Annotated in this window: 107 protein-coding genes, 2 tRNA genes and 1 riboswitch (1 of these 110 running past the window's edge); of the genes, 60 read left to right on the top strand and 49 right to left on the bottom strand. The window is 42.7% G+C overall.

Features of this window, described 5'->3' with window-relative positions:
* Positions 1 to 392, top strand: the 3' portion of a protein-coding gene (locus Q4486_RS00545; RefSeq protein ID WP_303517578.1) for a hypothetical protein. Its footprint begins 16 nt before the window's first position; only the last 392 of its 408 coding nucleotides appear in the window; the start codon falls outside the window, past its left edge; its stop codon occupies positions 390 to 392.
* On the top strand, positions 392 to 2,176 hold the full coding sequence (locus tag Q4486_RS00540; protein WP_303517576.1) for a type II secretion system protein GspD: 1,785 nt from the start codon (positions 392 to 394) through the stop codon (positions 2,174 to 2,176). Before Q4486_RS00545 ends, Q4486_RS00540 begins: the two co-directional genes overlap by 1 nt.
* A gap of 65 nt (positions 2,177 to 2,241) precedes the next feature.
* Here the strand turns inward: Q4486_RS00540 and Q4486_RS00535 are convergent, their stop codons facing one another.
* From Q4486_RS00535 to Q4486_RS00525, 3 genes are all read right to left on the bottom strand, one after another.
* Entirely contained in the window at positions 2,242 to 2,766 is a 525-nt protein-coding gene (locus Q4486_RS00535; RefSeq protein WP_303517573.1) for a HugZ family protein, read from the bottom strand.
* Between the two features lie 9 nt (positions 2,767 to 2,775).
* Positions 2,776 to 3,189, bottom strand: a complete 414-nt coding sequence (gene hutX / locus Q4486_RS00530) for a heme utilization cystosolic carrier protein HutX (RefSeq protein WP_303517571.1) — start codon at positions 3,187 to 3,189, stop codon at positions 2,776 to 2,778.
* A 77-nt stretch (positions 3,190 to 3,266) separates the two neighbouring features.
* Positions 3,267 to 5,231: a TonB-dependent hemoglobin/transferrin/lactoferrin family receptor gene (locus Q4486_RS00525; protein ID WP_303517569.1), complete on the bottom strand. Its 1,965-nt coding sequence runs from the start codon at positions 5,229 to 5,231 to the stop codon at positions 3,267 to 3,269.
* A 271-nt stretch (positions 5,232 to 5,502) separates the two neighbouring features.
* On the opposite strand from Q4486_RS00525, the gene Q4486_RS00520 reads away from it, so the two are divergent.
* Genes Q4486_RS00520 through Q4486_RS00495 form a run of 6 tightly spaced genes read left to right on the top strand, consistent with a single transcriptional unit; the run spans position 5,503 to position 10,043 of the window.
* Positions 5,503 to 6,363, top strand: coding sequence for an energy transducer TonB (locus Q4486_RS00520; protein WP_303517567.1), 861 nt, complete (start codon positions 5,503 to 5,505; stop codon positions 6,361 to 6,363).
* 30 nt (positions 6,364 to 6,393) lie between these two features.
* On the top strand, positions 6,394 to 6,945 hold the full coding sequence (locus tag Q4486_RS00515; protein ID WP_303416506.1) for a MotA/TolQ/ExbB proton channel family protein: 552 nt from the start codon (positions 6,394 to 6,396) through the stop codon (positions 6,943 to 6,945).
* Positions 6,942 to 7,361 carry a biopolymer transporter ExbD gene (locus tag Q4486_RS00510; protein WP_303416507.1) on the top strand — a complete coding sequence of 140 codons (420 nt, stop codon included), beginning with the start codon at positions 6,942 to 6,944 and terminating at the stop codon, positions 7,359 to 7,361. The genes Q4486_RS00515 and Q4486_RS00510 overlap by 4 nt, the downstream gene beginning before the upstream one ends.
* A gap of 59 nt (positions 7,362 to 7,420) precedes the next feature.
* Positions 7,421 to 8,260 (top strand): hemin ABC transporter substrate-binding protein, encoded by an 840-nt coding sequence (locus Q4486_RS00505; protein WP_303416598.1) that lies wholly within the window; start codon positions 7,421 to 7,423, stop codon positions 8,258 to 8,260.
* Entirely contained in the window at positions 8,260 to 9,282 is a 1,023-nt protein-coding gene (locus Q4486_RS00500; protein ID WP_303416508.1) for an iron ABC transporter permease, read from the top strand. Before Q4486_RS00505 ends, Q4486_RS00500 begins: the two co-directional genes overlap by 1 nt.
* Before the next feature lie 2 nt (positions 9,283 to 9,284).
* Complete coding sequence (locus tag Q4486_RS00495; RefSeq protein WP_303517564.1) at positions 9,285 to 10,043, top strand: heme ABC transporter ATP-binding protein; 759 nt, start codon at positions 9,285 to 9,287, stop codon at positions 10,041 to 10,043.
* 40 nt (positions 10,044 to 10,083) lie between these two features.
* On the opposite strand, the gene Q4486_RS00490 is transcribed toward Q4486_RS00495, so the two are convergent.
* Positions 10,084 to 10,956, bottom strand: a complete 873-nt coding sequence (locus tag Q4486_RS00490; RefSeq protein WP_303517561.1) for a hypothetical protein — start codon at positions 10,954 to 10,956, stop codon at positions 10,084 to 10,086.
* A gap of 136 nt (positions 10,957 to 11,092) precedes the next feature.
* Between Q4486_RS00490 and Q4486_RS00485 the strand changes: the two genes are divergently transcribed.
* Both Q4486_RS00485 and Q4486_RS00480 read left to right on the top strand, forming a co-directional pair.
* Positions 11,093 to 12,448 (top strand): cache domain-containing protein, encoded by a 1,356-nt coding sequence (locus tag Q4486_RS00485; RefSeq protein WP_303517558.1) that lies wholly within the window; start codon positions 11,093 to 11,095, stop codon positions 12,446 to 12,448.
* 15 nt (positions 12,449 to 12,463) lie between these two features.
* Positions 12,464 to 13,117, top strand: coding sequence for a response regulator transcription factor (locus tag Q4486_RS00480; RefSeq protein WP_303416512.1), 654 nt, complete (start codon positions 12,464 to 12,466; stop codon positions 13,115 to 13,117).
* A 151-nt stretch (positions 13,118 to 13,268) separates the two neighbouring features.
* Here the strand turns inward: Q4486_RS00480 and Q4486_RS00475 are convergent, their stop codons facing one another.
* The 6 genes from Q4486_RS00475 to Q4486_RS00450 all read right to left on the bottom strand — a co-directional run bounded on the left by Q4486_RS00475 (position 13,269) and on the right by Q4486_RS00450 (position 19,711).
* Positions 13,269 to 14,900 carry a methyl-accepting chemotaxis protein gene (locus Q4486_RS00475; RefSeq protein ID WP_303517555.1) on the bottom strand — a complete coding sequence of 544 codons (1,632 nt, stop codon included), beginning with the start codon at positions 14,898 to 14,900 and terminating at the stop codon, positions 13,269 to 13,271.
* A gap of 1,158 nt (positions 14,901 to 16,058) precedes the next feature.
* Positions 16,059 to 17,399 (bottom strand): reverse transcriptase domain-containing protein, encoded by a 1,341-nt coding sequence (locus Q4486_RS00470; RefSeq protein ID WP_303517553.1) that lies wholly within the window; start codon positions 17,397 to 17,399, stop codon positions 16,059 to 16,061.
* Entirely contained in the window at positions 17,396 to 17,965 is a 570-nt protein-coding gene (locus Q4486_RS00465) for an SLATT domain-containing protein (protein WP_303517551.1), read from the bottom strand. Before Q4486_RS00465 ends, Q4486_RS00470 begins: the two co-directional genes overlap by 4 nt.
* A 173-nt stretch (positions 17,966 to 18,138) precedes the next feature.
* Entirely contained in the window at positions 18,139 to 18,528 is a 390-nt protein-coding gene (locus Q4486_RS00460; RefSeq protein ID WP_303517548.1) for a hypothetical protein, read from the bottom strand.
* Positions 18,509 to 18,742: a hypothetical protein gene (locus tag Q4486_RS00455; protein ID WP_303517547.1), complete on the bottom strand. Its 234-nt coding sequence runs from the start codon at positions 18,740 to 18,742 to the stop codon at positions 18,509 to 18,511. Before Q4486_RS00455 ends, Q4486_RS00460 begins: the two co-directional genes overlap by 20 nt.
* Positions 18,743 to 18,853: 111 nt before the next feature.
* Positions 18,854 to 19,711, bottom strand: coding sequence for a hypothetical protein (locus tag Q4486_RS00450; protein WP_303517546.1), 858 nt, complete (start codon positions 19,709 to 19,711; stop codon positions 18,854 to 18,856).
* 369 nt (positions 19,712 to 20,080) lie between these two features.
* On the opposite strand from Q4486_RS00450, the gene Q4486_RS00445 reads away from it, so the two are divergent.
* The 3 genes from Q4486_RS00445 (at position 20,081) to Q4486_RS00435 (ending at position 26,533) form a co-directional block, all read left to right on the top strand.
* Positions 20,081 to 20,157: transfer RNA gene (locus Q4486_RS00445), tRNA-Val, on the top strand.
* Positions 20,158 to 20,775: 618 nt separating this feature from the next.
* On the top strand, positions 20,776 to 25,596 hold the full coding sequence (locus tag Q4486_RS00440; RefSeq protein WP_303517544.1) for a CHASE domain-containing protein: 4,821 nt from the start codon (positions 20,776 to 20,778) through the stop codon (positions 25,594 to 25,596).
* A gap of 1 nt (position 25,597) precedes the next feature.
* Entirely contained in the window at positions 25,598 to 26,533 is a 936-nt protein-coding gene (locus tag Q4486_RS00435; protein WP_303517542.1) for a diguanylate cyclase, read from the top strand.
* Positions 26,534 to 26,543: 10 nt separating this feature from the next.
* Here Q4486_RS00435 and Q4486_RS00430 read toward each other — a convergent pair whose 3' ends face one another.
* The 4 genes from Q4486_RS00430 to Q4486_RS00415 are packed head-to-tail and all read right to left on the bottom strand — an operon-like array spanning position 26,544 to position 29,951.
* Complete coding sequence (locus Q4486_RS00430; RefSeq protein ID WP_303517541.1) at positions 26,544 to 27,524, bottom strand: magnesium transporter CorA family protein; 981 nt, start codon at positions 27,522 to 27,524, stop codon at positions 26,544 to 26,546.
* A 20-nt stretch (positions 27,525 to 27,544) separates the two neighbouring features.
* Positions 27,545 to 28,570, bottom strand: coding sequence for a succinylglutamate desuccinylase/aspartoacylase family protein (locus tag Q4486_RS00425; RefSeq protein WP_303517540.1), 1,026 nt, complete (start codon positions 28,568 to 28,570; stop codon positions 27,545 to 27,547).
* A gap of 5 nt (positions 28,571 to 28,575) precedes the next feature.
* Positions 28,576 to 29,481 carry a 30S ribosomal protein S6--L-glutamate ligase gene (gene rimK / locus Q4486_RS00420; protein WP_067861822.1) on the bottom strand — a complete coding sequence of 302 codons (906 nt, stop codon included), beginning with the start codon at positions 29,479 to 29,481 and terminating at the stop codon, positions 28,576 to 28,578.
* The gene (locus Q4486_RS00415; RefSeq protein WP_303517539.1) at positions 29,478 to 29,951 is read right to left on the bottom strand and encodes a RimK/LysX family protein; all 474 of its coding nucleotides are present in this window, start codon (positions 29,949 to 29,951) and stop codon (positions 29,478 to 29,480) included. The genes rimK and Q4486_RS00415 overlap by 4 nt, the downstream gene beginning before the upstream one ends.
* 360 nt (positions 29,952 to 30,311) lie before the next feature.
* Between Q4486_RS00415 and Q4486_RS00410 the strand changes: the two genes are divergently transcribed.
* Positions 30,312 to 31,073, top strand: coding sequence for an ABC transporter substrate-binding protein (locus tag Q4486_RS00410; protein ID WP_303517537.1), 762 nt, complete (start codon positions 30,312 to 30,314; stop codon positions 31,071 to 31,073).
* A 74-nt stretch (positions 31,074 to 31,147) separates the two neighbouring features.
* Here Q4486_RS00410 and Q4486_RS00405 read toward each other — a convergent pair whose 3' ends face one another.
* From Q4486_RS00405 to Q4486_RS00370, 8 genes are all read right to left on the bottom strand, one after another.
* Positions 31,148 to 32,977, bottom strand: coding sequence for an ABC transporter ATP-binding protein (locus tag Q4486_RS00405; RefSeq protein WP_303416519.1), 1,830 nt, complete (start codon positions 32,975 to 32,977; stop codon positions 31,148 to 31,150).
* 55 nt (positions 32,978 to 33,032) lie between these two features.
* Positions 33,033 to 33,542, bottom strand: coding sequence for an MOSC domain-containing protein (locus tag Q4486_RS00400; protein ID WP_303517534.1), 510 nt, complete (start codon positions 33,540 to 33,542; stop codon positions 33,033 to 33,035).
* Between the two features lie 10 nt (positions 33,543 to 33,552).
* A complete protein-coding gene (locus Q4486_RS00395; protein WP_067861807.1) occupies positions 33,553 to 33,732 on the bottom strand; it encodes a CPXCG motif-containing cysteine-rich protein in 180 nt (59 codons plus the stop codon).
* A 122-nt stretch (positions 33,733 to 33,854) separates the two neighbouring features.
* Positions 33,855 to 34,349: a DUF4405 domain-containing protein gene (locus Q4486_RS00390; protein WP_303416521.1), complete on the bottom strand. Its 495-nt coding sequence runs from the start codon at positions 34,347 to 34,349 to the stop codon at positions 33,855 to 33,857.
* Between the two features lie 216 nt (positions 34,350 to 34,565).
* The gene (locus Q4486_RS00385) at positions 34,566 to 34,913 is read right to left on the bottom strand and encodes a RidA family protein (RefSeq protein WP_303416522.1); all 348 of its coding nucleotides are present in this window, start codon (positions 34,911 to 34,913) and stop codon (positions 34,566 to 34,568) included.
* Positions 34,914 to 34,923: 10 nt separating this feature from the next.
* On the bottom strand, positions 34,924 to 36,000 hold the full coding sequence (alr, locus tag Q4486_RS00380; protein WP_303517532.1) for an alanine racemase: 1,077 nt from the start codon (positions 35,998 to 36,000) through the stop codon (positions 34,924 to 34,926).
* A gap of 89 nt (positions 36,001 to 36,089) precedes the next feature.
* On the bottom strand, positions 36,090 to 36,473 hold the full coding sequence (locus Q4486_RS00375) for a Rid family detoxifying hydrolase (protein WP_303517530.1): 384 nt from the start codon (positions 36,471 to 36,473) through the stop codon (positions 36,090 to 36,092).
* A gap of 79 nt (positions 36,474 to 36,552) precedes the next feature.
* Entirely contained in the window at positions 36,553 to 37,809 is a 1,257-nt protein-coding gene (locus Q4486_RS00370) for a D-amino acid dehydrogenase (protein ID WP_303517528.1), read from the bottom strand.
* Between the two features lie 141 nt (positions 37,810 to 37,950).
* On the opposite strand from Q4486_RS00370, the gene Q4486_RS00365 reads away from it, so the two are divergent.
* The 4 genes from Q4486_RS00365 to Q4486_RS00350 all read left to right on the top strand — a co-directional run bounded on the left by Q4486_RS00365 (position 37,951) and on the right by Q4486_RS00350 (position 41,871).
* Positions 37,951 to 38,445 carry an Lrp/AsnC ligand binding domain-containing protein gene (locus tag Q4486_RS00365; protein ID WP_067861790.1) on the top strand — a complete coding sequence of 165 codons (495 nt, stop codon included), beginning with the start codon at positions 37,951 to 37,953 and terminating at the stop codon, positions 38,443 to 38,445.
* Positions 38,446 to 39,086: 641 nt separating this feature from the next.
* Complete coding sequence (locus Q4486_RS00360) at positions 39,087 to 40,460, top strand: sodium:alanine symporter family protein (protein ID WP_303416527.1); 1,374 nt, start codon at positions 39,087 to 39,089, stop codon at positions 40,458 to 40,460.
* Between the two features lie 201 nt (positions 40,461 to 40,661).
* On the top strand, positions 40,662 to 41,135 hold the full coding sequence (locus tag Q4486_RS00355; RefSeq protein WP_303517526.1) for a cytochrome c: 474 nt from the start codon (positions 40,662 to 40,664) through the stop codon (positions 41,133 to 41,135).
* A gap of 79 nt (positions 41,136 to 41,214) precedes the next feature.
* Complete coding sequence (locus tag Q4486_RS00350; protein WP_303517524.1) at positions 41,215 to 41,871, top strand: cytochrome b/b6 domain-containing protein; 657 nt, start codon at positions 41,215 to 41,217, stop codon at positions 41,869 to 41,871.
* Positions 41,872 to 41,974: 103 nt separating this feature from the next.
* Here Q4486_RS00350 and Q4486_RS00345 read toward each other — a convergent pair whose 3' ends face one another.
* The 3 genes from Q4486_RS00345 to cydD form a co-directional block, all read right to left on the bottom strand.
* Positions 41,975 to 43,345 (bottom strand): aspartate ammonia-lyase, encoded by a 1,371-nt coding sequence (locus Q4486_RS00345; RefSeq protein ID WP_303517523.1) that lies wholly within the window; start codon positions 43,343 to 43,345, stop codon positions 41,975 to 41,977.
* A gap of 138 nt (positions 43,346 to 43,483) precedes the next feature.
* Positions 43,484 to 45,130: an amino acid ABC transporter ATP-binding/permease protein gene (locus tag Q4486_RS00340; RefSeq protein WP_303517519.1), complete on the bottom strand. Its 1,647-nt coding sequence runs from the start codon at positions 45,128 to 45,130 to the stop codon at positions 43,484 to 43,486.
* Entirely contained in the window at positions 45,123 to 46,835 is a 1,713-nt protein-coding gene (gene cydD, locus Q4486_RS00335) for a thiol reductant ABC exporter subunit CydD (protein WP_303517517.1), read from the bottom strand. The genes Q4486_RS00340 and cydD overlap by 8 nt, the downstream gene beginning before the upstream one ends.
* 100 nt (positions 46,836 to 46,935) lie before the next feature.
* Between cydD and Q4486_RS00330 the strand changes: the two genes are divergently transcribed.
* Positions 46,936 to 48,261, top strand: a complete 1,326-nt coding sequence (locus Q4486_RS00330; protein ID WP_303517514.1) for a sigma-54-dependent Fis family transcriptional regulator — start codon at positions 46,936 to 46,938, stop codon at positions 48,259 to 48,261.
* A gap of 99 nt (positions 48,262 to 48,360) precedes the next feature.
* On the opposite strand, the gene cydX is transcribed toward Q4486_RS00330, so the two are convergent.
* From cydX to Q4486_RS00265, 13 genes are all read right to left on the bottom strand, one after another.
* Positions 48,361 to 48,456 (bottom strand): cytochrome bd-I oxidase subunit CydX, encoded by a 96-nt coding sequence (gene cydX / locus Q4486_RS00325; protein ID WP_067861767.1) that lies wholly within the window; start codon positions 48,454 to 48,456, stop codon positions 48,361 to 48,363.
* A 9-nt stretch (positions 48,457 to 48,465) separates the two neighbouring features.
* A complete protein-coding gene (gene cydB / locus Q4486_RS00320; RefSeq protein ID WP_303517511.1) occupies positions 48,466 to 49,602 on the bottom strand; it encodes a cytochrome d ubiquinol oxidase subunit II in 1,137 nt (378 codons plus the stop codon).
* Positions 49,595 to 51,178, bottom strand: a complete 1,584-nt coding sequence (locus tag Q4486_RS00315) for a cytochrome ubiquinol oxidase subunit I (protein WP_303517509.1) — start codon at positions 51,176 to 51,178, stop codon at positions 49,595 to 49,597. The genes cydB and Q4486_RS00315 overlap by 8 nt, the downstream gene beginning before the upstream one ends.
* A gap of 223 nt (positions 51,179 to 51,401) precedes the next feature.
* On the bottom strand, positions 51,402 to 52,715 hold the full coding sequence (locus tag Q4486_RS00310) for an FAD-dependent oxidoreductase (RefSeq protein ID WP_303517507.1): 1,314 nt from the start codon (positions 52,713 to 52,715) through the stop codon (positions 51,402 to 51,404).
* A 496-nt stretch (positions 52,716 to 53,211) separates the two neighbouring features.
* Positions 53,212 to 54,546, bottom strand: coding sequence for a ferric reductase-like transmembrane domain-containing protein (locus Q4486_RS00305; protein ID WP_303517504.1), 1,335 nt, complete (start codon positions 54,544 to 54,546; stop codon positions 53,212 to 53,214).
* A 123-nt stretch (positions 54,547 to 54,669) separates the two neighbouring features.
* Entirely contained in the window at positions 54,670 to 55,137 is a 468-nt protein-coding gene (locus Q4486_RS00300; protein WP_303517503.1) for a GNAT family N-acetyltransferase, read from the bottom strand.
* A gap of 137 nt (positions 55,138 to 55,274) precedes the next feature.
* Positions 55,275 to 55,628, bottom strand: a complete 354-nt coding sequence (locus Q4486_RS00295; protein WP_303517502.1) for a YkgJ family cysteine cluster protein — start codon at positions 55,626 to 55,628, stop codon at positions 55,275 to 55,277.
* Between the two features lie 154 nt (positions 55,629 to 55,782).
* On the bottom strand, positions 55,783 to 56,370 hold the full coding sequence (locus Q4486_RS00290; protein ID WP_303416539.1) for a cytochrome b: 588 nt from the start codon (positions 56,368 to 56,370) through the stop codon (positions 55,783 to 55,785).
* Positions 56,371 to 56,561: 191 nt separating this feature from the next.
* Positions 56,562 to 56,963, bottom strand: a complete 402-nt coding sequence (locus Q4486_RS00285; RefSeq protein WP_303416540.1) for a hypothetical protein — start codon at positions 56,961 to 56,963, stop codon at positions 56,562 to 56,564.
* 245 nt (positions 56,964 to 57,208) lie between these two features.
* A complete protein-coding gene (locus tag Q4486_RS00280) occupies positions 57,209 to 57,649 on the bottom strand; it encodes an adenylyltransferase/cytidyltransferase family protein (protein ID WP_303517499.1) in 441 nt (146 codons plus the stop codon).
* A 75-nt stretch (positions 57,650 to 57,724) separates the two neighbouring features.
* Positions 57,725 to 58,378, bottom strand: coding sequence for a phosphatidylcholine/phosphatidylserine synthase (locus Q4486_RS00275; protein ID WP_303517496.1), 654 nt, complete (start codon positions 58,376 to 58,378; stop codon positions 57,725 to 57,727).
* A gap of 323 nt (positions 58,379 to 58,701) precedes the next feature.
* Positions 58,702 to 59,013, bottom strand: a complete 312-nt coding sequence (locus Q4486_RS00270; protein ID WP_303517494.1) for a hypothetical protein — start codon at positions 59,011 to 59,013, stop codon at positions 58,702 to 58,704.
* A gap of 490 nt (positions 59,014 to 59,503) precedes the next feature.
* Positions 59,504 to 59,914 carry an STAS/SEC14 domain-containing protein gene (locus Q4486_RS00265; protein WP_303517493.1) on the bottom strand — a complete coding sequence of 137 codons (411 nt, stop codon included), beginning with the start codon at positions 59,912 to 59,914 and terminating at the stop codon, positions 59,504 to 59,506.
* 160 nt (positions 59,915 to 60,074) lie between these two features.
* Positions 60,075 to 60,338, top strand: a riboswitch (cobalamin riboswitch).
* Between the two features lie 94 nt (positions 60,339 to 60,432).
* Between Q4486_RS00265 and Q4486_RS00260 the strand changes: the two genes are divergently transcribed.
* From Q4486_RS00260 to Q4486_RS00150, 23 genes are all read left to right on the top strand, one after another.
* Positions 60,433 to 61,275, top strand: a complete 843-nt coding sequence (locus tag Q4486_RS00260) for a DUF4198 domain-containing protein (RefSeq protein WP_303517490.1) — start codon at positions 60,433 to 60,435, stop codon at positions 61,273 to 61,275.
* 12 nt (positions 61,276 to 61,287) lie between these two features.
* On the top strand, positions 61,288 to 61,908 hold the full coding sequence (cbiM, locus tag Q4486_RS00255) for a cobalt transporter CbiM (protein WP_303517487.1): 621 nt from the start codon (positions 61,288 to 61,290) through the stop codon (positions 61,906 to 61,908).
* A complete protein-coding gene (locus Q4486_RS00250) occupies positions 61,895 to 62,494 on the top strand; it encodes a hypothetical protein (RefSeq protein WP_303517484.1) in 600 nt (199 codons plus the stop codon). The genes cbiM and Q4486_RS00250 overlap by 14 nt, the downstream gene beginning before the upstream one ends.
* Before the next feature lie 4 nt (positions 62,495 to 62,498).
* Positions 62,499 to 63,281, top strand: a complete 783-nt coding sequence (cbiQ, locus tag Q4486_RS00245) for a cobalt ECF transporter T component CbiQ (protein ID WP_303416548.1) — start codon at positions 62,499 to 62,501, stop codon at positions 63,279 to 63,281.
* 9 nt (positions 63,282 to 63,290) lie between these two features.
* Complete coding sequence (locus tag Q4486_RS00240; RefSeq protein WP_303517481.1) at positions 63,291 to 64,037, top strand: energy-coupling factor ABC transporter ATP-binding protein; 747 nt, start codon at positions 63,291 to 63,293, stop codon at positions 64,035 to 64,037.
* A complete protein-coding gene (locus Q4486_RS00235) occupies positions 64,034 to 65,416 on the top strand; it encodes an MFS transporter (RefSeq protein WP_303517479.1) in 1,383 nt (460 codons plus the stop codon). The genes Q4486_RS00240 and Q4486_RS00235 overlap by 4 nt, the downstream gene beginning before the upstream one ends.
* Before the next feature lie 92 nt (positions 65,417 to 65,508).
* Positions 65,509 to 67,245, top strand: coding sequence for an AAA family ATPase (locus Q4486_RS00230; RefSeq protein ID WP_303517477.1), 1,737 nt, complete (start codon positions 65,509 to 65,511; stop codon positions 67,243 to 67,245).
* Positions 67,245 to 67,832: a cob(I)yrinic acid a,c-diamide adenosyltransferase gene (cobO, locus tag Q4486_RS00225; protein ID WP_303416552.1), complete on the top strand. Its 588-nt coding sequence runs from the start codon at positions 67,245 to 67,247 to the stop codon at positions 67,830 to 67,832. The genes Q4486_RS00230 and cobO overlap by 1 nt, the downstream gene beginning before the upstream one ends.
* Positions 67,832 to 69,175: a cobyrinate a,c-diamide synthase gene (locus Q4486_RS00220; RefSeq protein ID WP_303517475.1), complete on the top strand. Its 1,344-nt coding sequence runs from the start codon at positions 67,832 to 67,834 to the stop codon at positions 69,173 to 69,175. The genes cobO and Q4486_RS00220 overlap by 1 nt, the downstream gene beginning before the upstream one ends.
* 13 nt (positions 69,176 to 69,188) lie before the next feature.
* Positions 69,189 to 70,310: a cobalt-precorrin-5B (C(1))-methyltransferase gene (locus Q4486_RS00215; protein ID WP_303517471.1), complete on the top strand. Its 1,122-nt coding sequence runs from the start codon at positions 69,189 to 69,191 to the stop codon at positions 70,308 to 70,310.
* Complete coding sequence (locus tag Q4486_RS00210; protein ID WP_303517468.1) at positions 70,307 to 71,074, top strand: precorrin-6A/cobalt-precorrin-6A reductase; 768 nt, start codon at positions 70,307 to 70,309, stop codon at positions 71,072 to 71,074. Before Q4486_RS00215 ends, Q4486_RS00210 begins: the two co-directional genes overlap by 4 nt.
* Entirely contained in the window at positions 71,071 to 71,712 is a 642-nt protein-coding gene (locus Q4486_RS00205) for a precorrin-8X methylmutase (protein WP_067861716.1), read from the top strand. Before Q4486_RS00210 ends, Q4486_RS00205 begins: the two co-directional genes overlap by 4 nt.
* Entirely contained in the window at positions 71,712 to 72,986 is a 1,275-nt protein-coding gene (gene cbiE, locus Q4486_RS00200; protein ID WP_303517466.1) for a precorrin-6y C5,15-methyltransferase (decarboxylating) subunit CbiE, read from the top strand. The genes Q4486_RS00205 and cbiE overlap by 1 nt, the downstream gene beginning before the upstream one ends.
* Complete coding sequence (gene cobI, locus Q4486_RS00195) at positions 72,983 to 73,711, top strand: precorrin-2 C(20)-methyltransferase (RefSeq protein WP_303416557.1); 729 nt, start codon at positions 72,983 to 72,985, stop codon at positions 73,709 to 73,711. Before cbiE ends, cobI begins: the two co-directional genes overlap by 4 nt.
* The gene (locus tag Q4486_RS00190; protein WP_303517464.1) at positions 73,708 to 74,511 is read left to right on the top strand and encodes a cobalt-precorrin 5A hydrolase; all 804 of its coding nucleotides are present in this window, start codon (positions 73,708 to 73,710) and stop codon (positions 74,509 to 74,511) included. Before cobI ends, Q4486_RS00190 begins: the two co-directional genes overlap by 4 nt.
* Before the next feature lie 40 nt (positions 74,512 to 74,551).
* Positions 74,552 to 75,328, top strand: a complete 777-nt coding sequence (cobJ, locus tag Q4486_RS00185; RefSeq protein ID WP_067861704.1) for a precorrin-3B C(17)-methyltransferase — start codon at positions 74,552 to 74,554, stop codon at positions 75,326 to 75,328.
* Positions 75,325 to 76,122: a precorrin-4 C(11)-methyltransferase gene (cobM, locus tag Q4486_RS00180; protein ID WP_303416559.1), complete on the top strand. Its 798-nt coding sequence runs from the start codon at positions 75,325 to 75,327 to the stop codon at positions 76,120 to 76,122. The genes cobJ and cobM overlap by 4 nt, the downstream gene beginning before the upstream one ends.
* A gap of 59 nt (positions 76,123 to 76,181) precedes the next feature.
* The gene (cobW, locus tag Q4486_RS00175; protein WP_303416560.1) at positions 76,182 to 77,255 is read left to right on the top strand and encodes a cobalamin biosynthesis protein CobW; all 1,074 of its coding nucleotides are present in this window, start codon (positions 76,182 to 76,184) and stop codon (positions 77,253 to 77,255) included.
* A gap of 12 nt (positions 77,256 to 77,267) precedes the next feature.
* A complete protein-coding gene (gene cobN, locus Q4486_RS00170; protein WP_303517461.1) occupies positions 77,268 to 81,197 on the top strand; it encodes a cobaltochelatase subunit CobN in 3,930 nt (1,309 codons plus the stop codon).
* A gap of 46 nt (positions 81,198 to 81,243) precedes the next feature.
* Complete coding sequence (locus Q4486_RS00165) at positions 81,244 to 82,746, top strand: cobyric acid synthase (RefSeq protein ID WP_303517460.1); 1,503 nt, start codon at positions 81,244 to 81,246, stop codon at positions 82,744 to 82,746.
* Positions 82,743 to 83,681, top strand: coding sequence for an adenosylcobinamide-phosphate synthase CbiB (cbiB, locus tag Q4486_RS00160; protein WP_303517458.1), 939 nt, complete (start codon positions 82,743 to 82,745; stop codon positions 83,679 to 83,681). Before Q4486_RS00165 ends, cbiB begins: the two co-directional genes overlap by 4 nt.
* Complete coding sequence (locus Q4486_RS00155; protein ID WP_303517456.1) at positions 83,678 to 84,775, top strand: aminotransferase class I/II-fold pyridoxal phosphate-dependent enzyme; 1,098 nt, start codon at positions 83,678 to 83,680, stop codon at positions 84,773 to 84,775. The genes cbiB and Q4486_RS00155 overlap by 4 nt, the downstream gene beginning before the upstream one ends.
* 181 nt (positions 84,776 to 84,956) lie before the next feature.
* Positions 84,957 to 86,057, top strand: coding sequence for a sirohydrochlorin chelatase (locus Q4486_RS00150; protein ID WP_303518103.1), 1,101 nt, complete (start codon positions 84,957 to 84,959; stop codon positions 86,055 to 86,057).
* A gap of 70 nt (positions 86,058 to 86,127) precedes the next feature.
* Here Q4486_RS00150 and Q4486_RS00145 read toward each other — a convergent pair whose 3' ends face one another.
* Positions 86,128 to 86,649 carry a cytochrome P460 family protein gene (locus tag Q4486_RS00145; protein ID WP_303416565.1) on the bottom strand — a complete coding sequence of 174 codons (522 nt, stop codon included), beginning with the start codon at positions 86,647 to 86,649 and terminating at the stop codon, positions 86,128 to 86,130.
* A gap of 146 nt (positions 86,650 to 86,795) precedes the next feature.
* Positions 86,796 to 87,209: an MmcQ/YjbR family DNA-binding protein gene (locus tag Q4486_RS00140; RefSeq protein WP_303517453.1), complete on the bottom strand. Its 414-nt coding sequence runs from the start codon at positions 87,207 to 87,209 to the stop codon at positions 86,796 to 86,798.
* 92 nt (positions 87,210 to 87,301) lie between these two features.
* On the opposite strand from Q4486_RS00140, the gene Q4486_RS00135 reads away from it, so the two are divergent.
* Complete coding sequence (locus Q4486_RS00135) at positions 87,302 to 87,760, top strand: CreA family protein (RefSeq protein ID WP_303517452.1); 459 nt, start codon at positions 87,302 to 87,304, stop codon at positions 87,758 to 87,760.
* Between the two features lie 41 nt (positions 87,761 to 87,801).
* On the opposite strand, the gene Q4486_RS00130 is transcribed toward Q4486_RS00135, so the two are convergent.
* Complete coding sequence (locus Q4486_RS00130; RefSeq protein WP_303517449.1) at positions 87,802 to 88,461, bottom strand: methyltransferase; 660 nt, start codon at positions 88,459 to 88,461, stop codon at positions 87,802 to 87,804.
* 351 nt (positions 88,462 to 88,812) lie between these two features.
* On the opposite strand from Q4486_RS00130, the gene Q4486_RS00125 reads away from it, so the two are divergent.
* Positions 88,813 to 90,825, top strand: a complete 2,013-nt coding sequence (locus tag Q4486_RS00125) for a methyl-accepting chemotaxis protein (RefSeq protein WP_303517447.1) — start codon at positions 88,813 to 88,815, stop codon at positions 90,823 to 90,825.
* 85 nt (positions 90,826 to 90,910) lie between these two features.
* Here the strand turns inward: Q4486_RS00125 and Q4486_RS00120 are convergent, their stop codons facing one another.
* Positions 90,911 to 91,066 (bottom strand): DUF2986 domain-containing protein, encoded by a 156-nt coding sequence (locus Q4486_RS00120; protein WP_303416570.1) that lies wholly within the window; start codon positions 91,064 to 91,066, stop codon positions 90,911 to 90,913.
* A 293-nt stretch (positions 91,067 to 91,359) separates the two neighbouring features.
* Between Q4486_RS00120 and Q4486_RS00115 the strand changes: the two genes are divergently transcribed.
* The 5 genes from Q4486_RS00115 (at position 91,360) to Q4486_RS00095 (ending at position 93,970) form a co-directional block, all read left to right on the top strand.
* Positions 91,360 to 91,566, top strand: a complete 207-nt coding sequence (locus Q4486_RS00115; RefSeq protein ID WP_067861674.1) for a cold-shock protein — start codon at positions 91,360 to 91,362, stop codon at positions 91,564 to 91,566.
* 236 nt (positions 91,567 to 91,802) lie between these two features.
* Positions 91,803 to 92,024: a hypothetical protein gene (locus Q4486_RS00110; protein ID WP_303517444.1), complete on the top strand. Its 222-nt coding sequence runs from the start codon at positions 91,803 to 91,805 to the stop codon at positions 92,022 to 92,024.
* Between the two features lie 32 nt (positions 92,025 to 92,056).
* Positions 92,057 to 92,263 carry a hypothetical protein gene (locus tag Q4486_RS00105; protein WP_303416572.1) on the top strand — a complete coding sequence of 69 codons (207 nt, stop codon included), beginning with the start codon at positions 92,057 to 92,059 and terminating at the stop codon, positions 92,261 to 92,263.
* Positions 92,264 to 92,407: 144 nt separating this feature from the next.
* The gene (locus Q4486_RS00100; protein WP_303416573.1) at positions 92,408 to 93,115 is read left to right on the top strand and encodes a DUF445 domain-containing protein; all 708 of its coding nucleotides are present in this window, start codon (positions 92,408 to 92,410) and stop codon (positions 93,113 to 93,115) included.
* A 210-nt stretch (positions 93,116 to 93,325) separates the two neighbouring features.
* Positions 93,326 to 93,970 (top strand): tRNA (adenine(22)-N(1))-methyltransferase TrmK, encoded by a 645-nt coding sequence (locus Q4486_RS00095; protein WP_303517443.1) that lies wholly within the window; start codon positions 93,326 to 93,328, stop codon positions 93,968 to 93,970.
* A gap of 34 nt (positions 93,971 to 94,004) precedes the next feature.
* On the opposite strand, the gene pyrC is transcribed toward Q4486_RS00095, so the two are convergent.
* Both pyrC and Q4486_RS00085 read right to left on the bottom strand, forming a co-directional pair.
* Positions 94,005 to 95,033, bottom strand: a complete 1,029-nt coding sequence (gene pyrC, locus Q4486_RS00090; RefSeq protein ID WP_303416575.1) for a dihydroorotase — start codon at positions 95,031 to 95,033, stop codon at positions 94,005 to 94,007.
* Between the two features lie 235 nt (positions 95,034 to 95,268).
* On the bottom strand, positions 95,269 to 95,610 hold the full coding sequence (locus Q4486_RS00085; protein ID WP_303416576.1) for a hypothetical protein: 342 nt from the start codon (positions 95,608 to 95,610) through the stop codon (positions 95,269 to 95,271).
* Between the two features lie 383 nt (positions 95,611 to 95,993).
* Here Q4486_RS00085 and dnaX point away from each other — a divergent pair, with 383 nt between their 5' ends.
* From dnaX to Q4486_RS00055, 6 genes are read left to right on the top strand one after another with little or no spacing between them, the layout of a single operon-like run.
* On the top strand, positions 95,994 to 97,955 hold the full coding sequence (dnaX, locus tag Q4486_RS00080; RefSeq protein ID WP_303517442.1) for a DNA polymerase III subunit gamma/tau: 1,962 nt from the start codon (positions 95,994 to 95,996) through the stop codon (positions 97,953 to 97,955).
* 17 nt (positions 97,956 to 97,972) lie between these two features.
* Entirely contained in the window at positions 97,973 to 98,299 is a 327-nt protein-coding gene (locus Q4486_RS00075) for a YbaB/EbfC family nucleoid-associated protein (protein ID WP_303416578.1), read from the top strand.
* A gap of 3 nt (positions 98,300 to 98,302) precedes the next feature.
* Positions 98,303 to 98,902: a recombination mediator RecR gene (gene recR, locus Q4486_RS00070; protein ID WP_303416579.1), complete on the top strand. Its 600-nt coding sequence runs from the start codon at positions 98,303 to 98,305 to the stop codon at positions 98,900 to 98,902.
* 12 nt (positions 98,903 to 98,914) lie between these two features.
* Positions 98,915 to 100,096, top strand: coding sequence for a ribonuclease D (gene rnd, locus Q4486_RS00065; protein WP_303517441.1), 1,182 nt, complete (start codon positions 98,915 to 98,917; stop codon positions 100,094 to 100,096).
* Between the two features lie 19 nt (positions 100,097 to 100,115).
* The gene (locus tag Q4486_RS00060) at positions 100,116 to 100,403 is read left to right on the top strand and encodes a YcgL domain-containing protein (RefSeq protein ID WP_303517438.1); all 288 of its coding nucleotides are present in this window, start codon (positions 100,116 to 100,118) and stop codon (positions 100,401 to 100,403) included.
* A complete protein-coding gene (locus Q4486_RS00055) occupies positions 100,404 to 100,844 on the top strand; it encodes a YcgN family cysteine cluster protein (RefSeq protein WP_303416582.1) in 441 nt (146 codons plus the stop codon).
* 11 nt (positions 100,845 to 100,855) lie between these two features.
* Here the strand turns inward: Q4486_RS00055 and amt are convergent, their stop codons facing one another.
* The 4 genes from amt to Q4486_RS00035 form a co-directional block, all read right to left on the bottom strand.
* Positions 100,856 to 103,912 carry an ammonium transporter gene (gene amt / locus Q4486_RS00050; protein ID WP_303517437.1) on the bottom strand — a complete coding sequence of 1,019 codons (3,057 nt, stop codon included), beginning with the start codon at positions 103,910 to 103,912 and terminating at the stop codon, positions 100,856 to 100,858.
* A gap of 239 nt (positions 103,913 to 104,151) precedes the next feature.
* Complete coding sequence (gene rpsA, locus Q4486_RS00045; protein ID WP_303416584.1) at positions 104,152 to 105,831, bottom strand: 30S ribosomal protein S1; 1,680 nt, start codon at positions 105,829 to 105,831, stop codon at positions 104,152 to 104,154.
* Positions 105,832 to 106,064: 233 nt separating this feature from the next.
* Positions 106,065 to 106,844 (bottom strand): hypothetical protein, encoded by a 780-nt coding sequence (locus tag Q4486_RS00040; protein ID WP_303416585.1) that lies wholly within the window; start codon positions 106,842 to 106,844, stop codon positions 106,065 to 106,067.
* Between the two features lie 46 nt (positions 106,845 to 106,890).
* Positions 106,891 to 108,972 (bottom strand): carboxy terminal-processing peptidase, encoded by a 2,082-nt coding sequence (locus tag Q4486_RS00035; RefSeq protein ID WP_303416586.1) that lies wholly within the window; start codon positions 108,970 to 108,972, stop codon positions 106,891 to 106,893.
* Positions 108,973 to 109,123: 151 nt separating this feature from the next.
* Between Q4486_RS00035 and Q4486_RS00030 the strand changes: the two genes are divergently transcribed.
* The 5 genes from Q4486_RS00030 to Q4486_RS00010 all read left to right on the top strand — a co-directional run bounded on the left by Q4486_RS00030 (position 109,124) and on the right by Q4486_RS00010 (position 115,134).
* Positions 109,124 to 109,639 (top strand): FKBP-type peptidyl-prolyl cis-trans isomerase, encoded by a 516-nt coding sequence (locus Q4486_RS00030; RefSeq protein ID WP_303517435.1) that lies wholly within the window; start codon positions 109,124 to 109,126, stop codon positions 109,637 to 109,639.
* Between the two features lie 16 nt (positions 109,640 to 109,655).
* Positions 109,656 to 110,939: a M18 family aminopeptidase gene (locus Q4486_RS00025; RefSeq protein WP_303517434.1), complete on the top strand. Its 1,284-nt coding sequence runs from the start codon at positions 109,656 to 109,658 to the stop codon at positions 110,937 to 110,939.
* Between the two features lie 299 nt (positions 110,940 to 111,238).
* Entirely contained in the window at positions 111,239 to 112,111 is an 873-nt protein-coding gene (locus tag Q4486_RS00020; RefSeq protein ID WP_303416589.1) for a mannosyl-3-phosphoglycerate phosphatase, read from the top strand.
* Between the two features lies 1 nt (position 112,112).
* Positions 112,113 to 113,348, top strand: coding sequence for a glycosyl transferase (locus Q4486_RS00015; protein ID WP_303416590.1), 1,236 nt, complete (start codon positions 112,113 to 112,115; stop codon positions 113,346 to 113,348).
* 25 nt (positions 113,349 to 113,373) lie between these two features.
* Entirely contained in the window at positions 113,374 to 115,134 is a 1,761-nt protein-coding gene (locus tag Q4486_RS00010; protein WP_303517433.1) for a sugar phosphorylase, read from the top strand.
* A 22-nt stretch (positions 115,135 to 115,156) separates the two neighbouring features.
* On the opposite strand, the gene Q4486_RS00005 is transcribed toward Q4486_RS00010, so the two are convergent.
* Positions 115,157 to 115,233: transfer RNA gene (locus Q4486_RS00005), tRNA-Pro, on the bottom strand.
* Positions 115,234 to 115,343: the final 110 nt, after the last annotated feature.

The raw sequence follows: 115,343 nt of genomic DNA, 5'->3' as shown, positions 1-115,343 counted from the left end.
TATTAATTATGTTGGTTGTTTTTAATACCGCGCATGCAGAGGAAATCTTGGTGATGCGTGACCCTTTTAGTGAGCCACAAACACTTAAAAATACAGAGGAGGCTGGTGGTATTAATGGGGTGCTGAATACCTTTGGTCGTGGTTTCAGACGTATGCCTGATGACGTGAAGGTGCCGGTGCTGTTGTTTAAAGGTTATGTAGATAGGGGAAAAAGCCTCCCACCTATGGCATTGATCGAAGTCGCAGGGGATCGTGTTCACATGGTGACGGTAGGGGATGAGATTAATATTGATCCAACCAACCCTAGGCATGCAATAAGAATAACAAAGATTTCAAGGTTAAGTCTCACTATTGAGGCGGGTACTTTGGGGCAGATGAAGGTGCTTCGCTAATGGGTAATATCAAGATAATAATCAGTACTGTACTGCTTGCCGTGACTTTAAATGCTTCGGCGGCGGTTAAAATTTCTGAGATAGAGTTTTCTGAAACCCGTTTAGGCGATGTGGTTAGGGTGCTATCTGAATTATCACAGTCCAATATTATAGCGACCCCGAGTGCGATTAATAAAAGCATTACTATACATCTTAAAAATGTTTCAGAGATTGATGCAATTAAATCGATCTGCCGCATTAGTGATCTGTGGTACCGCTATGATGAGGATACTCATACCTATCGAATCATGGGAAGAGAAGAATATACGCGCGATCTAGTTGTACGAGAGAGTCAACGGATTGAGGTGTTTAGATTACGTAATGCGAATGTGCAAATTGTTGCCCAAGCGATTGAAGATCTTTATGGCGATCGTGTTGAGTTATCTTTAGGTATTGAAGCAGGGCAGTCTACATCCACATCGAGCCGAAGCAGCAGTCGTTCAAGAAGTACATCCAGTCGCTCTTCAAGTCGTTCTTCAAGCAATTTGTCACAGCAGCGCTATGGTAGCAACGGTAATGCTGATACCTCTGAATTTTCAGTAGCTCAGATCGAGCAGCTTGCACGGGAAAGCAGCAATAGCAGCGTTATGCCGTTAGATCCTAATAAAATACAGGCGGTCACCTTACAGCCTCAGCCTATCTATGTGACGGTGAATAACGAGCATAATATGATTATTGCGCGAACTGATGATGATAAGGTACTTGCCTCCATCGCTAGTTTGGTTAAGCAGATGGATATTCCTGTTCCGCAAGTGATGCTGGAGATGAAAATTCTTAGTATCTCCTTAGGTGAAGATTTTAACTCTATTTTTAATTTTGAATTAGTACCCTTCGGCAGTAATGATTCATTAACACCGATCTCGTTTGGTAATAATGGATTATTAAATTCAGGCTCATTCCTTTATGAATATCTTAATGACCGTTTACGCGCCAATATTGAATTTTTGGAAGAGAATAAGCGTTTAAAAGTCTTGTCCAATCCGATGATTTTAGCGTCTAACCATCGTGAAGCGGATCTCTTTATTGGGGAAGAAAATATAATGACGCGGGGTTTTACTTATAACCCCGCGACCATCGATAGTGGTGTTGTTATTTCACCCGCTTATATTGAGACGCAAACGGAACTCAGAGAGATTGGTATCTCATTAAAGATCACGCCACGTATCAACTCAGATGGATCTGTCCTGTTGGATTTAGAACAAGAAAGTTCAACCTTGAATCCCGGTGGTGGGACTGTTCCTGTGACTGATGGCACAGGTAATGTAGTTAATCTCTCTATAGATACAATTAATACCTCCCGCCTAAGAGGTATAGTCGCGGCTCAAAACGGGTTGACCGTTGCAGTAGGTGGCTTAATTCGATCCACAGTTTCAAACAACGAACGTAAAGTTCCCTTTTTAGGCGATGTGCCGGTTTTAGGTGCTGCTTTTCGCAGTACGATTGAACAGGAAGAGGAAACTGAAATGGTGCTGTTAATTACACCGCGTATTTTGAATACACCGTCTAGCAGCCAAGAGTTAGAAAACAGTAATAATCGTTTTTATCAACAACATAATCAGGGGTTTCCTGACTTAGAGAAACCAGAACCGCGTTTTTTTAAGGAAGAAAATAAAGCATTGAATAACCGAGCTCAACAACCGGAAGTTCAGCCCGTTCAGCAACTGCCGTCAAAGTCATCAAAAGGTACAAATGCAACACAGGGGTGGTGGGATTCGGCGGATCAAGTTATGTTTGATGCAGGTTAAGAACTGATTTTAAAAAAGCGAGTGGCAGGACGCTACTCGCTTTTTGTTTAAACCGGCCAATCTACTTATGCCGCGTTGCGTTTTGTATGTCCACCGGTCATATGCTGTACTTCGTTACCGGTTAGACCATCGCCTGCTAAAGTGTAGGCTTTACCAAACCCTTTAACGTATCGGCCGCCTGTGGGGGTTAATTTAAACAGCTTAAAGTCAGACAGTTGGCTAAGTTTATTAATTCGATCCCCATGACGTTCAGCTAAGGTATTGATGCCGAAGCTCCATTCTTGGCTGTCGTATGAGAGAAGTTCAGCTTTTATGGAGTAATTAACACGCTTACGTGCAAACAACTCTTTGGCGCTGTCTTCATCCTGAATAATCATCACAGCCGCAACGGAGTTTTCTTGCAGATTGGTCGCATGTACGGCCATTTCACTCAGTAACACGTATAAACAATCATCGCCAATTGCGAAGGGGGAATATGAGGCATAAGGCTCGCCATTTTTTCCTACAGTCGCTAACTGTAAGCTTCGACGGCTATTGATAAATGTTAAGACTTCTTCTTGTACACGGGTTTGCAATAAATCGTTGCTCATGGAAAATTCCTAATCTTTTTTTAAGCTAAACTGCTGTTTTATTTGTTTAAAACGAGAGACTTGGTCGGCTATTAATTCACCATCCTCTGTTCGTCCTAAAAATACTTTGAAAATGTTGCTATCGTCTTTATCTTGGAAATTGAAGGCGTAACTTTCCTGACCTCGATGAGGCTTATCTTGGAAGTTTATATGGTGAATGCTGTTTAGGTTTATATGTCCATGAAAGCCAGGAACGGGGCCTGTTAGGTTGTAGTAACCATGGCCAATTTCACCCTTTGGAAATATACCTTTAAATTCAAATACAGACCCAGCATGTAAAATAATAGTCGTGGTGTTACCCCAAGTTGCTAGCTCCCTCAACAGGGCCTCAGCTTGATCACCAGGGAGTTGTGTATTTAGGGACTGAGAGTCTTCTTTATTCATTAGTTTTTATGCTCTAAGTTGGAAATTAACAGAGCGATTCAAAGGTGAGAGTCGCTCTGTTAATTAAATGCCTTTATTTAGAACTTATATGTGGCGGCTAAAGATACTTCGCGACCCGCTTCATAAATTTCAGCCCATGCGCGACGGTAATATTCATCCGTTGCATTATTAACCGTGAGGTTTATGGTCAAATCTTTGAGAGCTGCTGGCTGCCAAGCGGCGTAGAGGTCAGTGATAGTGTAGTCATCATAAACATCACCTGTAGATAAGTTCTGTTCTTCAGCATGTAGGACTCGTACACCTGCTTTTAGCTGATCATTCAGGAAGCTGGAACTTAGGTCTGCAGACCAAGTATCGGCTGGGATGTTGTTGAGTGCGTCACCTGTTGCTAGGTCTTTACCTCGGGTTTGTCCGTAACCTAATGCCAAATTGACATTGTTTTGGCTATATACGGCACTCACTTCAAATCCGTGTAGTTTTGCTTTATCAACGTTTTCCCAATAAGTGTTACCGGGGAATGGATTCATCGATACGGTCTGCTCAATAAAGTCATCTACCCGGTTTTCAAAGATGGATGTTTTTAATGTCCAAGCGTTATTGATCTTTAACTTAGCCAGTAATTCGGTATTGGCTGCTTTTTCAGCTTTCAAATCAGAGTTAGGTATAAAGGTATTACACATACCTGGCCCCATACAGAAGTGAGTGCCTGTACTGTAAAGCTCCTCAGCTGTTGGCGCTCGGAAGGCTCTATCATGTCGAAGGGTGAGTTCTAGGTTATCAGTTGTTTTCCAGACCAGTGCAGCAGAAGGGGACAGCTCATTATCTGAGCGGCTATCATCTAAGTTGTTAGCTGTAACTGAAAAGTAGTCGTAACGGGCGCCTAATTCTACAGACCATTTATCTGATAGAGGGATAATACCTTGGGCAAAAGCGCCCCAGATATCAATGTCTGCATCAGGAGGTGTTGGACGGTCGGCGCCACTACGTTCAGCGGAAAAATTACTATGTGAACCATCAACCCCATAAAGCAGTGTGATATCACCAAACTGTGACAGGTTGTTAAGGTTTAAGCCGTATGTGTCTTTTTCAGTGTTATCTATACGCCCATCACTCACACGAGACTCATCAACATCGACACTATTCCAGTAAGCCATTATCTGTGCATTGAGTAGTGGTGATTCTGTATTGATTCTATAGTCAGCAGATAGGCTGTTGTTAACTTGATCTTTGTCGATAAGAAAAACGCTACTGCCGTTGACTTGGGATGCTCCATTAGAAGGAACTCCACCTTCAACCGTTGCGTGGCGCGCATTAAAAGCGATGGATTGATCTTCGTTAATTTGCCATTCAATCTTAGCTAAAGCACCTTGATCTTCTGAAGCCGAGTCTTCTAACGGCTCGCCGTTACCCATTTCGATATTATTAGAATCGCGACCATAACCACTAATTAACCAATCGACGGAGTCTGTGCGACCCGCGACAACGGCTGTTGTCGTTAATTGGTCATTGTTAAAGTTAAAACTGCTTTTGATTAGGCCGCCTACATCTGCATTGCCCTCTAAAATATCTGCTGCGTCAATGGTGCTTTGTGCAACTACACCCCCTAAAGCGCCAGATCCCCAAAGAGTACTTGCCGGCCCTTTAACGACTTCAACTGATTTCAGTATTATTGGATCTAAGAAGTAACTGGCTCGATGACCAGATTCAAAATCTTGTCTAACACCATCAACGGTTTGCAATACTCGATTGTCACCTAAACCTCGTATGTTGATAGTCTGGAAGCCAGGGCGAGAGCCACCATCGATTAATATATTAGGTTCATTCGCTAGGACTTCAGCGACCGACTGCGGTTGAATGCTATCGATTGTTTCCTTATCAACAACGGTGATTGGACGTGAAACCTCATCAGATTTTTGTTCCATTCGGGTTGCGCTGACAACTACTTCACCGACATTAAAGACTGGGCTGTTATCAACAGCATCGGCCATTGCTGGAGCTGAAATAATACTACTGATGAGCACCGCTAAAGGTTTAGGTTTCATGAATTCCCCTATTACGTCAATGAGAATTGAGTTTTCTAGCTTGCTGCATATAGCGTTATCAGCAATGGCTAGCTCGTTAAATTTGGAGTTTTTTCTATCTCTCTAGGTCCTGATTGAGGGGATGCTACTATTTAATAAACATAATGTAAATGATAATGACTTGTATTTGCATTAGGTTTTGTCCTGTTTTATTATGGCGGTCATTATTAGTCTTAAAGAATCATCGGGCGCTTTTTTGCGCAAAGGTTATAGGGTTAGGTAACGGGTATTTATGACTCAGTTGGTTAAGAGAAAATGGGGTTTACTTGGCTGGCGAGTGCTATTCATTAGTGCACTTATTTTGCTGCAAGAGTGGGCTTTCGCTGCGTTGGCAAAACCGAGCTTTATGGATGAGGCCTCGGGGAAAGGTAGTCAGCTATCGCTCGCGATCTCGTTTAGTCGGCCACAGCCTGAACCTACTCAGGGGAAAACAGTTAACTCTTTGCCTGCTCAAGAGGTATTAAGGCATACAGAGCCTAAGCCTGAGACAACAGCGGATAGACCTGTACCTAAAGAAGAGGTCACTAAGGCGCCTGTAGTCGCAAATAAAGTAACAAAGAAAACAAGCAAACCGGCTGTTACACAGCCAGTATCGAAAGAGGTTTTAAAGCCATCCTCCGTTCTCAAAAATAAGAGTGAAGCGCTAGCCAGTACCTCAGTGGCTAAGGTGGAACCGAGTATTAAGCAGGTAAACCCTGATGCTAAAACGGTTGAGTCATCATCGGTACAGACTAATTCAGATACTCAATCCCACACAGACCTAGAGGCTAATCCTCCCCATCGGAGCACAAGTGATCAGATGGAAGTGAGCGAGCAAATTATTACTAAGCCTGTTTTTGCGGCACAGCCTAAGCCGCCTCGCTACCCAGCGGTTGCGCGTAAGCGAGGTCAAGAAGGCACTGTTTGGTTAGATATTTGGTTGGATGAAAAAGGTAACAAGTCAAAGCTGGAGGTTACTCAGAGTTCAGGTTTGGCTTTGTTAGACAAGTCAGCTTTAAAAGCTGTGTCCGAGTGGAAGTTCAAACCTTATGAAAGGAACGGTATCCGCATCGCTTCACGTGTCAGGATTCCAGTTGTTTTTTCGCTTAACTGATCGTTTTTATAGGTTTTAAGATTATAAATTATGAATATCCTTGTTTTAACGCAACAGTATTTGGGGCCGCTAGGAATCCCATTATTAATCTGCTCTGTTCTTACTCTTTTGATATTGCTTGAGCGTATAGCTGTGCTTTGTTATCACAGCATTCAGCGGAGCCTTCCTAGTGCTGGGATGGAACTACTTAATCAACATGCAGATCAATCACGGGTTATGAGGACGGATATAGCGGCAATATGGCTGCATAACAGACAACGAAAACTGAGCCATGGTATTCGTATGCTCCAAATTATCGCGTTAATTTCACCTTTGTTAGGGCTGCTCGGGACTGTGATTGGTCTGATTCAAGTGTTTGATGCCTTAGGTGATCACCAAGGACCGATTAACCCATCTATGATGGCCGAAGGACTAGGAATCGCAATGAAAACAACAGCCGCTGGTTTGATTATTGCTGTTCCCGCGGTCATTGGGGCTCATGGCTTTCAGCTTTGGGTGGATAAATTGATAGCAGTGACCGAGCAAGTACTTAATGTAGGTAATCTTCGGATCGAAGGTGTTTGCACTGAGGCGTTAAAATGATTCGTGTACAGCAGAAGAGCCAAATAAATAGCAGTGTAGAGCTCACCCCATTGATAGATATTATTTTTATAGTGGTGGTTTTTTTACTGTTAACTGCGAATACGCGTTTGCTCTCCTTGCCGGTCGATATACCAGACAGTGATAGTGATATTAGTCACCATTCCGAAGCGGTTACGCCGTTAACCATTAGTTTGTTGGATGAATCTCCCATCTATGCAATTGGAGAAGATCGCTTTTATGAATGGGCCGAATTTAAACAGGCGCTGTTGGTAAATATTGCAGATCAAAAAGATCGGGCACTTTCAATTGCTGCTGCCCGTGATTCAGACGTCGAACCTTTGTTAAAACTTTTAGCCCTCCTCAATGAGCAGCAAATAACTAACACTCAAATTTTAATGGAAGACGCACAGCCATGATCTCTTTGCCGTTTCGATTATTTACACAAAAAAAGAATAGGTTTTCAGTCGTGAACTGGATGAAACTTATCCTATTAATTGCGTTACCTGTTTCAGTTTATGCAGCGGATGAACAGCGTTTAATTAGTACTGATGCGGGTGTTACTGAGCTGATTTTTGCTCTTGGCTTTGAAGATGACCTGATTGCCGTAGATGTGACTAGCAAGCTGCCAGAGGGGTATCCTAAACTCCCCAATATTGGTTATCACCGCACTTTGTCTGCTGAAGGTTTAATGAGTTTAAATCCATCGGTAGTGATAGGGAGTGAACATATAGGTCCTTCATCCGTTGTGACAGCACTAAAGCAAGCAGATGTTCAATTTGTACAGTTAAGCAGTGCAAAAAATAGTGAACAACTTCGTGACAATATACGTTCGCTATCTCTGGCTTTAGAGCAGAAGGAAAAGGGGCAAGCTTTGCTTGAATCTATTGATCAAAAACTAGCGACACTTGATAAGGTGAACTTATCGGGGGAGCGCGTAGCGTTTTTATTATCTATGGATGATAGTAAATTACGTTTAGCAGGAGAGGGGACAACGGGCCATTCCTTTATCGAATTAATGAAAGCTAGCAATGTAGCTGACTTTAAAAACTACCGAAATATATCGGCTGAATCACTGTTTGAAATGAAACCCTCTGTGATTATCGTTGCAGGTAGTGATGTAGAGAATGCAGTACAAAGCTTGCTTGCGGCTAATCCTGTACTCGCTCATACACCCGCGGTCAAAAATAAACGTATTGTGGCCGTGAATGGTTCCGCTTTAGTTGCTGGTTTGAGTGTATCGGCTATTAATGAAGCGATTCGTTTAACTCAGCAGCTATCTAATCCGCAAATTCTTGCTCGTCAGGAAAATAATTGATGCAAAGGTCCGTTTCAGTATGCGCCTTAGCATTAGCGAGTCTTTTGATTGCCTGTGCACTCTTATCACTTGTGTTAGGGGCGATGAATTTACCGGTATACGATAGTTTATTGATTGTTGTAGATGACCTTTTTGGTGCTAATTTCAGTCAACTAGAAGGTTATCAGCAGGTTGTTGTTTTAGAGCTTCGTTTACCTCGATTATTATTAGCTATTTTTGTCGGGGCCATATTGGCCCAATGCGGTGCGGTTGCTCAGGGCTTATTTCGTAATCCGTTGGCAGATCCTGGCATTATCGGTGTTTCTTCTGGAGCAGCGGTGGGCGCTATTTTAGCGATTGTTGTGTTTCCGGCTGTTTGGGGAAGTTGGACAATCCCTACGATGGCCTTTGTTGGTGGTTTGCTCACTACTTTGCTGGTCTATGGTTTAGCGCAATCAAAAAATGGCACCTCCGTATTAGTATTATTACTGGCCGGTGTCGCTATATCCGCTTTCGCCGGTGCTGCTATCGGTTTCTTAAGTTATTTTGCGGATGATGCCAGTTTACGTGAACTTAATGTCTGGCAGATGGGTTCATTAACCGGTGCGAGTGATGCTAACTTATGGCTAGCTTTTACAACAATGCTGCTATTAATGATCGCCTTTCAGCGTCGGGCCCAAGCTTTAAATGCGTTACTTTTAGGTGAACCCGAGGCGCGTCACTTAGGTATAGATGTTGAGCAGCTAAAGTTACAAATGATTATTCTTACCGCTATAGGTGTTGGTGTGGCGGTTTCCTGTTCAGGCATTATCGGTTTTGTTGGCTTAGTTGTGCCTCATTTGGTTCGTTTAGCCACAGGGCCGAACCATCATTTCCTACTGCCTTTATCAGCTCTGCTAGGTGCTGTTCTACTGATGGGTTCCGACCTGTTAGCCCGTCTTGTCGTACAGCCTGCGGAACTTCCCGTAGGTTTAGTTACGGTGCTATTGGGCGCTCCGTTCTTCCTGATTTTGTTAATCCAACAGCGTAAAAACTGGAGTTGATCATGTTGCAGCTTAATAATGTCAGTTTTAAACCGCAGGGAAAGCTGTTATTGGATCAGGTTTCTGTATCGGTAAAAGCAGGTGAAGTCTATGGCCTGTTGGGGCCGAATGGGGCCGGTAAAACAACTTTATTAAAAGCGATTAGTGGTGATATTAAAGCCAGCGGTTCTATCAAGTTCTATGGTAAAGAGCTAACACAGTGGAATCGCCGTGAATTGGCTAAGCATCTGGCAGTACTTCCCCAAGCGAGCCAATTGACCTTTCCCTTCAGCGCCAGAGAAGTAGTTGCTTTAGGTTTAACTCCATTATCGCTGTCTAAAGCTCAAGCAAATCGTTTGATCGATGAAAAAATGCAGGCGACTGATTGTTATAGCTTTGCGGATCGCTCCTATCCTTCGTTATCAGGGGGAGAAAGACAGCGGGTTCAACTCGCGCGGGTCTTATTGCAGCTCAGTCAAGCGAGTCACTCACCTTTACTGCTTCTTGATGAGCCGACGTCGGCACAAGATTTAGGACAGCAACATAATCTGTTAACGTTGACTCAACAGCTAGCAAAAAAAGAAGGGTTCGGCGTTGTTGCTATTCTGCATGATCTTAACCAAGTGCTGCGTTATTGTGATACCTGTTGTTTGTTAGATCAGGGGCAGGTGAGCGCTGTAGATAGTCCTGATAAGGTGTTATCCGATGAGCGGATAAAACAGCACTGGCAGTATCAGCCACAACGGGTGATCTTAAATGATGGACAGATCGCTTTAATCTGATCGTTGCAAGCATCCATTAAGCTAAGAAACTCTTTTAAGGCTAACTCACCGTATTTAAGGCGACGGAGAGTCCAGCCTCTATAATCTCGTGGGCTTGTGCTTCGCTTTTTACTAAAATCGAACCACTAAAGGCAAGTGCATTAAGTGAGACACCGGAAAAATTTTCACCTGTTCTAGGTACCATCAACATCCAATGGTGGCTTAAGAGAAGATTATAAGCGCGGGCTATCTTCTCTCCGTCTTTTTCGATCCCTAAGGTCATTCGCAGCCGATTATAAAAATTTTGTAATTGAGCAGCACCATCACCATTCTGTATTTTCTCTTCTGTAAAAATATCTTTAGGTAAGGCCAGTGCTGCATGGCGAAAGGGTAAGCTATCTAGCTCCCTAGGTACTTCGTCATGTAGTTCTGACAGTTGTGGATTAAAAGCGATTAATTGTTCCACTGTTTCTGGCACTTTTATCAGCTGTAGGTGCTTATGGGTTTGACTGGCCCCAGCCGTTTTACCACTATTGTAAAAAGCTAATGCCGGCGCGGCGCATAGGCACCGGTGTAAGGCATAAAAATCGTTTTTATTAAGGGCTGTATTCTGTTCTTCAAAGGCTTGAGTTACTAAGAGCAGATGTTCATCGACTACATTATATTTATTCAATAAACATTTATGATTATCACCGATGTTGGTGACAAATAAAGCTTCTTCATGGGGTAGGAATGGGTCGGGTTTACTTTGATTGAGCTTAGCTAGGGAGCTATCGGGTGTTGGTTTGTTCTGGAGATTCTCAAGTATACGGACATGAAAATTAAGACCTCCTTCTTGGACACTAAGCATAGATGTTTTGAAACTGTTTAATGCGCCAGCTTTAGTGGCACTTTTTGCAACTTCCGCAGCATCTTTCCACAATGTAAAAACCATCGGGTGTTCTCCCTCAGAGTACTTTATACTGATTATATAAGTGGTTATTAAGCTTGTGGGTTTGCCGTTATAGGCTGTTCTTTAGTCATGCGTTAGTTGTATTCTAGCGTCAGTTAAAAATCATAATTATTCCAATATGAAAAGCGTCACAGCTTCATTAAAAGCAAAAATGCTACTGCTTTCAATACTGCCACTAATTATAGTGACGGTAGCTATCACTATGATTAGCTTAAATCAGGCGCATATTCTCTCAGAACAAGAGATTGAAACCTTCGAAGAAAATTTACTCAACTCCAAACATCAAGAGCTACAGCATTATGTCGCCTTAGCGATGAACGCGATAGAGGAAGTCGTTAATGAATCTGAGCCTGGAGATGAAAATGCAGAAAAGCGTATAAAGGATATGCTGAGCACTCTTACTTTTGGTGATGATGGCTATTTCTTTTTATATGATATGCAGGGCATTAATTTAGTTCATCCTACCCAGCCAGAGTTGGTTGGGCAGGATCTAATCGAGCTGCAAGATAGTAATGGTAAATATGTAATACGCGATTTGATTAGGATTGCTGATGAGGGGGGCGGGTTTTATCGTTACCTCTGGCGAAAACCTTCAGCAGGGCATCAGGAAAAGAAATTGAGTTTCGTGGTTAAAATACCGAAATTTAATTGGATGATGGGAACCGGTTTATATATTGATGATATTGCAGAAGAAGTTGCCCATACGCGTTTAAAAGTAACCCGTAATATCAGAAATACATTTTTTACCGTGGTCGTTATTTTAGCGGGTACAATTATTATTATTGCGCTCATAGGTATTGCGATTAATATGCATTCCTCCCAATTAGCGGATGTGCGGTTACGTGAGTTAGCCCATCGCTATGTTCAATTTCAGGTGAGTCAGCGGCGTAATTTTGCACGTGAACTGCATGATGGCATTAATCAGCTAATGGTATCGGTAAAATTTAGATTGGAACTTGCCAGAGATAAATCGTTGAAAGGGGATGCAAGCGCGGTTGATGACATCACTAAAGGTTGTGATGTTTTAAATATGGCGATTCAAGAGGTGCGACGTATCTCCCATGACCTTCGACCTATACAGCTTGATGATCTAGGGCTTGAGTCCGCACTACACAGTATGGCCAATGACTTTTCTGAGCGCACGAACATCCGAATGAATGCCAGAATAGAGTTACCAGAACAGCGTCTACCTGATGATATTGAGATTACGCTGTATAGAATTGCCCAAGAAACCCTGACAAATATTGAAAAGCATGCACAAGCTCAGAATGTAGGTTTAAAAATTTGGTTTCGTGAAGGCTATATCTGGTTAGAGGTATCAGATGATGGACGAGGCTTTATCCCCGAGAAGACAGAGACAGGAATCGGTCTTCTAAATATGCGTGAGCGTACAGAATTGCTCAGTGGACGTTTTAGTATTAAGAGTCGTTTGGGTGTAGGTACACGTATTAAAGTGGGTTTCGCAATTTTTTAGGAGATACAAACGCTAATGCCGAGTGACAATAAAATCCGAGTATTATTGGTCGATGATCACCCTCTTGTACTAGATGGAATTAGTGCGCGCTTAGAAGGTGAACCCTCCCTTGAAATTATCGGCATGGCTAATGATGGAAAGCAAGCCTTAGCGTTGGCATCAACCCTTCATCCAGATGTTGTTCTTATGGATATCTCTATGCCCGTCATGAATGGTTTTGAAGCATCGGAGCGATTCCATGCGGAGCAGCCGGATGTGAAAGTGCTAATTTTAAGTATGCATGATGATCGAGAATATATTGTTAAGCTGATTAAATGTGGTGCGGCTGGCTATGTTTTAAAAGACGTTTCATCTAACGAGCTGATTTCAGCGATTGAAACGGTTTACGGCGGTGGAACATACTTTAGTTCAGGAGCATCACAAAGCTTATTTAGCCAGTTTGATCAGGAGGGTGGGCATGCAAATACTCAACAGGAAGAGCTTACCGGCCGTGAAAAAGATGTCTTGAAACTAGTTGCTGAAGGCAATAGTAATAAAGAGATCGCTAGAGAGCTCGATATCTCTGTACGTACAGTTGAGACTCATAGACAAAATATCAAACAAAAATTAGATATACACACAGCAGCAGGGCTCACCCGTTACGCGATAGAACATAAGCTGGTGGATTGAGCGTTCGGCTGTAAAAGGATTAAAACACTCTTGCGCTAATAACTTCCCTGCCTTTTTAAGACAGAATCAATAACGTCAGAATATCTAAAAAATTATTCAGCATATTTTGACGTTATTTTATAAGTTGAGCATCCCATCACTCTACTTAACGTTAGCCTACGCGAAATTTTGCGATCATCGCTTTCAGCTCGTTGGAAAGGGCGTTTAGTTCAGTACTCGATTGAGAGATCTTTTCCGCCCCATTACTAGAGATATTAGACGCATCATGTAGGTTAATGAGTGAGCGGTTGATCTCTTCAGACACACTGGTTTGTTCGGTTGATGCGCTAGAGATAAGAGCATTCATATCCGTTATGCTGATAACTGCTTTTGAGATCTCTTCGAGTGCAGAGCCTGCTTCAGTCGCTTTAGAACCGGCGGTCTCCGCTTTTTTCTGACCTTCACTCATTGCGGTTACGGCATCGGTAGTCCCCGATTGTAAACGTTCAATAGCTACTTGTATCTCTTGGGTAGAGACCTGCGTGCGTTGTGCCAATGTACGTACTTCGTCCGCTACGACAGCAAACCCACGTCCTTGATCGCCTGCCCGGGCGGCTTCAATAGCAGCGTTAAGTGCCAGTAAGTTTGTCTGCTCGGCAATGCTCTTGATCACATCCACAATTGAGCCAATATTTTCACTGTCAGACTCAAGCGTTTTTATTTTACTGGATACACTTTTAACATCAGTGACGAGAGCGTTTGTGGCCACGACCGCTTGATTTACAATCGTAGTGCCTTGATGTGCTTTCTCTCTTGTATTGCGAGCATCACTATCCGCTTGTTCCGCATTGTGTGATATTTCTTGTGATGAGGAGACCATTTGATTCATGGCTGCTGCCACTTGTTCTATCTCTGCACGTTGAGTGTTAATACTGGATTTTGTTTCAACGCTAACATCGGTCATATCCGTAGCCGCGCTGGCCAGTCGGTTAGTCGCCGAGGTGATTTGACTAACAATATCACGCATCTGCGCGATCATTGCGTTAAAGCTTTTACTTATTGTTCCTAATTCGTTTTTACCTTCTGTTTGCAGTGTGAGAGTTAAATCAGAAGATTCAGAAATACGTTCAATGGTTTCCTGCATATGTAGCAGTGGATTAATCATGGAGCGATAGATATAAGCTGAAATAGCGATCAGTAAAACCATGATCAGTATTGATAGTGTAGAGAGCAGAAAAATACTTTCCTTATAAACCTGTTGAATGGCCTCATATTCTTGTTTAGCAACGCGCAGCTGTAAATTAATTAACTCAGTAACTTTTTCGCTAATAGGGTCTATTTGGGTATAGAGAGGGCCATCCAGTGCATCAAGCTGGCCTTTAGGGGGCCCAGATATAGTGGCTAGGATCTGTAGTGTATTATCAATAGCTGCATCAGCGGACACAAAAAGGTTTTGAGCTTCATCAGCTAAAGCTTTCTCTTCTGGTGTGAGGTTTGTTGCTAGATATTTTTTCCACTTAAGGCTGATCTCTTGCTTAGAGCTTTCTATATCGGCTACGGTTTCGTCTAAAGTATAAATGCCGGCATTTGCTTTATTGATCGCATCAATAACGAGCACCGCATAATCGTCGGCGATTATTTTTAAGTCTTCAAGGGGAACAACCCTGTCATGATAAATCCGTTTCGCGCCGCCTTCCGTCAATTGTAGTTCTTGAAGTGCAAACAAAGTAATACAAATCAAGCCAATAATAGGTAGAACGACCATTACCGTCAGTTTTGTCTTTATGGAAACATCTTTAAGCATAGCTATTATCTCTTTTTGGGATCGGCGCTGTTCAATTCTTTCTGGGCAAATGGGTTATTGACCTGCGCGATTAAAATTTAGTTAATCGAAGGCAAGTCTTATAGGGTGTTGATTTTCATGTATATCTAGTGAGTGCAAAAGGCCTGAATTTTAAAAACTAATAAAGTAGTGAAACACTAACACTCGGTTACTGAACCTGTACTAAATGAGCTTCAGTAGGGGAGGTGATAAATTGAACAGCTTCCTCGCGAATGCTTTCGGATTATTCTCAAAATCTACACCTTAGGCCTAGGTTATATGAGGTAAATATACCAATAGGTTCCCTATAAAGTTCACAGTTCTAAAGCAGATAATACCGTACCTTACAGCTTAGAGTGTACTGATAAATAGTATCTAATTTTACCACTATGGAATGATTAACGGTTGATAAACACTCAGTAAACATAGACGCAAGGATGTTTTCTGTAAATGATCGATCGGGTTAGTGATTCAAAAAGAACGGAACCTAAAACTTAATATTAAAGATGCTACTTACAGTGTGATAAGCGGCAGCAGTGTAAGGTGTTTTAGGCTAATAGCAGTGACCCAACCCGTTTAATCCTTGTATTTAAGTATCAAAGTGGTAAATCGAGTGAAAAAATCTTGAACTGATTAAACAGAGTCGTATACTTCGCGCCACTTATTTAGGACTATAGCTCAGTTGGTTAGAGCACTTGCTCGACATTATAGAGATGAAAACCCTGTGTTATCCGTATAATCCTTTTTATATCAATGTATTATGATGTTTTTTCTGTAGTAGGCCTTTTTGTGCAAAATTCGGTAAGCTCGATCAAAACATCAATTATTAAACCAGAAAGTGTGTTACGAAATTGAGTCATTCATGCTTTCAGTTATCTCTTTTTGGGGGGCGTTCTTTTCCTAAAGACGATGTTAGTATTTTTCCTTTAATAGGGAAGTAACAGTGCGTAACAGATGCCTAAGAACGATGAGAAAAAACCTAAATTAACGAGAATTTTTTAGTTTAGAGAAACGTTTTTTGCTGAAGGGTCAGTCCTCACTGCAAAAACGATCAAGAAGTTGATACTCAACGGTGAGCTTACAGGTAACACTCAATACGTTGTGATTGATGAAAAAGGCGTTATTTACAGGGGGATTTTTTTACTTGTAATTGTGGTCTTGAATATCTGTTTCCATATCTTTGATTTCTTTCTTAATTGCTCTCCAGAAATAAGTAGTAATTTCTTCTTCTGTCATTTCAAGTTCGGACACATCTTTTCCTAGATATGTAGCAACAACAAGTGACATCTCATTGAGGTCATATTTATCAAAGTTTGGAAAGTACTTCTTTCTCCAACGATTGTGATTGATTTCATGCCAAGCTCTTACGAATTTTTTACGTGGAAATGAGGCGTCAAACCTTTTACATAGAGAAGCTACAAACTGGTCCAATTCAAATAAAAGCTGTTTGTCTTCGATTTCAGAAAAGAAAAAGAGCCACCCCTTACCAGAATTCTCTGATATGCATCCCGTTATTCGGAGATTAACTCTCCATTGTAGAAGAGCTAGAGATTTCTTCTTAGAGCGGTGAAATGAAGTGAAAATTCCGGTAAGTGAGTTTATAAGCTTTATTTTAGATTCGGGCTTTGTTGTTACTAACACACCTGATCTATCGATTGGGTTGTAACGATATCCGATATATGAGAACTCATCAGAGGCTTGACCGCAGGTAGATTTATCAGGTCTTTCAATGGGATCGTAGACTGTCAGCCCTATATCTTGGCAAATATTTATAATATTCGAACTAACATCTTCCTTTTGGTGGGACTTGCAAAGCACTAGGATGTCATCAACATAACGTTGGTAGAAAATTTCGTCCTTGGCTTCATATCTTCTATCAATTTTTCTCAGGTATAAGGCTGCCAATATGTTCGAGATAGGTAGACCTTGAGGAACACCTTTTTTATTTGAAATGTTACCTGTACTTTGTTTAATTGCTGCCTCAATTAAGTTTAGAATGAGATCATGTTGGACGAATCTAAGCAGTCTTTTTCTCAGAACATCATGTTTTACGCTAGGGTAGAATTCAGAAACATCGAACTTAAGAACCACATCATAATAATTGGAACGCAACGATTTTTTAATGTTTTTTGTGATTAGTTGCGGTAGAGGCTGTGGTATTTGTTTCCCCATACGCTCTTGAAGAAATTGATTCAAAGCTTTAAGTACAACCCGATCCCTGATTGTGGGGAGACATACTTCTCGTGGGGCTTTGTTAGGCCCTTTGCTGATCAGTTTTTGTTTGTACCTTGTAAACTTATATTTACCATTTAGAACCTTCTTGTTAATTAGCTCAAGGTGGTTCTGCAAATCTCTTTCGAAAATTTTTGTTGAAATATTGTCCACCCCTGTAGCTCTGGTCTGTGCTACTGATGTTTCATATATTTCTCTTAAGCTTTCAACAGAGAAGGTTTCTTTGAATAGAGCAAGAGTATTCATCATGATGGTAAGCAGCCGAAAAACGAAACGTAAATCAGAAGAAGGGGGAGAGAGAATAGAACAGCTAGTAATAAATACCTTTTAAGGTAGTAAAAACAAAGGAGTATATAGTGTTGTTTTTTAGGTTCTCTAGTTAAGTTATTCTTATCTTGCGCATTATGCCACTCCCAAACCAGAGCCTTTGTGTCATCAATCGGCTCGTGGTTTTCAGCTAACTCGAGAAGCCTCTTATATTCCAACCGGTGTTTATTTTCATCTTCTTTAGAGGAACCTTTAATTGAGAAATATAGTTCTTGAAGGGATATGTAGTTGTCTTTGAATTGAGCCGCCCTGTGAGCGAATCTTGCATTCGAGCCGAAAAGCGTTACCGCCAAAATGAATACTGAAAAACATGTAAAAACAACAGAGACCTGTTTGCTATTGTCGACATAGGCTAGAAGCCAGATTGAGACAAAAACAGCAATTAAAGAATACCAAAGTAATAACAGATCTAAGCAGTGATGGTTTGATAACAGGCGGCTTTCAGCATTGATACGAGCCTTCCTTGTCCACCAAATGTTGTCTTCCATGATTGACAGTACCTTGTGAATTTAAGGTGTCCCAGGGCAGGTAGTTAGAGACAGTTAACGCCTGTAGTTAGCAGGCTTACCGCTAGGCGGTAAAGCGAAATCGCTTCAAAATTAGTGTCACTCAAATTGTTAAATTTGAGCGTTCCGAGTAAACAGAATGCCCTGAGACAGTTTTATACTATCAATAGAGTCTGGCTTGTGCCAGAGGCCTTTGTCAGGAATGTAAGGCTATTTAAATGATTTTTAAGTAGCGCTGCTATTTGTTCATCTATTTCAGGCTGGTCTGGGAATCGGCGCTTGAGTTCTGTTAGTCGCTTATTATTCTTTTCAAACTTATAATTTTCTCCCCATTGTGCAATGAAGGGTAAAGTAATTGTAGAGAGGTATGTCACTCCACCTGTCAGAACAGCGAGGGTTTCACCAGCTAAAAACTCAGTTATGAAGTGGTCTGGGCAGAATTGATTTAAGCTGTTGACTAACACTACCATAAATCCTGTTCCAAAGGATGCGCCAAGAAAAGCTGCACCTTTTTTTGTAGAGATATCAGGAATTGTTGCCATCATCCTGCTCTCTATCTTTCTGTAATTTGTTGAGAAGTACTTCTAACTCGTCCCCTTTTTCGTAATAAAACGATGTAGAACTCTTTTCTCCAGTTATTTCGTCAATGAAACTAACCGTTAATTTTCTGAAGCCAATTGTATAAGCGATAGCAGGCCAGATTGCCTTAATAGCAATCCAGATAGCAGGGATCATCAACAAAACGCCTAAGGTATGCATTTCAGAAACCTCTATCATTTATGAAAATTGATTTGTAAAAAGAGCTCCTTGCTGGGAGGCTGTTTTGTGTTCAATAACTTTTGTAATTGTGTAACTAGTTGTTTTCTTTCTTTATAAACAATGGGTTACCGTTTTTTTATGCAAAGTTACAATTAGCACATCATTCTTTGCAAAGGCTTCATTATGCTCTGCAACACGTGTCAGGAATTCAGCATCTTTGATTGTGACGCTTATCGGTTTCCCTTCGTTGATATCTTCACTTACTAACTTCCATTTACTTGCGGGGTTATAGCTTAGAGTATCAATGAAAAATGCAACTTCTCTTTCAGCCTCTTCGATTCTTGAGATAATTGCCCCGCTACTACCCTTAAAAGAGCGTGCTTCATCTCCCTCATCAATTGTTAAGACACTATCTTTGTTGTGTTCAATATTATCCGTAATTCCAAAGTTTGAAATTCCTTCTCGATGAAGGGGGCCAACCACTCTCTTCATGGCAGATTGAACTTTATCGTTTGCTAATAATTCGGCCTGATAAGCCTCAATTTTGACTTCTTCCCCATTAAATAAAATAGAGTAGTTACCTTGAGTATCTCGTTTGATCTCAATTTCGTGACGATTAATTCGCTTTATTAATTGCGCTAATTCAACAAAAATTGACGTTTGAAGGCCAAACTTCTTAGCTAACTCCGTTTGCGCTTTAGTAAAAAAATTCGCAGTTCTTCCAGCTATATCGGTGAGAATACGAAAGTCCCAACCAAACGACCCTGCTTGAAAGGCCTCTGGATGGGCTGCGTGAGCGCCTACAATTTGTAGTTTTAGGGACGGCCTTTCCTCATCTGAGAAAAGGGTCTTATTGATTTCTTCGAATGTGGTAACAAAAGCATTTATTGAGTTTGCAATACTCTTTGCATCCATTGCATATTCAGCCAGTGTTGTTTTTGATAACGATTTTAACCCTAGGCTGATCATTGCTTTTCTAAGCTTGAGCCCTACGTGTAGTGAGATTAAGTTTGGTCTAACGCTTAAATTTAACTAGAGCTTGGGTTACTACCCATATTTAGTAGCGCTCTAACGACTCAATGTATTGAAATATAATGATTTATTTTTCCGTAACACATTGATAACACTTTCTTATAGCATTCTTAACACACTTTTCACTCGAAAAATATAGATAAAATCATGATGTCACATCTCAAATCTTGTCAGATAAGATGTTATGTAAGTTGATTAGAGGTGAGGACTGGATCTTTTAATCTATTGTTTAATAAGGGTTTTGAAAGAATTTTAAAGAAAGCTATTGAACAGGATAATCTTATCAGTATACTACGCTGATTCTTTAGGACTATAGCTCAGTTGGTTAGAGCACTTGCTCGACATGCAAGGGGTCGTCAGTTCGAATCTGACTAGTCCTACCAGATTTAAAAGAGCCTCGCGAATGCGGGGCTTTTTGTTATCTGGGCTTTGCAGATGAGAACTGCGCAGTTCGAGCCGAGCGCAGCGAGACCACATCGGAGCTTGCGACGATAGCCCGAAGGGGAATAATCTGCTTAGTCTTACTTAATTTATATTGAGTCTTAAGCCGCTGTCAGCCGAATCTTATGATTCGGCTTTTTTGCTTATAACCCTTCCATCTGTAGATTGCTGTATAGAACGGTTTATCTGTGATTATTTAATAGCTGATTATAAGGGATAAGCGATCTTTCAGGGCAAGGTTGCTTATACTGTACTATTGTTGAAAGAGGTTGATCTTGCGATAAATATAATTGGCGCTGTTTAACATAGGCCAATAGGTATTTTTATAGAGACGGCGTTTTTGTCGATAAATGCCTCTTGTTGCACCTGTTTCTCTTAGGTGGCATCAGCATTGGCAGGGATAATTCTTTAAGGTCATTGTGACACTGGTATATATAGGATAGGGATAAATCTATCGTTGGGTCAAAAGAGCAAATGTTGCGAATGAAGCGTTCGATTTTTCAAAGTTATTATTGTTCCACCCCTGCTTCTGCTAAGGAAATTAAGAGTATTTATCTTATATGAAAGAAATAAAGCTAAATCGATATGGTTTTTCCACATTGCGGTGGCCTTTGGTTATTGGGCTCTTAACAACAATGATAATTGCTTGGATGCTGGATTATCAAAATAAGCATGATATTAAGGCTTACACGAATGGGCTTGCAGATAAAACAGAAAATCTGATTAAAGAGCGTTTTCAACTCTTTGAATACGGTTTACGTGGTGCTAGAGGAGCGATAGCTACAGCGGGGGTTAATGAAGTTACTCGTAAACAGTTTGAACGTTATGTGAATAGCCGAGATATAGATAATGAATTTCCAGGCGCATTAGGGTTTGGTTTTATTCGACGGGTTCCCCCATCACAAGAAGCTAGCTTTCTAGCCCGTGCGCGTCAGGACGGTGCGCCTGATTTTACTATCAGAGCGCTATCGCCTCACGAGGAGGATCGCTTTGTAATTCAATATATCTATCCTATCTATAAAAATAGACAAGCTATGGGGCTGGATATTGGATCTGAAAGTAATCGACGCTTAGCGGCTCTTGCCGCAGCTAGAGATAATAAAGCTTATATAACCAACCCAATTACCCTTGTTCAGGCAAATAAAAAAGCCCGTAAAGGTGTTCTTATTTTGTTGCCGGTTTATTCACATACCGCACTTTTAAACACTGTAGAGTCACGGGAAGAATCGGTACTGGGCTGGGCATATGCACCTTTAATTATCGATGATGTGTTATCGGATATAGATTTATTAACGGATAATGCATCGATTACACTCAGTAATGTAAAAGAAGAGGAGCCTTTTTTTAGCGTACTTGATACTTATTCATCTAAGTTGCTCAAGGATAGCGCCGTAGTGCGAGATGTCCTTGTCATGGGGCAGCATTGGAAAATGACGCTAACACCCACCGTCGAAGCGACTGATCTTATAAAATCATGGAATATGGATTGGGTTATTGCTATTGGTTTAGGGCTAACCTTGTGCGGTTTATTAGTGATCAGTTTATTGCGTAATGGTCAGGTGGGTGAGGATCAGTACGATGAAATATTAAAAGCGGATATCCATAGCTTATCTATTTTCTTTAAGAGCGCTAGATTTAATCGTTCTTGGCCATATATTTTTCTCATTCTCTGTTTTGTATTTTCGGTATCGAGCTGGTTTATCGTAAAAAGCCACCTGTCTAGTGTTAGTAATGAGCTGCTAAAAGTAAAAGAATCTGTTCTTCTGAAGCTTGATAATGAAGCGACTCAATTCAAGCGTGATGTGATATTTCTTGCTAATACACCCTCTATTTCTGACCTTTTAAATAATCAAGTAGAGGGTGTGGATTCACAAAATCGCCTATTATCGCATCACTGGTACGGGACGCTGGCGGACATTTTTAAAGCGTATATGCTGGCCATTCCTGATGTGCATCAAGTGCGTTTAATTGAGGCCGGAAATGGTTGGCAAGAAAGCGTTAAGGTTCAACGTGATGGAGATGAGCTTGAGGTATATGCCCAAGAAGAGCTTCAGTTTAAGGGTGATGAGCCGTATATCGCAAAAACACTTCAAGTGGGGGCTGGCAAGGTTTACGTCTCAAATATTAATTTAAACCGAGAATACGGAAAAATCGAGCAGCCTGCCCGACCAGTGTGGCGTTTTTCAACGCCTATTTTTAATGAGGATGGCACGCCGTTAGCTATCGTTATTGTGAATGTCAGTGCAGACAGGGTCTTAAACTCCTTTGCCTCCAATTTACCTGCAGAGTCCGAGCTTTACATCACAAATCAAGCGGGCGATTTTTTGCTCCACCCTAATGTAGAGAAAACGTTCACTTTTGAATATGGGAATCCATATCGTTGGGATAATGAATTTAAGGAAGCTACTTTTTTACATAAATTAAGTGCTTTTAATATGCTGCGTTTTGATGGGCAAAAAGGATATGTGTTAGCCGATCAAGGTCGTTTTTCTCTTGATGAGCAGACTCAAGGAAGCCGTTTAGAAATTTATAGTGTGATCTCTCAGTTTTTCGTTGTAAAAAAAATCGTCTTTAATATTGCCGGCGTATTTTGTGTGTTTTTGATTTTAGGTTTCTTAGTTTTCGTTGTTCAATATTGGATGTGGCTAAATGAAAAAATACGCCAAAGAAACGCCCTCGCTGTAGAAATAGAAGCCCAACGGAACAAAGAGATGCTGCGTTTCAAAGCGTTGCTAGGGTCTGCGCCTGATGCAACTTTTGTGATTGATCAGATAGGTATTATTAAAATAGTCAATGCTCAAGCAGAGAGTATGTTTGGCTACGATCGCGTCGAATTAGAAGGACTTTCTATATACAAAATATTACCCGCTACGGAAGACGATGGAGATGCGGTGCATCTCATGGAGTATGTGGAGCAGCCTGAAAAACTGCCTTTTGGTGGCAATGAAGAGTTTCTTGCACGCAGAAGGGATGGGAAAGAGTTTCCAGTTGAGATTAGCTTAAACACCGTCAACATTGATGAAAAGTTACTGGTACTCGCTTCAGTACGTGATATTAGCGATCGGCTTGCTATTGAGGAAAAGCTTAGAAGGGCGTTACATGATGCTGAGCAAGCAACGGAAGCGAAAAGTGCATTTTTAGCAAACACTAGTCATGAAATTCGCACACCTCTCAATGCGGTCATTGGTTTAACCTATCTACTGAATGAGGAGCAATTAACTGACTCGCAACATCGACTAGTTTCTAAAATTCAGATTTCAGGTAAATCCCTATTGGGTATTGTTAACGATGTATTAGATTTGTCGAAAATAGAAGCGAATGAAATGGCATTGGAGCAGTACCCGCTAGATCTACCAGAGTTCTTTGAGGAAGTATCGAGTGTCTTTGCGGTACAGGCAGAAGCTAAAAATATAGATTTCACTTGCAAGCTTGATCCGAATTTACCCTCGTGGGTATTGGCAGACGAAGTCAGGCTTCGTCAAATTTTGGTTAATTTACTGAGTAATGCGTTTAAATTTACTACCATAGGTAAGGTTTCTGTTCGTGCTGAAGTTCAGCCCGAAGTAGAAGGCCTGCCAGATAACCATGTGAGCGTACGTCTTAGTGTATCGGATACAGGGATTGGCATTTCTGATGAGTCTAAAACGCGCTTATTTAATCCTTTTACGCAAGCGGATTCTAGTACGACACGCCGTTTTGGTGGCACTGGATTGGGATTATCCATCGTTAGTAAATTAGTTAGCCTTATGGGCGGAACGCTAGGTGTTGAAAGTACAGAAGGGGTAGGAAGTGTTTTTTGGGTTAGCTTGCCATTGAGAGCCCAAACATCTGACGAAATTATACTGCAAGAGAATCAAAACCGAGCTCTTTTTGTGTTGATTGCTGAGGATGATCCAAATGATGCTAAGCAGTTGCAAGAAATAACACGCGCCTTAGGTTGGCGTTCTGAAATAGTCAGTAATGGTAAGCAGTTAATTCAATCTTTTGTTACACGACAAGAAGAAAATCTACGGCCACCTGATGCTATGATCGTTGATTGGCAGATGCCAGAGATGGACGGATTAGATGCGATTAATATTCTTGCGAACAAAGAGGATAGCGAGAAATTACCAGCGATTTTGATGATTTCAGCCCATGATAGTGAAACCATTAAAAAGCATGATACGGAGCATTTGGTAAATCGATTTTTACATAAACCCGTCAATGCTTCGGCACTATTTAATGCAATTAATGATGCGGTGACGCTACACACGGGTAATGCTAAACGTGTATTACAATCCACCCATACTGAAGCTGTCAGCGCAAGATGGTTACCGGGAATTCGTTTGTTGGTAGTGGATGACAGCCCGACTAATTTAGAGGTGGTTAGTCATATTCTTGAGCATAACGGGGCGTTGGTTGAGACAGCGGGTAGTGGTGAAGAGGCCCTTGAAAGATTACAAGATAGATCTAATGACTATGATGCAGTACTGATGGATGTACAAATGCCAGGTATTGATGGTCTTGAGACAACGCAGCGTATTCGTCATCAACTAGGCCTTAGTTCTTTACCTATTATTGCATTGACCGCAGGAGCTTTGCTGGAAGAGAAAAACCGTGCGTTGGATGCTGGAATGAATAACTTCCTTACTAAACCTATAGATCCATCAAAACTTATCAACGTGTTAAGAATATCTGTAGAAGCTTATCGAAGTAAGGATATACCTATTGAAGCGATTAATGCAGCGGCACCTGATCGGGATACTTGGCCAGACATAAGCGGTTTAAATCACGCTCAAGCCAAAAAATTGCTACTAGGAGATGAGCAACTATTCTTAGATACGCTGGATAACTTGTTGCAAGAGTATGCCAACCTTATGGTTCCGCCAGCCGTGGATTTTGATAAAAACAGGGAGACTGATCAGCGCTTGCAGATAGCATCTCAAGTTCATAAATTGAGAAGTGTTTCTGGAATGGTTGGCGCAGAGAAAATACAGTTGCTTGCCGCTGAGATTGAGACGGCTTTAAGAGCTGAAAATGAGCCGGTAATGAACTTGTTATCAGAACTAGCGCTTGCATTACAAACACTACAGCAAGCGAGCTCCCGTCTCATAGAGGCTAGGCGTAAAGAGAAAGATTCCGCTGTAAATCAGGAGTCAAACTTAAGCTCGAACCTGTCAGAGCCTGTATTTAAACAGGATGTAGTAGAACATATTCTGACCTTGTTAACTGAGCAGGATTTAAGCGCTTTGGCTAAAGTGGAAGAGCATAGTGCGATGCTGCGTGAGGCTTTGGGCCATAAGGGGTTTAAGGAGCTGAATGATAGTTTGATGAAACTTAACTTTGAACAGGCGGTCTCTTTAGTGGGTGCCCTTATAAAAACGTCTGGAGCTGAAGAGTAATATGATCAAGCCTGAGAGTGGTGAACTACCAGACATTCTAATTGTTGATGATGACAACACGGTCATAATGGCATTAAACAAAGCTTTAGGTGAGATCGGACGAATTCGTTTTGCGTTAGATGCAAGGCAAGCGTTAACGATGATAAAAGCACAGCCGCCTAAGCTTCTTCTGCTCGATATGGGTTTGCCTGACATTAATGGATTAGAGGTGTGCCGCACACTAAAAGACAATCCCGATACTGCTGATATTCCTGTCTTATTTATTACAAGTAATAGTGAGCTTGGTTTTGAAGAGGCTGTATTTGATGCGGGAGCCGCTGATTACATTGTTAAGCCACTTAACCCACGTGTGGTAGCGGCACGTGTACAGACGCATTTGAATTACCATCAAGCCATTCACTTGCTTGAGCAGTTGGCGAAAATCGACTCTATGACGGGGCTTGCCAATCGTCGAGCATTTGATGAACGGTTAAGTGTTGAGCTAAGACGAATGTACCGTGAAAGAGAGCCTCTGACAGTTGCTATGATCGATATTGATCAATTTAAAAAGTACAACGATCACTTTGGTCATATAGAAGGTGATGTGTGTATCAAAGGTATTGCGCAGGCACTGGCTAATAATGTTCGGCGTCCGGCTGATATGGTTGCTCGGTATGGTGGTGAAGAGTTTGCGTTAATTCTACCTAATACAAATAAAGAAGGTGCTGAAATATTACTTCAGAAGCTCATTCTACTAATCGAAGAGTTGAATGTTGAGCATGCGCCAGATGCTATATATAAATGCGTCACTGTATCTGTTGGGTACAGTACTTTTTATCCAGAAAAAAAGAATCAAAATCATTTAGATGATTGGGCTGTCGTTAAAGCGGCTGACCGCGCTCTTTATGCCTCTAAAGATAAGGGGCGAAACCGACTGAGTTATCAGTCGGTGGAATGAGTCTAGCGTATCAGATCCATTTCTTACGTTTAAAGAGCACAATGAGCGCAAAGGAGATAATAAACATCGTACTGAGCAGCACATAATAGGCATTAGGGTGGTGCAGCTCTGGGATATTATCAAAGTTCATTCCGTATAAACCGGCTAAGAAACTTAGCGGTACAAAAATAGCGGTAATGACTGTAAGCACGCGCATTGAGACATTTTGCTGGTGTGAGCTTATTGATATATAGCCTTCAACCATATCTGAGCACATCTCGTAGTAGAGGCTAGATAAACTGTAAATACGTTCAAAGCGTTCATAAACATCAGTGAGATAGTGTTCATGCTTTGATAGTTGAATAAATGAGGCTTTATCATCATTTGCGTGGGAGCAGAATTCTGCAAACATCTGTTGATGATAATTAAATATGCGCTTTAGGCGTAGAAGCTTTATCCGGTAGCCTGCTAAAGCGGCCATATGCCTTTCTCCTTCACCAGCTAGAAGGGCGTCTTCTTGTAACCCCAATTCATCTTCAAAATTCAGCATATTAGATAGATAGGTATCGGATGAATTATGCATTATTTTTAGAGCCAGTAGCATCGGCTCCTCTATATAATCTGTAAGTGAATCCGATTGGATAATTTGGCTTATCCCCATGGAGTGTTCAGGGTGTACGGTGACTAAATATCGATCATTGATAAAAAAGCCGATCTGTTGGTGATTGTATTCCAACTCATTAATAACGTCCGATATACCGCGGTACAAGATAAAAGTTTGATCTTGAAAAAGCTCTATTTTGGGTGGATGGCGTGTCCTAAGTACATCTTTCACTGCAAGGGCATTGCAGTTTAATGATGAGAGAAGCTCGCCAACCCATTGTTGATCCATCCCAGTGTACTGGATGTCTATCCAAATAAAGCTTGATGCATCGTTTTGCCAAGCCGCTATCTGGTCTTCATTGCCGATCAACATAGGTTGACCGCTCTTTTTCCAATACGTTGTGACCATTTACTATGGCGTCCTATAGATTAACGATTAAGTTCGTCAGAGAGATCTTCTTGAAACTCATCAACTTTGGCTTCAATCTCTTCAATGTCGCCAAAGCGGGCAATGTGATAAAGCGCATCTCCTTCATTAACTAAGGGGAGATTGGTTTTTCCAATCACAATGCCGCTATAGGGAGAGGTGATTTGCGCTTCTTTCTCACCAAAAGGGTCAGACACAACACCCAGTAAGGTGCCTTTGCTGACGCGACCACCAAGGGGGATAAGTGCGCGCAAAATACCACTTTCAGAGGCGCGTACCCATGAGCTAGAGCGGGCGACTACCGGTTCTTTATAGGATTTACGTGTGCCTCGTGAAGGGGGAAGCATACCTAATGAGCGCATGACGTTTACAATTCCTTTTACGCCGGCCCTGATCGCCATTTCATCGAATCTTAGCGCTTCACCTGCCTCGTATAGCAGCATTGGAATCCCATGTTCCGCTGCGGCTTCTCTAAGCGAACCATCTCTAAGGTTGGACGATATGATTACCGGAACATTAAAGGCGCGTGCGAGTTTGTCGGTTTCTTCATCATCCAGATTGGCACGAATTTGGGGAAGGTTCGTACGGTGTACCGCGCCAGTATGTAGATCTATACCGTGAGTACTTTGACAAACTATCTCCTCCATAAATAGGTGGGCGATACGCGCTGCAAGGGAGCCTTTTTCACTGCCAGGAAAGGAGCGATTAAGGTCGCGTCGATCTGGTAGGTAGCGAGAGTGGCTCAGTAATCCATGCACATTAACGATAGGCACGGCGATTAATGTGCCTTTAATACGTTTAAGTGCTGGCAGGGTTAACACGCGCCGGATAATCTCAACCCCATTGATCTCATCGCCATGTATTGCGGCGCTGAGAAATAGTCGAGGACCATCTCGTTTACCATTGATAACGTGAACAGGGATGGTCATAGGCGTATGGGTGTAGAGGCGGCCTGCCGGAAGCTCAATGGTCGTCCGTGTACCTGGGGCGACCTTTGTTCCGTTAATAGTAAACGTTGTATCTGTCATAGATATTAACCTTTACCCCGTGTTTTTGTTCGATGAGGTTTTGCATTTTTCTCAATGAAATCAATAATCATACCCGCTATATCTTTGCCAGTTGCGGATTCGATTCCCTCTAACCCGGGTGATGAATTCACTTCCATCACCAACGGGCCTCGCTCTGAACGTAAGAGATCAACCCCAGCCACATTGAGCCCCATTATTTTGGCTGCATTGACTGCGGTGGCTCGTTCAGCGGGGGATATTCTAATCAGTGATGCACTGCCGCCACGATGAAGGTTGGAACGGAATTCCCCCGCCATTGCTTGGCGTTTCATCGCAGCAACGACTTTATCACCAATAACTAAGCAGCGAATATCGGCACCGCCAGCTTCTTTAATATATTCCTGCACCATAATATTCACTTTTAGACCCATGAAGGCTTCAAGTACGCTTTCGGCTGCTTTTTGTGTTTCAGCAAGGACAACGCCTATACCTTGAGTACCCTCAAGTAACTTGATGACGAGAGGTGCACCGCCAACCATTTTGATTAGATCGCCTATATCATCAGGGTTGTTCGCAAATCCAGTAAAGGGCATACCTACGCCTTTACGGGAAAGTAACTGCATAGTACGTAGTTTGTCTCTAGAGCGAGAAATAGCGACTGACTCATTTAAAGGGTAGGAACCCATCATTTCAAACTGACGTAGAACCGCAGTGCCGTAAAAGGTAATAGAAGCGCCAATACGAGGAATGACGGCATCAAAGTGGGGTAGTGGTTCGCCTTTAAAGTGAGCCTGTGGTTTATTTGATGCAATATCCATATAGGTTCTTAAGGCATCTACCACCATAGCTTCGTGGCCACGCTGCTCGCATGCTTCGACGAGACGGCGAGTTGAATAGAGCTTTCTGTTACGTGAAAGGATGGCGATATTCATTTGTCTGCCTTTTGGCTTGAATTGTGTGTCATATCATCGGAGGAACCTAATAAAAATGTGGCTGCAGGATCTACGATGAGCCGTCCGTCAATTGCTGAGTGGCCTAACACTAAACGGAATGTCATTTCATCCATGTTGGTAATTACCAACTCAACAGGCCACTGCTCGTTCCCCATTTGAATCGTCGTTTTTATAAGATAATCGTCTTCTTTTTTGCCGTACTTATTTGTACCTTCGAACTTGCCGAGGATGGGGGCTTCGCAGAGTACAGCTTCTGTCCGATCATTCTGTTTTGGATGAATACAAAAGCGGACGTGAGGCTGCCCATCTTTTTCAAACTCCTCAGTCATAAAGGCATGCAGGGTCGATGTTTGCCTTCCTGAGTCAATTTTGGTTTGTAATGGCGTTAAACCGAGCTCAGGAAGTAGAGCCCATTCTTGCCAGCCTGTTGATATACGTTCTTTACCCATGGTGCATACCTATAATGTATAAGCCTAGCGCTGCTTTTTGAGTGGATAAGTTAGAAGTGCTGCAGGCAGAATTTACGCTTCTCCTTTTACCAAGGAAAATCTGTTATTGCACTCTATTTCAGTTAATCAAGGCTATTTAAAAATCATCTATTGATTAGCGGTATTCTAAAGAGGGAGCCGATTGATAGCTAACCCTGAACTAACTTTAGGTAGAGATATCTATTTTGTCGACTAATGGGGTTTCTTATTATTGAAGAAGGGAAGCGGTAATGGGATTAGGCTATGTATCGTTCTATTCGGTATACTCTAATAACACAGGATACTAATTTTTGTGCACTTATATTCTAATTGTTGATATTTATGCGTCATATATTGATTTTAATTTGTTTGTTCTTTGTTGTTATGCCTCGGGCTTATGCTGAACACATATTAATTGCGGCAGACCGCTGGTGTCCGTTTAATTGTGAAGTAGGTGCCGAACTGCCCGGTTTTATGGTGGAGGTTGCCCAGCGGGTATTCTCAGACCATGGACATGATGTTGAATATATAGAGATGAACTGGTCGCGTGCTATTCAAGAAACGCGAAAAGGTAATATTAATGCCATTATGGGGGGCTTTAAGAGTGATGCCCCACATTTCATCTATCCTCAAGAAGAGTTGGCGGTTTTGGCGAACTCTTTCTTTGTGCGTAAAGATAGTGACTGGACTTATGAGGGAGTTGAATCCCTTAAAAATGTGCAGTTAGGGGCTATTTTAGGCTATGACTACGGTGATGAGTTAAGGAGTTATATCCAAGAGAGTGGTGCTGAGAGAGTCACTATGCTCAATGGGAATTATCATTTGTTATCTCAGGGGATTAAATTACTTGATAGGCATCGTATTGATGCGATGATCGAAACTGATCCTGTGTTTTGGTATACCGCAAATCAGTTGGGTGTAGCGGATCAATTTAAATTTGCTGGCACAGTTGTGCAACGGGAAAAAGCGTATATCGCTTTTTCTCCAGCACTGAAAAGTTCAACAGTGTATGCAGACCTTCTATCTGATGGCATAAAAAAGCTTAGGGCGTCGGGAGAACTCTCCACAATTTTAGCTAAATATGGCCTTAAAGATTGGAAATAATAGAGAGATCTAATAGAGAGTATCTATCTGATACGGGCATGCTAGGTAACAAGTTTATAGCATGCAGTTTATTATCACTTTTCACCTAAAAAGCCACCGCTTTGATGGGCCCATAACTGGGCATAAATTCCCTGCTTTTGAATTAACTCGTTATGGGTTCCCTGTTCGAGTACTTTTCCCTCATTTAAGACGATTAAGCGGTCTAAAGCTGCGATAGTCGATAGGCGATGGGCAATCGCTATAACGGTTTTGTTTTCCATTAAGGTATATAAGCTAGATTGGATTGCGGCTTCGACTTCAGAATCTAATGCAGATGTTGCTTCATCTAAGATAATTATAGGTGCATCTTTAAGTAATACGCGGGCGATTGCGATCCGTTGGCGTTGTCCACCGGATAGTTTTACACCCCGTTCGCCCACGTGGGCATCATAGCCTGTACGTCCGGCACTATCGCGTAGGCCTAGAATGAAGTCGTGTGCTTCCGCTTTTTTAGCTGCATAGATCATCTCTTCTTCGCTTGCTTCAGGTCGACCATAAAGTAGATTATCGCGCACTGAACGATGCAGGAGTGCGGTATCTTGAGTGACCATGCCTATATGCGCGCGCAGGGAGTCTTGTGTTGTGTCTCTAATATCTTGGCCATCAATTTGTATAGAGCCACTTTCAACATCGTAAAAACGCATAAGCAAATTAACAATGGTTGATTTTCCTGCGCCAGAACGACCTACTAAGCCTATTTTTTCACCCGATTTTATCGCCAAATTTAACTGATCTATGATCTTTTTCTCTTCACCGTAACCAAAGCTGACAGCGTTAAAGTCTATTGCCCCATTTTTTATTTTAAGTGCTTTTGCATGGGCTTTATCTTGGATCTGGAGTGGCTTTGAAAGTGTGCTCATGCCATCGGCAACTGTGCCAATATTCTCAAAAAGTGCACTGATCTCCCACATAATCCAGTGCGCCATACCATTTAACCGCAGAGCTAAGGCGATAGAGATAGCGATGGCACCAACAGATACAGCATTTTCGAGCCAAAGCCAGATGGAAAGAGAGGCTACAGAAAATGAGAGCAGGTGGTTTATGCATTGCACACTAAGGTTCAGCCCTGTGGCAAGACGCATCTGTTTATGGACAGTCTTTAAAAATAGATCCATACCCTCCTTAGCGTATTCGGCTTCTCGCTGGGTATGGGAAAAAAGTTTTATGGTTGTAATGTTGGCATAGGAATCGACAATTCGTCCGGTCATCATTGAGCGAGCATCGGCTTGCTCGGTAGATATTTTTTTCAAGCGAGGGACAAAATAGGTTTGGATCCCTACATAGAATAATAACCAAATGGCCATAGGTAAGGTGAGGCGCCAATCTGATTGAGCGACTAATACTAGCATGGCAAAAAAGTAGACAACGATAAACACCATGACATCTAGTAGTTTCATTACTGATTCACGTATAGAAAGCGCTGTCTGCATAACTTTTGTTGAGATTCGTCCGGCAAAGTCATCGGCATAAAAGGAGACGCTTTGTTTTAAAAGATAGCGATGGGCGAGCCAACGGATGGACATAGGGTAGTTACCCAAAAGAGTTTGGTGGGTAATTAATGAATGTAGTAGACCGGCAATGGGCAGCGCAATCAAAGGCACTAAGCTCATTAACAGAAGTTGATCTGCTTCTTGCTCAAGAAAGGTGGCTCTATCTTTAGTTGATAGCCAATCAACTAGTTGTCCCATAAAACCAAATAGAGTGACTTCTAAAATGGCAACCGTAGCGGTGAGTAAAGACATCGCTATTAATGGCCATTCTGCCCCTTTTGTATAGTGACGACAGAACGCATAAAGGCCTTTGGGCGGTTGGCTAGGCTCTGCAGGAGGAAAAGCGGGAATCAGCTTTTCAAAAAATGAAAACATAAGTCTCTCTAACAGTGAATAAGGTAGTTATGAGTGGTGGGGTCAATCACAGCCGTTAAAAAAGGTCTTGTTGGGTATTGAGCACATGTAAACGATCTCCAACTTTGATCTCACCTGAGCGGATGATTTTACAGCATAATCCGCCGTGGCCAAGCATTGCACTAATACCATTATGACCTAAGGCTGCTTCCATTCTTGAGCAGGGGTGGCATAAAGCGCTGGCTTCAAATACAGCACTGCCGATTCGAAACTGTTGGTATCTTAACGCATTGAGATTAATGCCGGATACAACAAGGTTTCTCCGTAAAAGATCGGGGGCTATAGTGCTTTTGTTAGCGTAATAAGCGATTTGTTGAATAAACTCTTCAGAGATAAGCGTTACTTGGCGTGCAGAGCCGGGCGTTTTTATGCAGCGATGATCACCTTCTAAGCCTTTGTGTTTAATTGCCATGACATGATAAAGTGAGATCAGGGGCTGTTTACGCTCTGGTCTAATGCCTATCCAGTTAAGCGTACCGGGAGGTAGATCTTTTGCGTAACGTAAAAATAAACTATGTAAGCTCATAAAACGATGGCTACTCCCATTCCTGCTTTGCTTCCACGTAGATCTTTTGATCGCTTTCGGTGATGAAAAGTTCAATCGGTTGGCAGCAGATCTCGCAATCTTGAATCATCTGCTGATCAATATCGTTGTCCGGATCTACTTCAGCAGTATTTGGGGTCATACAGTAAGGACATTCGAAAGATATGAACATAGCACCTCTTTTAAGATCAATTTGAACAAGAGTGTGGTTTTCGTTTATCGCTTGTGGAAAGGGTTTGGTAGCCTGTTTAAATTTAAGTGATACAGGCTAGGTTTAGAATAGCTGAAAGGCGGTTAGTATTCCGGATTAATTATGGCATTGATTAATTCAAATGGGCGCGCATGATTTTCTTGAGCAATATCTTTCAGGCTTAGTTGTTCTGAACTAACGCTAAAATTGGCGATCTCTAAATCAATCAGTAATTGCTCTATATTGCGCTCTTCAAAGGAGGCGATCTGTTCTAGTGACTTCTCTGAGTAGAGTTCAATAAGTTGCTTGTCTGGATGTGGTTTATGCTCTATTGGCGTTAAGGCTAGAGCGCTAGCTCCTAGTAATATAAAACTTATAACGGCAAGGCCCGTTTTCTTTGAGAAGTATTGTTTAAAGGAGCGCCAGTGAAACTGAATATGTAGCAGAGTCGCTGCGGCCATGATAAGGCCAATCCACTCATGCATTAATTTGACTACATCTTTACCTATATGGAAAAACATCATAACGCCACTAATTGCAATAATTAAACCACTAGCGATGATGAGGGGCGTTGAAAAATGACGGTGGTTGTATTTCATAACGATGATCCAAATAAGCTATATCTCTTTATAGAAATTATGCCGCTAGGAAGAGTTAACTAGGGTTTATAAACTGTAAAGAAAAGTAAAGGAGGGTCTTAAAGTTAAGGCGAAGGCGAAGGCGATTAAGAGGGTGGGCTCTTGTTATTGAGCATAAAAAAAAAGGGGGCGTTAAATGCCCCCTAAAAGTTTCTATGAATATGATCGATTGAGCATTTAATATGCGGCAGTGACACTCAATTCAACAAGTATCTCAGGACGCGCCATACGTGCTTCTACACAAGCACGAGCAGGCTTTTCACAGTCTGCTACCCATGCGTCCCAGACTTTATTCATCGCAGCAAAATCTTTCATATCACGGATATATATAGTGACAGAAAGTAATTGATTACGGTGGCTACCCGCTTTAGCGAGTAAGTCATCAATTTTATCTAGGCAGCGTTGCGTTTGTTCTGCTATATCCCACTGGGCTTCGCCAGCGGTTTGGCCGCAAAGGTAAACGGTATTGTTATGCTTAACGATACGGCTCATGCGTTCGGTAGATTCCATGCGCTCAATGCTCATAGATGTTTCCTCAAATATATTTTTTGTGTACACGGCGAGTAATACCGGTAAACAAGGTGTAGGGGATAGTGTCGCAACAAGCGGCGACTTCTGAAGCTAGTAAGTTCTCGCCCCAAAGCTCCACATAGCTACCAACTTTAGCGTCTGGAATATCACTGAGATCAACGGCCAACATATCCATAGAAACGCGACCAATAATGCGGCTTTTATGTCCATCCACAAGTACGGGGGTGCCATTTTTCGCATGACGTGGGTAACCATCGGCATATCCCATAGCGACCGTACCTACACGGGTGGGTTTGTCACAGGTCCATGTGGCGCTGTAGCCTACACTTTCACCCGGCTCGATTTCGCGAACGGCAATAACTTCTGAGCTTAATGTCATAGCTGGTTTTAGCTGATCGGCTAACTTATGTGCTTCAGTAAAAGGGCTTGCACCGTAAAGGATAATACCTGGGCGCTGCCAGTCCCTACGTGCATTATCATGTTCAAGGGTTCCGGCTGAATTGGCCATACTGATCGGCGCTTTGAGCTCATCAGCGAGAGTGTCCAAAATCTGGATTTGTTCAGCTGTTGTATTAAGTTCAGGCTCATCGGCAGCAGAGAAGTGGCTCATTAATACAACATGTTCAACTTGAGGTAGAGCCGATAGCTTATGAAATGCCTCTTTGTATTCACCTGGAGTGATACCTAAACGATGCATGCCATTATCTAATTTCAACCATGCGGTGATAGGTTTGTTTAGTGGAGCATTAGCAATAATATCGATCTGATCTGCGTTGTGAACTGCGCACCACAAGTTTTGGTCGCTGATAATAGGTAGCTCATCCGCGGTGAAAAAACCTTCTAGTAATAATATAGGTAAGCTAATACCTGCATTGCGAAGCTCAATGGCTTCCTCAATACAGGCCACGCCAAACCCATCTGCATCTTTACTTAAGGCTTTGGCAACTTCTACGGCACCATGTCCATAGGCATTGGCTTTTATAATAGCCAATGCGCCTTGTTTAGGCGCCACAGATTTAGCCAAAAGATAATTCTGACGTATAGCATCTAAGTTAATTGTAGCGGTGGCTGGGCGTGCCATGGGAACTCCTAATCGGTGGTGCTTTTAGTAATAATAAATAGCGCTAAAAAAGAAAGATGATAATCTCGTAAAAGCTATTTTAAGCTGTCTTATAAAACCATAATCGCTTCGATTTCTATATCAGCATCTTTTGGTAATGCTTTGACCGCATAAGCTGCACGCGCAGGATAAGGTGCTTGAAAGTACTTTGCCATGATTTCGTTAACCTGAGCAAAGTAAGATAGGTCAGATAAAAGCACTGTTATTTTAACAAAATCGTTTAGGTTACCACCAGCGGCTTCTGCTACCGCTTGTAGGTTTTCGAATACTTGTACGGCTTGTGCTTCAAAAGATTCTGTAACCATCTCCATTGTTTCAGGGTTCAACGGGATTTGACCTGAAAGGTATACAGTATCATCTGCTTTGACTGCTTGAGAGTATGTGCCGATCGCCGCTGGGGCTTTGTTGGTGGTGATGATAGATTTATTGCTCATAATAGTTCCTTCAATGTTAACTGATGCCAATCAGTTGGCTGATTGGCATCAAAAATATTAGATACGATTTAGATAGGTGTTAAGCGTAACGGGCTACCGACAAGCCTTCGTTATCTATATCAGGGGCCTTTTGGCTGATTACATCGGCAACGTATTTGCCTGAACCTAGTGACATAGTCCAACCTAAAGTACCGTGGCCTGTATTTAAGAACAGGTTAGAGATATTGGTTTCGCCAAGAATCGGTGTGCCATCGGGTGTCATCGGACGTAAGCCTGTCCAAAATTCAGCCTGTTCTATATCGCCACCACCAGGGAATAGATCATTTACAACAAACTCAACATTGGCACGGCGTTTTTCTTCTAACTCTTTGTTGTAAGAGGCGATCTCTGCGGTTCCACCAACACGAATACGATCATCAAAACGTGTGACAGCCACTTTATAGGTTTCATCCATAACCGTAGAGGTTGGTGCTTTGGATGGATCTATAATCGGTATTGTTAATGAGTAACCTTTGATAGGGTAAACAGGTACTTTTAAACCAATTTTTGAGAGCATTAAGGTTGAATAGCTGCCTAATGCAACGAGGTAAGCATCAGATGTCATCTTACCTCTTGAGGTGCTGACACTCACGACTTCATCACCCTCAGTGTTGATGTTAAGAATATCGGTCTTCATCTTGAAGACGACACCTAACTTTTTACACTCTTCAGCAAGGGCGTTAGTGAATTTGAAGCAATCACCCGTTTCATCGCCCGGTAGTCGAAGGCCGCCAACGATTTTTTCTTTTACCATTGCTAGGGCTGGTTCATATTCAATACAACCGTCGGTGTCGAGGGCTTGGAAATTAACCCCACACTCTTCTAAAACAGAGATATCTTTTTTAGAGTCGCTGACCTGTTTATCTGTACGGAACAGTTGCAGCGTACCTTTGCTGCGCTGTTCATAATCTATATCAATCTCTTGACGTAGGTTAATAAAGCAATCGCGACTGTATTCAGCTAAACGCATCATTCGAGCTTTATTGGTGTGGTAAGCGTCTTCAGTGCAGTTAGTCAGCATTTTTGTCATCCAGCCAAGCGTCTGAATATCGACTTCTTTGCCGCTAATCATAAACGGGGCAAGGTCTTGCATTAACCATTTAATCGCTTTAAGAGGGATGCCTGGACCAGCCCAAGGAGCTGAGTAACCGGGGGATATTTGTCCGGCATTGCCATAACTTGTTTCTAAGGCGACATCTACTTGGCGATCGATTATAGTTACTTCATGGCCTGCTTTGGCTAAATACCAAGCGCTAGTAACGCCAACCACGCCTGCACCTAAAACCAATACTTTCATTGTATGACCTCATTTATTAAATTTATTTTGCTAATGAGAAAACACTAGTTTATTGGCTTTTTTGTATTAAATGGCTTTGAATTTTTCTATAATTAAGCGATATTAGCTAATTAATTTAATATATGCAGTGGATTTATCTATATGACGAATAATAAAAAACGTGCATTAGATCGTTTGGATATCAGTATACTGCGTACGTTACAGTCTGATGGTCGAATTAGTTATGTCGACTTAGCGGAGAAGGTAGGATTAAGTTCTACGCCTTGTATTGAGCGTGTAAAACGGTTGGAAAAGGAGGGTTATATAGAGGGCTATTATGCTCGCTTGAATCCACAGCTGCTTGATTACAATATGTTGGTATTTGTAGAGATCTCGTTGTCTTATCAGACACCAGACGCCTTTCGTATGTTTAACAGAGCTGTTTCTGATTTGCCTTATATACTTGAGTGTCATTTAGTATCGGGTGATGCAGATTATCTACTTAAAGCTCGTATTAATGATATGTCGCAATATCGTGCGTTATTGGGTGATATGTTATTGACCTTGCCTGGGGTTAAAAACTCTAAAAGTTACATAGTAATGGAAGAGGTGCGAGAGACACATGCCCTGCCTATTGAGTATAAAGCGAATCCCTAGCTTGGGCTTATATAGATGGATAGGAAATTGACGCTAAAGTGTCTGTGTTATGTGGAACTTTCTCTTTGCACAATCACATTTTTTGAGTACAGCGGAAATTAATTCTTAAATTCCTAGTATTCATTATTCAAAAGGAATCATTCGCTTATTAGCTTTACTGTGTCGCTATTAGCTTTGAAACTTGTCTATAGCAGTGGAAACATCTGTTTATTTAAAATTTTTATTATAGATCGCTGCAATCTCTTAATTTTTCCTATAAAAAAGTATATTTCCCTCTCTTAGGGGGGGATATAAAGTTATTTATTCGGAATATCTATTAATTTCAAAGCCATTATCTAGCTAAATTGACTTATCTTATTGGGAACTACTATTTGTCATAATAGGGCCATAACTGTTAAAAGAGTATTTCTTTTAGTTGGCAATAAATGATTTTGATGAGTATTGCTTGTGCTGTGATCGAGGGGATCTGCATGTTAAGCAAACTGATTGAGTCAGCCATTAGTTTGCTGTTTTATTGCAGGTAGTTGTTAGCTGTTCTTTTGTGTTTATAACACATAAAAAGTGCAGTGCAGCATGTACTAATAATAAGAAGTTCAAGAGTAAACAAACCTCAATTAAGACAAAAATATCGAGGAAAAATAATGGAAGCATTAACCGGTTTTATCACTATGGTTAACGGCATCGTATGGGGTCCCATGATGCTTGTATTGATTCTAGGTGTAGGCTTGTTTTTACAGCTAGGATTAAAACTGATGCCAATCTTTAAGCTTGGTACTGGTTTTAAACTTATGTGGAATGGTCGTAAAGCGACTGATTCAGAAAGGAAAGAGGGTGACATTTCTCCATTTCAAGCGTTGATGACTGCTATGTCGGCAACGGTTGGTACTGGTAATATCGCAGGTGTTGCGACTGCGGTATTCTTAGGCGGTCCTGGCGCTCTTTTTTGGATGTGGTGTACTGCGCTAGTTGGTATGGCGACTAAGTTTTCCGAAGCTGTACTAGCGGTTAAATACCGTGAAGTAGATGAAGAGGGTAACCATGTTGGTGGCCCGATGTATTACATCAAAAATGGCCTTGGTAAAAAATGGGCTTGGATGGGTACACTTTTTGCCATTTTCGGTACGATTGCCGGTTTTGGTATTGGTAACACCGTTCAATCAAACTCAGTTGCATCTGTTCTTGAATCGAACTTCGGTACGCCATTATGGGTGACTGGTGTTGTTTTGATGGTGCTAACGGCGGCTGTTCTATTAGGTGGTATTAAGCGTATTGGTGCTGTTGCGGGTTCGCTTGTGCCTTTGATGGCGATTAGTTATTTGGTTGCGGGCCTTGTTGTATTAGCGATTAATGCTGATGCTATCCCTCATGCACTTGATCTTATCTTTACTTATGCATTTACAGAGTCTGCTGCCGAAGGTGGTTTTGCCGGTGCTGCTGTTTGGGCGGCGATTCGTTTCGGTGTGGCGCGTGGTGTGTTTTCCAACGAAGCGGGTTTAGGTTCTGCGCCTATTGCCCATGCGGCGTCTCAAACTAAAGATCCTGTTCGTCAGGGTTTGATCGCGATGTTAGGTACATTCCTAGATACTATTATTATCTGTTCTATTACTGGTTTAGTGATTATCACATCAGGTGCATGGACTTCTGGGGAGTCGGGTGCTGCGTTGACCTCTGCTGCGTTTGCTCAAGCCTTGCCTGGCGTAGGGAACTATATTGTTGCTATCGCGTTAGCTATTTTCGCCTTTACAACTATTTTGGGGTGGAGCGTTTACGGTGAGCGTTGTGCTGAGTACTTGTTTGGCGTGAAAATTATTGTACCTTTCCGTATCCTTTGGATTCTAGCGGTTCCTGTTGGTACTTTAGTTGGCTTAGATTTTGTTTGGTTGCTAGCTGATACTCTGAATGCATTAATGGCGATTCCTAACTTAGTGGCACTTGCTTTGTTGAGCCCTGTTGTATTCCGTTTAACACGTGAGTATTTCGATAAGCAAGCCGCTGAGTCGCTAGCGGGTAAATAAACTGCGGCGTTAAAGCATAAACATAAATCACACTGTTTTTAAAGTCGAAAAACCGAGCGTTTGCTCGGTTTTTTTTGTCTATTTATAGGCGGTTTTTTTACATAACTTTACAGATTAATTTTTAATATTAGATTATTCTTACCTAGTGAGAATGATATTATTATTATGTCTGATAATTAAATCAGTGAGGAGAGTCTAACAATGGAAAAGTTTATTAAGGCAGCGTTGTGCGCAACGGTATTAGCGACAACCGTTTCACCTGCTATGGCAGAAGATTTCCCTTTTGAAGACCAGATAGAAGGCCGTCAAGGTTTCTTCCAGATGGTGAAGTTTAATATGGGCGTGCTTGGTGCGATGGCTAAAGGGAAGCGTGATTATGATGCTGAATTGGCTCAAGCGATTGCCAATAACCTGAAAAACGCGGCGGCAATGGATAATGCACTGATGTGGCCAAAAGGTTCTGATATGGATGCTAAAGGCTTGTCTGATGTAACAAAAGCTAAAGCAGACATTTGGGCGGCTGATTCTGATATTGGTGAAAAACATAAAAACTGGGTAGCGGCGACAAATATAATGGCAGAAAGTGCAGGCCAGGGTCTTGACGCGTTACGTGATGCGATTGGTCCTTTAGGTAAGTCATGTAAGTCTTGTCACGACAATTACAAAGCTAAGTAAAGAGATCTAAAGGTAGTCTTGTTGTTTAATAGGGCTACCTTCTATTGAAATCTTCAATGGTATATGGAGTATTAAATTGATGGTTAAAATTTGGGATCTACCGACCCGGATTTTCCACTGGGTGCTAGTTTCACTTTTTCTGTTTCTGATTTATAGCGGTAATTGGGATGACAGCCTGATGCAATGGCACTTTTATAGTGGTTACCTATTATCTGGTTTGATTCTTTTTCGTATTTTATGGGGCATCGTGGGTACTTATTATGCGCGTTTCTGCTCTTTTATTGTTTCACCAATCAAGGGGCTTAGTTATCTAAAGTCGACTTTTAAAGGTGATACATCAGAACATTTCTATGGCCATAATCCTGCTGGCGCAATGATGGTTGTGATGCTTATTTTACTGCTTATGCTGCAAGTCGCTTCAGGCCTAGTAACCTCAGACGAGGTATTATGGGAAGGCCCTTTTTATGCGAGCGTAAGTGATGCACTGGCAAGTTTAGGCGCAGAAGTTCATCATACTGTACAGATTATCCTACAGTGTTTAGTTGGATTACATATTTTGGGTGTTATTACACATAGCATCTTATTTAAAGAGAAGCTGGTGGCTTCTATGGTGACGGGAACAAAGAAGGACTTAGGTAACGCAAAACCTAGAGAGCCTGTTAATCCTGTTGCTTTGTTAATGTGTGTCGCATTAAGCGTTGCTTGGGTGTATTACCTGTTTGGTTTACCTATCTAATATATGCCTCTGTTAGTTTAAGGGAGCGTTCTGACCTCCCTTATCCATTTCTTATACTGACTTAAACTTAACCTCTAGCGCTTAGACTATTTTAGATAAGGGTTTAGGTTAAGTTCTTTGGATCCAATAATCGACTTAACTCATCAGCGTCCATACCTGTTACCTCGATTGCTACCTCAAGTACGGTTCTTTTTTCGGCATAAGCTCGCTTAGCGATGATTGCGCCCTGTTCATAACCGATAACTCGATTGAGAGCGGTAATTAAGATAGGGTTTAGAGCTAAGGTGGATTCCATACGGTCAATATTGATTGTCATTTTTGAGATCGCTTTATCTGCGAGTAAGCGCACGCTGTTGCTTAACAGCTCAATGCTTTGAATCAAGTTATGAGCAACAAGAGGTAGCATTACATTGAGTTGAAAATTACCGGATTGGCCAGCAAGGGTGATACAGCAATCATTGCCTATTACTTGCGTAGCAGCCATTGCCACTGCTTCTGGAACGACAGGATTCACTTTACCCGGCATGATGCTGCTGCCCGGTTGTAACACTGGTAAGCTAATCTCACCTAATCCGGCTAATGGACCACTGTTTGCCCAACGTAGATCATTAGAAATCTTTACTAAGGCCACCGCTAAGGTTTTGAGCTGGCCGCTTAACTCTACGGCGGTATCTTGGCTGCTGAGAGCGGCAAAGTGATTTGGCGTGACTTCAAATGGTAGGTTAGTGAGTTGGCTTAACTCAGCACACACTTTTTCTGCAAAACCTTTTGGGGCATTGATGCCTGTGCCTACCGCTGTGCCGCCAATCGCTAGTTGAAATAGCCGTGGTTGTACATCGAGTAATCTATCTTTTGATTGCTTTATTTGTGCTTTCCAACCACTTAATTCTTGAGCGTAAGTGACAGGCATGGCATCCATTAAGTGAGTGCGTCCGGTCTTGACGACCTGGGTTAAGGTTTCTGATCGGTCGTTAATAACTTGCATCAGGTGTTCTAGGGCAGGGATGAGACGTTCATTCAGTAGTAGGGCTGCACTTAAATGGATGCAGGTCGGTATGACATCATTGGAACTTTGGCTCATGTTAACCTGATCATTAGGGTTAACGGGTGCATTTAGTTGTTTAGCGGCCAAGTGGGCGATGACTTCATTTGCGTTCATATTAGTGCTGGTGCCAGAACCTGTTTGGAACACATCTAAAGGAAAATCATGGTCATAATGCCCATAACTAACATCTTTAGCCGCGCACTGAATCGTAGTTGATACCTCTGCATCGAGTATTTCTAATTCTGTATTGGCGGCTGCGCAGGCAGCTTTTACTAAGCCTAGAGAGCGAATAAATGCTCTCGGCATGGTGATGTCGCTAATGGTGAAATTCTCCATAGCGCGTTGGGTTTGAGCGCCGAAAAAGGCGTCGATTGGAACTTGTACTTCACCTAGGGAGTCGTTCTCTATTCGGTAGCTGTTTTTGCCCATGAGTTCACCTGTGATGCGGCTTGTGTTGCTTTTTAAGTTTAGTCTAGGTGTGGATAAATATAGATTCCTTTCTCCCTAAGACACAAAGCTATCCTTGGTTACCCTGATGTCACCCAGCCACAGAATTAGAGTTATTCCCTATGAGACTGTTTTTTTAAGGGCGGTTAATTCAAGGCGTTTATCCCTTGTTGTGATGAAATCATGCTCATGGCTGCTGCATAACACGATCTTGTCGGCCCAGTGTGCTCTTAATTGCGAGTAAATTTGGGCTGCAAGGGTGCTATCCATACCGGCAGTAGGTTCATCGAGTAGGATAAGTTGAGGGTTTTGGAGTATCAGGCGAGCTAAACCAATTCGCTTACGTTCGCCGCCGGAAGGTTGCCATTCACCTTCGCCTAACCACGTGTCTAGACCGTTAGGAAGCCTTTTTGCCCACTCTCCCAATTCAACAATATTGAGTGCATGCCTAATGGCTTGCTCTGAGGCTGTGATATTAAGTGTTAGGTTATCCCTAAGTGTGGCGCGGAGTATATCTATACGTTGTGGCATAAAGCGGATCTCATCTGCGTTTAAACCGGTAAACTCTATGCTGCCAGCACTAGGAGCGAGTTGTCCATAAATCAGACTGAGCAAGGTGCTTTTACCTACGCCGCTACTTCCATTTAGCCAGATCCAATTCGGTCCATCATACCTAAGATTAAACTGCTTAAATATGTCAGCTTTTTGCTGTGGGTAGCGGTAATTAAGCTGGTTGATGTGCAGGCCGATAGTGCTGGAATCCGTTTGCGTGAAAGTCCGTTTGTCGAGTGTTTCTGTGTTGTTCGTGAGGTTGTCTTGGAGGCGATCTAATGCGGCTAAACCAAGACCTAGGTTTGCTAGAGCTGGGCAGTTATTAAGTAATACTTCAGCACTGCCTAAGGTTAATAACAGGAGCATAAAGGCATAAGCGCCTTCAAGCTGACCTTGCTGGAAAGCTAATAAACCCTGCCAAAATATGAGTACGGTCATAATAATCAGAATGGCTTGGGTGAGTAGTAATATTTGTTGTTGGCGCTGTACTGCCATGGATTCGTAGTTATCGGATTCTTGGGCCTGTTTTTGTAGGTATTCTCCACTGTGTTTTAGGCGCTTAAATAGAGTCAGTGTTCTCATATTGCTTAATAATGCACTGGCAGATAACCATTGTTCGCTGTGACGTTTATGTAAAGTGGACTCAGATTGTAAGACGCGATGGCTATACAGCCAAGGCATAACAAACGTTGCAAATATTAAAGGGATGATAACCCATGGTATTAACGCTGGTAGTACTAGATATAAAGTTACTAAATAGGCGACCATAACCAAAAAGCTGACTGCAGCAGGAAGTATTGCGGAGAGATAGATCGCTTCGATATTTTGAATATCTTGTAAGAGACGGCTGGAGGTTTCGTGGCGATTAAGTTGTTGTTCGTTCCAGTTCAAGCGACTAATGAGACGAAATAGATCTGCCCGCAAATTAGAGATGATTCTAAAGGTTGCTTCGTGACTACTTAAACGCTCGCCGTAGCGCCCTGCGGTTCGTGACATAGATAAGCCGCGGACTATAGCGCCTGGGGCAAAGAAATTAAAAGAGTGTGCGGCCACGGCGCTTAGCCCAGCTAAGGCTGCAGCACTGATAAACCAGCCCGAAACCGCGAGTAGAGCGATACCTGAATAGGCAGTAATTACGGCAAGAAGAACCCCAAGCAAAGCCATTTTATACTCTTGCCGGAGTAGTTTTAAATAGTGCCGTTTGACATTATTCATGTGATTCTCTTAGGGCTTGCATAGTAATGACTTTATTGAAAAAGTGTTGATCTGTGGGCCGGTGGCTGGTCATGATGAGCATGCCCCCTTGCTCCACATAGGCGGCTAATTGCAACATAAAAGCTTGAGCGGTTGCTTCATCAAGGTTGGCGGTGGGCTCATCTAAAAGTAATAAACGAGGTTTGTGCAGAAAAACGCGAGCTAAAGCGATACGTTGTGCTTGCCCACCTGATAGATAGCCACCCTGATCACTAATTATATAATCCAGCCCGCCGGGGAGTGAGCTAATAAGCTCCTCTATTTGTGCGTCTTTGAGGGCTTGAAATAGTGTTTCATCTGAGAAGTCACGGCCAAGGCAAAGATTCTCTCGAATACTGGCGAACAGTAGTTCAGGGGTTTGGGTCATATAGCCAATTTGTTGCTGCCAGTCTGGATGTTGGTAGATGTTATGTTCAACCTCATTAAGTTTTATCTTGCCTTGATGAAGAGGATATAACCCCGCCAAGGTATCTAGCAGTGTTGTTTTACCTGAACCCGAGGGGCCGTTGAGTAACACTCGATCTTTCATCTCTAGAGTAATAGATATAGGCGTATGAAGAGGTCGCTCTTTAGCTCCCGCTTGAACTGTATCAAGTTGTAAACGGCCTATTTTTGGAAGAGGTTGTTGTTCTACATTTAATTCGCTGCCTGGTATTTGAGAAGCAAGCTTATTTAGTGTGAGAAGATGTTCGGCAACGCTCGTTGCATCCGCCTTTGCATGATATAGGGTGCCGAGACGACGCAAAGGTAAGTAAAATTCAGGCGCAAGCATCAGGAGGAATACACCTTGGCTCAAGCTCAGGTCATCGCTCCAACTCCCCAGCTGATATTTATCAAGAAAAAATAAGCCTAGATAAACAGCGACCAATGCCACACTAATGGCACTAAAAAACTCAAGTATAGTGTTTGATAAAAATGCGAGACGTAATACTTTCATGGTGGTTTCGCGGAATGATTCTGACTTTTGGAATAATTTATCCGCTTCTTGCTCTGTAGTGCCGGCAAGTTGGAGTGCTTGTAGATTTTTTAGCCGGTCAGACATTAAGTTGCCAAGACGGTTAAGCTGTTGGAGATTATCATGACTTGCTTGCCCTGCTTTTTTCCCTACTAGAATCATGAATAAAGGCACTAATGGGGCAGTTAATGCCAATATAATAGGTACTAGCCAGTTAACGGTAGCCGCTGCAATGATTACCGCAATTGGCATCAAAACCGCTAAATATTTTAGCGCACTATAATCCGCAAAGTAGAGCCGGAGGCTATTAATTTCAGTACTGAGCAGGTTGCTAAGCTCCGCGGTCTTAAATCGAGGGAAAAGTCGAATATTAAGGGTAAAGCAATGTTTGAGTGCAAATTGCCGTAATTGACTGCGTATCTTAATGCTAGCCTGATTAGCGATGTTGTTTTGCAGGTAGGTCGCTACGGCTTTTGTCAATAAAGTCAGCGTTAAGACAAGCCAAACTTGCGCAGTGGGTAGTGTTTTCTCCGGTTGAAATAGGGCGTTATCTAAAATATCAGCCACGACAAACGCAAATAGAATTGTCATAGCAATTTGCAGAAGACCAAGCAGTATAGACAACCGGTTTTCCCGTTTGCCATGCAGACTAAATTGGCGAAGCAGATCGGCTGCGTCTTTAAACTGTACTTTTTGAGACTCTTTACCCATGGTTTATGTGTTAACTCTAATGTTTGGCTATTTATGCTAGCTCTAAAAGTAGGTTTTTGTCATTATTGACAGATCTTTGACAAATTTTGGGGTGGAAACGATGACCTATAATAACTGGCTTGCATCCATCACTAATGTTTTGGAGAGCTACCATGAGCCTGCGGTGCTTTTGGATGAACACTATAATGTAGTGGCCTCTAACCAACACTATACTCATCGTTTTAAGCTCTTGCCTAGGGATGGTTATGCTAAGTGTTATGAATTGTCTCACGGTTATCAACAGCCTTGTGATATGGAGGGTGAGAGCTGTCCAATGAAAGCTGCGCTTGAGAGTGGCTCTACCTCGAGTGTTTTGCATATTCATAATACGGCGCAAGGCAAAGAGCATATGCGCATAGAGACCACTCCTATTACTGATGAACAGGAACGTCGTTACTTTATTGAAGTAATGAAGCCCGTCAGTGAAGTGAGTGCTGAACCTATCGCCAATAAAATGATTGGGCGAAGCCCTGCATTCAATAAACTGGTCGACCTGATTCAGCGAGTAGGTAAAACGGAAACTAGTGTCTTGCTGACCGGGCCGTCGGGTAGTGGTAAAGAGTTGGCTGCACTGGCTCTGCATGATGTGAGTCAGCGTACTCGGAAGCCTTTTGTTACGGTTGAGTGTTCTGGTTTGACCGACACACTTTTTGAAAGTGAAATGTTTGGCCATATTAAAGGGGCTTTTACGGGGGCAACGAATAACCGTAAAGGTTTGGTGGAGTCTGCACGAGGAGGGACTCTGTTTCTTGATGAGGTGGGCGATATCCCTTTGCATCTGCAGGTTAAATTGCTGCGTTTGATTGAAACGAGAACATTTCGCCCAGTAGGGGAGAGCCAATCCTATGAGGCTGACTTTAGGTTGATCTGTGCTACTCACAAAAATCTTCCAGAGATGGTTGCTGCGAATGAATTTCGTGAGGATCTTTACCATCGTATTAGTACCTTCCCCATTCGATTGCCCTCGCTTGCGGAGCGTAAAGATGATCTGCCTTTGCTGGTCAAAAGTATTTTGTTGAGGATTGATAGCGGTTCGCCTCTTAGGCTTGATAACGAGGCTATTGCGTTGCTGGAGAAGCAGCCATTTACAGGTAATATCCGCGAATTGAAAAATATTCTTGAACGAGCCGTTGTGCTCAGTGATAGACCAGAGATCAATGTTGCGACTCTGCAGCAGGCTTTGGCATTGAGCCTTTATGTGCCAGAGAATGCTAAAAATACACCACAAGGATTGTTGGCGTTGGCACATGCTCGTTGCAGTCTGATAGAGGTTGAGCAGGCTTATATTAGACAGCTTCTGGCTCATTATACTGATAAGTCCGAAGTCGCAGAGATTGCTGGATGTAGTCTGCGTACTTTGTATAGAAAGTTAAAAGAGGGGGAGTGACCGTGCTTAATTCAAAGGTACTGAATCTTGTTTAGTCTTCCCCTATAAATAGGATGATTTATAGGGGGCTAACATGAGGTTAGCCCCTTAAATGTTTTTCTATTCTTCGTCGAAGTGATTTTCTAGCCACATAGCGTTGATAATACCAAAGCTACATGCCAGTAAGACGCCTAAAATCCAAGCAAAGTACCACATATATCTCTCCTAATAATTAGAAACGCTGTTCTGTTCAATAAATTCAGGTTCGATTCTGCGCCACATTTTGTAGTACCCCCACAAGGTGTAAATCAAAATGATAGGCACAAAGAACATGGCTACCCAGAACATTATCTCTAGTGTAAGTATGCTTGATGTTGCATCCCAAAGGGTTAAGCTGCTTGCCAAATCAGTTGAAGAGGGCATTACGAACGGGAATAACGTGGAGCCCGCTAGTAAAATGATCGCAGTAATATTGACTGCACTGAAGGTAAACCCCCATCCCGCTTTTCCATATTTTGCCAAGAGACTAACCAGTAGTGGTAAGACCACACTTCCTGCGGCTAATAGCCATAAAGCAGGTAGCGTCGTAAAGTTACCTAACCAGTTTTCGGTTTGAGCCACCTCTTTGCTTAGTGGATTTGAACTTGCGTCAGAGATCACCTCAGAGGTAATTTCATAACCTGGGATCATCCACATAATAGCAGCACCCGCAATTAGCATAAGCACGGCCAATACAGGCCCAAGTAATGATGCGTATTTTTGCGCACGAACTTGAACATCACCCCCTGCGCGCATCTGTAACCAGACTGCGCCATGGAGTAATAGCATTGCGACACTTGCAAGACCGCAGACCAATGCGAATGGGTTAAGCAGTGCCCAGAATGAGCCTGTATAAGTTGAACGGGTTAGTTCATCAAAGTGGAAGGGCACCCCTAAAAATAGGTTGCCAAATGCCACACCAAATACAAGGGCGGGAACAAAGGAACCTAGGCATAAACCAAGATCCCAGTTATTACGCCAGCGTTTACTGTCCATTTTACTACGATATTCAAAACCTATAGGGCGAAAGAATAAAGCAAAAAGGACGAGCAGCATTGCCCAGTAAAAGCCAGAAAATGCAGTGGCATAGACTAAAGGCCACGCAGCAAAAATAGCGCCGCCGGCAGTGATAAACCAAACTTGGTTTCCATCCCAGTGAGGCCCAATAGTGTTGATGATGACACGTCGTTCTGTATCGGTTTTACCGAGCAGGGGTATCAGCATGGCAGCACCTATATCGAAGCCGTCAGTGACTGCAAATCCGATAAGTAGTACGCCGATCAGTAACCACCAAATGAGTCGCAGAGTTTCATAATCAAACATGTTGAGCTGCTCCTTTATTTTCATCTAGCGAAGGTTCGTTATCATAACGCCCGGTACCTAGAGCACTTGGGCCTTTGCGGATGTACTTAACCATGAGGAACACTTCAATCACAAGGAATACGGAGTAAAGCGCCGCAAACCCGAAAATACTCATCCATAGGTCAGTTTCGCTGAGCGTTGAGGTCGCAACATAAGTCGGTAAAATCTCACCTATCGCCCAAGGTTGACGCCCAAATTCTGCAACAAACCAGCCCATTTCATTTGCGATCCAAGGTAGAGGGAGTGCAAACATTGCGAATTTAAGTAACCAACGTTTTTTGTACTCTTGGCGACGGGCTGTGTAGTAAAACGATAGGGTGAACAGAAGCAGCATTGTAAAGCCGCAAGCTACCATTACGCGGAAGGTCCAAAACATTGGTGCAACCTTCGGAATTGTATCTTTAGCTGCTGCTTTTATTTGCTCTTCAGTCGCGTCCACAACATCGGGCGTGTAGCGTTTGAGGAGCAGGCTATAACCAAGATCATGATTAACAGCAGAGAAGGCTGCTCGGTTTTCTGGCGTATCTTCACCATTACGCAGCTTCATCAATAGAGCATAAGCGTTGATGCCGTTACGAATACGACCTTCAGCATGCTCAATTAACTCTTTTATCCCCATGATTTCTTCATCGACTGATCGGGTTGCGATCAGACCGAGTACGTAGGGAATACGTACAGCCATGTCGGTTTCTTGGGTTTCTTCATTGGGTAAACCAAAGAGAGTGAAGGGTGCGGGTGCTTCGCTGGTTTCCCACTCGGCTTCCATTGCTGCCAGTTTAACTTTTTGCACTTCGCCTATTTCATAGCCGCTTTCATCACCTAAGAGAATAACCGACATGACAGAGGCGAGACCAAACGCTGATGCGATTGCAAAAGAGCGGCGAGCAAAGCCCATATCTTTATTTCTTAGCATGTAATAAGCGCTAATAGAAAGTACAAAGATAGCCCCTGTGACATAACCGCCGGATACAGTGTGAACAAACTTAACTTGAGCGACAGGGTTAAAAATCACTTCTGCAAAGCTACTCATCTCCATACGCATAGTTTCGAAGTTGAAATACGCGCCGACTGGGTTTTGCATCCAGCCATTTGCGATCAAAATCCACAGAGCTGAGAAGTTGGAGCCTATAGCAACAAGCCAAGTCACCCCTAAATGTTGTACTTTTGTTAGTCGATCCCAACCAAAAAAGAACAAACCAACAAAGGTCGACTCAAGGAAAAAGGCCATTAAACCTTCTATGGCTAAGGGCGCTCCAAAAATATCACCTACATAATGAGAGTAGTAAGCCCAATTGGTACCAAACTGGAATTCCATCGTTAGACCAGTCGTAACACCAAGAGCGAAGTTGATACCAAAGAGCTTACCCCAGAAACGGGTCATATCTTTGTATACTTGCTTGTTTGTCATCACGTAAACAGATTCCATGATGGCTAGCAAGAAAGAGAGTCCCAATGTTAGTGGGACAAAAAGAAAGTGGTATAACGCGGTTAAGGCAAATTGCCACCGTGATAATTCCACAACAGTTTCAGATACCATAATTAATACCTTTACTTATTGCCGGTTCATTCGGCTATGTAGATGTGATAAATCTTAATTAAGCAGAAGCCGTGCCAGTTATTTCCTTGTAACTTAATAAGTTAAAAGAAAATAAAGTATACGCCTCGCCATTTTGGGTCGAATAGTCTTTTTTTTAGACATATTCAGCGCTAAGGTTCTTTTAATCTGTTCTTTTCTCGAACTTTGATGCTCGATTTTTACTTTAAACTGGGGTGTAACCGTGCAACATCACATCATATACGGGACGTATAAGTGACTTTTCCATAACCCAAGCGATTTCACTTTTATCAAGAGGGTCTACAACCGGGAAGGGTAATGTGGTCATGGGCTCTAGGCTATAATCAAACTCCCAAAGCATGGCGTGGCCAACATCTAAGATCATGGGGCAAGATGTATAACCATTCCATTGAGCGGTTAATGGCTGATCTGTGATTAATGCTTGTAAGTTTTTGGCAATAATCGGTAATTGAGATTTAACTGAGGCCGCTGTTTTTCCTATAGGTGTACCTACAGTGTCGCCTAGGCCAAACACATTGGGGTATCGTTTATGCTGTAGTGTGTATTTATCGACCTCTAAATATCCTTTAAAAACTGTTTCATCCACTAACTCTGACTCCCGTAAGCTTTTTACCGTTGTCATAGGCGGCACTATATGTATGAAGTCCCAATCCATAGTACGTTGTGAATTATCAGCTAAAGTAAAGGTTGCGGTATGGGCTGCGCTGTCCAATGAGGTTAGTGTCTGCTCATAATTTGGAGTGATTTGTCGCTCAGCCCAAATCTCTTGTAAGCGTTTATCAAATGCTTTAACTGCAAATAAATAGTTTTCAGCGGTGAAGTATTCGAAATTAAACGCGTCTCTTTGTCCTGCTTGGCGCACAAAGTACTCTATTAGGTTTGTTGCTTTCATTGGAGCGCCTGCACATTTCATGGCTCCTTGGGGGCGAGTAAACAGAGCTTGGCCACCTTTGCTTTGTGCAAATGCTAGCGCTTGCTTGTGACTGGCGATACCCGCTTCAGGGCTTAGGTAAATACTCGCGATATTGCCTTGTCCAATTTCGTTGATATCTAAGCCTTCAATCATGTCGTAGCGTAGTTCTAAGCCTGTAGCAACAATGAGGTAGTCATAGTTGAGTGCCTGTCCTGATGAAGTAATAACTTGATTATTATCAGGTTTATACTCTCTTACGGCTTCTGAAATCCATTTTACTTGGCTGTCTAAATAGGTTTCATTATCTTCGATAACTTTATCTTTGCTTTTATAAGCACCGGCCAAGAGTAATGTTTGCCCCGGTTGGTACCAGTGATAGCCGCGTGGATCTACGATAGTGATCTCTGCGCCATTAAAATAATGTAGCAGCTTATTTGATAAGGCAAGACCACCCGCACCACCACCGGTAATAAGGATTTTTGCTTTTGTGTCAGTTTTGCTTAACTCCCAAGCACCAAAGCCAAACGCCCCGGCAACACCTAGGGCTGCTCCGGTTTTAAGTAAATTTCGACGATTAATGGGCATAGTTATCACCTTTTTATAAATACTTTATAGGCTCTTGAAAGGGCTGAGAGTCTATGATTAATAGGCGTATCTGCTTTGATCAGAGCTGGCTGTTATGTTTTATCTTTAAATACTTAAAGCAGATTACATGCCAGTTATATTCCTTTGTGTTATTTGTATATAACTAAAGGTTCTTTGTGGAGATCTTGTCAACTTAGGCCGTTTTTTTAGCTTATATATCAGTTTGTTTGTGACATATATGGCATTTTATTTGCCATATTTTGTTTTTTAAGCGACCGGATTGGTCAGCTAACTCAGCCTAAACCATCACTAAATATAGCTTTATGTTAAGTATATATCATATTAGTTATATCTTATATTTAGGTGTTCTGTTTTGAGAGCGTTTTATCGGTGCTATATGTATAGAGGCTATGTATAGAGGCTATGTATAGAGGCTATGGATAGGGGATTATGAGCCTGATCTAGAAAGCTAATCAGGCTCATTTGAAATACGGGGTTATCGCATATCAAAAAGTTCTTGATGGAAATTTTTTGAGGGTATGCCCTTGGCTTGAAAGTCTTTACGTAACGTTTGGCCTAAAAGCGCGGGGCCGCAATACCAAAGACTGGCGGATTGCCAATTAGGTACGGCTTGACGAATTTTTTCGGGAGTTAAGCGCCCATCTTGTGGGGTTAGGATGAGATGCAAATGTACACCGGCGGCTTTTGCGTCGGCGCTGAGTTTGTCCATTGCTGTTTGATCGAAATCGCTGGTGGCATGAAAGAGATCGATCTGTTGTGTACCGGGGACTTTAGCAAGATACTTCATCCGTGCAATAAAAGGGGTAATACCAATACCTGCTCCAACCCAAATTTGTTGAGGGTTGCTGTCACTGAAGTTAAAACAGCCGTAGGGGCCTTCAACCGTAACGGGTAGGCCGACTTTTAACCAATCACGTAACCGACTAGTCCAATCACCTAGTTCTTTGGTAATGAATGTTAATTTTTGTTCTTTATCATCCCATGCTGAGGCAATTGTATAGGGGTGAGCACCCTCTCTTTTTTTTGAGGTGACAAAGGCAAACTGTCCAGGCATATGTCCTTGCCAGTCGCGATTTACATCAATAGTACATTCAATAATTCTTAAACTAGGGTAATAGGTAAGTGAGTCTACAACGCCTTGTGCTTTGCGTCCCTGTCCAACTCGGCCAGTCATCACTAATATCGCCGATAGTGTACCGCCCATGAGTAGAAGGGCGATGATGATACCAATCGGCTGAAGCCAGTAACTAAACTTGGTAAGAATTAAGGTATGGAAGGCGAGTACTAGATAAGCAACAGCAAGCCAGTTATGTACTTTACGGAATAGGTGGTAAGGAAATCGTTTTATTAGTGCTAACACTATAAGCACTGTTGCGGCATAGAATGCCCATTCACCGACAGATTCTGCTAGATGGCGTTGATCTCTGAATAATTGCTCTAAAAAGGGGAGTGATTGTGGGTCCGAGGATTTTCGCGCAGGTTTGACAAGCCAGCCCCAGCCGACCATCCATTTAGTCCCCGTTGCCCACCACCAGTGGAGAATTGAGGTGACAAGCGCTGTTATACCTAACCATTTGTGTAGTCGGTACATCTTATCTAGCCCGTGTAGTTGTTTCTCCATCCATGTTGATCGCAGGGTTAATATCATCGCCACACTCATTGCGCATATGGCTATTACGCCAGTGTACTGAATAAATACCGAGCGAAATGAGAAATAGGTAAAAGGTTCGGGGATGAAAGTGTCAGCTAGTAACCATAGGGCTGTTAAAACTAACAATAACCCCGCAAAACTTATTTTTAGTGCGTTCATTGTGAGTCCTTCCGATATAACTTAGGCAAATTAACGTGATTGCCAATAACGATAATGTGTAACATTTGTGTCCAGAGCTGGCGTTAACCTATCCAGCTAACAAAACGGTTTTAGTGTTCTGTGTTAAGGCTGGGTATTTGAAGACATAGAGTAGTTTAGTAATGACTGTCCTCGTAAATTGATGTGGTTTTCTTTGGTGAGTGTAAAGCCTGATTTTTTGAAGAAGGGCATAGCAACTTTACTGGCTTCTACATGAAGCCGAGTTATCTTTTTCTTTTGAGCGACCATGCGTAGGTGTTGTAAGAGTTGGCTGGCTATTCCGGAACCTTGGTGCTCAGGATGTACGTAGAGACAGTCGATATGTCCATCGCTCTCTAGTTCTATAAAGCCAATAATGCCGTTGTTTTTCAGCGCTACAAATGGCTTTTTCTCCAATAAGCGCGCCTTCCAGCCAGTATAGTCAGGTGGTGTAGGAGCCCAAGCCTCTAGCTCTTCTTTTGAGTAAAACGATTGCTTGATAGCGTGCACAGACTTATGAAATAGATTAGCTATCTCAATATAATCGGATGGTTGATAGGATCGAATATGCATGAATATGACAGGTGTAAAGTCGTAATTATACGATGTTGGCAGGCTCGTTGTCTTGAGGATTAGTTGCTGCAGCTCAATTAAAGGGGCATTAAGACAAAGATATTACCGTGTATAAATATACCTTGTAGTGTCTGTGGCTAAACTAAAACTTGTCGAGTGGTCGCAATATAGTGATGAACTTCACGTTCAATCTCTGGCTCAACCATCTCTTGCGGTCGACAACCGTTAGGGCAGGCCATATTGGGTGTAGTGCCAAATAATCGACAGATGAGAGGGCGCTCCCCATAGACGGTGCAGCCATTGGGACCTAAGTGGACACAATTAAACTCTTTTAAGGCTGCATCATGTTCGGCATCCGATTTAACCGGTAGGCGAGAGATCTCTTCCGATGAGGTGGTCACCGGCCCGCAACAATCATGGCAGCCCGGTGTACACTCGAATGTAGGAATACGTTGACGCAGTCGTGCGATAACCTCGCGGTCATTATTCATAGGTGCTCTCTTTTTATCTCATTGATTATTATGGTTTTATACCTAAGGTATGAGAACCCGTTATTCTATTCGTTTGTGTTATATTTTAACCGATTACTGGCACCACTGTAGCTCACATGGAATACCATTGTGATTACTTTTAGCCTGTCTTTTATTATTTATCCGATGTCATTTTTAGTACGGTTCTGTCGTGTTTTACAAAGTGATGGTACAAGGCTGCTAAAACATGTCCCAATATTAGAATCCATACTAACCAAGCGCCGAATATATCTTTGTGGATAAAGTCGACCGGTTTTTCGAACTCTTTAAATGTGAGTCCTAAATTCTCCTGCACTAAAGATATGAAGATAGGGGTATCTTCAAACTTAGGTATATCGAATAAAAAGAAGTATTCCGTAGCACCTCCAGTGCCTAAATAGCCCGTGAGAGGCATGATGATCATAATGGCATATAGTGCATAGTGGCCGGCACGGGCAGCTTGATGTTCTAAGTGTGTACCTGGTTCTGGATTAGGTTTGCGGTTAGTTATACGCCAGATAATACGCAGTGCGACTATGACAGCAATGGTCACACCAATAGAAAAGTGCAGCTGAAGCACCGTCCAGTTTTCAGGTGTTTTGTCCTCGGTAAACCAGCGCCGAAAGTAGACAGTGATATAAGCGCCTAAAAAAAGAATCGCTGTCATCCAATGTAACCATTTTGCTATAGAGCCGTAGTTTTCAGCGGTGTTTCTGATACTCATTTAATACTCCAAGATGGTTATTGTGCTGGCGCTGTATGTTATAACTCGACTTATGAAGTGTCGCGTATAGGGGATCTAAACTGAAAGCCGTTTTGGGAAAAGTTGTTGTATTTTATGTAAATGGTGGCGAAATAAATAGAAGCTAATTGAGTGATCTAAGAATTATATTTAGATACTTGACGTTAGCTAATTCATACCCAGCCTCTTATTTTAGCTGAAAAATAAGGTGAAAATGTAGTTGTAAGTAAAACAATAGGCCAAATATTTCCCTCCTTAAACAGATACGCTTCAAATAACTGAGGCCAAGATTGACCTTGGATTCGTCCAAAAATGAACTCGAAAACTAAGGTCATGCTGAGCCAGCTGAAGCCAATTAATAGATAGGTTGTTGTCTGTCTTTGTCCAATCCAAGGTAGAGTAGCGTAGGTAACAAACATAATAGCTAGAGCTAAAGTTACGCCACTTAGCATAAGTCCAGTGTTACTGCTTAGCATGGGAATGAAAAAAGTTTCACGAACAGTACCGTTGACTATTGCCAGTAATAGTATGCTCAGCCATATAGTGAATACTTTAAAAGTGATGCTCTGAGTCAAGACACCTCCCATCAATGTAGCGCGGAGTTCCCACCAGCTTTATACCTATATTATTTTCATGAGTATATAAAATATAAGGTGGAAATAATAAGGTTAGTGAGGGTTCCAGAGCGATCTGTTGCGAGGTGGCTATATTAAAACATAGCCGTAATCGTGGCTTGCGAAACGTGCTATCAGGCAATAATTCTCTCTTATTGCCCTTCACGCTACCCAAAAGCCACGCTGTATTGCTCTTAATGCTACGGTTATGCGAGGGCTATGTTAGCTTGGTTTAGATTTCTTACTGGATTAGATTGAGCCATAACATTTTGCTTAATAGTGGTTGATGATGTGCGAGGGTTATACAGTACTTGACGAATCTGCTTGCCTGCTGATTTTAGATAAGATTCAACCGCAAGATTATGAGGTGCTTTTCCCCAATCTTCACCAATTACAAAGATATCTGCATTTAATGCTTCACAACCGGAAACATATTCAAGCTCATCGTAAGGGCGCACTATATCAACGCAGCGCAAAGCGCTTAGCATCTCCATTCGCTGTTCTAAAGGAATAACAGGAACGTTAGGTTTATAGGAATTTACAACACGATCTGAGGCGACGCCTACGCCTAAGGATTTGCAGTACTCAAGTAAAGCAAGATGTCCAACATGTAATAAATCAAACGTACCAACGGTATATACAATCATATTTTATTTAGCCTTTGGGAAAAATTATTAATCAGTGTCGAGTGTTAACGACAGTTTTATGTGTGCCGTGGTTTTTTAGAAAAGCTTCCACGTATAAGTGGCTGTTATTACAAGCGTATAAATAGTAAGTAAAATAACATTGCGGGGATTGCCAGAAAGTTTAGGGGTCTTAATTTGAGACACGTTGAATATGGCCAGCAATAGGGCGCTAATATAGAAGATAGCGCTGAATATCTCGCTTGGAATAAGGCTTTCTAAAAGGAAGATAAAAACTAATAGAATATTATTGTTATCCAGTGCGAGCCCTGTGTATTTAGACTCATCAGATAAACCAAAAGTACTAAAGTAGCTTAAGCGTATAGCGCTGGCAGCAAGAATGATAAAAGCGATGGGTAGAAAAATGGGATTAAATTGGCCATAGCTCAGCAAAAGAATAGCGGGGGTTACGCCATAACTGACAATGTCGATGACGAGATCAAGCTGACCTCCAAACATGCGGTCACTGCCTGTGCGTCCTTTCATTCTGCGTGCTATTAATCCATCGGCCCAGTCAAACGCCACGGCCCAGATCATGCCGATCATTGCCGCATAAAAAACGCCAATGATACTGAAGTAGATCGCTAACAGTGTACAAGCTAATCCGGCAAGTGAGCATATATTGGGTAGATCTTTAACATAGGAAATAATGGCAGGTTGGAGTGTTTTGTTTTTCTCAGTATCTGTAGTCATGGTGCTCCTAAGTAGGAATAGGTATAAATCAAAGGCGCACCGATCACGCAAAGAGCGTGAGCAAGATCACTTTGTTCAAAGGAACAGAGTTAAGCTAATTATCTGATTTTTCTCATTCAAAGAGAGAAACGCAAACAGTGGGTGCAAGAGTCTGCTCTAGTTGCTCGTAAACAATCTAGAGGATCAATAAGGAGGATAGAGGCGTGTTAGCCAGTAGGCTCGATAGAGGAGAGTGTACTCAGCCACTATACGCTTTATTGGGGGGGAGGCACAGACGTTTGTTGTTTAATATGCGGTACTGTGAGTTAGGCAGGTTGTTTTTTTTAAGTATGAATTTGAATGCTTAATGGCATATGGTCGCTTACACCAATCCAGTCTTTTCGTTGGCCGATAGCTATGCTGGCTTTTTCTAGTATGTCTTGAGACATAAAGGCGTAGTCAATATGGTAGGGTTTTTCTTTGTTTCGTTGTAGGAAAAAAGTTGGAGTTGTTTCTTCTCCTTGGGGTTCATTAAATTGCCTATGGTATAGGCTACTTATTCCAATCTCTTTTAGCTCCGAAATGACATCGCTATGGTTCCACCAACGATCTGGTTTATCCCAAATTGCATTGCTATTTAAGTCACCTAAAATCATTGTTTTTTGATGGCTTAGTTCCTTTCTATGTATTTGTATAAATTTCCAAAGCTGTCCTATATAGCCAAAAACTGGAGAATTGTTGCCTTTGGTCCAAGCAGCCAGAACTGTGATTTCATCATTAATAAGAAAGGGAAGGAATAAATTTAAGTCTGATGTTTTCCAGTGAGTAGACTGGCTATTGGCGTTTAGGTTTGGGATTTTAAATTCACCTTCCCACTTGAGGCATTTAACGGTGTTTCCTTTTTTGGGGAAAATCCCAATACCTTTGTGTTTTGAAGTCCCTACCCATAAATAATCGCCCGCCCACTTACGGTATTCGTTGCTTGATTGGGCGGGGTCTTCGCATTCTTGAATGATATACTATATCGACATCGAGGAGTTCAATATTAGGTACTTTCTTTCTAAATGCGCCATTGCAGTTCCAGGTTACAATTTTCATTTGAGAATTAACTTATCCATTGCTTTTAGGCTTGTGAGGCGGCTTACTTTATCCTGCAAATGGGTGTTTTTTTTCCTCATGTTCATCATCTTCACCTTCATCATTAATCCAGCGTAGAGCCTCTAATAGCTGGGTTAGTTTGTAGTGACGTACCTCACCCCGCATGAGACGTTTGGATATTTGTGTTGCCCAATCCATCCATTGTGCATCGCCGACTATGGCCATGCGGTGCAGGTCATTTGCATGAGCTACGCCGAACTTCAGGTCTTCCCATAGCGCGCCAGCCTCAAAGCCTGAAAAGTCAGGAGCGAATGTGATCAGTAATCGCACCTCTGGATGCGTATTTTTGACATGTTCAAATAGAGGGATAAATGTTTCGGTATAGTCTTCTTGGGTTAGTTTGTCGTTGGCCTGTAATACGATGATATCGCCAGTTGTTTCAGGAAGAACGTAAAGCATAGAGGTATCTTTTGTTAATGGGTGTGATTTCATTATAAAAGTAAAATGAATAGGGAGCTAATTGATAATTTTTAGCTGTATAAAATTCATAGCAAAACGAAAACTGCTCAATTGCAAAGTGTTGATTGCATGGGTATTGTTAACGACTTATCTTGCCGCACATAAGTGCAGATTAGATGGTTTTAATCATTTGATCCGGGAAGTTGGTGCATCTAGGTTTTAATTAGCCAAAGGTAATCCCAACACTGCCCCCGCAACGGTAAATTGGTTAAGGTGTTTTGTATGCCACTGCATTAAGCTTATTAACGTTTAAATACGTGCTATTTAGGTGATATGTGGGAAGGTGAAATACCCGAGACAGTGTTTTTTATAAGCCCAGTTTCGCCAATGAGTCCGGATACCAGCGAGATAAACATATTTACCATGGTGTTGCGGAGGGCTTCACCGAGTAATCGTTCAGTTGGTCTGAACATACTTATCCTCCCAACTCCGACACATAACTTGTTGGAGATTTTTTTGTGCTTAAAAATGTACTTTCTTTGGTGGTTATTAGTTTAGCCGCATCTCTTTTTACCTCTACGGCCCAAGCCCACTTTCAGATGGTGTATACCCCTGATCTATTACGGGAACGTGGTGGACTAATTAACCTAAAACTACCCTTTACTCATCCTGCTGATAGCGGCTATGTAATGAGCGTGGAGCCACCTGAGCAGTTTTATGTGGTTAAAAAAGGTAAAAAAACTGATCTATTAATGGATGTTAAAGCCTCGAAGTGGACCAGTGCTGAAAATACAGGTGACGCTTACGAAGTAGATGTGGCGCTTCGTGGCTTAGGCGATCACCTTTTTGTGATGCAGATGGCTCCCTATTTTGAAGCGTCTGAAGATGCCTATATTCAACAAATTGTTAAAACCATTGTTAATGTAGGTACGCTACCAACTGATTGGAATAAAGATCTAGGTTTAAGTGCTGAAATTGTTCCATTGACTAAGCCTTATGGCATTTTAGCGGGTGGTACATTTACCGGTGTAGTAAAAAGCAGAGGTAAGCCTGTACCTTTTGCAGAGATTGAGGTTGAGTATGTTAATTATGATCCAGATATGAAGAATAATCGTTTTTCTGCACAAGCGAATATGGATCTTCCCTCCGATCTTTTTATCACGATGACTATATTCGCTGATGCTAACGGTACGTTTACTTTTGGTATCCCTAAAGCGGGGCAGTGGGGTTTTGCAGCATTAGGTGTAGGTGAAAAAACAGAGTTTAAAGGTAAAGAGTTATCTCAAGATGCGGTGATTTGGGTGCAAGCGCATGAGATTCGCGCTTCCGATAAGTCCGCGCAAAGTGATTTGTCTAACTAGGTAACAAGCTCTATGCATATTGTTGATGGCGTGTTAGCTGTTCCTATTTTAGAGGTAGGGACGGCTTTAACTGTAGCGGGTGTTGCTATAGGTTTAAAGAAAATGGATTATGATCACTTACCTCAGGTAGGTGTCTTATCCGCTGTGTTCTTTATCGCCTCTTATATTCATCTGCCAATAGGTTTTTCCAGTGTTCACCTTATTTTGAATGGCTTAATTGGCCTCGCATTAGGGTGGGCAGCCTTTCCGGCTCTTTTAGTCGCACTGTTTTTACAGGCTGTTTTCTTTGGTTTTGGCGGCTTTTTAGTCTTGGGCGTCAACGTAGTTAATATCGCGTTGCCGGCTGTTATGGTTTATTACCTATGTGGGAAGGGTATTAGCTCAAGCTCGCCTAAAGTGGCGGCTGTATGGGGTGCTGCTGGCGGCGCTGGAGCGATTGTGCTTACTACGGTGATGGTCGCGTTCTCCTTAATGCTCTCGGGTGAGGCTTTTCTTTTAGCAGCAAAAATGACCTTTGTAGCGCACATTCCTGTGATGATTGTTGAAGGATTTGTGACTGCGGCGGCGGTGTTGCTCATTCGTAAAGTGAAACCTGAGTTCCTTAATATCAAGGAGAGCTATGATGCTGTCTAAGTTAATAGGTGCCTTGTTTTTGAGCCTGCTTTCCCTTGGGGTTGCTGCGCATAATGTCGTTGGTGGTGTTTATGCGATTGGTGACCAGATTGAAGGTGAGATTGGGTTTTCTAATGGGGATATGGCCGCTCCCGGTACGATTGTCAAAGTGACGGATGGGCAGGGAAATGAATTAGCTAGTGTAGAAACTAATGACGAAGGGGGGTTTAGTTACACCGCGACCCAGCGTATCGACCATCTGTTTTATGCCAATTTAAGTTCCGGCCACATTTTGGAGTTAACCTTGCCGGCTGATGAGTTGCCTGGCACCCTTGCTACGGCGGGGGTTAGTGAGGCAGCTGCGGATAAAGTAGCTGGGCCGAGTGTGTCGGCATCCAGGGCTATAGCAACTGATAGCCAGGGGTTAGAGCAGATGATTGAGCGGGCCGTGGCAAAGCAGGTGGTACCGCTTAGAAAAGAGATCGCAGCATACAAAGAGAAAAGCTCCCTGCAAGATATTATGGGGGGAATAGGTTATATCTTTGGCTTGTGCGGTTTAGGTATCTGGTGGCGTCAGCGTCAACTGGATAAGCAGAGTAAAGGCTGATCTGATGCCTCAGTTTTTAGAGCATAGCGGCACCTCATGGAAAGGGCAGAAGGTTAAGCATGATCTATCTGTGATCGATAAGCTCGATCCGCGCCTGCGTGTGATAATGGTGACGTTGTTTGCTTTTGTAACTGTGCTATCGGAAAGCTTTTGGGTATTAAGTTTAGGGGTATTAGTTGGGCTTTTATTGGCTCTGCTTGCTCAATTAAATGTAAAGCGGACGCTGCGGCGAGTGATTGCAATGGATATGTTTATGATCTTTCTGGTCATTATGCTGCCCTTTACGACACCTGGTGAAGCGCTATTTACCGTGGCGGGATTATCCGCCAGTACTGCGGGTTTTCTACATGCGTTGATGATATTGCTAAAAGCCCATGCGGTAGTATTGTCGTTATTGGCGCTGGTAGGGACGCTTAGTGCGACCACTTTAGGCCATGCCTTAGCTCATTTGCGAGTACCTGATAAACTTGTGCACTTGCTGCTTTTTACTGTGCGTTATTTGGATGTGATTGGGCAGGAATATAAACGTATGCGCCGAGCGATGCAGGCTCGTGCGTTTGTTTTACGAACTGATATGCATACATGGCGTTCCATTGGTTATCTTATTGGTATGCTCTTAGTACACTCTTTGGAGCGCTCGGAACGCATTATGGATGCAATGAAATGTCGGGGTTATAAAGGCCAGTTTTATCTGTTTGATGATATGGCATTAGGTACCCATGATTATCGCTTTATGGCGCTGTTCCTTCCTTTTTTATGCGGATTGATTGGGCTTAACTTTTTATGAAAATTTTTTATGAGTGAGCGATCAATGGTTGAGTCTGAGTTGTCTGGTAAGTCTACAGCCCCTTTGATTCAGGTGAGAGGCTTGAGCTATCGCTATCCTCGCCGAGGGCTCGTGCTGGACGATGTGGATTTTCAGCTTAATCCGAGTGAACGTGTTGCTTTAACGGGGGCTAATGGAGCGGGAAAAACGACTTTATTACATCTACTAGTGGGCCTTAAAAAAGCAAAGTCAGGTGATATTTTTGCATTTGGTGAAAGTCGAAAAGAGGAAAGGTCCTTTGTTGATGTGCGTGCCCGTGCCGGTTTTTTGTTTCAAGACCCGGACGACCAGCTGTTTTGCCCGACTGTTTTAGAAGATGTGGCCTTTGGCCCCTTAAACCTAGGCAAGAGCCGCGAAGAGGCTTTAAAGATTGCTACTAATACATTGGCTTCGTTGGGGATGGCTGGATTTGAGGAGCGTATTACCCATCAGTTATCAGGTGGTGAGAAACGTATGATTACTTTAGCTTCTGTATTAGCGATGGAACCTGAAGTGTTGCTGTTAGATGAGCCGAGTAATGCATTAGATAGTAAAGCGCGTCAGCATTTGATTGATACATTAAAAACCTTACCTCAGGCGATGATCATTATCTCCCATGATAGTGATTTCTTAGCGCAATTAGCTACGCGAGAAGTCCGGCTAGAAGGGGCTAAGTTAAATCTTGTAGAGAAACGTAAGCTTGATACTGTCGGGTTGGTGGAGAAAAGTAACCAATGATTGCTGTTGCGACGCCGTTACTTAATTCGAACTTCCGCTGGCTTTTTTTTGGTCAGCTAGTTTCGCTATTAGGTACAGGATTAACAACAGTAGCGTTAGCGCTGTTTGCCTTCGATCTTAAGCCCAGTGATGCCGGTTTAGCCTTAGGTGTTGCTTTAGCCATTAAAATGGTCGCTTACTTGAGCGTAGCGCCTATAGTCGGTGGTTATGCCAACCGTTTGCCGCGTAAAAAGTGGTTAGCTAGTTTGAATATGGGGCGGGCGATATTAGTTGCACTGTTACCGTTTTGTGACGCGATCTGGCAGTTATTTGTAGTGATCTTCTGGTTAAATGTTATGGCGGCAGCTTATACGCCGGTGTATCAAGCTTTGTTGCCTGATATTCTTTCTGATGAGAAAGAGTATACCCAAGCATTGTCGCTCTCTCGTTTGGCAATGGAGGTGGAAAGTCTACTAAGCCCAGCACTTGCCGCCGTTATTATACTTTTCACCTCTTATGAGTGGTTGTTTGAGCTTAATGGCGCAGGGTTTGCGCTATCGGTTGTTTTTATCTATATGGCTAAACTACCGAGTAGCAGGAGTAATGACCGAAGTGGTGGTCTTTGGCAGCATGTTAGTTTTGGTATAAAAAGCTACCTGAGGACACCTCGACTATGTGCCGTATTATTGCTTAATTTAGCCTTATCTGCTGCGGGTGCGATGGTTATTGTTAATAGTGTTGTGTATGTCCGAGGCGTTCTTGGTTTATCGGAAGAGCAGGTGCCCTTACTGATGGTATCTGCTGGTTTGGGGTCTATGTTGGCTGCGCTTTATCTTCCCTCTTTGTTAGAACGTTTTCATGATCGTCCGGTTATGTTATTTGGCGGTGTTATTATCGTGGTGGCGCTGTTGGCAGGCATTGTTGGGCCTAGTTACTTAGGTTTGTTTCCTATTTGGTGTTTGATTGGTGTGGGGAGCAGCATGATTTTGATTCCGACAGGACGTGTCGTTCGTCAGTCATGCAAAGAGAGTGATCGTAATGATTATTTTTCTGCTAACTTCGCCCTAACTCATGGGATGTGGTTGATGGGTTACCTTCTAGCGGGTGGCCTGGGCAGTGTGCTCGGTATGGAGCAGACGTTTATTTGGTTAGCTGTATTGGCTGGCATATCGACGTTGTTAGCGAGTGTTATCTGGAAAAGCCATGATCGCTATGAGCTTTGGCATGAACATTCCGAACTGGAGCATCTCCATCCCCATACCCATGATGAGCACCATCAACATGAGCATGAGGGCTGGGAGGGAGCTGAACCACATACCCACCCCCATTATCATAAGCATCAGAAACATCGACATAAATATGTGATTGATGAGCATCACTCTTATTGGCCGAAACAATAAGGTTGGATACCCAAAGGATGTGGTCCTTTTTGTATCTTAGGTTTTTCAATCTGGCATCACCTCTCGGATAACGGGATGTTAAAGGTAGATAGATGAGTAAAACAGGTTTTCCATTTAGCGCGGTTTTAGGCCAAGACGATTTTAAATTAGCACTTATATTGTCTGCAATTAATCCTGCTATTGGCGGTGTTGTTATCAGTGGGCCGCGCGGCTGTGCAAAATCTACATTGGCGCGAGGATTGGCTGATCTATTACCTGTTTCAGATGATGAGGGGGAAAAATCAGCTGATTTTGTGACCTTACCTTTAGGCGCTAGTGAAGAGATGTTGCTCGGGACTTTAGATCTTGAGCATGTACTCAATGAAAAAACGGTGCGTTTTAGTCCAGGCTTACTGAGTAAAGCCGATGGTGGTGTGCTTTACGTTGATGAGGTTAATCTGCTACCAGATAATCTGGTTGACCTATTACTTGATGTGGCCTCTTCAGGGGTAAACCGTATCGAACGTGATGGTATTAGCCATAGCCATCGCTCCGAGTTTTTATTAGTCGGTACCATGAATCCTGATGAAGGGGAGTTACGCCCCCAGCTCCATGATCGTTTTGGACTGTCAGTTGATCTGGATAATCAGTATCTACCCACAGAAAGAGTCGAAATTGTTAAGCGCCGAGAACTGTTTGAACGCGAGAGGGAGCAGTTCTGTGAGGCCTACAAAGCAGAGCAAGAACAGCTCCTTAAACACATAGAATCTGCACGGATACGGCTAAACAGTATCAGCTGTGATGATCTACTACGGCTCGAAATTGCGGAGCGTTGTAGTGCGGCGCAGGTGGATGGTTTAAGGGCTGATATTGTTTGGTATAGGGCTGCAATTGCTAATGCTGCATTTCATCAACGTACCGCTGTTACTTTGCAAGATATAGATGATGTTGAAGCCTTAGTGTTAGCCCATCGACGTAAGGTAAAGCCGACGTCCTCGGATAAACAGCCGCCTAGTTCCTCCGAACAAAATAAGCCGCCATCATCACCTCAAACACAACATAGATTTAAACGACCGGATGATAGTCATCGTGAGCGGGGTGAAGATGGACAGAAAAATTCAATAGAGAGTTCCGGTGGGGAGGGGGATTGGGGCCCAATGTCAGCTCAAATGGAGCAGCAGAAAACGGCTGATATAACGCTAAATGTAGAGTCCGTTCAAGCAAGTGGGACGATGGCTCGATCATCTTCTAAACCAAATGCGTTGACTATGTCTGAATCGAGCAAACGGCCGGATTGGTACGCTACTTTAATATCCAGCCTGCCTAGCTGGCCGCCAGAGAAACTGCGTTTTAAACCGAAAAAACAGTCAGACGATATACTGCATCTCATATTATTAGATACCTCTGCATCCACATTGCAAGCAGAGGGCTTTGCTCATGCTAAGGCTGCACTGCTGCAGATCTCCCAGCAAGCGTATATAGCAAGGGAGAAAATTACGCTCTTTGGTTTTGGTAATAGCCGTGTTGACCGCCTACTGTCAAAGGTGCGTGCACCTAAAGAGCTCAGAGAGTGGTTGGATCAACTGAGTGCTGGCGGTGGGACGCCGATGCGTGCTGCATTTTTAGAGGCGCAAGTTTATTTGCAAAAATTACTCCGTCAAAACCCCCAACTACAGATCCGCAGTTATGTTCTGACTGATGGCCGTAGCAGTAGTTCTCTGAAGGGTGTTCAGCTCCCAGGTGAACTGGTATGGATCGATACTGAACTTAGTCAGATTAAGCGGGGCAAAGGTCCGCGCTTTGCCCAAACATTAAACGCAACCTATTTATCTTTAGCTGGAGCATATTAATGAAGACCCATCAGGAACGCATGGCGAAAAAGAAAGAAGTGATCGATAAACGCATCGCCAGTGCCACTGAAGAACGTGGCGTTTTAATTCTCCTTAAAGGCAACGGTAAAGGTAAAAGCAGTTCCGCTTTTGGCACTATGGCGCGCTGTGTCGGACATGGAAAAAAAGCGGCAGTGATTCAGTTTGTGAAAGGGCGTACAGAAACCGGTGAATATAAGCTGTTTCGTGATCATGAATTAATTGATTGGCACGTGATGGGCCATGGTTTTACGTGGGAAACTCAAGATAAAGAGCAGGATATAGCTGCGGCGGAAAAAGCTTGGCAGATAGCGGAAGCGCTCTTGCAAGATGATCGTTATGAGATGCTGGTTTTTGATGAGATGAGCTACATGTTCAAATATAAATACCTTGAACTAGCTCCAGTGATTGAAGCCCTAAAAAATAGGCCTAAAAATCAAAACGTAATGATTACAGGTCGGGTAATGCCCGAAGGGTTAGAAGAGATAGCGGATACCATCAGTAGTATTCGAGATGAGCGTCATGCATTTCGTCTAGGGGTAAAAGCACAAGCGGGAATTGAATACTGATGACCGATCAATCCACTTCTGTTTTGTGTCCAGCGTTATTTCTTTCTGCGCCAAGTTCCGGTGAAGGAAAGACGACTATTACAGCGGCGTTAGCGTGTTACTTTACAACTCAAGGTAAAGTGGTACGGGTTTTTAAAACGGGCCCTGACTATTTAGATCCGCAAATTTTAGCGCAGGCTTCAGGGCAAGATGTTGAGCAGCTAGACCTATGGATGGCTGGGGATAAGTATTGCCAGCAAAAACTATTTGAAGCGGCTCAAACAGCTGATCTTATTCTAGTTGAAGGGGCGATGGGGATGTTTGATGGTGATCCATCAAGTGCAGATCTAGCTGCCCGTTTTAATATCCCTATAGCTATAGTGATGAACGTTAAAGGGATGGCTCAAACGGCTGCGGCCTTAGCGGTGGGCATGGCGAACTATCGTGATGATGTGAAGGTTGCAGGTCTTATTGCCAATAATTGTGGTACAGAACGTCATGCTGAGCTGATTCGTGATGCTTTACCTAAAAACCTACCATTATTAGCCACATTAGCAAGGGATCCTGAGGTCGCTTTACCTGAACGCCATTTAGGTTTAGTGCAAGCAGATGAGGTGCGCGATGAGCTTGAGCAGCGTTTTACTTTAGGTGCTCAGTGGATCAAAGGCCCGTTGGCCGAGCCGAATGCAATTATTGATCTGCCCGAAGCGGTTGAATTTTTTAGTGCAGAGATCGCTCCAGTGGCACCTTTGTTGGTGGGTAAAAGGATTGCGATCGCTAAAGATGCAGCCTTTAGCTTTATTTATGATGCTAATTTGCGTTTATTGCAGGAGATGGGTGCAGAGTTAGTGTTTTTCTCCCCTTTATTTGATCAGCAGTTACCAGAGGCTGATGCGCTCTGGTTACCGGGAGGTTATCCAGAACTGCACGCTAAAGCACTGTCTGAAAATAAGGCCATTAAAGAGCAGATCAAAAGATTCCATCAGTTAGGTAAACCTATTTTGGCTGAGTGTGGTGGGTTTCTTTACTGCCTTGAAGATTTAACCGATTTGGATGATCAGGTATACCCCATGAGTGCAGTTATTGCAGGTCATGGGGCGATGCGCGGAAAACGGGGGTGCCAAGGAATGCAGACGGCTATGTTGCCAGAAGGGGCTGTACAAGCGCATGCGCATCACCGTTCTCGTAGTCATGCAACACCGGAGCCTATCGCCTATGGTAAACGCCAGCGACATCCTGCGCCGGGAGAAGCGATCTATAGAGAGCAGGGGCTAACCGCTAGTTATTTACATCTATTTTTTGCCTCAAACCCTGAAGCGATTGCCGCTATCTTTAGTGGTCAGTATGAATCAAAAACGGATTAAAGGTTAATGCGATATGTGGCCTGAGAGTAGTGAACAGAAACAGGAATTGCGCAGCGGTTTAACCACTGGCTGCTGCGCAACTGCTTGTTGTGTGGCTGCTGCTCAGGCATTACTGGCGACTAAACAGCCAGCTAAGGTTGAGGTGTTATTGCCCAGAGGGCAGTTGGTCGAATTAGTAATAGAAAGTTATCAACAACTGGGCGATACCGAGCAAGGTATTCGCACTGCAACCATCAAGGATGCAGGGGATGATCCAGATGTAACTCATGGTGCCACAGTGTTTGTGGAGTTGCGGTTAATTGCAGAGAAAGGTGTGTTTTTTAAACCGGCTAAGGGTGTAGGTACAGTCACTCGTGCGGGTTTAGTGCTTGAAGTAGGCGAACCTGCGATCAATCCCGTACCCAGGAAGATGATGCAGGAACATCTTATTAAGAGCGCGGAGACCTATAACTACAGTGGTGGGTTTGAAGTCTCTGTTGGGGTTGAGAATGGCGAACAGATCGCCTTAAAGACGATGAATCCTCGGTTAGGTATTTTGGGTGGTTTATCTATCTTAGGTACAACCGGTATTGTGCGGCCTTATTCCTGCGCTGCTTACATTGCGTCTATTCGACAGGGAATCGATGTTGCGCGCTCAAATGGAATCTCCCATGTTGCAGCAACAACGGGCAGTACTAGTGAAGCTGCGATTAAAAAACAGTATCAGTTACCGGATATGGCGTTAATTGAGATGGGTGATTTTATCGGCGCGTTACTGAAACATTTAAAGAAAGCGCCAGTAGAAAAGGTCACTATTTGCGGCGGCTTTGGCAAAATTAGTAAGTTGGCGCAGGGGCATATGGATCTTAATAGCCGAGCATCCAGTATTGATTTTAAACATTTAGCTGAGATGGCCGTTGCTGTTGGTGCAGGCACAATATTGGTGGAAAAAATTTTACAAGCGAATACCAGCATGGAAGTGTTGAAACTGTGCCAAGAGCAACATTTAGATCTGGCCTCGGAGGTGTGTAGTAGAGCGCTTATAGCCGCCCAAGGGATGTTAAAAGATAGATTGTCTGAAATGGAGCTAGAGGTGTGGGCGACTGATCGTAAAGGGCAGTTTGTCGGACATGTTAAGGCTGAGGATCTACAGTGAAAATACTTATCCTTGGCGGGACTTCTGATGCACGTAAAGTCGTTGCGGAGCTGGAAAAAAGAGATCTGCTGAAATCGCTACAGGTCACTTATAGTGTGGCGGGTTTAGTCCGCGTGCCCGAATTTTCGTGTGAGGTGATTAGTGGTGGTTTTACTCAACGGGGCGGGTTAACACATTATTTAAGGGAATTAGGTTTTGATTTAGTTATTGATATTACTCATCCCTTTGCGTTGCAAATGAGTACGGCTGCTGTTGCTGCCTGTGCTGAGTTAGCTATTCCTTGTTGGCGCTTTCATCGTTCAGCCTGGCAGGCTCAAGAAGGGGATCAATGGCAGTTGTTTGATAATTGGGATGGATTGATCAAAGCAACAGAGCCTTATCGCAGTATATTTTTAACGGCGGGACAGATAGAGAAGCCTTTAGTTGATCAGTTTAAGTTGCAAGCAGAGCTGACTGGGCAAAGGCAGATTATCCGAACGGCAGCGCCTCCCAAAGCTGAGTTGCCCGAGACGATGCAGTGGTTAAAAGCAATAGGGCCGTTTAATCATGCAGATGAAAAACAGTTATTGATTCAGTATGACGTGGATCTTTTAGTGAGTAAAAATAGCGGCGGTAGCGCGACTGAAGCTAAGTTAGCGGCGGCCCGTGAATTAGGTGTTCCTGTGTTTATGTTAGAGCGACCGCAGTTACCTGCGTCGGATTGTTTATTAGATTCGGTTAATGACGTAGTTAATAAGATTGAGAATAAAAGGGTTGGAGTGTGACTGTGATATATGAGATCAACCCTCAAGCGATTGAGCAAGAAAGTTTTCGCCAGATCCGCGCGTTAACGGATCTTGCAAATTTAACACGTGAGCAGCAACAGGTGGTGATGCGAATAGTGCACAGTGTTGGTATGCCAGAGGTTGCCAGTAGTGTTTGTTTTAGTGCACAGGCGTGTGAATCAGGGATTAGTGCTTTAGCGCGTGGAGCCAATATCCTCTGTGATGTGGAGATGGTAAAACAGGGAATAACTAAGCGTATGATCAATCAGCCGCCACTTTGTTATCTAAATGATTCGCGAGCGGCTGAATTGGCACAAGCGAGCGGTGAAACACGCTCTATGGCGGCAGTTGAACTGTGGCGTGATCAGTTAGCGGGTAGTGTTGTAGTGATAGGTAATGCGCCGACTGCATTGTTTAGATTACTAGAGCTGATTGAGCAGGGAGCAGATAAACCCGCGTTGATTATAGGTATGCCTGTAGGGTTTGTTGGAGCGGCAGAATCAAAGCAGCTTTTATGGGATCAGCATCAAAATTTAGGTATTGAGTGCATTACGTTACTGGGTCGGCAAGGAGGTAGTGCCGTAAGTGCGGCCAGTTGTAACGCTTTACTCCGTTGTATCCGTGGGGAGTATTACTAATGACAGGCCAGATTCAAGTGGTAGGTTTAGGTGTTAATGCTAAGGCCGATCTATCGGCAGAGGCACTACAAGCGTTGCATCAGTCAGACCTTGTTATTGGCTCAGAAAGGCAGTTAGATACCTTAGAGCAGATAATACCGGTTGGTAAAGAAAGCATAGTTCTGCCTAAATTATCTGCGCTTAAAGCGTTAATTGATGAGCAACTTGTAAAGGGCCGGACCGTTTTAGTCTTAGCGTCAGGTGATCCGCTTTTTTACGGGATTGGTCGTTGGTTTAGCCGTTATTTCTCGGCTGAATTACTCACCTTTTATCCTGCGGTGTCTAGTCTGCAAGTAGCCTGTCACCGATTAGGAATTGCTTTGCAGGATGTTGAAGTGCTCAGTTTACATGGGCGCCCTTTATCTAAATTAAGAACACGCTTGCGTCAAGATCAACCTTTATTGCTCTTAACCGATAAACACAGTACTCCTGAAGCTTTAGCCAATGAGTGTATTGCTTGCGGGTTTTCTGAGGCCAAAATTACGGTTTGTGAAATGCTTGGTTATCCACAGGAGATGATCAGATCGTTTACAGCTCAAACCCTTTCTAATACAGGGCGTTCCACTAAGTTCGCTTCTTTGCATGTAACACTACTTGAACCCGGTTGTAACCAAGGATTTCTACCTGCCTTCCCTGGTATTCCTGACCAGTATTTTGTGACCGATAAAGAGGATGCGGGCCGTGGAATGATCACTAAACGGGAGGTGCGCTTATCGATTCTCTCCTTGTTGCAAGTGGCTAAAGGTGAGTGTGTTTGGGATATAGGCGCCGGTTGTGGTGGTGTTGCAGTAGAGCTGGCTTATTGGAATCCGAATAGTGATATATATGCCGTAGAACATCACTCTGATCGTTTTGATTGCTTAGAACAAAATCGCCAGCGTTTTGGGGTAGTGAGTAACCTTTCTATTATTGAAGGTCGAGCACCTCAAGCATTAGCTGATCTGCCGGCCCCTGATAAGGTTTTTATTGGTGGCAGTGGTGGTGAGTTAGCGGCGTTGTTAGATCAAATATGGACCTTACTTCCTCCCGGGGGGATTTTGCTCGGTTCAGCGGTGACGGAACAGAGCAAGTGCGATTATTATCAGTTTAATCAAACGCGCACCCAGAGGGCAGATAGTGAGAATGAAACCCTCCAATTAAGTGTTAGTCGTGGTGATCGTTTAGCGGGCCAGATTATGTACCGTCCCAGCTTACCGGTTACTTTATACCTGTTTAAAAAGGAACCCTTGTCGTGAATGTTGTTAAAGGGCGGTTTATCGGCGTAGGGGTGGGTCCTGGTGATCCAGAGCTTCTTACTGTGAAAGCGTGGCGGCTTATTCAGCATGCGAATGTCCTCAGTTTTCTAACTAATGATCAGGGTGAATCACAGGCCCGTCGCATAGCCCTTGAGGCGATCGAATCGGCTGTAGGGGGGCAAACTGAAGTTCCCATTTATATGCCTATGCTTAAAGCACGCAATTTGGCGAATCAAGCCTACGATCAAGGTGCAAAAACGATCGCTGAACAGTTAGATAAGGGACTAGATGTAGTGTTTCTATGTGAAGGTGATCCACTTTTTTATGGTTCTTTTAGTTATTTATTAGAGCGTTTACAAGGGGAGTACAGTTGTGAAGTTGTACCGGGAATTAGTTCTATTAATGCTGCCGCCGCCTGTTTAACGCAACCTTTAACGATGTTGAAAGAATCCTTTGCTGTATTGAATGGTCGTCATAGTGATGAGCAGATTCTTGCTGGGCTTAACCAGTATGATTCTCTGGTTATTATGAAAGCAGGCCAAGCACGACCACGAATTCTAGCCTTATTAGAGCAATCAGGTCGTCAAGGTGAGGCTAAGTATCTTGAATATATAGGGCGTGATAATCAAAAAATTGTCAGTGATCTTAGCAGGTTGGATCGAGTCGCAGGTCCTTATTTTTCCCTTTTTGTCGTGGCGCGTGGTCAGGGAAGAGAGAACCAATGATACGTGTGATCAGTCTGACGGATAAAGGCCAAGCATTAGGTAAACGCTTGGTGGCACAATTAAATGATGCGCTGTTATCCCATAAACCTCAGCCCTTTAGCCAACAAGTGCAAACCTATTTTACGGCAGGTGAACGCTTAATCTTTATCTGTGCGACCGGTATTGTGATGCGTAGTCTTGCGCCTGTTTTAGCCGATAAATATACAGATCCCGCGGTACTGGTGTTAGATGAAAACGGACGGTTTGTTATCCCTCTATTATCAGGGCATGAAGGGGGGGCTAATGATTGGGCATTACAGGTTTCTAAGCTGATTAATGCAGAGCCGGTCATTACTACAGCTAATGCTTATCTACACCCTATTTATAGTGTAGGTATGGGGTGTGAGCGCAACTGTCCAGAAGCGGAGCTGGAAGGTTTGTTTATGCAATCTTTACAGCAGCAAGGGCTGTCTATTAAACAGATCAGTTGTTTAAGCAGTATTGATATAAAAGCAGATGAGCAAGGTTTGATCTCACTCGCTGCCAAGCTTGGTATTCCCTTCCTAACGTGGAATAAACAGCAGTTAAGCACAGTTGAAGAGCAATTAAGTACGCGCTCAACTTATGTTCATAGCATTGTCGGTGTTTACGGGGTTGCGGAATCAGCCGCGCTTTATAGTGCGTTGCAATGTGCGGCAGCGTATTCAAAACAGACCGATATCGCCTTGGAAACTAGCCTAGTTGAACAAGCGGAACTGGTTATGAATAAACAGAAAACCGCTAAAGCGACTTGTGCAATAGCCAGAGCTTACGCTAGTTAATGCGTTGATTACCCAATAACTAAATAGATTAGAGAGATAGATGAGTCAGTTATATGTAGTAGGTACCGGCCCCGGTGATTCACAGCTCGTTGCGCCTAAAGCGTTAACAGCCATTAACGCCAGTAGTGATCTAGTGGCATATGGGTTGTATTTAGATCTATTGGGCGGTGTTTGTGATGGAAAAACACACCATGATCTGCCTTTAGGTGAAGAGATTGGCCGAGCGCGTCTAGCTTTAGATCTTGCTGCGAGTGGTAAAACCACTGCGCTGATCTCTAGTGGTGATATAGGCATCTACGCCATGGCAACTTTAGTGTTTGAGTTACTAGATCTGCAGTTACAAGGTAAAGAATCTCATCCCGAATGGCTGGATGTTGAGATTGAAGTGATCCCCGGAATATCTGCTATGCAGGCGGGTGCAAGTCGTGTGGGGGCGATGCTCGGGCATGATTTCTGTACTGTTTCTTTGTCGGATCTTTTAACGCCTTGGGAAACTATAGAGAAGCGTATTCACAGTGCAGGTAGTGGTGATTTTGTTATCTCATTTTATAACCCTGTATCGAAAAAACGGGATTGGCAGCTGAACAGCGCCCGCGACATTCTATTGCAATATCGCCCAGCCGAAACACCTGTATTGCTGGGCCGCCAGCTAACCCGTGAAGATGAGTCAATCCGTATTATTCGGTTAGACCAGCTAGACGCTAAAGATGTGGATATGTTCACCATGGTGAGTGTAGGTAACAGCGAATCTAAGCATATTGTTAACGGCAGTAAAGAGTGGGTTTATACCCCACGGGGATACAGTAAAAAACTATGACGGTCTATTTTATAGGTGCCGGCCCAGGTGACCCTGAGCTAATGACATTAAAAGGTCAACGGATTTTACAGCAGTGCCCTGTAGTGTTGTATGCGGGGTCATTGATTCCTCGTGAAGTACTGGCCTCGGTTGAAGGCAAAGCCGAGAAAATTATTGATACCGCCAGCATAGATCTAGATGAGATTACCCAGCACATTCATCAAGCGCACGCTGCGGGCCAAGATGTTGCCCGTTTACAATGTGGTGACCCATCACTTTATGGCGCTATAGGTGAACAAATTAGGCGCTTAGAAGCTGAAGGTATTGATTATGAAGTGGTTCCCGGTGTTAGCGCTGTGGCGGCTTCAGCGGCTTATCTTAAAAAAGAGTTAACCCTATCCGGTGTGTCACAAACCATTATTATGACCCGTTATGAGGGGAAAACACCTTTTCCTGAGCGGGAGCGGTTACCGCAATTGGCTCAAAGCGGCGCGACTTTAGCGATTCACTTAGGGGTGACCCGCATTCATAAAATTGTTGAAGAGCTGATCCCCCACTATGGAGAAGATTGTCCTGTGGCTGTGTGTTATCGCACCTCCTGGCCAGACCAAGACAAAGTGGTTGGAACCTTAAGTAATATTGTCGAGAAAGTACGTGAAAAGGGGTTTACCCGCACTGCGTTAATTTTGGTAGGGCATGTTTTAGATTGTGATGATTTTGAAGAGTCCTATCTCTATGCAAAAGACCAAGCACATATCTATCGGCCCAAGGTGAAACCTGAAAAACCACGCACAGTTAACCGCGACAAACGCTGAGTTTAAGCGTTGCTATATAACAGAATTTAAGCCTAAACCGACTTTTAAGAGTAGATAGAATGCAACTAAATAAGATCCCAACCACTGTTGTTACCGGCTTTTTAGGTAGCGGTAAAACGACTTTGTTATCTAATGTACTCAAGCAAGCCGCTGGTAAACGTATTGCTGTAATTGTTAATGAGTTTGGCGAACTCGATATTGATGCTGATCTATTACGTAGCTGCCCGCTGGATTGTGATGATGAGCAAGCCACTGCCTCGGGTGGCGAAAATGGTATCTATGAACTCGCTAATGGCTGTATCTGCTGTACCGTTGAAGAAGAGTTCCTTCCAGTGATGAAACAGTTAGTTGAGCGTCGTGATGATATTGACCATATTCTTATTGAAACCAGCGGTTTAGCCTTACCTAAACCCTTAGTTCAAGCGTTTAACTGGCCGGGTATTAAAGAGTATTGCACTGTTGATGCGGTGATTACGGTGATTGATGGGCCAGCGGTTGCTGCGGGGCGTTTTGCTCATGATGCGCAACAGGTTCAGGCGCAACGTTTAGCCGATGAAAGCCTAGACCATGATCCAAGCTTACAAGAATTATTGGATGATCAACTTAGCGCTGCAGACCTTGTGGTTGTCAGTAAAAATGATCTATTGGGGGCTGCTGAACGGGAGCGGGTTCAAGCGGTGATTAGCGCTAAAGTACCGAGTGCCGTTAAGACGACCTATATCAGTAATGGTGAAGCTGAATTGGATACGCTGATGGGGCTTGATGCCGCAGCAGAAGAGCGTATTCACGATGTTCATAACCACCATGATCATCACCACGCGCATGGTGAACATCATGATCATGCCCATGATCACTTTGACTCCTTTGTTATTACACTAGGTGAGGTGGATAGCGATAAGTTGCAAGTGGCGCTTAAAGGCCTGTTAAGTGAATTTAATATCTACCGTGCTAAAGGGTTTGCAGCTTTGCCGGGAAAACCTATGCGTCAAGTCTTACAAGCCGTTGGTAAACGCTTAGATGTATATTTTGACCGTCCATGGGGAGCGGATCAGCCTAAAACGCAATTGGTTTTTATTGGCAAAGGGATTGAGGAATCTGTTATTAAAGCCGCACTTGAAGACGCTTTAGTTTAGGCGACAGTAACTATGCACTTACTTGCTGCCCAACCCGGTGGTTTTGTTGATGATGAAGGTATTATCGATTTAAACCAAACACCGGCTGACCTGGTTATTCTTTCTGCCGCAGACAGTAGTCTGGGGGCCTTAGCTGCTGCTGTCTCTCTTTATCAGGAGCAGGGGCCATTAGATGGTTTAGCTAAAGGGCAGTTAGCAGATATACGTCTTGCCAATTGGATGCAGTTATTAAAACCTGCGGCCTATGATCTGTATGAAGATAAAGTATTAGATAAAGCGAAAGTTGTGGTGTTATCGCTTTTAGGCGGCGCAAGCTACTGGGCATATGGGTTTGAGCGGTTACAAGCTTGGGCGGCGGCTGATACGGCTCGAACCTTGATTATAGTGCCTGGTGATGATGCCTTAGATCCGCAGTTAATTAAGGCCAGTTCAGTTTCTGAAGCAGAATGTATCCGTGTTTGGCGCTATTTACGCGAAGGGGGTGTGGATAACTCGTTGCATTTACTGAATGCCTTAAGCAGTGAATATTTAGCTTTGCCTCTGCGCTGGCATGAACCTACCTCTTTACCTAAGTGCCTGCTTTATATGCCGGTGACAGATGAGAAAACAGTACGAAAAGAATCGATAAAAGCCTTAGGGCAAGCCACTTTCAATGAGTGGCAACAGCGTTGGGCAGAGAATGTAGCCAAACAGGATAGTGAGGCGACGGCGTTATTACTGTTTTACCGGAGTCACCTGCAAAGCGGTAATACAGAGATGTTTGATCAGTTGATCGCTGAGTTAGAAGATCAAGGGATCAAGCCTTTGCCCGTGGCGATTACCTCCTTGAAAGATCCTGAGTCGCTAGCTTTAGTGAATGCCTTGCTGGAGCAGAGTCAGGCGAGTTTGATTATCAATAGCACGGGTTTTGCCTCAAATACGGTGGCAAGTCCTGATCTTTGTTCGCAACCCAGTGAGTTTTATTCACCCTTTATGCGCAAAGTGCCAGTATTACAACTGGTGTTATCGAGTAGTACAGAAGAGGATTGGCAAACCCATAAGCAAGGTTTACGTAGCCGTGATATCGCTATGCAAGTGGTTTTGCCTGAGATGGATGGGCGTATTCATACCCGCGCTTTAAGTTTTAAAAGCGAGGCCTATTACGATGATCATAGCCAAGTATCTGTTGTGCGCTATCAGCTCCATAAAGAGCGGGCGCAGTTTGTTGCCCAATTAGTTAAGCGTTATGCCTCGCTGTCTACTAAAGCAAATAGTGATAAGCGTATAGGGGTTATTTTAGCTAACTACCCGACTAAAGATGGCCGTATTGGCAATGGAGTTGGCTTAGATACGCCAGCGTCTGCTTTGAATATTTTACAGGCATTGCAGGGTGCGGGTTATCCACTTGATAGCTTGCCTGAGAGCGGCGATCAATTAATCCAAGCTTTATTGGGTGCTGTGACCAATAACCCTAATACACTTCATCAATTGCCCTGTTGGCAGAGTATAGCTTTAGCGGATTATCAACGTTGCTTTAGGCAATTACCTGAAGCCTCTCAGCACGCGGTGCTTGAACAATGGGGCGGTCCTGAACAGGATATTAAATACCGGAATGGACGTTTAATGCTGTCAGGTATTCGTTTAGGTGAAACCTTTGTCGGTATTCAGCCCGCACGGGGGTTTAATATTGATTTAGTGGCTAACTATCATGACCCAGATCTGATTCCCCCTCATAATTATTTAGCCTTCTATTTTTGGCTGCGTGAGTGTTACCAAGTCGATGCGATTATCCATGTGGGAAAACATGGTAATTTAGAGTGGCTACCGGGCAAGGGCAGTGCATTATCAGCAAACTGTTGGCCTGATATAGCCCTAGGGCCTATGCCTCACTTCTATCCTTTTATTGTCAATGATCCAGGAGAGGGGGCACAAGCAAAACGCCGTACTCAAGCGGTGATTATTGATCATCTTATGCCGCCGATGAGTCGTGCTGAAACTTATGGCGAAATGGCCGTTCTGGAAGGGCTGGTGGATGAGTATTATCAAGCGATGGGGATGGATGATAAACGTCAGCAGTGGTTAAGAGATGAGATTCTTAAACAGGTACAAGATACGCATCTGTTAGAGGAATTAGGTGCGTCAGATCTAGTGGATAAAGATGAGGTCTTGACTGAGTTAGATGCTTACCTTTGTGATATTAAAGAGGCGCAGATTCGTCATGGCTTACATATCTTGGGTGAACTGCCTAACCCTGACAAATTAGCAGAAACCTTAGTGGCTCTGTTACGTCTCCCACGAGGCGACGATCCGAGTGCTCAAGGTATTTTGCATAACCTCGCTGTTGATCTCAATCTTGCAGAGGGTCTAGATTATCCGTTTGATCCATTAGAGGCCACACAGAAAAGCTGGCAAGGTAAAAAGCCGAAACTTTTAGCTGCTATATCTGATCAACCTTGGCGGAGTGAAGCGGATACTCGCGAACGTTTAGAGCTACTCGCCCTACAGCTGATTCAGGATTATATATTAAGGCCCCAGTCTCTTGATGACTTGGCGGAGCTACCGCGGATTAAAGAGCAGCTCGCCTATGTGCAAGCCACCCTTTATCGTGCACTCCTGCAAAGTGCTGAGTTAGAGATCCAATCATTACTGGATGGTTTACAAGGCATATTTGTTAATCCGGGCCCCAGTGGTGCGCCGACTCGGGGGCGTTTAGATACCTTACCTACAGGACGCAACTTCTATTCTGTTGATAATCGCTCTATACCTTCTCCTGCTGCGTGGGCTATAGGTGAGCGTTCAGCACAAGCTTTAGTTGAACGCCATCTGCAAGATCAAGGTGATTATCCACGTAGTTTAGGTCTCTCAGTGTGGGGTACTGCAACTATGCGTACCGGCGGGGATGATATTGCGCAAGCTTTTGCTTTGATGGGGGTGCGTCCTATTTGGGCACCGGGTTCCAATCGGGTGGTGGACTTTGAAATAATTAGTAGCCAACTCTTAGGTCGGCCACGAGTCGATGTAACCTTACGAGTATCGGGTTTTTTCCGTGATGCGTTTCCTAATGTTATGCGCTTATATGATGCCGCAGTGCAAGCGATTGCAGCCTTAGAAGAGCCGGGTAGTAGTAATACTATTCAGCAAAATATACAGAGACGCCAGCAGCAGTTGGTAGAGCAAGGCGTATCAAGCGAAGAGGCTCTACGCCAAGCCAGTTATCGTGTGTTTGGTAGTAAACCAGGAGCCTACGGGGCGGGGTTGCAAGGGTTGATTGATGAACGCTGCTGGGAGCAAAAGAGTGATCTTGCAGAGGCTTATCTCAATTGGGGCGGTTACGCTTATACCGGTACTTTTTCTGTTAAGAGTACAGAAGGTGTAGTGCAGGATGATGGTGTAGCGGTACCTGAGACCTTTCAGTATCAGCTATCCACTTTAGAGGCGGTCGTACAAAATCAGGATAATCGTGAACACGATATTTTAGATTCCGATGACTATTATCAGTTTCAAGGTGGTATGAGCAATGCGGTCGAAGTGTATAAAGGTGAAGCGCCGCAGGTTTACCATAATGACCATTCTAATCCGCAAAAGCCTAAAGTACGTACCTTAAAAGAGGAATTAAATCGTGTGATTCGCTCCCGTCTGTTAAATCCTAAGTGGATTGGGGCAATGCAGGAGCATGGTTACAAAGGTGCGTTTGAGATGACGGCGAGTGTGGATTACCTTTTCGCTTATGATGCGACGACTAATCTGATTGCTGATTATCAATATGAAAAAGTATCTGATGCCTTGGTTTTTGACCCACAGAATCGCGAGTTTTTAGAACAACATAATCCCCATGCATTAGAAGAGATTGCCGAGCGGTTATTAGAGGCAACTCAGCGGGGATTATGGCAGGAACCGGGTGACTATAGTGAGCGTTTACAAGATCTTTTATTAGAAATAGATGAGCAACAAGAGTCGATATAAACAGAATGTATCTACAGATAAATGCCCGTATTTGGAATTTAGATAGATGAGCGGATTTAGTTCACCCCATACATTGATGGTACAAGGTACGACCTCTGACGCGGGTAAAAGTATCTTAGTGACTGCGATTTGCCGTATTTTGGCACGCCATAAGATATCAGTGGCCCCTTTTAAACCGCAAAATATGGCATTAAATAGCGCGGTGACAGCGGATGGTGGTGAAATAGGCCGTGCTCAGGCGGTTCAAGCCGAAGCTTGTTATCTAGCACCCTCGGTTGATATGAACCCTGTATTGCTTAAACCTAATAGCGATATAGGCGCACAGGTGATTGTGAACGGAATAGCGATCGGCAATATGAAAGCTACGGAATACCATGCTTTTAAACCGCAGCTTTTAACTGAAGTTGTGCAAAGTCATCAACGGTTACAGCAGCAATTTTCAGCGGTTATTGTTGAAGGTGCAGGGAGCCCAGCGGAGATCAATCTGCGCGAGCATGATATTGCTAATATGGGCTTTGCTGAGCGTATAGATTGCCCCGTTATTATTGTGGCCGATATTGATCGTGGCGGCGTGTTTGCCCATCTACTGGGTACTTATGAGTTACTTAGTGTGTCAGAAAAGGCGCGGGTAAAAGGATTTGTGATCAATCGTTTTCGGGGTGATGTCTCACTACTTGAACCGGGGCTTGATTGGTTGACCGCTCGTACCGGAGTGCCTGTATTAGGTGTTATACCTTATCTGACTAATCTACATATAGAGGCGGAAGATGCGGTCAACCAGCAACAGAAAAATGCTGGAAACTATCAACAGTTAAAAGTGGTCGTTCCACTCTATCCTAGGGCCAGCAACCATACAGATTTTGATGTTTTACGTATGCACCCCCAGGTTGATTGCACTTTTATGAAAGAGATTACAGAGTTTTGCGGTGCGGATCTGATTATTTTGCCGGGTAGCAAGAATGTACAGGGGGATCTGCAATGGTTAATAGAGCAGGGTTGGGATGAGGTTATAAAACGACATCTGCGCTTAGGCGGTAAAGTGATCGGTATCTGTGGCGGTTATCAGATGTTAGGTCATTGGGTTCATGATCCCGATAAGATTGAATCAACGGCCGGTTCTAGTGCTGCATTAGGGTTATTAGATATGGAAACGACCTTAATGGATGATAAGTGTCTTCGTAATGTTAGTGGCTATTTGTGTGACAGTGAGATAGAGGTTAAAGGTTACGAAATTCATGCAGGTGAGAGTAGAGGCCCTGCTTTAGAAACACCTCTATTTCAGTTGATTGATGAAGGGGGAAAACAGCGCTATGAGGGGGTACGTAATAGCGATAATACGCTTTTAGGAACCTATCTACATGGGGTGTTTGATCACCCTCAGTTACTGGCTGAGTTATTAGGTTGGGCTGGTCTTACACAAACAGAGCGTTTTGATTATCCCGCTTTCCGCGATCAACAAATTGATCGTTTAGCCGATGCGGTCGAGGCGGTGATGCCACTTAGCTTATTAAGTGCATTGCTGGATCTTGAGGAGCGATCAGCCGTATGAGTATCGCTTTGAGTTTATTGGTTGCTCTGTTGTTAGATTATTGGTTTAAAGAACCTAAGCGTTTTCATCCTTTAGTGGGTTTTGGCAATATGGCGAGCTTGCTCGAAAAACGCTTTAATCTGAATGACAAAAAGGGTGGCGTTATTGCTTGGTGTCTAGCTGTTTTGCCTTGGGTGTTTTTGGGTTTTCTTTTGCAATATAGCTTGCTTGATATGCCTGTATTAATGGCTGTTGTAGCGGGTGTTGTGCTTTATTTTGGCCTAGGCTGGCAGAGCTTGTTAAGTCATGGGATGGCAATTGCTGAACCTTTAAAAAGGGGAGATCTGCAGGCTGCGCGTCAAGCGGTATCGATGATTGTTAGTCGAGATACGTCAGAGCTCGAGGAGGAAGCGATCGCTTCTGCTGCTACAGAGTCGGTTTTAGAAAATGGTGCAGATGCTATTTTCTCAGCGTTGTTTTGGTTCTGTTTACTCGGTATTCCGGGTGTAATTCTTTATCGTTTGAGTAATACCCTTGATGCGATGTGGGGCTATAAAAACACACGCTATGTGCAGTTTGGTTGGTGCGCTGCGCGTATAGATGACCTATTAAACTTTGTTCCCGCTCGGTTGACGGCTGCTAGTTATGCGTTGCTTGGAGATACTGCTATTGCGATAAAAGCATGGCGTGAGCAAGGGCGTATTTGGAAAAGCCCAAATGCAGGCCCTGTAATGGCCTCAGGTGCAGGGGCCATTAATGTTTCTTTAGGGGGAGCGGCAATCTACCATGGCGAGTTACAGCAACGGCCAGCTCTGGGACCTGAAACGGGCGATAAGCCGTCAGCTGAAAGTATTAAACTTGCGTGTGAATTAGTTAATCGAGTTCTGATTTTTTGGGTGGTTCTTATCTATGTAGTGACTGCTGTTTTCGTCTCTGTGCAGAGTACAAGCCTGTGAAAGCAGAAACAGTTAAGTTAATCCATGGTGGTGATCTGCAATCGGCGGCCATGCGATATGGTATTGAGCTAGAGGAGTGGATCGATCTATCTACGGGGATTAATCCTTGCGCTTATCCTATCCCTAAGTTGAATGAGATCTGCTTTCAACAGTTACCTTATCTTTCTACTGAGTTTAAGAAGGCGGTTACTTCCTATTACGGTAGTGACCGTTTTGCCGCTTGTAGTGGGAGTCAGCAGGTGATTGAACTCTTACCTAAATTACTACCTAAGCTGCCGGTACTCTTACCAAGCTTAGGTTATCAAGAACATTCAGAGAGTTGGATCAACGCTTGCGAGGATGAGAGAGATATTCATTTTTATCCTGCGACTGATCAGGACGTGGCGATAGAGCGTATAGAGTTTCAATTGGAACAAGGTGAGCCATTCCATTTAGTGGTGATCAACCCTAATAACCCTACTGGATTATCCTTTTCAGTGGCGCAGTTATTTGATTGGTCATCTAGGTTAGCGGAAGGTGGTTTTTTGATTGTCGATGAAGCCTTTATTGATCTGCACCCTGAACAGAGTGTCTTATCCCATTATGATGAGTTTCATACTGTTGATAATCTAGTGGTGATGCGCTCTTTTGGTAAGTTCTTTGGTTTGGCTGGATTGCGATTAGGGTTTCTTTTTGGACCTGAAGTGGTGTTACAGGCGGTACATAATCGGATTGGGATTTGGTCGATCAATGGACCTGCTCAAGCTGTAGCTACAGATGCTTTCAATAACCGTACTTGGCAGATGAAAAACCGCGTAAACATTAGGCTAAATAGTGAAAGAACACTGGCGCTGTTTTCGCCTTTATTAAAACGTATCGAGGCTAAAATGCAGGGGACTTCTCTGTTGTTTAGTAGTTGGTGGGTAAAGAGTGAGCGGCTAGAGCAGATGTATGACTTTTTTGCGCAACGGGGTGTGTTGTTACGAGTGATTGAAGAGTTGAGTAAACCTTCTGATTTGAGCCTTTTGCGGCTTGGTATTATTGATGCTGAGAATGAATCTATAGTGTTGAAACTTCAGCAAGTGATAGATGAATTTATTTTAACATTTGATTGAATTAGGTCACCCAAGTGTTTTTCACTTAGGTATGAATGTTGGTTCTGTAGATACTCGATTGATTTGGGACTGATTGATAGATTCTTTTCTTAAGAAGCTGCAATTAGTTTTGACTCGGGTAAAATTCAGAACTTGTTTTTTAAGTTTTATTGGAGATAGCCCAGTGCCTAAAAAAGGTATTATGGTGTGTGGTCACGGTAGCCGTGATAAAGATGCAGAGCGTGAATTTAGTCGTGTGGCTGAGGGGTTGAAAAAGCGCTTTCCTGATATGCCTATCGAGTATGGTTTTTTAGAATTTTCTGCACCTAATATCCATATGGGGCTTAACTCCTTACTAGAGCAAGGTGTTGATGATATTTACGCGGTACCTGGGATGTTGTTTGCGGCGACACATGCCAAAAATGATATTCCATCGGTATTGACTACCTATGCGGAGAAAAACGATGGGGTTTCTGTACATTATGGTCAAGAATTAGGCTTACACCCCGCGATGATCGAAGCATTTCAAGCACGTATTTACGAATCCTTAGGTCTTGATCCGGCTAATCCGCCAGATAATCTTTATGACACTATGTTGGTTGTTGTCGGTCGTGGTACTTCTGATACTGAGGCGAACGCTGAAGCCGCTAAACTAACCCGCATAGTTAATGAAAATATGGGTTTTGGTTGGGCAGATACCGTTTATTCTGGAGTGACTTATCCATCAGTGGGCGTTGGCTTAGAACGCTTAATTAAACTCGACTTTAAACGTATTGTTGTCGCGCCCTATTTTTTATTCACAGGTCGTTTAATTAAACGCATTTTCGGTTATGTGGATAAAGTTGCTACGGAAAATCCTGAATTTGAATTTATTAAAACTCCTTATCTAAATGATCATGAAAAAGTCATTGATGCATTTGAGATAAGGGTGCGTGAAATTTTAGAGGATGAGGGGCAATCGCCCAGTGAATCCTTGATGGAATCTTTCCAGCGACGTTTAGCATCAGGTGAGGTGGATATTCATCACCATCATGCTGAATTTAATCCTGAGGATGAGCATTCACAGGGTCATAGTCATTCACATGGGCATTCACACACGCATGATCACGAGCATACCCATGATCATAGCCACGGGCACTCCCATGGAATCTATAAGCATATAGGTCATCCATTAGGCCCGCGTACAATGATAGGTGAAGGGATCTGTTGCTGCTTTATGAGTCAGTTTCCACAAGAGATTCTGGATGAAGAGAAGGAGAAAATCGGGCTGTCTAAACCTGAGGATACTTTAGCTCACCAATAACAGGCTATCTTGGTTTAGATTAAAGGTCAGGGGGCTAGAAAAGCCCCTTGACGGTCTTTTAGTGAAGGGATTATTTTCTATTTTGCTCAGCAATAATATGCTGATAAGAGAAAAGATGATGAGAGTCTGTATGTGGTGCGTGGCATGCGGCACATTGGGTTAGGTCTTTATTGGCTCTCTCGCCGCTTGGTTTGAATGCAGCAAAATCCCAATCATCATTGCCCATGCCTTTAGGGTAAGCCTCGGCCGCCCCCTCACGCCGTTCCATTACGGCAAGCAAAGCCAGCTTATTAATGATTCTTTCTCCTAAGGTGGAGTTGATAACCTTACCATCGGCATCTTTTTCTACTTTGTAAATTTCCCCGACGATTACTGTACCGTAAGGTAATTGACCGTTTTCTTCGGTACCGCTTAGCCCTTTGTCATTAATGTATAACTTAATGTACTGATCGGGGTTTTGAGTACGGTTAAGAGCTAGGTAAGGTGTAAAGTTGGTCAAGTAGTCTGCTGGGAAATCAATTTCATCTCCAGGACCTGCCCAACAAAAGGAGCTGCCTATGATACCTGCGGTTAGTGCTATAACTTTCTTCATGTCTTCATCCTCATATATTATTATTTTTTGTGCTTTTGAAGTGATGCTTTTAACATGTATTAAATATACATTAAATTTATTAAGAGTCTATTATTTGGATGATATTTTCAATGCCTAGTTCTATAAGAGGTTTTGAGGTATAGCTGTTAGCGATAAAGTTGTGTAGGAGAGTAGGTTAGTTCGAGCTGGGTTCGCTCTGCCTTTGTTAACTTTTTAACCACTAAACCATAGGAACGATCAATCAATCGCTCAATCTCTTTTTCGGGCATCGTTGGTTTTAGGACAACACTGATCCAATGTTTCTTGGACATATGATAGGCCGGTAGAATCTCAGGAAATATATCGCGCAGCATAAAGGCTTCATCAGGGTCGCATTTGAGGTTTAAAAAAGCATAGCCGGCAAACTCACTACCTAGTTCTTTTCCCGCTTTTCCGCAAATGCCTAACAGAGCAAACATTTTTTTCTTTACTTTAAATACCGCTGTTTGTGGACCAAAGGGATATTCTTTATAGACATCAGGACGAGAGAGGGCGTATTTTTCTGCTTGTTTATAATCCATAAAGTCACTGCTCTTGGGTTTATTGAGTAATATTTTGGTTGGCGCGATACTGTTTGCTGTAAGTTTAAAATATAAATAATACAAGGATAAGCATGAAAAATGTTCTATTAATCAGCATTTTCTCTCTATTGTTAGGTTGTAGTGATGACGAAGTGGGGGATGTTTCTCTTGGTTTTTTAACCACTAAAGATATAAAGATTAGTGTGTTTGTCGATCCCATAGTGACAGGCGTTACCTGTCATATTGCAAACATTGAGGCTGATTTAGATTTTGCGGATCCTAGTGATGGGGCTATTGCTTGCCGCCAAACAGGGGTGATAAGTCCTGAGATGATTGATCAGATAGATAAGTCAAAATCAGGAGAGGTCGTGTTTAAAAAGTCGAAAAGTATTCTGTTTAAATCGTTAAAAATTCGCCGTATTTATGATGCTAGCTCCCAAACACTGATGTATGTGTCTTATTCAACAAAGGAAACTTCTGGGAGCTATAAGCACAGTTTGTCCACTGTACCGCTGTGGGGTACTAATGCTTATAAAGTAAAGGCTCAATAGCAAGCCTATTGATAGAGAAGTAAAAGCAGATGAATGAGCCTTTATTGCTCACGTGTAAACCTTAAAATATCACCTTTAAAAGGCTGTTCTAAATAGTCGGTGTTAATGGGCTTTATATGGGAGGGAGAGTAGCCATATTTATCCATTAGTAGACTGAGTTTGTTTTTTCGACCACGGCCTGGATCAACAATAATAACTTCGCATGTAGGTTTTGCATGGTTTTCAATAAAGTCGGCTAATTGTTGAATATGTTGATTTTCATACAGAAGGTCGCTACCAATAATCAGATCAAACTTTCCTAAGTCACTCGTATCTTCAGCCCAATCTACACGTTCAAATTTAATCTCTTCATCATGATTTAGGACGGTGTTTCTTTGTAAGAATTTTTCAACTTCAGGATGATAATCTGTGGCGGTAATATTGGCGTGCTGTTTGTTTAATAATAAGCTAGACAGAGCCATTCCGCAGCCTACTTCTAAGATCTTTTTGCCTTCGGTTTCATAGTCAGAGATATAGTTTGCAAGAACTAGACTTGAGGGCCAAATGATACCAAAGAGCGGCCATAGGGCAGAGGATATACCTAGCTCTTCCGCAATCCCTTTGGGATCGCTAAATTGTTGATTATCACGCAGTGTACATAAGTGAATATCAATTTTTCCAAACTCGACAGTTTGGTATCGAACACGTACAGGGGTCGTCATTTTTTATCCAGAGTTGATTGATTCGGCATAGCCAGCTATCAAAGATAAATGACATTAAATATGTCTATTTAGAGTACAGCGCTGTGGCTTAAGTGCAAGATTTTTTATTTTTAGCCGCCTCATTACAGATACTCTGCGTAATCAGAAGGGGACTCTCTATGCGGGGTGCTTTGGTATCGTATTGGTGATGCTTAAGTAGTAAATTTTGCTAATCAGCTTGTTCAAATTAGCTATCAGCGGCTTTAATTAAGGTTATAAAAAAACAATAAGGCGTAAGGATGGCAATTATTAGAGCCATAAATCTAATAATGCCATAAAAACGTTTTTTTTAGGATCTATGGGTGGTAGCTAATGTCTTGGTTTGGTCGCAGTAAATCGTTAAAAATTCCTTTTGCTGATGCTGAAGTTATTAAAGTTAAATCTATTAGTAGTCGAGAAATCTCTGCCGATAATCTTGCTATGCTCGCTTTTGATGGGGCGTCGGTATCTTTGGTTATTGCGTTTATTTCACCACATATCGATTTTGAGAGCACAATTAGACAGTTAAAATCTGCTATGCCTGATGTACCTAAAATCGTAGGTGTAATGACGGCCGGAGAGTTAAGTTCCTGTGGACAAAAGTTGTACCATGATGCCGATAATCATTGGGATCACATAGTTGTTCAAAGTTACAGTAGTGATGTTTTCTCTGATGTAGCGATTAGGTCAGTACCGCTTCATTGTGAAGATATTCGTGCTGGCAATCCGACCATGACAAGAAAAGAGCGGGTGGCTAAATTCGCTGAAGAATTTAAACGCATCCAAGTACCTTTTGAGGTTAATTATCAAGACACGTTAGCCTTGACCTTTTTTGATGGCTTATCAGCTAGTGAAAACTTTTTCATGCAAGGTTTGTATGAAAGTGGTCAATTTCCTTGTTATTTTGTTGGCGGTTCTGCTGGTGGTAAATTAGATTTTCAACAAGCTCTTGTGTTTGATGGGGAGCGTGTTGCTCATAACCATGCTGTTGTTATCTTTGTTAAGTTAGCGCCTAGTATGCGTTATGGTGTCTTCAAGGCGCATAACTTTGAAAAAACGTCGACCTCCTTTATCGTTGCAGAATCTAATGTTTATACACGGGTTGTTCAGTCAGCCATTCGTGATGGTAGTAACCAGTTAAGCTCTATCGTAGATCTGCTCTGTGAGCATTTTAAGTGTTCTGCATCTCAGTTAGGTGATGCCCTTGCTGGTTATTCCTTCGCGGTTGAAATTGGTGGTGAGCTATTTATCCGTTCTATCGCTGCCATTAATGAGGCAGAAGGCAGTATCGCATTTTTCTGTGATTTAGAGTTTGGTGATCGATTGTATTTGGTTAAAGCTAAGCCTTTTGCTCAGACAACGAGTCAAGATTACCGTAATTTTTTACAAGGGAAATCAAGTAAACCTGTAGCGATGTTGGCAAATGACTGTGTGTTGCGCCGTTTGAATAATACTAATGAGCTTGCGCAAGTGCATGATTTTGACGGTATGAATGTTGCCGGGTTCTCCACATTTGGGGAGTTACTCGGTGTTCATATGAATCAGACGCTTACCGCGTTGTTCTTTTTTAAAGTTCAACCAGGTGAGCGATTTCAAGATGAGTACGCCGATAAGTTTCCCTATCACTACAGCAATTTCCGTCAATATTTTTTGAATGCTCGAATCAATAGCTTAGAGCAGATCAACTATTTACAAAACAACTTGATCGAATGTATGGGAGCCTATCGTCCTCTATTGCGGAAAATGGTTGGCAGTTTTGATCATGTTTCCGGCTATGCTCAAACGACAGGCAATGTCCTGAATGATATTCAGCAGAAATTCTTAGGATTTTCTAAAGGTATTGAAGATCAAGGTGAATCGCGTAAAGACTTACACTTAAAGGTAGAAGACTTAAAGCAGAACTCTGAAGAGGTCTTAACTATTTTGAGCGTTATTTCTAGTATCGCTGATCAAACCAATCTATTAGCGCTTAATGCTGCAATTGAGGCTGCGCGTGCAGGCGAGGCGGGCAGAGGCTTTGCTGTTGTGGCTGATGAAGTTAGGCAGCTCTCCCATAACACTCAGCATAGTTTGAATGAAACGGGGAAAACGATTCATGCGGTAACGGGGTCAATTAATGCTATCCGCGATACGATCACAGAAATGGAAAGCTTTATGAGTCAAGTTTCTGAAAGCTCTAAGGCATTAAGTGATGAGATGAGTGGTCTTGTTGGATCATCCGAAGAGACCAGTGAACAAGTAAAAGATAGTATTGATTACATATCGGATGTTGAGACCGAAATGGATAATATTGATAGAGAAGTAGAAGCGATTGAGCGTCTACGTAAAATAGATACTTCTCGTTAGTTTTTGCTTACGGTTGCTATTCGGAGTAAGTTTTCCTTGCTCCGAGTAGCGCTTATCTCTCTATAAAGGCAGGCCTGTATAATCATTAGGATGTAGGTGTAGCGTCGCTAGCTAGGTTTTCTGTATCAACACGATCTGCTTTTGATATGTATCTAGGCTTAGTGCTCTGAGGCGCATTTTTAGCATTTGCTTTCTTTAATCTTTTTTTGAAAATTTGAGAGATCTTTTTCTTCCGATTCATAAGGTAAGCCTTGGTGTAGTCAAACTTAGGTAGATATAAGAGTAGGGCGGATTATAGATGTTTATAGAATTTAATCATCATTTGCCTTTTTATATAAATAAATACTTATAACCTTTGACACAGCTCTTCCGGCAGTATATTCTGGTCCCAGCTTGAGATTGATCCGCTATTTATGCACAACCTTTCGAAGTATTTCCGTAATTCCTCGTCCTGTTTTTCATAAGTAAAAGTAAAAGATCGCGCAGAAACAGCCTGATAAAGGCTAATTATTTATTTTAAATAGGATACAAAACATGTCTACTACTACTGGCACTGTTAAATGGTTTAACGAAGAAAAAGGTTTTGGTTTCATTGAGCAGCAGTCTGGTCCAGACGTTTTCGCTCATTTCTCTGCAATCCAGGGTGATGGCTTCAAAACTCTTGCTGAAGGTCAGCAAGTTGAGTTTTCTGTAACTCAGGGCCAGAAAGGTCCACAGGCTGAAAATATTCGTCCTGTATAATACAGTTTATTTCTTTTAACTCTTTGAGTTGAAGGCTAGAAGAGCGTGATTTCATCATGCTCTTTTTATTTTACACCCGCATTTAAATAGTTTGATCTATCTACAAATTCCTTTCTGTTTTATAGCAATATTTATTTCTGCTCTTTACCTTTAGTTGTTTATTGTAGTTTTTAGTTGGTTTACTACTAATTGGCTGATAATTAGGTCCTATTTGAAAATAAATAGGAGTTTATATTTTGCTGGAAAATCTCAGTGAAAATCTATGTGTATCTAAATTCCAAGGTATACATTATGATCAATGGGCTTGTTACGAATTGATTGTGACAGCGTCCGAATCTAAACGAAAAACTTGGAAGCCAATAACAGGTTTGATGCCTGCTGAGGCCATGAGTCACTTTTTGTTACGAAACTACCCTGCCGAACATGTGTCCAGTCAGTTTCGTGCCATTGTTAACTAAGTCTATCTGTAATATGAGAGAAACTAGATTTGATGGATAAATCTTTTGTTCTAGAACGCATAAATGTTTTTGCAGGACAGCCTATAGATCCTGCCTCCGATATTGAGGTTAAGCAGTTATTACGCAATAAATTTAATATTGCTTTACCGCAACGTCGGACATTAAACGAATCGTTAGAAGCTGTGGCCAGTGATCACGATGTGATAGATTTAATTATTCAGTATCGCCAGCAGTCTTAATCACTTTTAGTGTTTTAATTCCTTTCAGTTATCTATTTCAGTCCAGCCCTTGTATTTTATCTAGTCTGCCTTTATATACCTGTTTCTTGTGGTCGTCTTCTTGTGCGATTTGCAGCAAGTTTACAGTTGTCGTTGGAGCTATTTATGAATAAAAGTTTATTAACCAATTTATTAGCCGCACTTGCTTTTTTAGCGGGTTTTATCGTGGATGATAATTTGCTTCTGACGATTGGCCTGTTTTCACTTTCTGGCGCGCTAACGAACTGGTTAGCTATTCATATGCTGTTTGAGAAAGTGCCTGGCTTGTATGGTTCTGGCGTTATTCCTGCGCGTTTTGAGGACTTTAAGCTGGGAATAAAAGCTCTTTTGATGGAGCAGTTTTTTACTGAAGAAAATATTGAGCGGTTTCTGGGCGCTGAAAATGGAAAGCAGCCGGACCTTCATCTTGCCCCTGTTATTGAAAAAATTGATTTTTCGCCTACCTTTGATTCATTAATTGAAGTGATTCAAGCCTCTTCCTTTGGAGGTATGTTAGCTATGGTTGGCGGAACAGATGTTCTTCAGCCGTTGCGTCAACCGTTTATAGATAAGATGAAATCCTCAATTGAGGATATGACTCGAGATGAACAGTTTGTTGCGATGTTGCGTGAAGAGTTGGAAAGCCCAAATGTTATGGCCGAGATGCGAGTCAAAGTTGAATTGATCGTTCAGCAGCGTTTAGATGAGCTAACACCGCAGCTGGTTAAAGAGATCATTCAGCGAATGATTAAGGAGCACCTAGGCTGGTTAGTTGTATGGGGCGGCGTTTTTGGTGGATTAATTGGTTTGCTGGCTGCGCTTGTAGGTATGTAGTTATTAAGTTTTAGTTTATCTCTTTTGAAGCCGCTGTTATAGCGGCTTTGTTGTTTCTTGACTGTGTTCTCTCATATGTAAATATCTTTTGATGGTATGGGCAATTGAGCAATAAAATAGTTGAAAAGAGGTAGCTGTGTTTTATATCTATATTGGCCTGTTTTTTAGTGATTTTGTCTAATTTTCTGTCGTTAAGTTTTGAGGCTTATTTTGAAGTTATCTGCTCGTTTAGATGGGTTGGTTGATATGGTTAACGGTCCATATGCTCATATATGGGACTGTTGTTGTGATCATGGATATTTGGGCCGTCGGTTGTTAGATAGGTACCCTAGGTCTGTTATTCATTTTGTTGATATTGTTCCGTCGCTTATCGAGCGTATAGAAACCTCTCTAGCGGAGGTGGATAGGGGGCAATGGCAGGCCCATTGCGTAGATCTTAAAATATTAACTCTGCCGGATCCAGAAGCCCGTCAATTAGTGATTATTGCAGGGGTAGGTGGGGATTTGATGACTGAAATGGTCTCTGAGCTACTTACGAACCATCAGAGCCGGTCATTAGATCTATTATTATGTCCTGTACGCCAACTTTATAAAGTGCGTACGGCAATGGATTCCCTTGGTTTGGGCTTAGTTGATGAGTGTATAGTTAAAGATGGTGGGCTTTTTTATGAGTTGATCTATTTATCAACAGAAAGTGTTCGCAAGGTTAGTTGTGTGGGTGAAATGTGGGATCTTACTGACTCTGAGCATAGGGAGTACTTAACCCGCAATATTGAGCATTATCAACGTATGACCCAAGCTACTTCCCAAGAATCTCTTGCTTTGCAGGCTTATCGCAAGCTACTTCTTGTATAAAGAGGCTGCAGAACAGCCCCTTTATAGTTTGATTTTATTTTACTCGCCAATGTATCTGTTCGCCTGCACGGATGGGAACGACTTGATCCCCCCCTAATGGATAGCTTGCAGGAACATCCCAGCTTTCTTTGATTAGAGTTATAGTGTCGCTATTGCGAGGCAGCGCATAAAAGTCAGGTCCATTGAGGCTAGCAAAAGCTTCCAGTTTATCGAGTGCATTGGCTTCTTCAAATACCTCTGCATATAGCTCAATGGAAGCGTGAGCAGTATAAGAGCCTGCACAGCCGCAAGCCGCCTCTTTAGCGTGCTTCATATGGGGGGCAGAATCGGTTCCTAAAAAGAACTTTTTGCTTCCAGAGGTGGCTGCTTTTATTAGGGCTTCTTGGTGAATATTTCGCTTTAATATCGGCAGGCAGTAATAGTGGGGGCGTATGCCGCCAGCTAGCATGTGATTTCGATTAAATAGTAGGTGATGTGCTGTAATTGTAGCGGCAACATTATCACCTGCTGATGCTACGAACTCGGCAGCATCTTTTGTTGTGATATGTTCAAGTACGATTTTCAGGTTAGGAAAATCATTAACAACATCTTTAAGTACTGAATCAATAAAAGCTTTTTCGCGATCAAAAATATCTATAGAGGCATCGGTGACTTCCCCGTGCAATAGTAAAAGCATACCTGCTTCCTGCATAGCTTCGAGAGCAGGGTAGATATTTTTTATAGATGTGACACCTGAATCTGAATTAGTTGTCGCTCCGGCAGGATATAGCTTTGCCGCAACAATCTGACCGGTTGCTTTTGCTTTTATAATTTCTTCTGGCGCAGTATTGTCTGTTAAATAAAGTACCATTAGTGGTTCAAATGCACCTTGTGGTTTTTGATCCATAATACGTTGGCGATATTCTAGAGCTTCTTCGGTATTTGTTGCTGGGGGTACAAGGTTGGGCATAATGATAGCTCGCCCCATATAGCGGCTCACATCGCGAACGGTATCTTTAAGTTGTAAACCATCTCGAAGGTGGATGTGCCAGTCGTCTGGGCGCGTAATTGTAATAGAAGTCATTTAGAAGCTCACAGATTTTATTCAGATATTAGCGTGCGTATTAGGCTATATTATTTCATGGATATAGTTTTAATGCGCACTCAATTTTGAAAAGCGTGTCTGGGATTTGTTCAGTAAGGGTTGTATCACGGCGATCCATTAATATTCTATTGAGCCACCGTAATTTGCTAAGGCGAGAGGGTGTATTAAGGCGCTGGATAGTACGTATTCGCGCTTGTGAGTATTTGAGTGGCTTTTATTCCTCGACCCAGACGGTTCGGATAGGGTCACCGAAGTCATCGTATATGACCTTTTGTTTTGGGATTTTTTTAGGTGGAGTCGCTCTCGATTGAATAGTAGCTGACGCTGTTTTGTTTTTACGTCGTGAATCTATAGTTGATAAAAGGGCATGAACGGGCGTGCGTTCAGTAGGTCCAGGATTATCAAAGCTTGTTTTGTGATGATTGTAGCGCCCATCAACAAGGCCTGACTCTCCCATCTCTACTTGTTCGATCTCTCCACCCTTTTGCAGATACTGATTGACCTCAGCGTTAAGCTGATCTCTGAGCTCTGCTTTAGAGGGGCGTTTTTTAAACATACATGAAGCCTAGTTTTATCACTCTTTAATTTTAAACGTTATTTATAGTGCTGGCGAGGGCAAGTTTATGTTGATGGTTGAACTTGTGAGTTACTTGCTCATTTTCTATTGCTGAAAGACTAACGTATTTATAGGCGGCTGAGTAGTGATATACAGATTATGTGGCATTGTTAGCTAGAAAGAGAGTGAAGTGGGTAGATATTCAGCGACAGAATAAAAGGTAGTGCCCATTGGTTCTATATATTTAGGGTGAATGCTTATCCTTACTGGATGAGTGGGGGAGTGTCTTTGCGTGTTTAAAAGTAAGGTTTAGCTGGCGAAAAAAACATGCAAAAGGTAGCATAGGGCTCTGTTTTTTTCTAACAATAAGCTGCATATATTAGATGAGTTATCAGGTTCTGGCGCGAAAGTGGCGTCCTGCGAGATTTCAAGAAATGGTGGGGCAAGAGCATGTGCTGAAAGCACTTGTGAATGCTCTCGATGATGATCGGTTGCACCATGCCTATCTTTTTACTGGTACTCGAGGTGTAGGTAAAACGTCTATAGCACGCTTATTTGCTAAATCCCTTAACTGTGAAACCGGCGTATCCTCTACTCCTTGCGGACAGTGTTCTGCTTGTAAAGAGATTGCTGAAGGGCGTTTTGTTGATCTTATTGAGGTGGATGCGGCCTCGCGTACGAAAGTAGAAGATACCCGTGAACTGATGGAAAACGTGCAATATGCACCAACCCATGGTCGTTATAAAGTCTACCTAATCGACGAAGTTCATATGCTTTCTACGCATTCTTTTAATGCATTATTAAAAACCTTAGAAGAGCCGCCTCCGCATGTTAAGTTTCTGCTTGCAACGACAGATCCACAGAAACTACCGATTACGATTTTATCCCGTTGCTTACAGTTTAATCTTAAAAACTTAATTCCTGAGCGTATTGTCAGCCACCTTTCCCATGTGTTGGGAGAGGAGAATATCAGTTTTGAAGAGCCTGCACTTTGGCTTTTAGCCCGCTCTGCTGATGGTTCAATGCGTGATGCGATGAGTTTGACTGACCAAGCGATAGCCTTTGGTGCAGGTGTTATTAATGAAGCTGATGTTCGTGCCATGCTGGGAACGATCGATCAACGTTTAGTCTATCAAATGCTTTATTGCCTCGCTTCAGGCGATGCTAAAGGTTTGATGGCTTCTGTGACGGATCTTGCTCAGTTTTCTCCTGATTATAATACAGTGCTTGGTGACTTGATCAGTGTATTGCATCGCATAGCGCTTGCTCAAACGATTCCTGATGCTGTAGATAACAGTATGGGGGATATGCTTCAGGTTCAAGAATTAGCAAAGGCTTTAACGGCTGAAGATATACAATTGTATTACCAAGTTGCTTTGATGGGGCGTAAGGATCTGCCATTTGTTCCTGACCCTCGCGAAGGGTTAGAGATGGTATTACTCAGAATGCTAGCGTTCAGGCCTGCAGGGGCTAAGCCGCGTGCTGTAGCGTTACAAAATTCGTCAGCATTGGCTAGTAACAAAGTTGAGCCTAGTCGGGACTCTTCATCTGATATTCAGACTAATGAGCCTGTTGTAGATGTAGCGGAAGCTGTTTCGCTTGACAGGTCCGACTCGCTTCCTGAAGCTGAGCCAGCTATCGAGCAACCAATAGCGCCTCCCGCTTTAAACCCGGAAAATGATCTTAGGCAGGATGAACCGCCTGCTTATTATGATGAGGCTGAGTATGCGGCTCCTCAAAGTGGGGTAGACCCAAGAAAAAAGTTTGAAAGTGAAGGTGTAGAGCAAGAGAGCACTCCTCCTTGGAATATGGATGAAAGTGAACAGTCCTCTGTGAACGATCAAGCCATGCAGCCATTAGAGAATGAGTATGCGCCTTCAGAGAGTAAAACCGATTTTAAATCACTAGAAATAGCTAAAAGTAGCGTAGCTGTTGAAGAGTGTTCGCGTGATTTAGGTGCTATTCAGCTCTCTGATTGGGTGCATATTGGCCGAAACCTTGGCCTGAGTGGTATGACTGAGAGTTTAGCAACACATATATCTTTGGAAGAGATTAGATCTGACGCTGTTGTTCTACATTACACAAAAGATCAAAAGACGATGTTAAATGAAGTACAGCAACAACGGATAAGTGATGCGTTGAATACGTACTTCTCTGCGCCAGTGAGTGTCGAATTTGTACAGGCGATTCAAACGCAAGAAACGCCTGCACAGTACTTAAATAGAAAACGGGAAGAGCGGCATTCAGAAGCAATTACGTCAATTCGTAATGATGAGACAGTAAAACAGTTACAGCAACATTTTGATGCACAGATAGAGCTATCCTCTGTGCAACCCATCGATTAATTTTGAGGTAAAGAACAATGATGAAAGGTGGTATGGGCAATTTAATGAAACAAGCCCAGAAAATGCAAGAAAACCTACAGAAAGCGCAAGAACAAGTTGCACTTGCTGAGCAAACAGGTGAATCGGGTGCGGGCCTTGTTAAGGTAGTGATGAATGGTCGTCATGATGTTAAAAGCATTAATATTGATGATAGCTTGATGGAAGAAGATAAGGAGATTTTAGAAGACCTTGTCGCTGCGGCCGTTAATGATGCTGTTCGTAAAATTGAAACTTATACACAAGAGAAAATGGCTGAAGTGACAGGTGGTATGGGTATGCCTCCTGGATTTAATATGCCGTTCTAATCTATGTCTTTTAGTCCTCTTATTCAGCAGCTGATTACAGCGCTACGTTGTCTGCCTAGTGTTGGGCCAAAATCGGCCCAGCGTATGGCTTTCCACCTTTTAGAACGAGATACGGAAGGGGCTTTAGCTTTAGCTGGCATTTTACAAAAAGCCGTTGCAGAGGTAGGGCATTGTCGTCAATGTCGTACTTTGTCTGAACATGAGCTGTGTGATATCTGCCAATCGGAGAGCAGAGATAAATCAACGCTTTGTGTATTGGAATCTCCGGTAGACGTTTTGGCTATAGAGCAAACTGGCGGTTATAACGGTTTGTATTTTGTCCTTTCAGGACATTTATCACCGATTGACGGTATTGGGCCGGAAGATTTAGGTATAGATAAGCTTTTAGAATTTATCCATTCCACAGAAATAAATGAAATAATTTTAGCGACCAACCCTACTGTTGAGGGTGAGGCAACCGCACATTTTATTGCTGCTCAGGTGAAGGAGTTGGGCATTAAAGTGACTCGCATTGCACATGGTGTACCTGTAGGTGGTGAGCTGGAATTTGTTGATGGCGGTACGTTAGCGCACGCGATGGCGGGCCGGCGTTCACTGCTTTGAGGATTTAAAAAGTTGTCAGATTACAATTGGAAAACGTTAGAAGCTTCAGCCGAGGAGCCTATATGGATTAGATCTGAGGCAGATCTGAGTCGGTATTGTAATCACTGGCGAACTTTACCTTTAGTCGCACTAGATACTGAGTTTATTCGTGTTGAAACCTTTTATCCCATTGCAGGGTTAATACAGGTGGCGGATGATCGCCAGTGTTACCTGATTGATCCTTTAGATATATCAGACTTCAGTGCTCTATCTGAACTATTTCAAGATCGCTCTGTTATTAAGCTAATGCATGCAGCAACGGAAGATCTTGAGCTGTTTCTTAAAGTGTTAGGAGTACTTCCCCAGCCTGTTTTTGATACCCAGATAGGGGCTGCTTTACTTAACTGGGGCTTCTCTATGGGATTACAGAGGATGCTTGAGCAGAAACTCGATGTGCAAATGGAAAAGCATGAAACTACATCGGACTGGCTAAAGCGTCCATTGACCTCAAGTCAGATACATTATGCTGCGTTGGATGTCGCTTATTTACCTGAAATTTATGCAATGCAAAAGCAGGAGTTTGTGCAGCGAGATACCTATTCTTGGGCTGAGCAAGAAAACCAGAAAATGCTCGATAATGCATTGATTGATGACGTTGAGGGTTATGATTACTACCTACGTTTTACACAGATGTGGCGTTGTCCTGTGCATAAATTAGCAGCATTAAGGGATTTGACTGCTTGGCGTGAACAGGTTGCACGGGATCGAGACGTGCCGCGTAATCGAATATTAAAAAATCAGGCCTTATTACAAATTATTGAGGCCTGGCCGCGTAACATGGGCGACCTTTCTCGTTTAGATGAAATTAGAAAGCATATTTTGCGCAGTGATGGTGAAACGATTTTAGGTTTTATAAGGTCGGGGTCTAACAGCGCTGAAGCTAATCCACCGAAACCTATTCCAAGGCCTCTTCATTACTTTTGGAACAAACACCTGAAGAAGTTGAAGGCGATTGCCCGTAAAGCTGCTGAGGCTAATGACGTTGCGCCGGAGATTCTATTGCGTCGTAAAGAGTTAGAGCTACTTATTCGATCGGGTGTTGATGAAGGGGAGTATAGACTACCTTCCCAAATGTCAGAGTGGCGTCAAAAGTTAATAGGCCCAGCATTGTTAGATGAGCTTGAAGTTTTAGAGCGTTTAAGATGTTCGAGTTAAATATAAAGGTATTTTCTGCATGAAGGTTTGTTCTGTTTATTTAAGTTCTCGTAAAGATGAAATGTATCTCTATGTCGATAAGCGAGATAAGTTGAGTAAGGTGCCTGAGGCACTGTTAGAGCTGTTTGGAACAGCTAAGCTAGTCATGGATATTCCTTTGACGGCGAACCGTAAACTGGCGCGGGTAGATGTAGATAAAGTGCTGGAGGGCTTAGAGGAAAAAGGGTATTACCTGCAGATGCCGCCTCCCAAAGATGATTATATGCTGGATCTTCATAAAGATCGTCCTGAAAGTGGTGTGCGTTAAGTGGCCGCTCAAGAAGTTTTTTGGCGTAGTAAAAGTTTAGAACAGATGAATTCTACTGAGTGGGAATCCCTCTGTGATGGCTGTGCATTATGTTGTCTACATAAATTGGAAGATGAAGATACTCAAGAGGTTTTTTATACATCTGTTGTGTGTCATCTGCTCGATTTTGAAACCTGTCGTTGTACTAAATATGAAGAGCGTTGTTCGCTAGTGCCTGATTGCGTAAAACTTAGGCCTGAAGATGTAGATTCATTTCATTGGCTTCCACCAAGTTGCGCATATCGATTGGTTCATGAGGGGAAAGACCTTCCTGAGTGGCACCCTCTGGTCAGCGGGGATCAAAAAACAGTGATTGAATCAGGTGCGTCTGTTTTAAGTTGGTATGAAGTTAAAGATGATGAAATAGATGAAGAGGATTTTGTTGATTATATCATTGAGTGATTAAGCCGCTTTTAATTATCAGTGTTTATTGTAGGTGAAAGCAGCTTAGATATTGCAGATTTTTCAAGAGGCTTGTAGAAATAGTAGCCTTGGAAAACCTCACAGCCGAGCTTAAGTAAGGTATCTAGCTGCCCTTCCGTTTCTACTCCCTCCGCTATTGTACTTAGATTCAGATTCCTGGCTAAATTGATAATAGTTGCACATATTTCAGTGTCCTCGTCTTTACGGTGACACTCTTCTACAAAGGATTGATCTATTTTTAGGATATCGAGAGGTAGTCGTTTTAAATAGTTTAATGAAGAGTAGCCTGTACCAAAATCATCAATAGATATGCTTATATTTAAGGCTTTAAGTTCTTCAAGCACGCTGATACAGATTTCTATATCATCAATTAAAACCCCTTCGGTTATTTCTATTTCGAGTAGTGAGCCTGGAATGGAGAAGAGAACTAACTGCTGTTTTATAAAAGGGACTAGCTCTTCTGATATAAGGTGTTTACCTGAGACATTAACGGCAATAGGTACTGGAGATAGCCCCTGATCGATCCATTCTCGAATCTGCATGAGAGCAGTGTTGATGACCATTTCGCCGAGTTGGATAATGAGATTACTTTCTTCCGCTATAGGTATGAAATCTGTAGGTGAAATCACCCCTTGTTGAGGGTGATTCCATCGAATAAGAGCTTCCAGAGCGATAATATTATCTTTGCTGCGGAATACTTTAGGCTGATAAACAAGGTAGAATTGCTTTTCTGCGAGTCCTATCTTAATTAGGCGCTCGTAGGTTGCTGATTTTGTAACATTTTCGGCCATGTGGGGTTGGAATATTTGATAGTTGTCGCGGCCACTTTCTTTTGCCGCATACATGGCTATATCAGCCTCTTGAATTAGGTTGTCTGCGTGGGTTTGTCCGCATACAGAAAGTGATATACCTATACTAGTAGGGATATTAAATTGCTTTTTGCTTATCTCTACCGGTTTTCGCATTATTTCTAGAATGTCTTTAGCTTTTTTGCTTATTACATCTAGGTTAATTTTCCCTCTGAGTACGACAATAAACTCATCGCCTCCCCAGCGAGCGATAAGGTCATCTTCACGTGCAGCTTCTGTTAGGCGTTTAGCCACTTCACATAACAGTTCATCACCCGCTTTGTGTCCGAGAGTATCATTAATTTTTTTAAATTTATCTAAGTCGAGGAAGAATAGTGCAACGGTTTCGTTATGTAGTTTTGCCACCTCAATAGCTGCAGAAAGTGACTTCATCATATATGTGCGGTTGGATAAGCTAGTTAGCGGGTCTCGGTAGGCAAGAAATTTAAGTCGAGATTGAAGCTTTTGCTCTCGTGTCACATCGCGTATATGGAGTGTAAATTCAGTACGGGAGTCATCTTCCATACGTGTACTGGTTATCGTCACTTCGGCTGGAAAGGGGTGGGCAGATATACGTTGTAGTTGTAGTGCATTTCGTCTATTTAAGACAAGACCATTAGCTGCGCTGAAAAAATGACGCAGGCTGTATTCAACAGCTTCTCTATCTTCTTCGAGGATAAAATACTTGGTAAAGCTTTTGCCTACTACCTGCTTTTTTAGACAGCCCAAGGTACGTTCTGCCGATGGGTTGAATTCAATTATTTTCCCTTCCCAGTCAATAGATATAATGCAATCCATTGATGAGTCTAGAATGGCGCTTTTGCGTTTTTCGCTTGCTTGGAACTGATCAATGGCAAAATCTTTTTGTGACATCTCTTGATTGATGCGTGTAATGACCTGGTTATACTTTTTTGCGATTTGGCCAACTTCAGTAAAGGGTTCTTCGTTCACGGGTGAGGTGAAATTCCCTAGATTCTGTTGTTGTTCCATATCACTTAGAAGGTCAATCAGTTCTGTAGATGCTTGATGCTCGGCAATGTTGAGGCCTTGTTCTTCATCTTGTACGGATACGCGTAATAGAACAAGGCGGTTAATAATACTAAGCAAGCAGTAGCTTACTCCAAAACTGTAGAGGCCAATTGCTGTAATACCACAAAGCTGGATCGCAAGCTGCTGGGAAAACGTAAGTCCTGTATCAAGCTTGCTGTAGTCAGAAAATATAGCAACGGCTATAGTGCCCCAAATACCGGCTAAAAGGTGAGCAGGGATAACAGCAAGCGCATCATCGATCTGCATTTTTTCTAGCCACAGTGTGCCGTAATATACGATGCCGCCAGAGATCATTCCTATAAAGGCAGCGGATATAGGCTCGACAGCGAAACAGGATGCAGTAATGCCAACAAGTCCTGCAATAATGCCATTTAGTATATAGCCAACATCAATAAATCGCTTATCAAAGTAATGGAGGGAGGTTGCGATAAGGCCACCCCAGATGGCGGCAAGGCAGGTGTTGAGTAGGATTTTAGGAACCTGATCGTTGATGGCTAGGACACTACCACCATTGAAGCCAAACCAGCCAAACCAAATGAGTAGTGTCCCCATTGTTGCCATAGGAAGATTACTACCGGATGGGAACTTAGTATTGGCATCGTAGCGCCCAAGTCGAGGGCCGATAATTATTACGCAGGCTAACGCAACCCATCCGCCTACAGAGTGGACGACGGTTGAGCCTGCAAAATCGATAAAACCTAGAGCTTCTAACCAGCCTTGTTGAGTGTCTTGATAAAGACCACCCCAAGCCCAGTGTCCAGTAATAGGGTAGATAGCAACGCTTAGAATTATCGTTGCATATATGTATCCAATAAAACTCATGCGTTCAGCAACGGCGCCCGACATTAGCGTAGCGGCAGTACTGCAAAACATCATTTGAAATATAAAGAAACAGATCTCATCTGCGGAGTTGTCGGTACCAAAGAGGAAGCTGTTACCGCCGATGAAGCCAAGGTAGGTGTTACCAAACATTAACCCGAAGCCAGCTATCCAGAAGATCGTTGTGGAAAGGATAAAGTCAGTAATGTTTTTTGCTGCAACGTTAATGCTGTTTTTACTGCGAATTCTTCCGCTTTCTAGGCATAAAAAACCGGCTTGCATTAAGAACACTAAAAGAGCTGATACAATCAGCCACATATTATCCAGCATTTATAACCTTTCCTTATACGACGAGAGAAAGTGTGTTAACGCTCCGAACTTTTGTAAACCATTGGTCTTAGTAAGTAAATATTCTCTACATTATAGAGTAAGAAATGTTTCCTGTGGGTATTTTTTTAAGAGGTAAGGTAAAGAGAATAAAAGGATTTTGTTGTGAATAAAACAAAAAACCGCAAACAGAGGCCTGTTTGCGGTTTTTAATGTTAAGCCAGTGTTGGCTTAAGCGTTTCTTACTTCTGGTTGTCTAGCTGAGCTTTGATTAGGTCACCAATGGTAGTTGGGCCTGCAACTTCAACTTCAGCATTGCGTACAGCAGAGATTGCTGCTTTCTCTTCAGCCTGTTCTTTCGCTTTGATAGACAGGTTGATTACGCGGTTACGACGATCCATTGTGATGATCTTAGCTTCAACGTCGTCACCAACGTTAAGTACTGTAGTTGCGTCATCAATACGATCAACAGAGATCTCAGAAACTTTAAGCGTACCTTCGATACCTTCAGCTAGTTCAATAACAGCGCCTTTCGCTTCAACGGAGATAACTTTACCGTTTACGATAGTGCCTTTATCGTTTGCTGCAGCGTATTCAGCGAATGGGTCGCTTTCAAGCTGTTTGATACCAAGAGAGATACGCTCTTTTTCTGCATCGATAGAAAGGATAACTGCTTCAACTTCTTCGCCTTTCTTGAACTGGCGTAGAGCTGCTTCAGCATCAGCTTCCCAAGTGATGTCAGACATGTGAACTAGACCGTCAAGCTCGTCCTGTAGGCCAACGAAGATACCAAAGTCAGTGATAGTTTTGATTGTACCAGTAACTTTGTCGTTAGCTGCAAACTGCTCAGCGAAAGTAACCCAAGGGTTAGCAGTACACTGCTTGATACCAAGAGAGATACGACGACGCTCTTCATCAACATCAAGGATCATAACTTCCACTTCATCACCAATGTTTACAACTTTTGATGGGTGGATGTTTTTGTTAGTCCAAGACATTTCAGAAACGTGTACTAGACCTTCTACGCCGTCTTCGATAGATGCGAAGCAACCGTAATCAGTAAGGTTAGTGATGCGCGCCTGGCACTTAGCACCGGATGGGTAACGCTCTTTGATAAGCGCCCATGGGTCCATAGATAGTTGCTTAAGACCAAGAGAAATACGACCAGATTCTTTGTCGAATTTGATGATCTTAACAGTGATTTCGTCACCTGGGTTCAACATTTCAGATGGGTGGGAAATACGTTTCCAAGCCATGTCTGTAATGTGAAGAAGGCCGTCAACACCGCCTAGATCGATGAAAGCACCGTAGTTAGTTAGGTTCTTAACGAAACCTTTAACTTCCTGACCTTCTTCAAGAACTGCTAGCAACTCATCGCGTTGAGCGCTGTTAGCTTCTTGTAGAACCGCACGGCGAGAAACAACAATGTTGTTACGCTTAGGGTCTAGTTTGATCAGTTTAAATTCAAGCTCTTTACCTTCTAGGTGATCAACGTCACGAACTGGACGTACATCTACCAAAGAACCTGGTAAGAAGCCTTGGATGTTGTTGATGCTAACAGTAAAGCCGCCTTTAACTTTGCCGCTGATGTAACCTTTAACAGTTTCTTCAGCTTCAAATTTAGTCTGCAGAACTTCCCAAGCTTCAGCGCGTTTAGCTTTTTCACGAGACAGACGCGTTTCACCAAAGCCATCTTCAACCGCTTCTAGTGCAACTTTAACGTCGTCACCGATTTTGATTTCAAGTTCATTAGCATCGTTAAGGAACTGTGAACGCGGGATGATTGCTTCAGATTTAAGACCAGCATGTACAGTAACCCAGTCGCTGTCGATATCAACAACTTCACCAATTACTAATTTGCCAGGGGTCATGTCTAGTGATTGAAGGGATTCTTCAAACAGATCAGCAAAGCTTTCGCTCATTGAAAATGTCCTATATGTAAGGGCCACATACCATTTTATAAGTTTAATGGGACTGTAGCGCTTCAGCCTGTAATACCGGTTTTACAGGGTCAGTTTTAAGTAGTTCAAAAAGGGCGTTTTGACCGGTTTAGCACCCAATTCAATAGAAATTGAGCGCGCATTATACAGTAAAACCATAAGCTTTACATAGGTTTTGCTGTTAATAGGTGCTTTTATGGCCAGATATTTAGCAATTAAATAGGTTTGTCATAATTGCTGAGGCGCTCATAAAGCGCGGTTTGGCATGGTTTTACAACAGTATCTAAGTCTGCTTTGAGATTTGAAGGGAGGATTGTTGTGTCTTGTTTACGGAAAAAAGTGGTAATGAGCCGCTCCTCCCGTGGAGAGTTTGCGGCAATATCTATTCCATCGCCTACGCAGAAAGCGAATTCAGGCATATAATCTCTAATTAGCATTTCGCGTTCATTGTCTGACAAAATTAGTCGTTTAGCGCCAATGAATTTTTTATATTCGTGCCCAGCCGCTGCCGACATCGCTTCTATTTTTAAGTTTGAGAAGCGCCTGGCGTCAGGCATATCAAGTAATAGCTTTTTTAGTTGCCTTTCTACGGCTGTTATCTCTTCTGCCATGGTGAGTGGGGCGAAGTGCTCATTAAGCTCTTTGTAGGTTTGTAAAGAGGCTATTTTTTCTTGCAGGGTTTCTATTTCAGCACGAAGCTCTTTTTGCTCTTCAATAAGCTGTTCATTATCTGCCATTAACCCTTTGATTACTTTCTGTGTTGGGGTGGCTTTGCTTTCATAGAAGGTAGAAGGGAGCTGCTTTGCGCCTAGCTCACCGATTGTTTCGGAGTGGGTATTGGTAGGTAGAACGGTAAAACCAAATTTCTCAAGGTCTTTTAGATTTTCAGCGTGTTGGCCTTGCATTTGGTTATACATAAGGAAACCGCCGCCTGCTAAGGCGGCCAGAATCAAAGGAATAAGAATAATTAAGACTACGCTTTTTTTGTTTTTCATCCAAAGCCTTTATTATGGGGCTAAAAATAAGCCTCAATTGTACTGATTAATTCTGTTCCGATTGGGTAGCGGAATATTGTAGTTGCATCAGTACAGCATCTAATAGAATGCGGCCACTTTCAACCAGCATTGCTTCAGATTCAGGATTAATAGCGCGGCCTTGGCTATCTTTTTCCAGTTCATCGTCTAGGTCGGATAGTTTCTTTATCGGCGGAAGCTGTTTTTGCGCACGTCGAATATTTTCAGCTTCTACTTGCCATGCTTCGGCGCTATCGCGTTCCTGCTTAAGTACTGACTCCCGTAGCGGAATTAGACTACCTTCTTCACGAACCTCTTTTAAGCGCTCGACTTGTTTGCGCATAAAGACGAAGTCAGGATCTTCTGATGTGCGAGATTGATGGCGTTTATCAATCTGACCAAGAAAAGCTGCTACGCTAGGGTAGGTGCCATGAGGAGCTGAGCGAACTTTGTCCCAAGATAGAGCATTATCGAGCGCACTTTCACCGATGATTTCAGGATCATATAGGGTTGGGTAGTCTATATCAGGCATGACCCCTTTGTTCTGGGTGCTTTCACCTGAAATTCTATAAAATTTAGCGTGTGTTAATTTAAGTTGGCCATGATTTAAGGGAAGTAAGGTTTGTACTGTCCCTTTACCAAATGTTTGTCCGCCGATAATAATGCCTCGATGATAATCTTGAATCGCTCCGGCAAAAATCTCTGATGCGGAAGCGGAGAGGCGATTTACCATGACCGCTACCGGACCTGTGTAAGCGACTTTGGAGTCTCGATCACGTAGTACTTCTACACGTCCCGACGAGTCTTTGACTTGGACAGTGGGCCCATGCTTAATAAACAAGCCGACCGTATCATTGGCTTCCCTAAGTGAGCCGCCGCCATTATTTCGAAGGTCGATAATTAGGCCATCAATCTCTTCTTCTTTTAGCTCAGCAATTAATTTTTCTACATCGCGAGAGGTGCTTTTATAATCATCATCACCTCTTTGTAGTGCCGCAAAGTCGATATAAAATGCGGGAATTTCTATAACGCCAAGTTTGAAGTCTCTGCCTAAATGATTCACTTCAATAACACGTTTTTGTGCTGATTGTTCTTCCAGTTTTACTTTGTTTCGCACAATCTTAACGATTTTTGATGGTCTTTCTTCTTGATCTGAACTTTTTATTTCTAAGCGTACGGTTGTATCTTTCGGGCCGCGAATTAGTTGTACAACATCATCTAATCGCCACCCAATTACGTCCTCTATTTCGCCGTCTTCGCCTTGACCAACACCGATAATTTTATCGGTAGCTTTTAGTTGTCCTGTTTTATCAGCAGGGCCAGCAGGAACTAAGCGAACAATCTGGGTGAATTCGTTTTCACTTTTTAATACAGCCCCAATCCCTTCTAAAGATAAGCTCATGTTTATCTTGAAGTTTTCAGATTTTCTAGGTGAAAAGTATTGTGTGTGAGGGTCATATTGTTTAGTAAAAGCGTTAGCGAATGTTTGGAATACATCTTCGCTATTCACCTGCAGAGAGCGTTTTAATTGGTTATTATAACGTTTAATTAAAACCTCTTTTGCCTCTTCGTCTGTTTTTTCAGCAAACCTAAGATTGAGTAAAGCGCTTTTTAAACGACGATCCCAAAGAGCATTCATCTCCTCTTCGGTTGTAATCCAAGGTGCTTCTTCTCTATCAGTGTTTAAGTTTTCATCAACATCAAAGTCAAATTTTTTGCCTTCTTCTAGTTCGCTGATGGTGAATTTTAAGCGATCTTCAAGGCGTTTCTGGAAGCGGTTATAGATAAAGTAGGCATCATTTAGATCCCCCTTTTTTATGCTGTCATCCAAGGTGTAGCGATACTGTTCAAATTCATCAATATCGCTTTTGTAAAAATAACTGCGAGATGGATCTAAATCTTTTAGGTATTGATCAAATATTTGATTGGAAAGAGAGTCATCAATCGAGATGCGATTGTAGTGACCAAGCTTTAATGACTCATTGATCTCTAGCAGAGTTTGTTTGTGAATCGGTTCTGCTTCTAGCGGAGTTACCAGCGCGTAAGCTGTAATTGGTGCTAAAAGAGAAAACGCTGTAATGAAAAGTGTATTTAATAGCGGTCTATGCATAATGTATTTCTTAACTTTTTAAGCTCTAGATTCTGTTGTGACCTCGTTTGGAAGGGATTAGTTCCCAAACTTATGTCAGTTGAGTGTAGACATGCTGAAGAGTGATGTAAAATCAATTGCTTCTAATTCTCTGGTTATATTGGAATAAAAAATGAAATTTGTTTTTAGGTTTGCAGGCTTAGCTCTGTTATCGGCATTGTTATTTGGCTGTGGTGAGGATGCCGCAGAAGAAAAGTTTAGGCAGGAGTTGGTCGATAAAGCGTTGAATGATGATGTAAGCAAAGCGGGTGCTGCCTTTTTACAAAAGAACGCTTTGATGGAAGGGGTTGTTACTACAAAAAGTGGTTTGCAGTATAAAGTGCTCAAGCAGGGGGAGGGTGAGAGGCCCTCAATTACCGACTTAGTGACTGTTCATTATGAAGGCACGCGTGTAGATGGGCATATATTTGATAGTTCATACCAGCGGGGAGAGCCTTCCGTTTTTCCATTAAATCGTGTGATCAGAGGTTGGACTGAAGGATTAATGATGATGAATAGAGGCAGTACGTGGATGTTGTTTGTACCCTCCGCGCTTGCATATGGGGCAACGAGCCCTACAGATGATATACCGGCTAATTCAACGTTGATCTTCAAGGTTGAATTAATTGATTTTACAGCTGCAGAGTAGGAATTAAGGGAATCTTATGTCTGAATTATTAGTTGATCTTAAAGATTTTTTGCAATCAGCCCCTACGCCTTATCATGCTGTTAATGAGATGGCTAAGCGTCTAGATGCGGCGGGTTACCAGTGTGTTGACGAGGCTGATGCTTGGTGTGTAAGTGCTGGCGGTCGTTATTATACAGTGCGTAATGGCTCTTCCATTGTTGCATGGAGCATGCCCGCGAACCGAAGCTTACTCGAATCTGGTTTTAGAATGGTGGGAGCTCATACTGACTCGCCTTGTTTAAAAGTTAAGCCTTTGCCTGAGCTTTGTAGGCAAGGCTATCAGCAGTTGGGTGTTGAGGTTTATGGTGGGGTTTTGTTGAACCCATGGTTTGACCGAGATCTGTCCATGGCGGGACGCGTTAGCTATTTAGATGCTAATCGATCGCGGCAGCAGGCATTAGTTAATTTTGTTAAGCCAGTAGCTTTACTGCCTAGTTTGGCTATCCATTTAGATCGTGATGCTAACACTAATCGTACAATTAATGCTCAAACACAGTTGCCAGTCATTTTGGCTCAAGGTGAAGAGAAGTGTGACTTTAAGTCCATTCTTGCTCAGCAGTTAAATAAAGAGGGTGTATCTGATATTGATGAAATTCTTGATTATGAAATTTCATTATATGACACACAGGGTCCATCTATTGTTGGACTTGAAGAGGAGTTTATTGCTTCTGCACGGCTAGATAATCTGCTGAGCTGCTTTATGGGTCTTAAGGCGTTGCTTAATGCTGATTCAGAAGAGGGTGTGTTATTAGTATGTAATGACCATGAGGAGGTTGGCAGCATGAGTGCTGCGGGTGCGCAAGGGCCGATGTTGAGCCAAGTTATAGAGCGTTTGCTGCCTGTTGTCGAGGATCGAGTCAGAATGATTAACCGGTCTATGCTTATCTCTGCCGATAATGCCCATGGGATTCATCCGAATTTTGCGGATAAACATGATGAAAACCATGGTCCTTTGCTCAATGCGGGGCCAGTGATCAAAATTAATGCGAATCAACGTTACGCTACTAATAGTGAAACGAGTGGTTTGTTCAGGGATTTAGCTCAGCAGGTAGGTGTTCCTGTTCAGTCTTTTGTTGTGCGTAGCGATATGGGGTGTGGTAGCACAATTGGGCCTATTACAGCAGCAGAGCTTGGGGTTAAAACCTTAGATATAGGTGTGCCGCAGTTTGCTATGCATTCAATTAGGGAGTTAGCCGGTGTTCGGGACGTGGGAGCTTTAATTAAGATTTTAGAGCAGTTCTACCGCGAAGATAGGATTTAACTTTAGTAAGAGATAGATCGAAAAGCGTTAAAATTATTGGTTTTAGCGCTTTTTTCTATGCCAAGATTAGCTGTGAGAGTTTTCTCTCTTGTTTGCGCTCTATGCTGATTTCTTCAGCTATTAAATTCAGAACTAGCCATTCTAGTGCTCCTCTCTGTTCGAAATTTTTAATCGGTATGTTTTGTGCAAGGGTTCTTGTATAAGGTGTTATTTTTATTCATAAAGATAAAATTGCACTTTTTTGGTGCGCTGCTTATGAGTGATTGATTCTGGTGCACGTTCTTACTATGGGAGAGAGAATGTTTAAAAAGGTGCTGGTGTTTACGGATTTGGATGGCTCGTTATTAGACCATTTTAGTTATAGCTATCTAGCTGCGGCTCCTTTATTAGAGCTTTTCCGAGAAAAGGGGGTACCTGTTATCCCTGTGACCAGTAAAACCCGGGCTGAGTTAAAAGTGTTGCGCTCGGAGCTTAAAAACCTTCACCCCTTTGTGGTGGAAAATGGTGCCGCTGTTTTTATTCCACAAGGGTATTTTTCAGCGACCCCATCTGGTTGTGAGCCTTTAGATGGATACGATTGTTATCAGTTCTCTAAACCTCGTGAATTTTGGATAAATTTATTATCTGAGATGGAGGATGAATTTAACGGTGAGTTTGAGACGTTCACGTCCTTAGGTACCGATGGGATTGTTAGGCTCACCGGATTGTCTGAGCACGCTGCGGAGCTTGCTAATCAGCGAGAATATAGCGAGCCAGTGATGTGGAAGGGCTCCAATGAGCGTAAATCTCTTTTTGTCGAAGCATTAAAGAGCTCGGGAGCAACCGTTTTGCAGGGAGGGCGTTTTCTGCATGTTACCGGTCATTGTGATAAAGGCCGTGCCCTTCAGTGGCTATGTAAAAGATATAAAAATGATTCACCAAAGGAGTCATTTTTAACTATTGCCGCAGGTGATAGTTATAACGACAGGGAGATGTTAGAAGTTGCGGATTGTGCTCTCGCCATTCGATCACCTGTACATGATTTTCCAGATATTAAGCATTCAAATATTTACCGTTCTGTGCAACTAGGCCCGCAAGGTTGGGTTGAGGGTATGCGTGAATTTTTGAGTACGGAAGAAACATCCATAGATGTAGATATTATTGACTATCTGCAGAATAAGCTTAGGAGTTGATATGGCTGATTTTTATCAGAATGGAATTATTACTACGCTACATAATCTGTCGAATAGGCCCATTGAAGAGGTAGAGGCTGAGTTAACTCGGTTTGGCCGGAAAAGGCCCATGTCACTTATTTTACCTTCACTTTTTTCTGAGTTAGAGGGGCCTGCGTTAGGGCATATTGTTGACGAACTTTGTAAAGTGCCCTATTTGTCAGAGATTGTTATCGGGCTTGATCGAGCTAATGAAGAGCAGTTTTGCTTTGCTCAGAATTTTTTTAAAAAGCTTCCGCAGCATCACCGCATTCTTTGGAATGATGGTCCCCGTTTACGAGAATTGGATGCAGAACTTCAATCTTTGAAATTAGCCCCTAAAGAACCAGGAAAAGGACGAAATGTTTGGTATTGCATGGGGTATGTGCTGGCGTCAGGACGTGCAGAATCTGTGGCTTTGCATGACTGCGATATCACGACCTATAACCGAGATATGTTAGCGAGGCTTATTTATCCTGTCGCTAACCCTCAGTTTAACTACGAGTTTTGTAAAGGTTTTTATGCGCGAGTTGCGGATGGGAAAATTAATGGTCGGGTGTGTCGATTGCTGGTTACGCCATTATTGCGCGCATTAAAGAAAGTATTTGGGGAGATTGAATATCTGCAGTATATGGATAGCTTCCGTTATCCTTTGGCGGGAGAGTTTTCTTTTCGTCGTGATGTCTTAAGTGATATACGCATTCCGAGTGATTGGGGTTTAGAGATTGGTGTGTTGTCAGAGATGCACCGTAATTATTCAAATAACCGCCTCTGTCAGGTCGATATTGCGGACCAGTATGATCACAAGCACCAAAACTTATCCCTTGATGATAAGAATGCGGGGCTGTCTAAGATGTCCATAGATATCACTAAGGCGTTATTTAGAAAGTTGGCCACGCAAGGACATACTTTTAATAGCGAAACTTTCCGTACCATTAAAGCAACGTATTTCCGTATAGCCTTAGACTTTATTGAAACCTATCACAATGATGCAGTTATGAATGGGTTGCAGCTAGATATTCATGGTGAAGAACAGGCTGTCGAAATGTTTTCGCGGAACATCATTACAGCAGGGGAGCAGTTTCTCGGTAACGCCATGGATACACCATTTATACCAAGCTGGAGTCGAGTAAGTAGTGCGATGCCAGACGTATTTGATCGTCTGGTTGAGGCTGTTGAATTGGATCATAAAGAGTTTATGGCTGAGACGCTTAAATAGTTTCTTAAATAGGGATGTTGCAGATATGGATCGTAGTGTTAGTAATTCAGCCAGTGAGCAATTAAGTTTTCAGATATCTAACCATCTCCAGGTTATATATTCTGAAAAAAGTGTCGAAATGTTGGCTGATTTGGCTTCGGAGCTTGTTGAAATAATGCGTCTGCAGCAGGTTGATGGCGTACCTGTATCCCATAAAAACTATTGGGATGAAAGCGATGTCATTATGATTACTTATGGTGATTCTCTATATGAGCCAGGCAAAAGAGCGCTAACAACATTGCATCGCTTTCTGCATGAACAGTGCGATGGGGTCATTAATGGCGTGCATGTGTTGCCCTTTTTCCCTTATAGCTCAGATGATGGCTTTGCCGTCAGTGATTATTATAAAGTGAGAGAGTCGGTTGGCGAGTGGGAAGATATTAAAAAATTGGCTGCTGAATTTCGTTTGATGTCTGATGTTGTTATTAATCACTGCTCAGGTGAGAGCGGATGGTTTCAAAACTTCATTAAAGGAGAGGGGCCTGGAAGTGATTATTTCTATGTGGCGAGCCCTGACGATGATCTGTCTCAAGTTGTTCGTCCCCGAACAACCCCTTTGTTGAGAGAGGTTGAAACTGAAAAGGGGCTTCAGCATGTTTGGTGTACTTTCAGTCATGATCAGGTAGATTTTGATTTTAGAAATCCAAAAGTTTTAAAAGAGTTTGTAAAGCTTGTTCGCTTCTATTTGGATAACGGCGTTAATATTTTTCGTTTGGATGCCATTGCTTTTTTGTGGAAGGAGAGCGGGACAACGTGCCTGAATTTAGAGCAAACCCATGAGGTTGTTCGATTATTGCGACTTTTGATCGGATTTGCTTGCCCTACTGCCATGATTATTACTGAGACCAATATACCGAGTAGGGAAAACCTATCCTATTTTGGTAATGCTAATGAAGCTCATTGTGTCTATAACTTTTCACTGCCGCCTTTGCTCTTGCATGCGCTTTTAACAGGCCAAAGTTTTTATTTAAAGCAGTGGATGATGAGTATGCCTCCTGCGCAGGATGGTACGGCCTATTTCAACTTTATAGCTTCCCATGATGGTATTGGTTTACGGCCAGTAGAGGGAATCTTACCTGATACTGAAGTTGAAATGTTGACAGACAGGATGCAGGAATGGGGAGGGCATGTTTCGTGGCGTGCTTTAGAAGATGGAGTAAATAAGCCTTATGAGATCAATATTACTCTCTTTGAGGCTCTGCAGGGAACGATAGAAGGAGAGGATGAGTTTGGTGTGGAACGCTTTCTGTGTGCGCATAGAATAATGTTGGCACTGGAAGGTATACCAGGCATCTATTTCCAAAGCTTGTTGGGTAGTCTTAATGATCATGAGCGAGTCAAAATGACGGGGCATTTTCGTTCAATTAATCGTCATCATTGGGAGTATGATTCATTGGTCCAGCTTCTGGGTGACGAAACTTCACATTACGCATATATTTTTGATGCGATGAAACGGCTTATTTCCATTCGTACAAAGCAGACAGCTTTCCATCCTAATGCAACGCAATTTACCCTCCATTTAGGAGATCAGATATTTGGTTTTTGGCGACAAGGGATTAATAGAAGGCAGAGTATTTTTTGTTTGAATAATCTTAGTGATAAGCCTGCAGCATTGCTTTTATCGGATCTAAACTTAATAAATACGCATCAATGGTCAGATCTATTGAGTGATGATGTTTTTGATGACCTGCATGCTACGATCGAGCTTGCGTCTTACCAAAGTATTTGGCTATCAAACGAAAAATAAAAAGGAAGGACAAAATAGGAAGTGGTCGGAGTGATAGGATTCGAACCTACGACCCTCTGGTCCCAAACCAGATGCGCTACCAAGCTGCGCTACACTCCGACATAACTGCTATGCAGTAAAGCCAAAAGAGAAAAGTGGTCGGAGTGATAGGATTCGAACCTACGACCCTCTGGTCCCAAACCAGATGCGCTACCAAGCTGCGCTACACT

Origin of the sequence: Neptuniibacter sp. 2_MG-2023 (assembly GCF_030547495.1) — a bacterium.
In the GTDB taxonomy this organism is placed as follows: Bacteria; Pseudomonadota; Gammaproteobacteria; order Pseudomonadales; family Balneatricaceae; genus Neptuniibacter.
Note: the sequence above shows the minus strand (reverse complement) of the source record. Positions and strands in the feature narration are given on the sequence as shown.

Coding starts and splice junctions, on each gene's coding strand:
- Q4486_RS00525 (WP_303517569.1), bottom strand. CDS start 5,231: ATGAAACCTAAACCTTTAGCGGTGCTCATCAGTAGTATTATTTCAGCT.
- Q4486_RS00460 (WP_303517548.1), bottom strand. CDS start 18,528: ATGATGGCAACAATTCCTGATATCTCTACAAAAAAAGGTGCAGCTTTT.
- alr (WP_303517532.1), bottom strand. CDS start 36,000: ATGGCACGCCCAGCCACCGCTACAATTAACTTAGATGCTATACGTCAG.
- Q4486_RS00475 (WP_303517555.1), bottom strand. CDS start 14,900: ATGCTTAAAGATGTTTCCATAAAGACAAAACTGACGGTAATGGTCGTT.
- Q4486_RS00490 (WP_303517561.1), bottom strand. CDS start 10,956: ATGGTTTTTACATTGTGGAAAGATGCTGCGGAAGTTGCAAAAAGTGCC.
- Q4486_RS00315 (WP_303517509.1), bottom strand. CDS start 51,178: ATGGTATCTGAAACTGTTGTGGAATTATCACGGTGGCAATTTGCCTTA.
- Q4486_RS00480 (WP_303416512.1), top strand. CDS start 12,464: ATGCCGAGTGACAATAAAATCCGAGTATTATTGGTCGATGATCACCCT.
- Q4486_RS00535 (WP_303517573.1), bottom strand. CDS start 2,766: ATGAGCAACGATTTATTGCAAACCCGTGTACAAGAAGAAGTCTTAACA.
- pyrC (WP_303416575.1), bottom strand. CDS start 95,033: ATGACTTCTATTACAATTACGCGCCCAGACGACTGGCACATCCACCTT.
- Q4486_RS00450 (WP_303517546.1), bottom strand. CDS start 19,711: ATGATCAGCCTAGGGTTAAAATCGTTATCAAAAACAACACTGGCTGAA.
- Q4486_RS00230 (WP_303517477.1), top strand. CDS start 65,509: ATGAGTAAAACAGGTTTTCCATTTAGCGCGGTTTTAGGCCAAGACGAT.
- Q4486_RS00540 (WP_303517576.1), top strand. CDS start 392: ATGGGTAATATCAAGATAATAATCAGTACTGTACTGCTTGCCGTGACT.
- cobO (WP_303416552.1), top strand. CDS start 67,245: ATGAAGACCCATCAGGAACGCATGGCGAAAAAGAAAGAAGTGATCGAT.
- Q4486_RS00235 (WP_303517479.1), top strand. CDS start 64,034: ATGATTGCTGTTGCGACGCCGTTACTTAATTCGAACTTCCGCTGGCTT.
- Q4486_RS00510 (WP_303416507.1), top strand. CDS start 6,942: ATGATTCGTGTACAGCAGAAGAGCCAAATAAATAGCAGTGTAGAGCTC.
- Q4486_RS00115 (WP_067861674.1), top strand. CDS start 91,360: ATGTCTACTACTACTGGCACTGTTAAATGGTTTAACGAAGAAAAAGGT.
- Q4486_RS00280 (WP_303517499.1), bottom strand. CDS start 57,649: ATGATTGTATATACCGTTGGTACGTTTGATTTATTACATGTTGGACAT.
- Q4486_RS00435 (WP_303517542.1), top strand. CDS start 25,598: ATGATCAAGCCTGAGAGTGGTGAACTACCAGACATTCTAATTGTTGAT.
- Q4486_RS00345 (WP_303517523.1), bottom strand. CDS start 43,345: ATGGGCAAAAACAGCTACCGAATAGAGAACGACTCCCTAGGTGAAGTA.
- Q4486_RS00385 (WP_303416522.1), bottom strand. CDS start 34,913: ATGAGCATTGAGCGCATGGAATCTACCGAACGCATGAGCCGTATCGTT.
- Q4486_RS00215 (WP_303517471.1), top strand. CDS start 69,189: ATGTGGCCTGAGAGTAGTGAACAGAAACAGGAATTGCGCAGCGGTTTA.
- cydB (WP_303517511.1), bottom strand. CDS start 49,602: ATGTTTGATTATGAAACTCTGCGACTCATTTGGTGGTTACTGATCGGC.
- Q4486_RS00190 (WP_303517464.1), top strand. CDS start 73,708: ATGATACGTGTGATCAGTCTGACGGATAAAGGCCAAGCATTAGGTAAA.
- Q4486_RS00040 (WP_303416585.1), bottom strand. CDS start 106,844: ATGAAAAACAAAAAAAGCGTAGTCTTAATTATTCTTATTCCTTTGATT.
- Q4486_RS00130 (WP_303517449.1), bottom strand. CDS start 88,461: ATGACGACCCCTGTACGTGTTCGATACCAAACTGTCGAGTTTGGAAAA.
- hutX (WP_303517571.1), bottom strand. CDS start 3,189: ATGAATAAAGAAGACTCTCAGTCCCTAAATACACAACTCCCTGGTGAT.
- Q4486_RS00015 (WP_303416590.1), top strand. CDS start 112,113: ATGGCTGATTTTTATCAGAATGGAATTATTACTACGCTACATAATCTG.
- Q4486_RS00105 (WP_303416572.1), top strand. CDS start 92,057: ATGGATAAATCTTTTGTTCTAGAACGCATAAATGTTTTTGCAGGACAG.
- Q4486_RS00150 (WP_303518103.1), top strand. CDS start 84,957: ATGGTGTGTGGTCACGGTAGCCGTGATAAAGATGCAGAGCGTGAATTT.
- Q4486_RS00085 (WP_303416576.1), bottom strand. CDS start 95,610: ATGTTTAAAAAACGCCCCTCTAAAGCAGAGCTCAGAGATCAGCTTAAC.
- Q4486_RS00505 (WP_303416598.1), top strand. CDS start 7,421: ATGAAACTTATCCTATTAATTGCGTTACCTGTTTCAGTTTATGCAGCG.
- Q4486_RS00295 (WP_303517502.1), bottom strand. CDS start 55,628: ATGAATAATGACCGCGAGGTTATCGCACGACTGCGTCAACGTATTCCT.
- Q4486_RS00340 (WP_303517519.1), bottom strand. CDS start 45,130: ATGAATAATGTCAAACGGCACTATTTAAAACTACTCCGGCAAGAGTAT.
- Q4486_RS00120 (WP_303416570.1), bottom strand. CDS start 91,066: ATGAATCGGAAGAAAAAGATCTCTCAAATTTTCAAAAAAAGATTAAAG.
- Q4486_RS00350 (WP_303517524.1), top strand. CDS start 41,215: ATGGTTAAAATTTGGGATCTACCGACCCGGATTTTCCACTGGGTGCTA.
- cobJ (WP_067861704.1), top strand. CDS start 74,552: ATGAGTCAGTTATATGTAGTAGGTACCGGCCCCGGTGATTCACAGCTC.
- Q4486_RS00305 (WP_303517504.1), bottom strand. CDS start 54,546: ATGAACGCACTAAAAATAAGTTTTGCGGGGTTATTGTTAGTTTTAACA.
- Q4486_RS00125 (WP_303517447.1), top strand. CDS start 88,813: ATGTCTTGGTTTGGTCGCAGTAAATCGTTAAAAATTCCTTTTGCTGAT.
- Q4486_RS00500 (WP_303416508.1), top strand. CDS start 8,260: ATGCAAAGGTCCGTTTCAGTATGCGCCTTAGCATTAGCGAGTCTTTTG.
- Q4486_RS00145 (WP_303416565.1), bottom strand. CDS start 86,649: ATGAAGAAAGTTATAGCACTAACCGCAGGTATCATAGGCAGCTCCTTT.
- cbiB (WP_303517458.1), top strand. CDS start 82,743: ATGAGTATCGCTTTGAGTTTATTGGTTGCTCTGTTGTTAGATTATTGG.
- Q4486_RS00410 (WP_303517537.1), top strand. CDS start 30,312: ATGCGTCATATATTGATTTTAATTTGTTTGTTCTTTGTTGTTATGCCT.
- Q4486_RS00425 (WP_303517540.1), bottom strand. CDS start 28,570: ATGACAGATACAACGTTTACTATTAACGGAACAAAGGTCGCCCCAGGT.
- Q4486_RS00495 (WP_303517564.1), top strand. CDS start 9,285: ATGTTGCAGCTTAATAATGTCAGTTTTAAACCGCAGGGAAAGCTGTTA.
- Q4486_RS00355 (WP_303517526.1), top strand. CDS start 40,662: ATGGAAAAGTTTATTAAGGCAGCGTTGTGCGCAACGGTATTAGCGACA.
- cbiQ (WP_303416548.1), top strand. CDS start 62,499: ATGCCTCAGTTTTTAGAGCATAGCGGCACCTCATGGAAAGGGCAGAAG.
- Q4486_RS00485 (WP_303517558.1), top strand. CDS start 11,093: ATGAAAAGCGTCACAGCTTCATTAAAAGCAAAAATGCTACTGCTTTCA.
- Q4486_RS00265 (WP_303517493.1), bottom strand. CDS start 59,914: ATGCTTTACGTTCTTCCTGAAACAACTGGCGATATCATCGTATTACAG.
- cobM (WP_303416559.1), top strand. CDS start 75,325: ATGACGGTCTATTTTATAGGTGCCGGCCCAGGTGACCCTGAGCTAATG.
- Q4486_RS00415 (WP_303517539.1), bottom strand. CDS start 29,951: ATGGGTAAAGAACGTATATCAACAGGCTGGCAAGAATGGGCTCTACTT.
- Q4486_RS00250 (WP_303517484.1), top strand. CDS start 61,895: ATGATGCTGTCTAAGTTAATAGGTGCCTTGTTTTTGAGCCTGCTTTCC.
- Q4486_RS00220 (WP_303517475.1), top strand. CDS start 67,832: ATGACCGATCAATCCACTTCTGTTTTGTGTCCAGCGTTATTTCTTTCT.
- Q4486_RS00240 (WP_303517481.1), top strand. CDS start 63,291: ATGAGTGAGCGATCAATGGTTGAGTCTGAGTTGTCTGGTAAGTCTACA.
- Q4486_RS00405 (WP_303416519.1), bottom strand. CDS start 32,977: ATGTTTTCATTTTTTGAAAAGCTGATTCCCGCTTTTCCTCCTGCAGAG.
- Q4486_RS00135 (WP_303517452.1), top strand. CDS start 87,302: ATGAAAAATGTTCTATTAATCAGCATTTTCTCTCTATTGTTAGGTTGT.
- dnaX (WP_303517442.1), top strand. CDS start 95,994: ATGAGTTATCAGGTTCTGGCGCGAAAGTGGCGTCCTGCGAGATTTCAA.
- Q4486_RS00290 (WP_303416539.1), bottom strand. CDS start 56,370: ATGAGTATCAGAAACACCGCTGAAAACTACGGCTCTATAGCAAAATGG.
- Q4486_RS00020 (WP_303416589.1), top strand. CDS start 111,239: ATGTTTAAAAAGGTGCTGGTGTTTACGGATTTGGATGGCTCGTTATTA.
- Q4486_RS00455 (WP_303517547.1), bottom strand. CDS start 18,742: ATGCATACCTTAGGCGTTTTGTTGATGATCCCTGCTATCTGGATTGCT.
- Q4486_RS00140 (WP_303517453.1), bottom strand. CDS start 87,209: ATGGATTATAAACAAGCAGAAAAATACGCCCTCTCTCGTCCTGATGTC.
- rpsA (WP_303416584.1), bottom strand. CDS start 105,831: ATGAGCGAAAGCTTTGCTGATCTGTTTGAAGAATCCCTTCAATCACTA.
- Q4486_RS00400 (WP_303517534.1), bottom strand. CDS start 33,542: ATGAGCTTACATAGTTTATTTTTACGTTACGCAAAAGATCTACCTCCC.
- Q4486_RS00330 (WP_303517514.1), top strand. CDS start 46,936: ATGACCTATAATAACTGGCTTGCATCCATCACTAATGTTTTGGAGAGC.
- cydD (WP_303517517.1), bottom strand. CDS start 46,835: ATGGGTAAAGAGTCTCAAAAAGTACAGTTTAAAGACGCAGCCGATCTG.
- Q4486_RS00165 (WP_303517460.1), top strand. CDS start 81,244: ATGAGCGGATTTAGTTCACCCCATACATTGATGGTACAAGGTACGACC.
- Q4486_RS00390 (WP_303416521.1), bottom strand. CDS start 34,349: ATGAAATACAACCACCGTCATTTTTCAACGCCCCTCATCATCGCTAGT.
- Q4486_RS00275 (WP_303517496.1), bottom strand. CDS start 58,378: ATGACTACAGATACTGAGAAAAACAAAACACTCCAACCTGCCATTATT.
- Q4486_RS00515 (WP_303416506.1), top strand. CDS start 6,394: ATGAATATCCTTGTTTTAACGCAACAGTATTTGGGGCCGCTAGGAATC.
- cobW (WP_303416560.1), top strand. CDS start 76,182: ATGCAACTAAATAAGATCCCAACCACTGTTGTTACCGGCTTTTTAGGT.
- rimK (WP_067861822.1), bottom strand. CDS start 29,481: ATGAATATCGCCATCCTTTCACGTAACAGAAAGCTCTATTCAACTCGC.
- cbiE (WP_303517466.1), top strand. CDS start 71,712: ATGACAGGCCAGATTCAAGTGGTAGGTTTAGGTGTTAATGCTAAGGCC.
- cobN (WP_303517461.1), top strand. CDS start 77,268: ATGCACTTACTTGCTGCCCAACCCGGTGGTTTTGTTGATGATGAAGGT.
- Q4486_RS00440 (WP_303517544.1), top strand. CDS start 20,776: ATGAAAGAAATAAAGCTAAATCGATATGGTTTTTCCACATTGCGGTGG.
- Q4486_RS00060 (WP_303517438.1), top strand. CDS start 100,116: ATGAAGGTTTGTTCTGTTTATTTAAGTTCTCGTAAAGATGAAATGTAT.
- Q4486_RS00365 (WP_067861790.1), top strand. CDS start 37,951: ATGACGAATAATAAAAAACGTGCATTAGATCGTTTGGATATCAGTATA.
- Q4486_RS00395 (WP_067861807.1), bottom strand. CDS start 33,732: ATGTTCATATCTTTCGAATGTCCTTACTGTATGACCCCAAATACTGCT.
- Q4486_RS00470 (WP_303517553.1), bottom strand. CDS start 17,399: ATGATGAATACTCTTGCTCTATTCAAAGAAACCTTCTCTGTTGAAAGC.
- Q4486_RS00300 (WP_303517503.1), bottom strand. CDS start 55,137: ATGCATATTCGATCCTATCAACCATCCGATTATATTGAGATAGCTAAT.
- cydX (WP_067861767.1), bottom strand. CDS start 48,456: ATGTGGTACTTTGCTTGGATTTTAGGCGTCTTACTGGCATGTAGCTTT.
- Q4486_RS00520 (WP_303517567.1), top strand. CDS start 5,503: ATGACTCAGTTGGTTAAGAGAAAATGGGGTTTACTTGGCTGGCGAGTG.
- Q4486_RS00030 (WP_303517435.1), top strand. CDS start 109,124: ATGAAATTTGTTTTTAGGTTTGCAGGCTTAGCTCTGTTATCGGCATTG.
- Q4486_RS00010 (WP_303517433.1), top strand. CDS start 113,374: ATGGATCGTAGTGTTAGTAATTCAGCCAGTGAGCAATTAAGTTTTCAG.
- Q4486_RS00375 (WP_303517530.1), bottom strand. CDS start 36,473: ATGAGCAATAAATCTATCATCACCACCAACAAAGCCCCAGCGGCGATC.
- Q4486_RS00465 (WP_303517551.1), bottom strand. CDS start 17,965: ATGGAAGACAACATTTGGTGGACAAGGAAGGCTCGTATCAATGCTGAA.
- Q4486_RS00430 (WP_303517541.1), bottom strand. CDS start 27,524: ATGGTCACAACGTATTGGAAAAAGAGCGGTCAACCTATGTTGATCGGC.
- Q4486_RS00100 (WP_303416573.1), top strand. CDS start 92,408: ATGAATAAAAGTTTATTAACCAATTTATTAGCCGCACTTGCTTTTTTA.
- amt (WP_303517437.1), bottom strand. CDS start 103,912: ATGCTGGATAATATGTGGCTGATTGTATCAGCTCTTTTAGTGTTCTTA.
- Q4486_RS00370 (WP_303517528.1), bottom strand. CDS start 37,809: ATGAAAGTATTGGTTTTAGGTGCAGGCGTGGTTGGCGTTACTAGCGCT.
- recR (WP_303416579.1), top strand. CDS start 98,303: ATGTCTTTTAGTCCTCTTATTCAGCAGCTGATTACAGCGCTACGTTGT.
- Q4486_RS00270 (WP_303517494.1), bottom strand. CDS start 59,013: ATGATTTTAGGTGACTTAAATAGCAATGCAATTTGGGATAAACCAGAT.
- Q4486_RS00360 (WP_303416527.1), top strand. CDS start 39,087: ATGGAAGCATTAACCGGTTTTATCACTATGGTTAACGGCATCGTATGG.
- Q4486_RS00035 (WP_303416586.1), bottom strand. CDS start 108,972: ATGCATAGACCGCTATTAAATACACTTTTCATTACAGCGTTTTCTCTT.
- Q4486_RS00075 (WP_303416578.1), top strand. CDS start 97,973: ATGATGAAAGGTGGTATGGGCAATTTAATGAAACAAGCCCAGAAAATG.
- Q4486_RS00310 (WP_303517507.1), bottom strand. CDS start 52,715: ATGCCCATTAATCGTCGAAATTTACTTAAAACCGGAGCAGCCCTAGGT.
- Q4486_RS00025 (WP_303517434.1), top strand. CDS start 109,656: ATGTCTGAATTATTAGTTGATCTTAAAGATTTTTTGCAATCAGCCCCT.
- cbiM (WP_303517487.1), top strand. CDS start 61,288: ATGCATATTGTTGATGGCGTGTTAGCTGTTCCTATTTTAGAGGTAGGG.